Below are 106,589 nucleotides of genomic sequence, written 5' to 3' on the forward strand. Positions count from 1 at the left end.
CGTTGCGCCTTGCCTCGTATTCATCGGCACGAGCGACGAAATCCCTATCCTTGAAGCGAGCGTGGCAGCTGCGACAGGCACTCAAATCTCCTGCCGCGGGTCTTCCGTCCGGCTCATAGTTCGCATAGACCCACTCCCCCGTACGCAGCTCGGGCGGCACTTGCTCGCCCCAGCCAAAACCCTTGCCCATGACGAAGATCTTGGTCAAGGCGCCCTTTTCGAGTTTGCCAGCGGCGTCCCGTACGGGTTTTCCATCCGATCCCACCCGCACCGAATAAAGCTCCATCACGAGCACCGTGCCATAGGGGAAAGGCCGGGTGGAACGGCTTCCCTGGCTATTGATATAGATGTCCCGCACTTGTTTAAGGTCGGGTCGCTCCACAGCGAGCAGCTTCACAGGCCAGGCTCGGTAGCCGACGGGCAGTTCAAGCTCTCCGTCCCGCCGCGACTCGTTGGGGAACGCCACGTCCGCAAAAAACAGACTTGACGATAGCCATCCACAAAATAGAAATAGAGCCTTGCGCATTTAGGCCTTCCTCCCAAAACCCCCGCGACGGCCAGAGAAAACGCGGGTCTGCGGGGGGATGAGGTTGTAAAGAAGATCTCTATGCCTTGATCCGGCGCGGTCTTTCTGCCCCTGGCAGGGAAGCGAGGGCTCGGAGCTTTATTTACCGACGATGTCCGGTTTCATCGCCGCCAAAGCCGCCAGGAGCTCGTTTTTCTCTTTCTCGGGGACGCGGAACTTGTCGAGGCTTTTGACCAGATCCTCCACCAAGGCGTTGAAATGGGCCTCCGTGATTCCCATCCCGGCATGGGCTTCCTTCATACTCTTACCCGTGTATTTACAAGGCCCACCGCTAGCTTCGCAGATTTGGTCCACGAGCATTCTCTTCAGCCGGGGAATATCGGCGTTGGCAAAAAAGCCGTTGATGCGGGCATCGGCGGCCACATTGCCGATGAAGTCATCCACCACCGCCTGAATCGCGGGCTTGCCGCCAAGACGCTCGTAGAGAGACTTCCCGGACTTCCCGGTCGCGGCGCTCTGGGCCGCGGTACAGGCGGTCAACACGGCCACCAGACCGAAGACCAAGAACGAACGGCGGAAACGAGTTTTCATGATGGCGCTCCTTTTTAGATTGCATCGTACGGGACATCCCGCACTGGCTAATACGCAAGAAGCGCGATTACAGATTCACTCCATGGCCATCAGGGTCGCCTGATAGAGCACCGGACCCGTGGGCGCTCCAGTGGGAGACCCTCCTTTCGGCTCCAGGCTGACCGCCACGGCCTTGGCCTGGTAAAGAGCGCGTTGGGCAGCCGGAGAAAGGGCCAGCGCTCCGCTGCCACTGGGCGGGAGCAGGCCCGCCGAGACAGGGGCCCCCTCGCCCTGGGGAATCAGCCATAGTTCGAAAGACCGATCGGGGCTCAGGGCCTGGGGCTGAAGCGCGGTAAAGCGCAGGGAAGGGGCTGCGCCGGGCTGGGCCCCCAGGATCACGAGCCAGGCAGGCTGATTCTGGGCGCCGGTCAACACCGCCACCGCAGGACGGGCGGGCTCTACCGCCGGCTCCCGCCCGAGCTGGATGCCCAGCATCACGGCAACCAAGGCCGCGGCCGCTGCGAAGGCGCGCCACAGCACTAGCCGGTTCCACCAGGCTTCAGGCGCTGGCCGTGCTGGGGCGATGCGGGCTCGGATCGCCCGCCATACCCGCTCGGGAGGTTTGACCGGAGGCACCGATTCAGCCAGCGTGTTGAGTTTCATTTCCCAATCCTCCACGAGCCGGCGCAGTGCCGGGTCGTCGAGCAGCAGGTGTTCGAAGCGCCGCCGAGCGCGACCCCGAAGGGTGCCGAGCACATATTCGCCCGCCAGCAGCTGCCTCAACCGTGGATTGTCGTATCTCATCGCCCCAGGCACCTGCGCAACTGCTCGAGACCTCGCCGGATCCATGTCTTGACCGTGCCCAGGGGCTCGCCCATGTGCTGTGCCAGCTCTTCATGGGTTAGGCCCTGGTAGTAGGCGAGGGCAATCGCCTGGCGTTGGCGCGATTGGAGCCGCGCCAGGCACTCCTGCAGCACCCGTGCCGCGGTGGAGGAAAGCATTCGATCCGGCGGATCCGCATGCTCGTCCTCCACGGCCAGCTCCGAGAACGCTTCACCTTCCAAGGGAGTCTCTGGATCGACCCGCCGCAGCCAATCCAGCGCCCGGTTACGCAAAATCGCAGCCATCCAGGCGAGGGCCTCGCCTCGCTCCGGCCGATAATCCGCGGCATGGCGCCATACCGCTAGGAAACAGTCCTGGAGGACGTCTTCGGCCCAATCCCGGCGCCTGAGCATGCGCAGCGCCAGGGCAAACAGCCGAGGCGAGGTCAAGCGATAAAGCCGCTCCAGAGCCCTCTCGTCCCGCAGCGCACAGCGCGCGAGCAACCGGGCGGGCGTGTCCTCGGCATCGAGCGCCGTAGAAGCCTTTTGGCGGGATCGGACCATAGCTTCTCCCGTCGACGAAGGCCGAATCGGGCCCGGCCTTCGCCAGCAGTATATATAGTTAAGATAATGCCCGCTTGCGGCCGGCAGCGCTGCAGGCTCGTCCTTTGGCATACAATTTTCTTAGTACGGATGACGAGAGCGGCTGGATTCAGCCCTCGGAGCTCAAAGCCCTTGGAGGTGGAGTGTGGAACGACCCCTCTGGACCCCATCGCCGCAACGCATCGCTAGAGCCAACCTGACTGCCTTCATGGCCCACGTGGGCGCCCGATGGGGCGTGGAGGCCCAGGACTACGGGGGCTTCTATCGGTGGTCCATCGAACAGCCTGAGCGGTTCTGGGTCTCGGTGTGGGATTTCTGCGGCGTCGTCGCTGAAACCCGGGGCGAGCGGGTGCTGGTGGACGGGGACAAAATGCCCGGAGCCCGCTTCTTTCCGGACGCGCGGCTTAACTTCGCCGAAAACTGCTTGCGCCGACGGGACGAGGCGCTGGCCCTCGTCTTCCGGGACGAGGCGGGGCGCAGGCGCCGCCTCACCCACGCCAAGCTCTACGACGAGGTCTCGCGCCTGGCACAAGCCCTCGCCGCCGCGGGGGTGCGCCCCGGCGACCGGGTCGCGGGCTTCTTGCCCAACCTGCCCGAGACGGTGATCGCCATGCTCGCGGCCGCGAGCCTGGGGGCCGTGTGGTCTTCCTGCTCCCCAGACTTCGGCGTGCAAGGGGTGCTGGACCGCTTCGGCCAGATCGAGCCCAAGGTGCTCTTCACCGCCGACGGCTATCACTACGGCGGGAAAGCCTTCGATTCCCTCGCTCGGGCGGCGGAGTTCGTCCCGCGGTTGCCCAGCGTAGAGCGGGTGGTGGTGGTGCCCTACATGAGCGAGCGCCCGGACGCGGGCCGGGTGCCCAAGGGAATCCACCTCGCCGAGTTTATCGCCCCGTATTCGCCCCAGGATATCCCATTCGCCCGCCTGCCCTTCCACCACCCCCTCTACATCCTCTACTCTTCCGGCACCACCGGCGTGCCCAAGTGCATCGTCCACGGCGCCGGCGGCACTCTGCTCCAGCACCTGAAGGAGCACCAGCTACACACCGACCTCAAGCCCGGCGACCGGCTTTTTTATTTCACCACCTGCGGCTGGATGATGTGGAACTGGCTCGCCTCGGGCCTGGCCTCGGAAGCGACGCTCATGCTCTACGACGGCTCCCCCTTTCATCCTGGCCCCACCGCTTTGTTCGATTACATCGACGCCGAGGACATCACCGTGTTCGGCACCTCCGCCAAGTACCTCGACGCGGTGAAAAAGGCTGGGCTAACGCCCATAGAGACCCATCGCCTCGCCTCTCTCAAAACGATCCTCTCCACCGGCTCGCCGCTTCTGCCCGAGTCCTTCGATTACGTGTACGACAAGGTGAAAAAGGACCTGCTCCTTTCTTCCATCTCCGGCGGCACCGATATCGTCTCCTGCTTCGTCCTGGGCTGCCCCCTGCTGCCGGTGTGGCGCGGAGAGATCCAGTGCCGGGGCCTCGGCATGAAGGTGGAGGTGTTCGACGAGGAAGGCCGCCCGCTTCCCCCGGGCGAGAAAGGGGAGCTGGTGTGCACCGCCCCCTTCCCCTCCATGCCGGTCGGCTTCTGGAACGACCCTGATGGGGTCAAGTACCGCGCCGCCTACTTCGAGCGCTTTCCCGGCGTGTGGCACCACGGGGATTACGCGGCCCTCACGGAGCATGACGGGGTCGTCATCTACGGGCGCTCGGACGCGGTGCTCAACCCGGGGGGCGTACGCATCGGCACCGCCGAGATCTATCGCCAGGTGGAGCAGTTGCCCGAGGTGGTAGAGAGCCTGGTGATCGGCCAGGACTGGCCGCCCGATCACCCTACCGATGTGCGGGTAGTGCTGTTCGTGCGCCTCAAGGAGGGCCTCACCCTGGATCAGGCGCTCATCGACATAATCAAGCGCCAGATCCGGGAAAACACCACGCCCCGCCACGTCCCCGCCAGGATCGTGCAGGTGACCGACATCCCCCGCACCAAATCGGGCAAGATCGTGGAGCTCGCCGTGCGCAACGTGGTGCACGGCCGGCCGGTGAAGAACCTGGAGGCGCTCGCCAACCCCGAGGCCCTGGAGCAGTTCCGCAACCGGCCCGAGCTGCGGGATTGAAGCACGCCCCGCCGTTGACTTATACCCTGGTGGGGTATAAGATGACTGCGCTCGCCGGAGGCCGCCCGGGCCAGGCAGGGAGGAATACCCTTGAACGCGCCGTACCGCAAATCGCTGGAGCTTCCCGTCGCGGGCATGACCTGCGCGGCCTGCGCCGCCCGGATCGAGAAGGTGCTGAACCGCCTACCCGGGGTGCAGGCCGCGGTCAACTTCAACGCGGAGAAGGCGCGGGTGGAGTTCGACCCGGCACTGATCCCACCCGAAGCCCTCGAGGAAGCCATCGAGCGGGCGGGCTACCAGGTGCCCGCCCGTACCGTGGAGCTCAAGCTCTCCGGCATGACCTGCGCGGCTTGCGCCGCCCGCATCGAAAAGGTGCTGAACCGCCTGCCCGGGGTGCAGGCGACGGTCAACTTCGCCGCCGAGCGGGCGCGGGTCACCTACTCGCCCGCCCTAGCCGACGTGCCCGCGCTGATCGCGGCGGTGGAGCGCGCCGGCTACGGCGCCGCCGAGCTCACCGAGGAGACCCGCGCCCGGGAGAAAGCCGAGCGCGAGCAGGCTTATCGCCGGGAGCTCAGGCGCTTCTGGATCTCCGCCGCCCTCACCGCGCCGCTCCTCGCCCAGATGGTGCAGATGGCGAGCGGCGTCCACGAGGAGCTTCTGCCGCGATCCCTCCAGTGGCTGCTCGCCACGCCGGTGCAGTTCTGGATCGGCCGCCGTTTCTACATAGGCGCCTGGCACGCCCTGCGGGGAGGCGGGGCCAACATGGACGTGCTCATCGCCCTGGGCACCTCGGCCGCCTATTTCTTCAGCGCGGTGGTGACCGCCTTCTCCCTGGGCCAGCACGTGTATTTCGAAGCGAGCGCCGCCATCATCACTCTGGTGATGCTGGGCAAGCTCCTGGAAGCCCGCGCCAAGGGCAAGACCTCGGCCGCCATCGAGGCGCTGATGCGGCTACAGCCCAAGACCGCCCGGGTGGAGCGGGACGGCCGGGTCCTGGAAGTGGACGCCGCCAGCCTCAAGCCCGGAGACGTGTTCCTGGTGCGGCCCGGGGAGCGCTTCCCGGTGGATGGGGTGGTGATGGAAGGCGCGTCCAGCGTGGACGAATCCATGCTGACCGGCGAGAGCCTGCCCGTCAACAAGCAGCCGGGCAGCCCGGTCTACGCCGGCACCGTGAACCAGCAGGGGTTCCTGCGGCTGCGCGCCACCGGCGTTGGGGCCGAGACCCAGCTTGCTGCCATCGTGCGCATGGTGGAGGAAGCCCAAGGCTCCAAGGCGCCCATCCAGCGCCTGGCGGACCGCATCTCCGGCATCTTCGTCCCCATCGTGGTGATTATCGCCGCCCTGACCCTGGCCGGCTGGTGGGTCGGGAGCGGCGACTTCGCCGGCGCCCTGATCAACGCCGTGGCGGTGCTGGTGATCGCCTGTCCCTGTGCTCTGGGGCTCGCCACTCCCACCGCCATCATGGTGGGCACCGGCCGGGGCGCCCAGGCGGGCGTGCTGGTGAAGAACGCCGCCGCCCTAGAGCGGGCCGAGCGCATCACCACCCTGGTGGTGGACAAGACCGGCACCCTCACCGAAGGGCGCCCGGCGGTCACCGACCTGGTCCCCCTGCCAGGGGTCGCCAAGAGCGAGCTCCTCGCCGTGGCGGCAGCCCTGGAGCAGGCCTCCGAGCACCCCCTCGCCCGGGCCATCGCGGAGCGGGCGAAGGAAGCGGGGGTCGCGCCGCTCCCCCTCGCCGACTTCACCGCGGTGCCCGGCCGGGGCGTGGGCGGGCGCGTCGCGGGGAAGCCCGCGATGCTGGGCTCCCTCGCCCACTTGGAAAGCCAGGGGGTGAAGGTGGACGAGGCCCTGGTGGCGCCCCTGGAAGCCGAGGGCAAGAGCGTGGTGGCAGTGGCTTGGGACGGGCGGCTTCTCGGCGCCATCGCCGTCGCCGACCGGCTGCGTCCCACCTCCCCTCGGGCCGTGGCGCGGCTCAAGGCCATGGGAATCCAGGTGGTGATGCTCACCGGGGACAACCAGGCCACCGCCCGGGCCGTGGCCCGGCAGGCGGGCATCGACCGGTTCCACGCCGGCCTCTCGCCGGAGGAGAAGCGGATCGAGGTGCTGCGCCTCAAGGAAGCGGGCGAAACGGTGGGTATGGTGGGCGACGGCATCAACGACGCGCCGGCCCTCGCCGCCGCAGACGTGAGCTTCGCCATGGGGGCCGGCACCGATGTCGCCATGGAGACCGCCGACATCACCCTCATGCGCAACGACCTGAATGGGGTGGCGGACGCCCTCTCCCTCTCCCGCGCGACCCTGGCCAAGATCCGCCAGAACCTGTTCTTCGCCTTTTTCTACAACGTGCTGGGCATCCCCCTGGCGGCCCTGGGGCTCCTCAACCCGGTGATCGCGGGCGCCGCCATGGCCATGAGTTCCGTGTCGGTGGTGAGCAACGCCCTGCTGCTCCGGCGCTGGCGGCCCGGCGCCGGCCCCGAGGAGCGAAGCCGCGGATCAAGGGAAGCCAGCCGGCCGGTGCCCACGTCCTCCATCACCGGTTAGCGTTTTTTTCGATAAAGGGAGAAAACCATGCAAACGGTCACCCTGAAAGTGAAAGGCATGAGCTGCCAGGGTTGCGTGAAGAGCGTGAAAAGCGTGCTCGAGGGGATCGACGGCGTCGGGAGCGCCGAGGTGTCCCTGGAAAAAGGCGAGGCCCGGGTCGAGTACGACCCGATGCGCACCAACGACGAGGCGCTGCGCGCGGCGATCGAGGGGGCGGGATATGAGGTCGCCGCCGCGTAGCCGATCCGAGCCTCCCCACCCGCCGAAGCGGGTGGTGCAGCCCCGCAAGGAGGCCCTGATGAAGCGCCTCAACCGGATCGAAGGCCAGGTGCGGGGCGTGGCGCGGATGATCGAGGAGGACCGCTACTGCGTGGACATCCTCATCCAGATCTCCGCGCTGCGCTCGGCGCTGGATGCTGTGGCGATGCAGCTCCTGGAGGACCACACCCAGGGGTGCGTGAAGACCGCCATCCGCTCAGGAGACGGGGAAGCGGCCATCGCCGAGCTGATGGAAGTGGTGCGCAAGTTCGCCCGCTGATCTCACCAGAGCTTCCACCAGGGCTTGCGCGACGGGCCGCCCGCCAGGTAGACGCTGCCGGGGAAATTCTGCTCCAGCACCCGGCGCGCGTCGTCCCGCAGCTTGGGCATCCCCAAGGCGTCGTAGGCGCGCACCATGATGGCTAGCGCCTCCTCCAGGGCCGGGGCCTGGGGATAGTTCTCCAGCACGTACTTCGCCCGGTTGGCCGCTGCAACGTAGGCTCCCCGGCGTAGGTAATAGCGGGCTACGTGCATCTCGTGGGAGGCCAGGGCGTTCACCAGGTAGTTCATGCGCGCCCGGGCGTCGGCGGCGTAGCGGCTTTCGGGAAAGCGCGTCACCAGCTCCCGGAAGGCCTCGAAGGCCTCCCGCGCCGCCTTGGGATCCCGGTCGCTGAAGTCGTCGCCCCCCAGGGCGGAGAAAATGCCCAGGTCCGACTGGAAGTTGACCAATCCCTTGAGGTAATAGGCGTAGTCCACGTTCGGGTGGTTGGGGTGCAGCTTGATGAAGCGGTCGGCGGCGTTGATGGCGGAGGCCGTCTCCCCGTCCTTGTAATAGGCGTAGGCGATCTCCAACTGGGCCTGCAAGGCGTAGCGGCCGTAGGGATAGCGCGCTTCCAGCTTCTCGTACAGTTTGACGGCGTTCTGGTAATTGCCGCTGTTGAGCTCCTCCTTCGCCTCGGAATAGAGCCGGCTCGCGGACCAGCCCTCGGTGGGGTCCCCTTCCGCGGGCAAGAGCCCGCAACCCGAAAGGAGGGCAAGCAGCGCGGCGGCCGCAATTCCACGGGCGCAAGCCCGCCGGGATCGGCGGGCGCGGCTTGCAAGTACACTATCGGCCATGGCGGATTCCTCGCTTTCTCCGGCGGATTATAGCGCAGCGCCCTCCCCGCCCCTGCGGCGCCTGCGGGTGGGAGAGAACTGCGCCGGCTTGCGCCTCGACCAGGCCCTCGCCCGGCTCCTGCCGGAATATTCCCGGAGCCGCTTGACCCGTTGGATCCGCGACGGCGCCGTGCGGGTGAACGGGACGCCCCGGGCGGCCAAGGACCGGGTATGGGGTGGAGAGACGGTGGAAGTGGCGCTCCAGCCGGATCCCTGGGAGGCGGCCTACGCCCCCGAGGGACGGCCCCTCGCCATCGTCTACGAGGACGAGGAGATCATCGTCATCGACAAGCCCGCCGGCCTGGTGGTCCACCCCGGCAGCGGAAACTGGGGGGGCACCCTGCTCAACGCCCTGCTCCACCACGCCCCCGCCCTGGCTGGGCTTCCCCGAGCGGGCATCGTCCATCGCCTGGACAAGGAGACCAGCGGGCTGCTGGTGGTGGCGAAGACCCTGGCGGCTCACGCCCACCTCCAGCGGGCCCTGGCCGAGCGCCGCATCCGGCGGGAGTACCTGGCCCTCGCCCTGGGGACCCTACCAGGCAGCCGTACGATCGAAGCGCCCATCGGCCGCCATCCGGTGCACCGCACCCGCATGGCTGTGGTGGAGCCGGGCAAGCCCGCCCTCACCCACGTCCGGGCCCTGGAACGGCTTCCCGGATGCACCCTGATCCTGTGCCGCCTGGAAACCGGTCGCACCCATCAGATCCGGGTCCATCTCCATTCCATCGGCCATCCCCTGGTGGGCGATCCCGTGTACCGGGGGACGCCCAAGGGCCCCGCCGCGGCCCTCCTCGCCGCTTTCCCGCGGCAGGCCCTCCACGCTGCCCGGCTGGTCGTCCCCCACCCGGCCGGCGGGCGCGAGCTGGAGCTGGAGTCGCCGCTGCCCGCCGACATGGCGGCCTTGCTGGAGAGGCTGCGGCGCTCACCATGACGGACGATTCGCTTCAGCCCATCCTACCCGACTGGCCCGCGCCGGACCGGGTGCGGGCGCTCGCGACTACCCGCACCGGGGGCGTGAGCCGCGGCCCCTACGCGTCCCTCAACCTGAGCGAGCACGTGGGGGACGACCCCCGGTGCGTCGCGGAGAACCGGCGCCGGCTGCGGCGGTGGCTGCCCGCCGAGCCCCGCTGGCTCAAGCAGGTCCACGGCGCCACGGTCGCCCGCCTCGACCCGGCCGCAGCCCGCGGCACGCCCGAGGAGAAAGAGGCCGATGCCGCCGTGACCCGCACGCCCGGCGTGGTGTGCGCGGTGCAGGTGGCCGACTGCCTGCCGGTCCTCCTATGCGACCGGGATGCCACCGTGGTAGGCATCGCCCACGCCGGATGGCGGGGATTGGCCTCCGGCGTGATCGAGCGCACGGTGGAGGCGATGGAGGCGGATCCCGCCCGGCTCCTGGCCTGGCTGGGGCCCTGCATCGGCCCCGACAGCTTCGAGGTGGGCGACGAGGTACGGCAGGCGTTCCTGCGCCACGAGACCCGGGCCGCCTTCGCCTTCCTGCCCCGGGACAACGGCAAGTGGCTCGCCAACCTGCCGCTGCTCGCCCGCCAGCGCCTGGACGGCTGCGGGGTGCGGGCGGTCTACGGGGAGGAGGACTGCACCTTCAGCCAACCGCAACGCTTCTATTCCTACCGGCGAGACCGGGTCACCGGGCGCACGGTGGCGCTGGTGTGGCTCACCGATTGAGCCTGCGGTGCGGCTATAATGCGCCGTTTCGCCGCTGCGTCCTTTCCATGTCCCCTTTTGCCTGGATCATCGCCGCCAGCCTCACGGGCGGCCTCTTGAGCGTGCTGGTGGCGGGAGCCCTCACCCTCGCCGCCCGCGCCGCCTGGATTCCCTGGCTGGTGAGCTACGCCATCGGGGCGCTCCTCGGCGCAGCGTTCCTGGAGATGCTGCCGGAAGCCATGGCCCATGGCAGGAGCATCGAGCAGACGAGCGGCATCGTGCTCCTCGGCATCGTGGTGTTCTTCGTGCTGGAGAAGCTGGTGCTGTGGCGCCACCACCACACCCACCATTCGGACGGCCACGACCCGGCGCTCCTGCCCGGGGCCCGCATCCGCAGCGGCATCCTCATCCTCATCGGCGACACCATCCATAACTTCGTCGACGGGATGCTGATCGCCGCCGCCTTCCTCACCAACCTGCACCTGGGCATCGTCACGGCGCTGGCCATCATCGCCCACGAGATTCCCCAGGAAGCCGGCGACTTCCTGGTCCTGCTCCATTCCGGTTTCAGCAAGGCCAAGGCCCTGCTCTTCAACCTGCTCTCCAGCATGGCCATGCTCCTGGGGGCGCTGATCGGCTACGCGGGGCTGGAGAGCATGCGGGAGCTGGTGCCGCCGCTCCTCGGGTTTGCCGCCGCCAGCATGATCTACGTAGCGGTGGCGGACCTGATCCCGGACCTGCACCGTACGCCGGCGCTCAAGGCCGGCGCCATCCAGGTGCTGCTGATCGCCCTGGGCGTGGGATCGATCTGGGCAGTCGGGGCGCTGGTGGGCGGCCACGCCCATTGACAGGCTAAAGAGGCGGCGCCAAGAATAGCTGGGGCTGCGTCCCCGCGCTTTCACCGCACATTCACCCCATGGCTGCGCCCGATCATTCGGCTGGGCCCGCTGCGCCGGCCTCTTCTTCCGGAGGGACGATGGACGCGGGCCGACCAGCGAAAGGCCCCGCCCCCCGCAAGAACGAACCCCAGGCGCAGGCCGCAAAGGGTGCTGGCGCTCCCGTCCCGGAGGCTTCCCCGGCGCTGAAGGTGGCGCTGGATCCCGCCGTTTTGCTCAAGGCCCTCCACCGCCCGCCCCTGGCCGGCGGGGAGATCCTGAGCGCCGTGACGGCCGGGCTCGCCCACGAGCTGGAACGGTGGCTCGACCTGCAAAACCGCTACGGCCAGCGCCACCTGGCGCTGTGGATGCGCCTGCTGGCGGGGCAACTGGGCGCCGAAAGCGACAAAGAAGAAGCCAAGCCCGACCGGCGCTTCCGCAGCCCAGAATGGCGCCGGGAACCCCTTTTCGACTATTTGCGGCGCGCCTACCTGCTCAACGCGGAATGGTTGAACGCCGCCGCGGCCCAGCTTCCCCTGGATGAGGTAGCCAAGCGCAAGGTGCAGTTCTTCACCCGCCAGTGGATCGAGGCCCTCTCCCCCGCCAACTTCCCCGCCACCAATCCGGAAGCCTTGAAGCGGGCCGTGGAAACCGAAGGGGAGAGCCTGCTGCGGGGCCTGAGGAATCTCCTCGCGGACCTGGAGAAAGGGCGCCTCTCCATGACCGACGAATCGGCCTTCGAGGTGGGCCGCAACCTGGCCATCACGCCGGGCGGAGTGATCTACCAGAACGAGGTCATGCAGCTCATCCAGTACGCACCGTCGACGCCCCGGGTGCACGCCCTGCCCCTGCTCATCGTGCCCCCCTTCATCAACAAGTACTACATCCTGGACCTACAACCCGAGGATTCCTTCGTGCGCTTCGCGGTGGAAAACGGGCTCACGGTGTTTCTCATCTCCTGGCGCAACATCCCCCCCGAGCTGGGACATCTCACCTGGGAGGACTACCTGGAGCGGGCCGTGTTCCAGGCCATGGAAGTGGTGGGCGCCGTGGCCGGCGCGCCCCAGATGAACCTGCTGGGCTTTTGCGTCGGCGGCACGCTGCTCGCCACCGCCCTGGCGGTGCTGGCCGCCCGGGGGGACGAGCGGGTGAAGTGCGCCACCTTCCTCACCACCATGCTGGACTTCGAGGACCCGGGGGAGATCTCGGTGTACATCGACGAAGCCTACGTGGCGAGGAAGGAAGCCGAGTACCGGGAAGGCGGGGTCATGCGGGGCGCGGAGCTGGCCGCCGCCTTCGCCAGCCTGCGTCCCCAGGATCTCATCTGGCACTACGTGGTCCACAACTACCTGCTGGGGGAGACGCCGCCCCCCTTCGACCTCCTCTATTGGAATAGCGACGGGGCCAACCTGCCGGGGGCCCTCTATTGCTGGTACGTGCGCCACATGTACCTGCAGAACGAGCTGAAGACACCAGGCGCCCTCACCCTCTGCGGCGTGCCCGTAGACCTGGGAAAGATACGCGTTCCTACCTACTTCCTGGCGGCCAAGGAGGACCACATCGTGCCGTGGCGCGCCGCCTATGCCAGCGCGCGGCTGCTTTCTGGCAAAATTGACTTCATCCTGACGGCGAGCGGCCACATCGCTGGGGTGGTGAACCCGGCGTCGAAGAACCGGCGCAACTACTGGATCAACAAGTTCCGGGCGGCCACTCCCGAGGGCTGGCTGGAAGGCGCCCGCTCCGTGCCCGGAAGCTGGTGGAAGCACTGGATCCGCTGGATCAAGCGGCGCAGCGGCCCCACGGTGCTGGCGCCCGCGGGAGTCGGCAGCGCAGCTTATCCCCCCATCGAGCCGGCGCCCGGGAGCTACGTCAAAGCGCGGTTCGAATGAGCGAGGTCGTCCCAAGCCGATTTCTCGCAGTACCGGAGCAACCACAGGAGGACATACCATGGCACAAAGAGTCGCAGTGGTCACCGGCGGGATGGGCGGGCTGGGCGAATACATCTGCATGCGGCTTGCCGACCAGGGCTGCAAGGTGGTCGCCACCCACTCTCCGGGCAACAAGAAAGTGGCCGAATGGACCGCCGAAATGAAGGCCAAGGGCTACACGTTCTACACCGTGGGGGTGGACGTGGCGGACTACGAGTCGTGCGCGGCCGCCATGCAGCAGGTGCAGAAAGACGTGGGGCCGGTGGACATCCTGGTCAACAACGCCGGCATCACCCGGGACATGACCTTCAGGAAGATGACCAAGGCCGATTGGGATGCGGTGATCCGCACCAACCTGGATTCCTGCTTCAACATGACCAAGCAGGTGTGCGACGGCATGGTGGAGCGGGGCTGGGGCCGCATCATCAACATCTCCTCGGTGAACGGCCAGAAGGGCGCCTTCGGCCAGACCAATTACTCGGCCGCCAAGGCCGGCATGCACGGCTTCACCAAGGCGCTAGCCCTGGAAGTGGCGAAAAAGGGGGTGACGGTCAACACCATCTCGCCGGGCTATATCGGTACCAAGATGGTCCTGGCGATCCCCCAAGATGTGCTGGAGAGCAAGATCCTGCCCCAGATCCCGGTGGGACGCCTGGGCAAGCCGGAGGAAGTGGCCGGCCTGGTGGCCTACCTCGCTTCGGACGAAGCAGCCTACGTGACGGGGGCCAACTTCGCCATCAACGGCGGACAGCACATGTACTGAGGGAAACGGGCGTTCTCCACGCCCGCGGTCTCTCCTTTCGCCATCCAAAAAAAAGCCCCGGTGGTTGCCCACCGGGGCGTCAGTTCCTTTATCTGAGGAGAGAGTCCCCAGGATAAAGGAGGAGGAGGAGCCGTTTCAGTCCTTCTTGGCGCTGCCGGTCGCTTTCTTGACCGCCTCGCCGGTGGCGGCGGTGGCGGCCTTGACGCCGGCGTCCGCCAGTTCTGCCATCTGCTTGGCCGCCTTGGTCATGGTATCCAGGGCGGTTTGAGCGGCGGCGATGGTGGTCTTGAGGGCCGTGACCGCGATCTCGCTGCCCGGCGGCGCGCCCGCGCTGGCTTTTTCCAGGGCGCCCTGCATTTCCTTGCCCACGCTCTGCATCTGCTGCTCGAACAGCTTCGCCAGCTCGCCCTGGGCTTGGGAGGCCACTTCGTAGACGCTGCGGGCGTACTTGAGCGCGTTCTCGATGTTCGACTCGGCGATCTTGAGCCTGAGGCTCGCCGCGCTCTGCACGTCCTTGGCCTCGGCCAGGGCGCGGGCGGTTTTCGCGTACTCTTCCATCGCGGCGCGAGCCGCCTCCAATTGCAGGCGGACCAGCTTCTCGGCGCTGTCCATGGACAGCTTGGCGAACTTCAGGGCCGCTTCCACGTTGCCTTTGCCCAGATCGGAAAACTGCTCAGGAATCTTGACCATGATAACCTCCATCGCTCCTTCGGCGGATGCTCGAAAAAACCTTGTTGCTGCATTGCACAATTCCATTGTAGGCTGCTGGAAAGGCTGCTGTCAAGGATTATTGCGCAGTGCAGCAAAAAGGCTGCCCGGCCCCGGTTCTCCCGGGCGGTTCCGAGCGTCCGCGGGCTTGCTGTATTTATAGCAGGCTTTCTGTAATATATTGATTTGTCTTTTGTTGCGGGTGCCGCCATGAGCGAAGGGGTCCGTCTCATCAAGAAGTACCCGAATCGCCGCCTGTACGACACGGCGGCCAGCAGCTACATCACCCTGGCCGACGTCAAGCAGCTCGTTCTGGACCACGTGGAATTCCGGGTGGTGGACGCCAAGACCAACGAGGATTTGACGCGCAGCATCCTGCTGCAGATCATCCTGGAGGAGGAAAGCGGGGGCGTGCCCATGTTCTCCCGGGACATGCTGTCCCAGATCATCCGCTTCTACGGCCATGCGATGCAGGGGATGATGGGCAGTTACCTGGAAAAGAACATCCAGACCTTCATCGACATGCAGAAGCGGCTGCAGGAGCAATCCAAGGCCATGTACGGGGAGAATCCCCTTTTCAACTCCGACGCCTGGGCCCAGTTCCTCAAGATCCAGGGTCCCGCCATCCAGGGATTGCTCTCCAATTATCTGGAGCAAAGCGCCAACCTGTTCCTCGAAATGCAGCAGCAGTTGCAGAAGCAGACCCGCAACCTCTTCGGCGGCTTCCCATTCCCCGGCTTCCAAACGCCCAGCGAGCCCGAGTCCAAGCCGTCATCCGCGCCTGACACCTCGAGCGCGGGTGAATCCACGGAGCAGGGCAAGAAGAACCCTTAAAGCGCCGTCCCCTGGCTCGCAGCACGATGTCTCCTGCCCGCCGCCTTCGCCGCCGCGCGCCCCGGGTCGGTTTCGTCTCCCTGGGCTGTCCCAAGGCCCTGGTGGATTCCGAGCGCATCTTGACCCAACTGCGCGCGGAGGGGTACGACATCGCGCCCACTTACGACGGCGCGGACCTGGTGGTGGTCAACACCTGCGGCTTCATCGAAGCCGCGGTGGAGGAATCCCTGGCGGCCATCGGCGAAGCCTTGGCAGAGAACGGGCGGGTGATCGTGACCGGCTGCCTGGGCGCCAAGGGGACGCTGGTGCAACGAACCCACCCCCGGGTGCTGGCGGTGACCGGCCCTGAGGCCCTGGACGAAGTGATGGCGGCGGTGCATCGCCATCTCCCCAAGCCCCACGATCCCTTCCTCGATCTGGTGCCGCCCCAGGGACTGCGGCTCACGCCCCGCCATTACGCGTATCTCAAGATTTCGGAGGGGTGCAACCACCGCTGCACCTTCTGCATCATTCCGTCCCTGCGGGGCGACCTGGTGAGCAGGCCCGTCGGCGAGGTGATGCGGGAGGCGGAGGCGCTGGTGGAATCGGGCGTGAAGGAGCTGCTGGTCATCGCCCAGGACACGAGCGCCTACGGGGTGGACGTGAGGTACCGCACCGGCTTCTGGAACGGCCGGCCGGTGAAGACCCGCTTCGCCGACCTCGTTCGGGCTCTCTCCGGGCTGGGGGTCTGGGTCCGGCTACACTACGTCTATCCCTATCCCCATGTGGACGAGGTGCTCCCCCTGATGGCGGAAGGCAAGGTCCTGCCGTACCTGGACGTGCCGTTCCAGCACGCGAGCCCGCGCATCTTGAAGCTCATGAAGCGCCCCGCCAGCGGCGAGGACAACCTCCAGCGCATCCGCGCCTGGCGGACCCAGGTGCCGGGGCTCACGATCCGCAGCACCTTCATCGTGGGCTTTCCGGGGGAGACGGAGGCGGAGTTTGAGGCGCTGCTCCGGTTCCTGGAAGAAGCCGAGCTGGACCGGGTGGGCTGCTTCGCCTACTCGCCGGTGGAGGGCGCCGCCGCCAACGCCCTGCCCGATCCCGTGCCGGAAGAGGTGAAAGAAGCGCGGCGCTCGCGTCTCATGGAGGTCCAGGCGCGGGTGAGCCGCAAGCGGCTGGCCCGCAAGGTGGGCGCCAGGATGCCTGTCCTGATCGACCAGGTGACCCCGCGCCACGCCCTGGGCCGCGGCCCCGGCGATGCGCCGGAGATCGACGGCGTCGTGCGGGTGGAGGGAGCGTCTGGGCTCAAACCGGGAGACCTGGTGGAAGTGACCATCACCGGCTCGGACACCCACGATCTGCGCGCCATCCCCGTTGGACGGGCGCCGCAGCAGGTCGCGCGGACGGCAGCAGGCTGACACCCGTCTCGGAATCAACCAAGGATGAGCGGGTAACGCCGCCTTTGTCCGTGAAAATCCGTGTCCATCCGGGCTAGCCTTTCTTCCCCGTCTCCCCTCCCCGCAGCGCCGCCGACTGGGCGTTGAAGAGCTCGGTGAGCTGGCGCAGGAACTCGTTCAACGGGGCGGCGGCAAAAGGGTTGGGAGCGAACGCCCGGGCGAAAAGGTCAGCGGTGGCGCCGCCAGCTGGGTAGGACGTCAAGAGGCGCTGAAAGGTCTGCATCATCTCGGCGTAGCTCGCGCCGATGCGGGACAGCTCCCGCACGTTGGCCACGAACACCTCCGATTCCCCACCGCCGATCACCTCGTTGATGCGGTACATGAGGGCCCGCCGGGATTCCCACGGGTCGTTGCTGTTGGCGAGATAGACGCGCAGGTCCTTGAGCAGGGTCTGGACGTTTTCCGGAAGCTGTTCCATCGGCGTCTCCTCATCGGCTTTCATTCTCTACGAGTATGGCCCGGGGAGGTGAGGAAGGCCAGCACCTCCTCGAGGCGGCGGGTGCGTCCCATGGGGGGCAGGCTCGCCAGGATGCGGCGGCCGTAGGAGCGGGTGAGGAGCCTCGGATCGCAGATCATGAGCACCCCCCGGTCGGTCTCGCTGCGGATGAGGCGTCCCGCGCCCTGCTTCAGGGTGATCACCGCCTCCGGGAGCTGATAGTCGTTGAACGGGTCGCCCCCCGCCGCCCGCAAATGCTCGAGCCGGGCGGCGAACACGGGATCGTCGGGCGGCGCGAAGGGCAGCTTGTCGATCACCACCACGGACAACTGCTCCCCTGGCACGTCCACGCCCTCCCAGAACGACTGGCTCCCGAGCAGGATGGCGTGGTTCGCGTTGCGGAAACGATCCAGCATGGCCGAGCGGGATCCCTCCCCCTGGAGCAGCACGGGATAGTCCAGGCCCTCCCGCGCCAGGGCTTCCTTGAGCAGCCCGTGGGCCCGCTGCATGGCCTTGAGGGAGGTGAACAGGAGAAACGCCCGTCCCCGGCTCGCTTTGAGCACCGGCAGCGCCGCCCGGGTCACCGCCTCGGTGTGGTCCGAATGGGCCGGCTCCGGCAGTCCCTCGGGCAGGTATAGGAGGGCGTGGTTCGGGTAATCGAAGGGGCTTTCCCAGCTCGCCGTGGCCGCCCCGTCGAGCCCCAGCTCCCGGCAGTAATGGTCGAAGCGGCCGGCAACGGACAAGGTGGCCGAGGTGAAGATCCACGCCCGGGGCGGGCTCGCGATCTGCCGGCTGAAGACGGAGGCCACCGAAAGGGGCGTGCGGTGAAGCTGCAGCGCCTGATGAAAGGCCTCCACCCAGCGCACCGACTCGTCCGCCTCCTCCGACCGCCAGCGGACGAGGAGGGCCGAGAGTCGCGCCGCCCGCTCATGGCAATGGGCCAGGCCCTCGGCCCGGGCCACCTGGGATTCCAGCAGGCGCTCGAGCCGTGCGAGGGCCTCGGCCACTGCGTCCAGCGCGGGGCCAAACCCGGGCCGCTCCATGGCCTGGCGGGCGGGCCACCGGCCGGGGGCCTCGCCCACCGCCAGGCGAAGATCCCGGGCGGCCTTGTCCAGGGCCTGGGCCGCCTCGGGCAGGCGCTGGAAGTCCCGGGCCGCCGCCGCGCCTTCCGCCCGGGCGTCCCGGGCCAGCTCGATCAATTGACCGCTTCCTACGCTTTCGCCGAAGAAAAGGGTGGCGGTCTCCGGGAGCTGGTGAGCCTCGTCGAACACCACCGTGTTACACGCGGGCAGGAGCTCCGCGACGCCCACGTCCCGCAGCACCAGGTCGGCGAAAAAGAGGTGGTGGTTCACCACCACCACGTCCGCCGCCAGCGCTGCGCGCCGGGCCCGCATGAGGAAACAGCGGTCGTAATACGGGCAGCCGGTCCCCAGGCAGTTGTCCCGGGTGGACGTGACCGCTGGCCACACGGGGGAGTCCTCGGGCACATCGGGTAGCTCCGCCCGGTCCCCGGTCCCGGAAACGGCCGCGAATTGGCGCACCCGCTCGAGGTGGGCCGCCGCTTCCCGGCTGGCGAAGCGAGCTTCCGCTAGGCTGCGCTGCAGATGGTGCTGGCACACGTAGTTGGCGCGTCCCTTGAGCAGGGCCACGGTCACCGGAAGCCCCAGGGCGGCCCGCACCGTGGGCAGGTCCCGGTGGTAGAGCTGGTCCTGGAGCGTTTTGGTTCCAGTGGAAAGGATCACCTTGCCGCCGCGGATTAGAGCGGGCACCAGGTAGGCGAAGGTCTTACCCGTGCCGGTGCCCGCCTCCGCCACCAGGATCCGGCGCTCCTCAATGGCTCGGGCGATGACGCTCGCCATCTCCAGTTGCTGGGGCCGGGCACGATAGTGGGGAATGCGGCGGGCGAGGGGCCCGTCCTCGGCGAAGACGCGCTCCAGATCGAGCATGACGGCGGAGAGTTTCTCCGCGAGTCTACCATGGCAAGGGCCGTGCGGCTCGCGCCCAGGTTCCTTAAAATCCGGGTGAGCCCTTTTCGTCTCCGGTTTGCATGAACGCGGCCAACGCCATCACCCTGCTCCGGCTGTGCCTGGTGCCGGCTCTCGCCTATTTCCTGCTGCAGGGGAACCACGCCCTCGCCTTCTGGGCGTTCGTGGTCGCGGCGGCGAGCGACGCCCTGGACGGCTTCGTGGCGCGCCGCTTCGACCAGCGCACCTCCATCGGGGCGGTGCTGGACCCCATGGCCGACAAGCTGCTGATCTTTGCCACCGTGCTGGGGCTCGCCTGGATCCAGGTGCTGCCCCTGTGGCTCGCGGCCCTGATGCTGGGCCGGGACTTTGTGCTCGTGGTGGGCGCGGTGAGCTACCGCCTGGCGATCGGCTCCTACCACATGCAGCCCACCGTCTTGGGGAAGACCTGCACCTTCTTCCAGTTCGCCCTGCTGCTCCTGCTGCTCGCGGACGTCGCCGGCTACGTGGAGGCGGAGCCCGCGCACGCGCCCCTGTTCGCCCTGGTGGCCCTGTTCACCGTGCTCTCCGGCGTCCATTACGTCTGGCTGTGGGGCCGCAAAGCGGCCCGGCACGAAGGCTGACGCCGGCGAGCGGGTCCTTGATTTCCATCAAGTCCCCGCCGGGGCGGCCGTGTTTAAATGGGCCCCTGCTTCAGGCCGCCGGGCCCCCATGGAAATCGTCTACTTCACCGTCGTCGCCATCGGGCTGTACTTCCTCGCCGACTGGATCCTGGATCGCCTCGAGCGCGCCCGCGGCGCCCGGTTCGAGAATCGGAGCCTCGTTTATTTCGCCATCATCCTGCCCCTAGCCGTGTTCACCTTCTGGCTCATCAACACCCTCTCCGGCCCGTGAGCGGGCGATGGCGCGGCCTGGAGGTCACCGCCAGCAGCACCACCAGGATGAACAGCAGCCCGCCGGCGACGGCGACGAGCCCGCCCAACCCCATGAGGCCCATGCCCGCCGTGCGGCCGAAGCCTTCCAGCACCTCGGCGCTTCCCGCCATCTTCCGCTGCACCCCGTAGCCTCCGGACCAGAGCAGCCCCAGGATGTGGAGGAGCTGGCCCCCGCCGTAGAGGTAGCACTGCCAGGTGGCGAGCACCGGCCTGGGCGCGGCGAAGCCCAGCCGCGGCAGCAGATGGTAGGTGATCCCCATGAACGCCAGGGTCACCCCCACGATGCAGCCGTGGTAATGGGCCGGGATCTTGACGTTGCTGCCCTCGATGGCGAGACCGATCGCGCCCCCCGTTCCGAAGAGGACCAGGGAGACGAGGAGGGCCGCCCGCAGCGGGCGCTCTTCGGCGCCCGCGGGAGGCGCGCTCCCCAGGGCGAGCGCCATGGCCAGGGCGAAGGGCAGGATCGCCAGCCCGCCGCCGAATCCCATGAGCCAGGTGTGCCAGCGGTGATATTCCACCGACGTGATGTCGTGGGCGAGATGGATCAGGGGCGTGCCGAACACCGAGACCAGGCCGACCCCGAACAGGAGCAGGACCACACGGGGCGTGAGGGGTACCCGGGCGCCCGCGGCGCCGGCGAGCCACAACCACGCGACAAACATCAGAAGCGTGTAGGTGAACTGGAGCACGTGCCCGCCGCTCCAGAACAGGAGCTCGTAATAGGCCTTGCCCTCGAGCCCGGCCGGGACGAGAAAGTATGACCAGGCGAAGGCGAGCAGGGCCACCGCCGCCGACACCACCGAGGCATTCAAGCCGAAACGCAGGGCCGCGGCGCCGTCGGGACGCTTTCCCACCGGCGGCACGGCAGCCATGCTGCGCACGGTGAGCAGCGCGAAGCCGAGGCCGAACACCGAAAGCCCGGCGAGGAACAGGGGGCCGTCCAGCACCGGAACGTAGTTGCTCATCACCGCGGGCTCGCGGGCGAGGAACGGGGCTGCCGACATGAAGAGCGTTCCGGCGACGGCGAAGACGAAAGCGACCCAGCCCAGGGGCAGCCACCGGGGCGTGCTGTTCAGGGTCCAGAACACGCCGGCGAAGGCGATGAACCACACCAGCACCGAGAGGTCCACGTGGACCACCAGGGCCACGTGGAAAAAGTCCACCAGAGGGAAGACGTCCTTCACGTAGGGAGCCCGCGAGAGCACCAGCAGCACCGAGAAGAGCCCCGAGAGGATGAGCGACACGAGCCCGAGCCCGAGCCAGACCATCGCCAGGATGCGCCGCGCCCCCGTGGGAATCGGGAGCGCGTATCGCCCTCCCGCGGCACGCACCGAAGATGGCAGCCGGCGAACCGCGGCCTGAGCCAGCGCTCTCATGGGAGCAAAGCCCCGTCTCTCCGGTGGTCGAGCCCCCGCTCCGCGGCCCTGGGCGGCGCCCGAAGGGCCGCGACATGGGCACGGAAGCGCTCGAGCTCGTCCGCCAGCCGGTGGAAGTCCCGGGGGCCGGCCCAGAACACCCGCAACCGCTCGGCGGGAACGTTGCGGCGCAGATGGGGTTCCCGCTGTCCGCGGAGCCGCTCCTCGGTCCACCGGTTGCCCAGCCGGAAGGCGCAGTCCCCCTCGCGGCAGCCGGTCACCAGCACGCCGTCGGCGCCGCCCCGCAGGGCGTATTCGATGAAGGACGGGGGCAGCATCCCGGTACACAGCAGGCGGAAGGCAGCAATGCCAGGCCCGCGCAGCCGCTCCACATCGGTGCCCCAATCGCAGCCGAAGACCACGATCTTGGGCCGCCCTTCCAGGGCCGCCACCGCGCGCTCGAGCCGCGCCCGCAACGCCCCGATGGGAAGCTGGGGCATGTCGATGCCGGTCACGAGGGGGGCGGCGCTGCGAAACGGTGTGGAGGAGGGGCACGCTCCGGCGCAGATGCCGCACCCGGCGCACAGCTCCGGCAGCACCACCGCCTCCCGCGGCGCCCGGCGCCCGTCGCTGCGGGGCCGCAGCACCACTGCGGCGTACGGGCAATCCTCGTGGCAGCGCCCGCAGCCGTTGCAGTTGGCGAGGCTCACCTGGGCCACCGGCGAGCGCGGGGGATGGGGCAGCAGGGGCAGCAACAGGAGGAGCAGCGCGATCGCGCCGCCGAGGATCCAAACCCCGGCCGGCGACCAGGCGTAAACGGCCGGGAAAGGAAAGAGGTAGAACCAGTCGAACCTAAGCTCCGCGGGAACGATGGCCAGATCCGCCGGCGCGTGGCTCGTGACCGGCTTGAGGAGGGCAAGGGCGATCAGCGCAGCGAGGGTGCCCAGGGCCAGCGGCCGGGGGGGATGCACGACCGGGCGGCTGATGCGCTGGACGTGGATCCAGGCGAGGAGCAGCAGGGCGAGGGGCAGCCCCAGGTGGAGGAACATGGCCAGGGTGAAGAAACGGTCGGTCACGTCGCCGGGGGTGAGGAAGTTGCGCGCCAGGGGCTCCGAGAAGAGCGGCAGCACGTCCAGCCACTCGGCGGTGGCCAGGGCCGCGAACTGCGCGAGCCGGTCCCACACCAGCCAGAAGCCGATCACGCCGGAGGCCAGGGCGAGGGGGAGCAGTGGCACTCCCGTCACCCAGGAAAACCAGCGGAAGCCGTGATAGCGTCCGGCGATCCATTCCTTCGCCAGATGCAGCAGCATCGCGATCATGAAGGCGTCGGACCCATAGCGGTGGAGGCTGCGGGCCACTCCGCCCAGGTACCACCGCTCCCGGGTCAAACGCTCCACCGAGCGATAGGCGCGCTCCACTCCGCTTTCGCTGGACGCGTAGAGATAGACGCCGGAGACCACCACTACCCAGAAGAAGAAAAAGGCGAGTGCCCCCAGGTGGCGCCAGGGGTTATGGGCGGGGGTGAAGGCGCGGTCGAACAGGGCCTCGAGGGTCTGCAGCCCGGCGAGCAGGGCCAGGCGCAGGCTCGAGCCGGAACGAGCCTCATGGCGGAGCGGGCTTTCGTCCACCATTTCAGCGCGGGCTTGAACGGGAGTGGAACAGGAACCCGCCCTGCTCCGCCTGGAAATCGATCACCAGCGCGTCCCCGGGCTCGAGGGTCATCGTGGCCTCGGCCACGTGGCTAAAGCCCTCGGTGCGCCGGTCGTTCAGCCGCGCGACGAAGCGGTGAGGGCCGGCCGCCACCGGTTGCCGCCAGTAGACAATGGAGGCGAGATCCTTGGCCAGGCCCGAAGGCGGCGCCGTGGTGCGCAGCAGGAGCTCGCCGTCCATCTCCAGCTCCACCGTGACGGGCACCCGCTCCCGCGGGCAGACCAAGGGGGCCCGCATGTTGGGCGGGAGCTTCGCCAGCTCCTCCGGCGTGCGCTCGCGGCATTCCTCCCTGCGCTCGCCGGCATGACGGATGGACAGGCGCACCAGAGCTTGATCCGGCTCCAGGTGGCGATACGGCGGGTCGGTGGAGAAGTAACCGACCACGGCCATGAAGGGCACGTAGAGCAGCCCCTGGGCCGCGTAGCGCAAGAGGTTCACGCGGCGCCTCCCAGCTTGACCAGCTCGGCCCCTTCGCCCCGCAGGTGGGCGCTGGTGCGGAACGCGTCGGAGAAGCAGTCGTCGGGGTGCAGCCCCCGGGCGATGAACGCCGGGTGCGCCGCCTCCACCATGGCCACCGAACCGCAGGCGTAGATCTGGTGGCCGGCCAGGTTGGGAAAGTCCTCCAGGATCGCCTCGTGCACGAGCCCGGTGCGGCCCTGCCACTGGTCTTCGGGTTCGGGGGCCGAGAGCACGGGCACGAACTTGAAGTTGGGGTGCTCCCGCTCCCAGCGCTCCGGCAACTCTTTCATGTACATGTCCTGCAGGCGCCGGGTGCCCCAGTACAGGATCATCTTCCGCTTGAGCCCCACGTGGAAAGCGTGCTCCAGCATCGCCTTCACCGGCGCGAAGCCGGTGGCGCCGGCGACGAAGATGATGGGCTTGTCCGAGTCCTCCCGCAGGAAAAAGGCGCCCAGGGGCCCCTCGAAGCGCACCACCTCTCCCTCCCTCATCTCGGTGAACACGTGGGTGGTGTACTTGCCGCCGGGGATCCAGCGGATGTGCAGCTCGATCAGGTTTTCCGCTTCGTGGGGCGCGGTGGCGAAAGAGAAGGAGCGCTTCTCCCCGTCCGGCAGCAGGATGTTGATGTACTGCCCCGGGTAGTACCGGATTCTCTCCCCTCCTTCCAGCTTGAGGAACACCTGCATCACGTCCTCGGCGAGCCGCCGCAGCTTGTGCACCCGGGCGGTGTAGACCCGGGGCGCGATCCCGCCCGGCACCTCCACCGGCTGGTACTCGATCTCCAGGTCGGAGAGCGGCGTGGCGCAGCAGAACAGGGCCTTCCCTAGGCGCCGCTCCTCCTCGGTCAACGCCGACGGCTGATAGGCGCCGTGATCCACCGCGCCGTACAGGATCGTGCCTTTGCACTGCCCGCAGCCGCCGCTGCGGCAGTCGAAGGGCACCGGCATCCCTTCCCGCAGCGCCGCGTCCAGCAGGCTCTCCCCCTCCCGCACCGGGATGATGCGGTTGTCGGGATGCACCATGACGTGATAGCCCTCCTTGGGCCCGCGGCCCCGCTTGGGGGGCAGCCACGGCAGCAGCAGGAACAGCAGGGTGGCGCCGCCGACGAGCAGCCACACCTCCCCCGGCGACCAGCGGTAGATCAAGGGGTAGACGGCCAGGTAGAACCAGTCGAGGTCGATCTCGGTGATGGCGGTGGCAAGGTTGGCCGGCGCCTGGCTCTCGACCGGCTTCACCAGGGAAAGGGCCACCAGCGCCACCACCAGGGTGACGGCGATGGGCCGTGGCGGGTTGGTCTTGGCCCGAGGCACCCGCTGCACGTGCACCCACAGCAGGAACAGCACTGCGAGGGGAAGGCCGATGTGGATGAAGGAGAGCAGGCTGAACAGCCGGTCGTTGACTCCCTCGGGAAAGATGAAGTTTCGGATCAGGCTGCCCCTGAAGATGGGTAGCCAGTCGAACCACTCGGCGGTGGCGGTCACCACGAACTGGGCGAGCCGGTCCCAGGGCAGCATGTAGCCGTTCACCCCGGAGGCGTAGACCAGCCACAGGACGATCACGCCGCTCACCCAGGAAAACCAGCGGAAGCTGCGGTAGCGGTCGAAAAGGAAATGCCGCAGCATGTGCAGCAGCATGGTGAGCACCATGGCGTCGGAGGCGTAGCGGTGGATCGAGCGCATGATGCCGCCCAGGTACCACTGCTCCTCGCTCAGGGACTGGACCGAAAGGTAGGCCTCGCTCACGCCGGTCTGGAAGAAGGCGTAGACGTAAAGGCCGCTCGCCACCACCACCCAGAACATGAAGTAGCTGATGGCCCCGAGGTAATAGAGCGGGTTCAAGCGGTCGCCGAAGGCGGCGTTGAACACCCGCTCCGCCTGGAGGAACGCCCACTGACCGGCGCGCTGCACGTATCTCAACATGCTGGAAAGCTTACCCGCGGGGGGCCGCGGAGCGTTTGATGTGGGTCAAGCCTGCGGCGGCCGGGAGCCGCGGCCCCGGCGCCGCTCGTGCACGATGAACCCGATGGTGAGCGCAGTAGCGAACAGGGCGCCGAAGAGCTCGTAGAAGATCTGGTAGTTCAAGCGGTAGGTGCCGGACGCCGGATCGTAGATCGTGCACAGGAGCCGCACCCGCTCCACCAGCTCGGAGAGGGTCGCCGGCGCCCGCGGCCCGTCGGTGAGGAGGTGCCTGAGGGGCTCGACGAGCTGGGGAATGTCGAACGCGTCCCCGTACACCTGGGCGTAGATGCGGCCGTCCTGGTCCACCACCGTCGCCTGGAGCAGGTGATCGAAGCCCTTGGGCGTCTGCACGTAGCGGAAACCGAAGTCCCGGGTCAGGGCCTCAAGGGTCTCCGCGTCGGGGCTCAGGAACTCCCAGTTGGGAAGATCCACCCCCTGCTGCCGGGCGAAGGCGGCCATGGCCGCCGGCGTGTCGAAGGGCAAGTTGAAGCCGATGGTGACCACCGCGAAGCTATCCTGGCCCAGGCTCTCCTGGGCCACCCGCACGGCCTTGACGAGGAACCGGGTGGTGGCCGGACAGACCTGGTAGCAACCCGTGTACACGAAGCTCACCAGCAGGGGCTTGCCCCGGTAGGAGGAGAGGGTCACCCGCCGGCCCTGCCGGTCGGTGAAGGCGTAATCGCCGACGGGCCGGCCGATGGCCGCCTGGCTCGCCCGCAGCGCCTCCTGGGGGTCGAGGCCGGGCGTCCCGCCCGTCTCCGCCGCGCCGTCTCCGCCGCTCGCCACCAGCGCGGCGAAGACGATCGCGAGGATAAGCCGGGCCGCGGATCGCCCCATGGCCCTTACCCTGCCACGGCCCCGTCGAGCAGCGCCGCGCCGAGGAGCAGACCCAGTTGCAGGAGGGAGGCGTGGAAGTTGGCCATGGCCGTCGCCCGGCTGGGGGAGCGGGCGAGGGCCGCGCTTTTCGCCAGGAACCAGGCGCCTCCCGCGGCGGCGCCGGCCAGATAGACCCACCCCAGACCGAAGAACGCCGGCAGCAGGGACACCGCCACCAGGGCCATGGCGCTGCGGAAAATGATCTGGGCGCAGCGGGCGTCCCCCACCACGCAGGGCAGCATGGGTACCCCCACCGCCTCATAGTCGCTGCGGTAGGCGATCGCCAGGCTCCAGAAGTGGGGCGGCGTCCACAGGAACAGCACCGTCGCCAGCAGGAAGGGCGCCGCGGGCAGCTCCCCCGGCGCCGCCGCGGCGGAGCCCGCCAGCACCGCGAAGCTTCCGGCCAGCCCGCCGATCACGATGTTGAGCCAGGTGCGGCGCTTGAGCCACACGGTGTACACCACGGCGTAGAAGAACGCGCCTAGGAAGACGTAGAGCGCGGCGTAGGCATTGAGGGCCAGGGCCGCGGCGCCCACGGCGGCGATCGCCATGGCGGCGATGAGGACGAGCCACGCCGGCCCGTGCTGGAGCCGCCCAGTGACGAAGGGGCGGCGCCGCGTGCGTCCCATGCGCGCGTCCATGTCCCGCTCCACGAACTGGTTGAACGCGCCGGCGCTGGCGGAAGCCATCACCACCGCCAGGGCCAGCACCGCCACCTGCCACCCGGCGAGGGGCGGTCCCGGCGTCACCGCCAGGCCGGCCAGGGCCGTGAGCCCGATCGGTAGCCCGATGCGCAGCTTGAAGAGATCGAAGAACAGTCTCGCCCCGTCACGCATGGCCATTCCCGTCCGTCAGCTCAGCGGCCACACCGAGGACAGGTACCTCCAGTTGACGAAGTAGTACAGCACGAACGACACCAGCAGCACCATCGCCAGGACGAAGGTGCCGGGGGCCGCCATATGGCCCGCGCTTCCATGGCCGGTCAGCGACACGGCCACCGGTTGCGGCGCCGGGGCAGCGCCCTCCCGGGCGCTCACGCGCTTGAAGTCCGGGGTCTCGATGCGCTTGCCGAAGAACACCGACCACACGGTCACCAGGATGTAAATGGCCCCACCCACGACGGCGAGGATCCCGGCGAGGGCCATGAGGCCCACCATCAGGTAGGCAGTCCCGGGCCACTCGTGGGGCAGCAGGTTGCCCGCCATGGTCATATCCCAGTGGCGCCGGGGCACCCCCAGGGTCCCGGCGCCCATCATGAACAGGGAGAACACGCTCATGCCGATGCCGAAAACGTAGGGCTGCCACTGGGCCAGCTTGGGAAAAGCCAGCTCGCGCCGGAAAAGTACCGGGATCAGGAAATAGGTGAGGGCCATGAACGCGAGCGTGGTGCCCACCACCACCGTGGCGTGGAAGTGGCCCGGCACGTAGAAGGTGTTGTGCATGAGCAAGTTTAATTGCTCAGTACCCAGGACAACGCCAGAAATACCGCCGAGGAAGCCGAATCCCACCAGGGAGATGAACATCCCGGAGAAGACTGGGTTGCCCCACGGCGCCTTTCTCAGCCATTCGAACAGCCCCTTGGTGTAGCCCTTCTCCCGCTGCGCCAGCTCGATGGCCCCGGGCACGGTGAAGCCGTGGACCATGGAGGCCAGCACCGCCAGGTAGAACGCGTAGCTGGTGTTGAAGATCTTCCAGTTGGACGTGAGGCCCGGATCAGCCAGCAGGTGGTGGGCGGAGGCGAGCTGCAGGAACAGGATGTAGAGCAGAAACGCCCCGCGGGAGACTTTTTCGTTCATGGGCCGGGCGCCAAACACGATGGCGGCGATGGCGTACCACACGGCCACGTGGGCGGAGACGTTGATCTGCTGGGACGAGTGCCCGAACGCCCACCACACCGTGCGGTACATGAGGGAGTCGATGTAGCCCACCAGCCCCACCGACCACAGGAAGGTTGGGATCAGGATGATGGCGCCGCTGGCGATGGTGAAAATGGCGATGATGCACGCGGTCAACGCGCCGAAAGTCACGAGCGGCACCGAGCCCACGTAGGTCTTCTCCGCCTTGGCCACCGCCAGGGTGCCGAGAAACACGAAGCAGCCGATCAGCGCCCCCACCGCGAACAGGATCAGGCCCAGGTAGAAGGTAGGGTGGGCTCCCATGGGGGCATAGGAGGTGAACATGACGCTGGAATCTCCGCGCCATACCGCGTAGTTGTTTAGCAGCGCGCCAGCCACCATGAGCCAGAATCCGAGCCACGCCATGTGGGGGGTGGCAAGGCGGCACCTGAGCAGGGTGGAGGCAGCGAAATAGAGGACCGCTATCTCGAAGAAGATGATCCAGAAGACCAGCATGTTGAGGCCGTGGGCGGTGAGCGCCTGGTAGAAGGCGTCCGCCGGCAGCAGGTGCACTGCGGGCCAGCGTGTGAGCACCACCAGGAGCCCCAGGATCCCGCCCACCAGCAGCGACACCACCGCGGCCACCGCGTTCCACCGGATCAGGGCCTCCGCCGGCTGATGGAACTGCAGCCCTGTGCTCGGGCAGGTTCGAAACATCCGGTTGATCGCCATGGCCTCCCCCTTACTTGACCACGTACAGCTTGCTGGTCATGGTGTGATGGTTGATCCCGCAGTATTCGTTGCACACGATGGAGTAGGTGCCTTCCTTGGTGGGCGTCACCGTCAACACGTGCTCGTAGCCGGGATGGACCTGGATGTTGATGTTCTCGGGCTGCAGGGAAAAGCCGTGCAGCCAGTCCATGGACATGAGGTGCAGCCGGTAGCTCTTGCCCGCCTCCAACTCCACCAGGGGCCACCACTGCCACAGGCGGGCGATCAGATAGACGTCGCTGCCCGCAGGCGGGTGCACCACGGGAATTTTCTGGTCGGTCTCGGTGCGCACCGTGTACTTGTCCACCATCTCCTGGGTCTTCCGGCTGAAGAGCTCGGGGGTGGAGCGGTACGCTTCGTTGGACAGGTTCTGTTTTCCGTACACATGCCAGTAGGGCATCATGAAGAACATGATGAGACCCCAGATCAGGGCGAGCACGATCCAGGTGATCTCGACCTTGTCGACCGGATCCTTCCACCAGACGCGGTTCTTCGGTGGGTCGATGGCAGTGGGCATGGCGTAAACTCCCCTTCTGTCGGTTCCGTGTACCGGCAGCGCTCGCCGCTTGCCTACTTGGCGACCGGGATGCTCAGGATCTCCATCACGCCCCACACCACGTAAAGCACCATGGGCGAGGCGATTCCCAGGAACAGCAGGGCGAACGGGTTGTCCAAAAGCTGCTGCATGAAGGGGATGGGCTCGTCGCTGAGCTCTTCCGGGTCCTGGATTTTGGATGGTTCGGCCATTTTTCTTCCTCCGTGCTGGAAGCCATCAACCTTCGCGCCGCTCCTGCTCCGAGCGGCCGCACAAGCGATCGGCGACGGCCAGAGCCCGCAGCAAACCGGGGGACGAGTACCAGCCGCCGCCAACCCATTTGTCATTGACCGGGCTGCACAGCCGCGCCCCGTCAGAAAGGGCGGCGCCGAAACCGCTCAGGGCGAGGATCGCAGCCGCCACAGCCACCGTCGTCCATGGGGTCTTGCGCCATCGCGCTCCAGCCATGGGCTCCTCCTGTCGCTTTCAGGCCTTGATGATCCGCAGCGGAGAGGGAGGGCTCCTTGATACGCATCAAGAAATTTCCACCTCGCGGGGCGAAGGAGGGCGTCCAGAGGTAAGCTGCGTAGCGAAACCCCGTCCCCATCGTGGAGTCCATGGATCCCCCCGATCCGCCCTCGCCCCTCCTGGCGCGCCTCGCCCTGGCCGCTAGCGCGGTCATGCTGTTCGTGGTGGTATCGAGCGCCTACCTGCGGCTCGCCGCCGCGGGTCTCGGCTGCGAGCCCTGGCCCGAGTGCTACGGCGCGCCGTCGATGCCCGGCGCCCACCCGAGGGGCGGCGCCTCCTCGCCGCTCCAGTTTCTGGCGCGACTGGGCCACCGCCTCGCCGCGAGCGCCATGCTGCTCCTCGTCTTCGCGATTCTGGTGGCGAGCCTGCGGCAGCCGCGCCGCCATGGCGACGTGGTACTGGCCTTGGCTATGGCGGCGCTCACCGCCTTTCTCGCCTTGCTGGGGATCTCTTCTTCCACCGGTATGGCGCCGACGGTGGCCCTCGGCAACCTGCTGGGCGGCCTCGCGCTGCTAGCCTGCGCCTGGATGCTGCGGGCGCGCCAGGCGCATCCGCCGCGGCTCGGCGTCTCCGACCCCAGGCACGCGCCGAGCCTGCGATTCGCCGCGGTTGCCGCGGTGGTGCTGATCGCGGTCCAGATCGGGCTCGGGGGCCTCCTCAGCGTCAAGCTGGCCGCAGCCGCCTGCCCCACCCTGCCCGGGTGCGAAGGGGACTTTTCCCCCAGCGAGGGGCTGGCCGCCTTCGACCCGTTCGCCTCCTCCCCCGCCCCCCTTCCCCGCGACCAGGGCGCCGCCCTCCATCTGGCCCATCGCCTCGGGGCCCTCCTGACCCTCGGCTGGCTCGGTGCCGTGGCCCTCGGCGCCCGAGCCTATCCGGGACTGCGCCTCCCGGCGGCCGCAGCCGCCCTGCTGGCCCTGCTCCAGGCCGCGCTCGGCGCGGCGATGGTGAAGCTCGCCTTTCCCCTGCCCCTCGCCCTGGTCCACAACGCCCTGGCCGCGGCTCTGCTCCTCGTCGCCGTGGAGCTCGCGGTGCGCGCCGCCCGGCGCGGGCGTGCTGCACCGCTCGCTTGATTCACATCAAGGCGCGCCCGCTACCCGGGTCTCCACAATGCCTCCCATCCTCGACCGCTACGCTGCTCGTTTGCCGACCCCCATGACTGCGGATACCTTCACCGAGTGGTTCTCCACCGACCATCGGGCCTGCGATCAACTGTTCGCCGAGGGAGAGGCGGCCATGCTCCTGGGGGATTGGAACCGCTGCCGCCAGGCGATGCGCCGCTTCAGCGAAGCCATGGAAAGGCACTTCCGGCTGGAGGAGACGATCCTGTTTCCTGCCTACGAAAGCGCCACCGGTGCGCCCGGCGGACCGACCGCGGTCATGCGGCACGAGCACGCCCAGATGCGTCCCCTCATCGCCGCCCTCGCCGGGGCGGCGGCGGATGCCGACCCCAGGGCTTTCCGCGATGCCTTCGAGACTCTGCTCCTCTTCATGCAACAACATAATCTCAAGGAGGAGCAGGTGTTGTACCCCCTGTGCGACCGGGTCCTCGCCGGCCAGCGGGCCCAGCTCCTGGAAGCGCTAGCGCAGGAGATCGGGACATAAGGGTGGCAAACGACGACCTGATCGTGGACGCCCGGGGTCTCGAGCCGCCCGAGCCCCTGGAGCGGGCGCTCGAGGCCTTGTGCCGGCTCAAACCGGGACAGCGGATGCTGCTGCTGCTCGAGCGGGAGCCCTTTCCCCTCTACCGCATCCTGGAGCGCAATGGCTACGAGCACTCGACTCGCGTGAACGACGAGGGCACGTTTTGCATCGAAATCTGGGCTCGCGCGTAATGCTGCCGCCGAGGACCGCGGACGGCGTGCTGCCTCTGTCCGTTCTGCTGCGCTTCTTCCTCACCGCGCCCACCTTCGCCCTGCTTGCCGCCGTCGTCATCGCCACGAAGGGCCCGGCGGCCGCGGCGAGCCGCTGGACGCCCGCCGCCCTCGCCGCCACCCATTTGATGACCCTGGGCTTCGTCACCATGACCGCCGCCGGCGCCCTGCTCCAGATCCTGCCCGTGGCGGCGGGCGCCCCGGTGGCGCGAGGGCGCCTGGTGGCGGAGGTGGCCCACGGGGCATTGACCGTCGGCACCCTCCTGCTGGCCTGGACCTTCCTGGGCGGCGTCCCCCTGCTCGCGCCCTTCGGCGCGGCGGCGCTGCTGGCGGGCCTCGGCGTTTACGTCGCAGCCGCGGCGCAAGCGATCCTCCGGGCGCCGGTGGCCACGCCCACCGGCGTCACCGTGGGCTTCGCCCTGGCCTCGCTCGCGGTCACCGTCCTGATGGGCGCCACCCTGGCCGTCGTCCCGGTCCCCTTCGCCGCCGTTCCCCGGCCCGCGCTGGTGGATCTTCACCTGGCGTGGGGATTCGCCGGCTGGATCGGCTTGCTGGTGGCCGGGGTCGCTTACCAGGTGGTGCCCATGTTCGGGCTGACGAAGCCTTACCCCAAGCTCGTGCACCGGGGCCTGGCGCCGGCGGTGGTGGGCGCCCTGGTATCCATGTCCGCGGCGGCCCTCGCCGGGGGCGCGGCGGTGGGGCGCTTCTTTTACGGGCTAGCGGGTGCCGGAATCTTGACCGCGTTCGCTGCCTTCCTTCTCGTGACCTTGAAGATCCAGTCGGGCGGTCGTCGCCGTGGGGACGGTGCCACAGCTGCCGCCTGGCGCCTGGCGATGCTGGCCCTCGGCGCAAGCCTGCTCGGCGCGGGCGTGAGCCTGGCGACCGACGCGACCCACGGCCGCCCCATCGCCGTCATGGCGGCGGTGGCATTCCTCTTCGGCTTCGCCTTCTGGATGATCGCCGGCATGCTGTACCGGATCGTGCCGTTTCTCGCCTGGATCGACCTGCAGGGGCTTGCGAGCCACGCCCGGCCGCTTCCCAGCGCCAGGCAGCTCGCGCCCCAGGGTTCGTGCCTTGCCCACGTGTGGGCCCACGCCGCGGCGCTGGCACTCCTCGTCGCCGCGGTGGATCGGCCCGCCCTCGCCTCCGCCGCCGGCGTCGGCTTCGGGATCTCCGCCCTGTGGCTGGGGCTCAACCTGCTGGGGTCGGTCCGCCTCTACCGCAGGGCGAAGCAGGATCTTTCACGTGGGCACGGCTGAAGGAACCGGATCCGGCAGGGCGCCGGATCGGGGCGCGAACCATCCCAGCACGCCGTGCAGCCGCACCACCTCGCCCACCACCACCAGCGCCGGCGGCTGGAAACCCCCAGCGCGGGCGAGTTCCGGAAGGCTCTCCAGGGTTCCCACGGCGACCCGCTGCCCGGGGGTGGTGGCCCGCTCCACCACGGCGGCGGGCGTGGCGGGCGCCAGGCCGTGGGCCACCAGGGAGCGGCACAGGAACGCCAGCCCGCCGAGCCCCATGTACACCACCACCGTCTGACGAGGACGTGCCAGGGCCTCCCAATCCAGGTCCATGCTGCCGTCCTGGAGATGGCCGGTGACGAACACGCAAGCGTGGGCGTGGTCCCGATGGGTGAGGGGAATGCCGGCGTAGGCCGCCATTCCGGTGGCGGCGGTGATGCCGGGGACGATCTCGAAGGGAATGCCGTGGGCCGCCAGGACCTCCAGCTCCTCGGCGCCGCGCCCGAAGATCAGGGGATCGCCGCCCTTCAAGCGCAGCACCCGCTTGCCTTCCCGCGCCAGGCCCACGAGCCGCTTGCAGATCTCCGCCTGGGGCACGCTGTGGCGCCCCGGCTCCTTGCCCACGCAAATCCGCTCTGCGCCGGGGCGCACCAGCGCCAGGATCTCGGAGGACACTAGGCGATCATAGAGCACCACGTCCGCCCGCTGCATAAGCTTCAAGGCCCGCAGCGTCAGCAGCTCGGGATCGCCCGGCCCGGCCCCTACCAGATAGACCTCGCCGCGCCCCCCGGCGGGAGGCGCGTCGACGCCGAAGGTGGCGGTTGGCCGGTCCATGCCCATGGGCTCGTGCAGTCGAAGGATGGCCGGGTCGAAAGACCCATAGCCTGACAAGGACTCTAAGGACATGCCTCCCGGCGAACCTTGATTTAAGTCAAAGCCGGTGGCGGTGCCGTCGCCCAGGCTTCAGCGCGCATTCCTTGATGCACGTCAAAACCATCCGCGGCCCTCGATCTCTAGAATGATTTTTTTCAATCGGCGCCCGAATGAAACCGATGCCCCCGATGCGGCCGCTCTCTTCGCACCTCGCCTGCGGCCGGCCGCGACTCGCCGCCCGACGGCGGCGGGGTTGGGCGGCGTTCGCGTGGCTCGCCCTTATCCTTTTGGCCGCGCCGGCCGCCGCGGACATCGCCGAGCGCTATCCCCAGGTCAAGGAATTCTTCCCCCAGGCGGACCGGTTCGGGAACCTGGAGGGCGACCCGCCGGCGGCGGCGGTCTACCAGGGGGAAGAGGTGATCGGCTACGCCTTCCTCACCGCCGACGTCCTGCGCATTCCCGCCTACTCCGGCAAGCCCATCAACACCCTGGTGGGCTTCGATCGGTCCGGGCGGATCACGGGGATCGCCATCGTCCACCACGAAGAGCCGATCCTCGCCGTCGGCATCACCCCCGAGCGCCTGAAACGATTCGTCGACCAGTATGTAGGCAAATCGGTGTTCGATCGCATCGCGGTCGGCGCCCGGCGGGAAGGCCACGTGGCCATCGACACCATCGCCGGCGCCACCATCACGGTGATGGTGGAAAACGCCACCGTCACCCGCGCCGCCCGGGCGGTGGCCCAATCCCGGGGCCTGTCTCCCCCCGCGCCCCCGCCCGAGCCCGAAGCGCCGGCAGCCATCGAGCCCCCTCCCGCCGTCGCTCCCATCAAGCCCTCCCTGCCCCGGAAGACGTCCCCGACCGCCGTGCCGCGCCCCGCCAAGCCACCGGCGGCGTCGGAGGAAACCGCCCCCGCCCGAGCGCCGATCGCGCCGCCCGCCGCGTCTTTGGCGGCGCCGGAAGAGCCCCTGTGGATCGGCATGTGGCGGCAGCGGACGTTCGAGATCGCGGTGCTGGCGGTGAGCCTTGCGATCCTCACCCTGATCCTGGTGTTCCAGGACTGGCTCGCCCGCCGCCCGCGGCTCACGGCCTGGGTGCGCAACGCCTTTCTCGCCTACACCCTGTTCTTCCTCGGCTGGTATGCCCTCGCCCAGCTCACCGTGATCAACGTGCTCACCTTCGCCCACTCGGTGATGCGGGAGTTCCGCTGGGAGCACTTCCTGATCGATCCCATGCTGTTCATCCTCTGGTCCTTCGTGGCCGTGACCCTGCTCCTGTGGGGACGCGGGGTCTACTGCGGCTGGCTGTGCCCTTTCGGGGCGCTGCAGGAACTCATCAACAAGATCGCCCGGCGCCTGGGCGCGCCCCAGCTCGAGCTGCCCGACGTAGTCCACGAGCGCCTGTGGGCGGTGAAGTACGTGATCCTGGTCGTGCTGTTCGGCATCTCCCTCCAGTCCATGGGGGAGGCGGCGGTCTTCGCCGAAGTGGAACCGTTCAAGACCACCTTCGGCATGCGCTTCCAGCGGGAGTGGCCCTTCGTGCTCTACGCGGCCGGCTTGATCGGGATCACGATGGTCAACCGCAAGTTCTTCTGCAAGTACCTGTGCCCCCTCGGGGCGGCCCTGGCGATCCCCGGCCGGTTCCGCCTCTTCGACTGGTGGCTGCGGCGGCGCCGGGAATGCGGCAAGCCCTGCCAGGTGTGCGCGGTGGAATGCCCGGTGCGGGCGATCCGGCCCACCGGCGAGATCAACGCCAACGAATGCCACTACTGCCTCGACTGCCAGGTGGTGTACTACAACGAGCGCAAATGCCCGCCCCTCATCGAGCGGCGCAAGCGGCGCGAGCGCCTGCCCCGGGCGCGGGAAGCGGTGCAGAGAATGGAGACCATGATCGGCGCCTACGGCCCCGAACCTTCCGGGTACGAGGAGCGTGACCACGAGGGCGGCCGCCTTCGCCAACCCCCGTCATAGCCCTACCGGTGACACGGTTTCTTTGATGCACATCAAAGCGCACGCCCGGGCGAGCGCCTAACTTATATCGTCATCGGATTCTTCATATCACTCAGGGAGAGCAGGCCATGGGAGCGAAGGGAACCTTGACCGCGGCGGCGTCCGCGGTCTTTGCGGCGCTGGCACTTTACGCCGGGACCGGGATCGCCCAGCAGAAGCAGCCGGTACACCCCGGCACGCCGGAAGAGGATTTGCGCTACAAGGGCGCCCCCACGGTGATCAAGCCCGAAGAAGCGGCGGAAGTGGTGACGCCCAAGGCCCCGCCCCTTACCAGCGAGGAGTTCGCCCGCGCCAAGCAGATCTATTTCGAGCGCTGCGCCGGCTGCCACGGGGTGCTACGCAAGGGCGCTACCGGCAAGCCCCTCACCCCCGACATCACCCTGCCCAAGGGCACCGAGTACCTCAAGGTGTTCATCAATTATGGCTCCCCCCAGGGGATGCCCAACTGGGGCACCAGCGGCGAGCTCACGGACAAGGATGTGGACATCATGGCCCGTTTCCTCCAGCACGAGCCGCCCACGCCGCCCGAGTTCGGCTTGCCCGAGATGAAGCAGACGTGGAAGGTCATCGTGCCGCCCGAGAAGCGTCCGAAAAAGAAGATGAACAACCTCAACCTGGACAACCTGTTCTCGGTGACCCTGCGGGACACCGGCGAGGTGGCGCTGATCGACGGCGACAGCAAGAAGATCGTCAACATCGTCAAGACCGGATACGCGGTCCACATTTCCCGCCTCTCGGCTTCCGGGCGTTATCTCTTCGTGATCGGCCGCGACGCCAAGATCAACATGATCGACCTGTGGATGGAAAAACCAGACAACGTGGCCGAGATCAAGATCGGCCTGGAGGCCCGCTCGGTGGACACTTCCAAATACAAGGGCTGGGAAGACAGGTACGCCATCGCCGGCTCCTACTGGCCGCCCCAGTACGTGATCATGAAGGGGGACACCCTGGAGCCGCTCAAGATCGTCTCCACCCGCGGCATGACCGTGGACACCCAGGAGTTCCACCCGGAGCCCCGGGTCGCCTCCATCGTCTCCTCCCATTTCAAGCCCGAGTTCGTGGTGAACGTGAAGGAGACCGGCAAGATCCTGCTGGTGAACTACAAGGACATCCGCAATCTCCAGGTCACGGAGATCGAAGCGGCCCGCTTCCTCCACGACGGCGGATGGGACGCGTCCAAGCGCTACTTCCTGGTGGCGGCCAACCAGTCCAACAAGATCGCGGTGGTGGACGCCAAAGAAGGCAAGCGGGTGGCCCTCATCGAAGTGGGCAAGATTCCCCACCCGGGCCGGGGTGCCAACTTCGTGGATCCCAAGTACGGGCCGGTGTGGGCCACCGGGCACCTGGGGGACGAGAACATCGCCATCATCGGCACCGACCCGCAGAAGCATCCCCAGTACGCCTGGAAGGTGGTGCGCATGCTCAAGGGCCAGGGAGGCGGGTCCCTCTTCATCAAGACCCATCCCAAGTCCCGCAACCTGTGGGTGGACACCGCCCTCAACCCAGATCCGAAGATCAGCCAGAGCGTCGCGGTATTCGACATCGACAACCTGGACAAGGGCTACGAGGTGCTGCCTATCGCCGAATGGGCCGGCCTGGGCGAGGGCGCTAAACGGGTTCTGCAGCCGGAGTACAACAAGGCGGGCGATGAAGTGTGGTTCTCGGTGTGGAGCGCCAAGAACCACGAGTCGGCCATCGTAGTGGTGGACGACAAGACCCGCAAGCTCAAGGCAGTGATCAAAGACCCGAAACTCATCACGCCCACCGGCAAGTTCAATGTCTACAACACGCGGCACGATGTTTATTAAGGTTCAGGCAGTCCCTCCTCACTCTGCCGGCGGGGGAAACCCCGCTTTTTTTTCCTGGTGCCGGAGGCTGCTCGCCGCGGTCTTCGCCTGGGCCGCGGTGAGCGCGGCAGGCGAGGCGCCTTCCCCCGCCCGCCAGGGGGAGCTGTTGGCCCTGCTGCGCCATGACTGCGGATCGTGCCACGGCCTCACCCTGCGCGGCGGCCTTGGACCGCCGCTCCTGCCCTCGGCCCTCTCCGGGAAGGACCCCCAGGGCCTCGCCGCCGCCATCCTCCACGGCCGCCCCGGGACCGCCATGCCGCCCTGGTCCCGCTTCCTCTCCGAGGACGAGGCGGCGTGGCTCGCCCACAGGCTGCTCGAAGGAGTGCCCGATGAACGTTAAGGCACGAATCGTCCCATGGCTCCTGGCGCTCGCCCTCGCCGGCTGCGCGGCGCCGGCGCTGCGCGGCACCGGGGACCTGGGCCTCATCGTGGAGCGAGGCTCTGGGCGGGTGCTGATCGTGGACACCACCGCCCGTCGGGCCATCGGCGTAGTGGAGGGCCTGGGAGACCTGTCCCACGCGTCCGTGGTGTATTCCCGGGACGGGCGCCATGCTTTCGTCTTCGGGCGCGACGGCGGGCTTACCAAGGTGGATCTGCTGGAGCAGCGCATCGCGCGCCGAGTGGTGCAGGCGGGCAACAGCATCGGCGGCGCCATCTCCCAGGATGGGCGCCTCGTCGCTGTGGCCAACTACGAGCCGGGCGGGGTCAAGGTGTTCTCCAGCGAAACCCTGGAGCAGGTCGCCGATCTGCCGGCCACCGAGACGGGGGGCGGCAGGCGCGCTAAGGTGGTGGGGCTGGAAGACGCGCCGGGCAACCGGTTCGTGTTCAGCCTGTTCGACACCGGCGAAATCTGGCTCGCCGACTTAAGCGAGCCGGCGGCGCCCCGGGTGCACCGCTACACCGGGATCGGAAAAGAGCCCTACGACGCGCTGGTGACCCCCGACGGTCGCTACTACCTGGCCGGATTGTTCGGCGAGGACGGCGTCGCGCTGCTGGACCTGTGGCGGCCCGAGGCCGGCGTGCGGCGGGTGCTGGACGGCTATGGGCGCGGCCGGCAGCGGCTTCCCGTGTACAAGATGCCCCACCTGGAAGGCTGGGCCATCGCCGGCCGGGAGGCTTTCCTTCCCGCCGTAGGCGCCCATGAAGTACTGGTGGTGGACACGGAGACCTGGCGCGAGACGGCCCGCATCCCGGTCCATGGCCAGCCGGTGTTCGTCATGGCCCAGCCGGGGGGCCGCCAAGTATGGGTCAACTTCGCCTATCCAGACAACGACACGGTGCAGGTGATCGACGTGCCGTCCCGGCGCATCGTGCGCACGCTCAAGCCGGGCAAGGCGGTGCTGCACATGGAGTTCACACCCCGAGGCGGAGAGGTGTGGATTTCGGCCCGGGACGACGACCGGGTGCTGGTCTACGACACCGCGAGCTTCGCCGAGCTCGCCCGCATCCCTGCCCGGAAGCCGAGCGGCATCTTCTTCACCTCCCGAGCATTCGTCACCGGAATGTAACCATGCTGGATCTGGAGCTCGCCCTCTTGAATTGCTACCAGCGGAATTTCCCGCTGGTGCCTCGGCCCTTCGACGTCCTTGCCCGGGAGCTCGGGACTTCCCCGGAGCGGGTGCTGCGCACCCTCGCCATGCTGAAGGAGCGGCGGATCGTGAGCCGCATCGGCGCCACCTTCCGCCCGAACACCGTGGGCGCCAGCGTCCTGGGGGCCCTGGCGGTTCCTGAGGACCGGCTGGAGGCCGTCGCTGGGATGGTGAGCGGCTATCCAGAGATCACCCACAACTACGAGCGGGAGCACCGCTACAACCTGTGGTTCGTGGCCACCGCGCCCAACGAAGCGCGCTTGTCGGCGTTGGTGCACGAGATTGAGCTTCGCGCCCAGTTGCCCCTCCTTGAGCTGCCCCTGCTGGAGGACTATCACATCGACCTGGGGTTCGATCTGGCGGCGGACGGCGCGCCGGGCCGATGCCTGTCCCGGCGATCGCTCCCACCACGTCCCCAGCGCGTGGACCTGGACGGCCCCGCCCACGTCCTGGTGGAGGGGCTACAGCGGGGATTGCCCCTGACCGAGCGGCCCTACGCCGCCCTGGGGGAGGCCGCGGGGATCGAAGAGGAGGCGATCCTCGCCCGCCTCCGGGACTGGCTCGCCGCGGGCGTGATCCAGCGGCTCGGCGTCATCGTCCATCACCACGAGCTGGGCTACCGGGCCAACGCCATGGTGGTCTGGGACGTGCCGGAAGCGGAACTCCCGCAGGCGGTCGACGCCCTTCTGGCGTGGGACTTTGTCACCCTGTGCTACCGTCGGCCCCGGCGGCCGCCCGACTGGCCCTACAACCTGTTCTGCATGATCCATGGGCGCGACCGCAACCGGGTGCTGGAGCGGGTGGAGCTCCTGGCCGAGTCCGACCTGGACCGCTATCCCCACGAGGTGCTTTTCAGCCGGCGCCGGTTCAAGCAGCGGGAGGCGCCCCGGCTCGACCTGGAGACGACCGATGGATGAGCTGGACCGGGCCATCCTCAACCGACTACAATCCGGCCTTCCCCTCTGCGAGCGGCCGTTTGCCCAGGTAGCCCAGGCCCTCGGCACCGACGAGGACGAGCTGCTGGAGCGGCTGCGCCGCATGCTCGCCGATGGGACGCTCACCCGCTTTGGCCCCCTGTTCGACGCCGAGCGCCTGGGAGGCGCCTTCACCCTGGCCGCCATGGCAGTGCCCCCCGAGGAGCTAGAACGGGTCGCAGCCCTGGTGAACGCCCTGCCGGAAGTGGCCCACAACTACCAGCGAGACCACCGCTTCAACCTGTGGATAGTGCTGGCGGCCGACGCCCCGGAGAAGATCGCGGCGGCCCTGCAGCGTATCGAAGCCCTGACCGGCTATCCGGTCCTGAACCTTCCCAAAGAGGCCGAGTACTTTATCGGCCTGCGGCTCCACGTATGACCGATCCGGCCAACCCCGTCATGGCCCTCGACCCGCTGGACCGCCGGCTGGTGCTCGCCACCCAGGCCGGGCTGCCCTTAGTGTCCCGGCCCTATCACGCCCTGGCGGCCCAGCTCGGCGTGCCGGTGGACGAAGTGCTCGCCCGGCTCGAGCGCATGCTCCAGCGCGGCGCCATCCGCCGCATCGGCGCCGTGCCCAACCACTACGCCCTAGGCTACCGGGCCAACGGCATGACGGTGTGGGACGTGGACGACGCCCTGGTGGACGCCCTGGGGCGCCAGGTGGGCGGGCTCGAGTTCGTGAGCCACTGCTATCGCCGGCCGCGGCGGCCGCCCGACTGGCCCTACAACCTGTTCGCCATGGTCCACGGGCGCCGACGCGACGAGGTGGAGCGCCAGGTGGAGGCCATCGCCCGACTCTTGGGAAACGCTTGCCGCGGACACGAGGTGCTCTACAGCGTGCGCATCCTGAAGAAGACGGGACTGCGCTTTTGATCTGGATCAGCATCCTACCGGCCGCCTATGCTCGTCATCGACTTGAACGCCGCTCGAGAAACCCCATGTTCCGCCTGACCCATTACCTGCGGGAGATCCGCCGGCCGACGCCCCTCTCCCCGCCCGCCTCGCCTCCGGGCCCGGTGGTGATCTGGAACCTGGTGCGCCGCTGCAACCTGGCCTGCCGCCATTGCTACTCCATCTCCGCGGACCGGGATTTTCCCGGGGAACTCTCCACCGCCGAGGTGTACCGGGTCATGGATGACCTCAAGGCCTTCGGCGTACCGGTATTGATCCTCTCGGGCGGCGAACCCCTGCTGCGGCCCGACATCTTCGCCATCGGTCACCGCGCCAAGGCGCTCGGCTTTTACGTGGGCCTGTCCAGCAACGGCACCCTGATCGACCAAGGGTCGATCGATGCCGTGCAGGCGGTGGGCTTCGACTACGTGGGCATCAGCCTGGACGGGATGCCCGAGACCCACAACCGGTTCCGGCGCATGGCGGGGGCCTTCGACCGGTCCCTGTCCGCCTTGCGCCTATGCCGCGACCGGGGGATCAAGGTAGGCCTGCGCTTCACCCTCACCCAGGAGAACGCCGCCGACCTGCCGGCCCTGCTCCGGCTCATGGAAGAGGAAGGCATTCCCAAGTTCTACCTCTCCCACCTCAATTACGCGGGCCGAGGCAACGTGAACCGGGCGGTGGACGCCCGCCTGGTCACCACCCGTTGGGCCATGGACCTGCTGCTCGACACTGCCTGGCGGCACCTGGAACAGGGACTGAAAAGCGAGTTCGTGACCGGCAACAACGACGCCGACGGGGTCTATCTCCTGCTCTGGGCGAGGCGCCACTTCCCGGCGCAGGAAAGCCATCTGCGGGCCAAGCTGGCCCAATGGGGCGGCAACGCCTCGGGACTCCACATTGCCAACATAGACAACCTGGGTAACGTGCACCCGGACACATTCTGGTGGGACTATTCCCTCGGCAACGTACGGGAGCGGCCTTTCTCCCAGATCTGGCGAGACACCACGGACCCCCTGATGGCCGGGCTCAAGCGCCGTCCGCGGCCCGTGAAGGGGCGCTGCGGCGCCTGCGCCTATCTGGACGTGTGCGGCGGCAACACCCGGGTGCGTGCCTGGCAGCTCACCGGCGATCCTTGGCAGGAAGACCCGGCGTGCTATCTCACCGACGAGGAAATCGGGGTCGAGGTCGGTGCAGGGCGGCTTCAGGTCACGCCTTATTCCCGGACCGCCCGGCAGCAGGCGCTCCGCTGAGCCGCCCCCACATCCGCAAACCATGACACTGCCATTTCCCAGGAACCGGCCGCTGGCCCTTGCTTTCGCCGTTTTCGCGCTCGCCGGGCTCTCCACGGCCCCGTCCCGGGGTGCGGAAGACGACGCCGCCGAGCTCTACCGGCGGCACTGCGCCGCCTGTCACGGCGCCGAGCGCCTGGGAGGCATGGGACCGGCGCTGCTGCCGGAGAACCTCGCGCGGCTAAAGAAAGCGGAGGCCGAGCGGGTCATCGCCCAGGGGCGCGCGGCGACCCAGATGCCGGGTTTCGCCGGCACCCTCGCCGCCCAGGAAATCGCGCGCCTCGCCGACTACGTGTACGCGCCGCCCCGGACGCGGCCGGTGTGGGGCGAGACAGAGATCCGCGCCTCGCGGGTCGTCCATCGCGCGCCGGAAACGCTCCCACCCCGCCCGGTCCATGGCGCCGATCCCTTGAACCTGTTCGTGGTGGTGGAGGCCGGGGACCACCACGCCACCATTCTGGACGGCGACCGCTTCGAGCCGATTGCCCGCTTTCCCACCCGCTTCGCCCTGCACGGCGGTCCCAAGTTCTCCCCCGACGGCCGCTTCGTGTATTTCGCCTCCCGGGACGGCTGGATCTCCAAGTACGACCTCTACGCCCTCGCCACCGTGGCGGAGGTCCGCGCCGGGATCAACACCCGCAATCTGGCGGTTTCCGGCGACGGGCGCTACGTGATGGTGGCGAACTACCTGCCCCACACGCTGGTGGCCCTCGATGCACACGATCTCCGTCTGCTCAAGGTGATCCCGGTGGAGGACGGAAAAGGCGTGAGCTCCCGCGTCTCCGCCGTCTACGACGCCGCGCCGCGGGGCAGCTTCGTCGCCGCCCTCAAGGACCTCAAGCAGATCTGGGAGATTCCCTACGCCGAGAACGCCCCTCCGGTCTACCGCGGCTACGTGCACGACTACCGCATGGGCGAGGCGCTCGCCGAGCGGGAACCGTTCCCGGTGCGGGTCACCGAGCTGGACGACTACCTGGACGATTTCTTCTTCGATCCGAGCTATGCTTATGTCATCGGCGCCTCCCGGGACGGGTCGGGTGCCCGGGTGGTCAACCTGGACGTGCGCCGCAAGATCGCGGACCTGGACCTGCCGGGGCTGCCCCACCTCGGCTCCGGCATCGCCTGGACCCGGGAAGGCCGGCCGGTGCTCGCCACCCCCAATCTCAAGCAGGGCCTGGTGAGCGTGATCGACATGGGGAGCTGGAAGATCGTCAAGCAGATCGAGACCCTGGGCCCGGGCTTCTTCCTGCGCAGCCACGAGGGGACGCGCTACGCCTGGGTCGACGTGTTCTTCGGGCCGCACCGAGACGCGCTGCACGTGATCGACAAGGAGCGACTGGAAATCGTCGCCACCCTGCGTCCCGCCCCCGGCAAAACCGCCGCCCACGTGGAGTTTACCCGGGACGGCCGCTACGCCCTGGTGAGCGTGTGGGAAAACGACGGCGCCCTGGTGGTGTACGACGCCGAGCACCTGCAGGAGGTCAAGCGCATCCCGATGAACAAGCCCTCGGGAAAATACAACGTGTACAACAAAATCACCCGCTCGGCAGGAACCTCCCATTGACCGAGCCCGACTCGAAATCGCTCCCACTATAAGGTGAGCCTCGGCGCGCCGGTGGCCGGCGTTATTCGATGCGTTTCGCTTCGCTTCACGCGCCCCAAGAGACTACCGGTCGTAGGCGCGCAGCTTCTCCACTTCCTTGATGGTGATGGTGCGGCCTTCCACCTCGATCAGCCCGGCCGCGGCGAGATCGTGGAGGATGCGGGAGAAGTGCTCGGGCGTGAGGTTCAGGCGGGAGGCGATGATCCCCTTGCTCGCCGGCAGGGTGACCCGGAAAGGTCCCGCTTCGGGCTGTTCCTGCTCGTCCCGCAGCAGGTAGCCAATGACCCGCTGGGTGCCGGAGCGCAGGGAGTAGGCCTCCACGTCCCGCACCAGCCTGTGCAGGCGCCAGCTCAAGCCCGCCAGCATCCTGCGGGCGAAAGCCGGGTCCCGCTCCAGCTCCTCGAAGATCGCCGCCTTCGAGACGTGCAGGAGCAGGGAATCGGCCAGCGCCTGGGCCGAGACGATGTAGGGCTTGTCCATGAACATCAGCGCCTCGCCGAAGGTCTCGCCGGGCCCGATGATGTCCACTACCTTCTCGTCGCCTTGGGGGGAAGTGAACGAGAGCTTGACCTGCCCGTACACCAGGGCATGGATGCCGGTGCAGGGATCGCCCCGCTTGAAGAGAATCTCCCCCCGCAGGGCGCGGACCTGCTGGGTGGACTGGGCGACGCGCTCGATCTCCTCCGCTTCCAGCTCGCGGAACAGGGGCAGGTTCATCAGGAAGGCGCGGGTATCGAGAGGCTTCACGATGCGGCGGATAGGCTGGTTGGGCAGCGCTGATTATGTCCCAAGGCAAAGGGATGGAAAAACCCCTGCATGAAGCGCAGCGCTCCCGGGGGCGGGGTTCCCGCGTTCCCCCCGACCGGATGAAGCATCCGGGGGGACCCTTGCCGTCCCCACGCTCCCCCTTCCTTTTATCCATTCGCAGCACCGTTTCGCGAGGATGTTTCCGGCGGAAACACGCTCGCCGCTTTTCTTCCGCCTCCGGACGGTAAATGTTTAATTACATCATAGCCATAAGCTCGTAAGCCGCGAGCTGGCACGGGCTATGCGTGAGTCGCGTTTAACCACACTCCTGTTGTGGTTATTAAGTTCCGTTCTCACTACAAAGGAGGCGACCCATGGCACGTACCACCTCGGAATGGCTAAAGCGACCCAAGCTTCCCCCCACCCATTACGTGGATCCCATCATCTATTCGAGCGAGGAGATCTTCGAGGAAGAGAAGGAGAAGATCTTCAAGAAGGTGTGGCATCTCGCGTGCCACGAAAGCGAGCTGCCCAACCCCTACGACTTCCGCACCTACCGCCATCCCGGCGGCACACCCCTGGTGATCGTGCGGGGCGAAGACGGAAAGGTCCGGACCTTCTACAACATCTGCCCCCACAGGGGGAACCTGATCGTCTACGAGCCGTCCGGCAGCTCCAAGTACTTGACCTGCATCTTCCACCAGTGGGCATTCAACGGCCATGGGGACTGCGTCGACATTCCCCGGGAGAAGGAGGGCTACCAGGACCGGGTGTGCAAGGCAGACGTAGCGCTCAAGGAAGTGCGCACCGAGGTTGCCTATGGCGGTTTCGTATGGGTCAACCTGGACGACAACTGCGAACCCTTGTCCAGTTTTATCGGCGAAGCCCTGGACTACATGCTGCCTGAGCTCACCGCCGAACCGATGGAGACCTTTTGGTATTACCAGGCGACGCTCAACACCAACTACAAGCTGATTCACGACACTAACAGCGAGTTCTATCACGATTATCTGCACATCTATAACCGTATTACCGGCATGCTGGACCCCAAGTCCGGCTACTTCCAGCGCAAGTACACCGCCTACCCCAATGGACACGCCACGGTGGGCTCCATGAACGTGAACTATGGTGCCTATGCCGGCAGCAGTCACTCTACGGACCTGGGATGGCCCCATCTGCCGCCCAAGGGCTGGAAGCTCGTCGATCTCTTCCCGGCGATCACCCTCAACCTGCGCACTTCGGTACTGCGCATCGACAGCTACATTCCCCTCGCCCCGGACCGGGTGCTCCTGGAGTTCCGCGCCCTGGGCTTGAAGCGGGACACGCCAGAAGAGCGCCGGCAGCGGGAGCGGGACGCCGCCACCATCTGGGGACCGTTCGGCCGCAACCTGCACGAGGACCTGCTGGCCTCCTCCGGCCAGGGCGTCGCCATGGCCAGAGACTCTCAACCCATGTACGTGCTGCAGGCGCGCGAAGAGAACGCTACCATCCACGACGAGATCGGCATGCGCCACTACATCGCCGAATGGGGGCGGCGCATGGGCCGCAGTCCCGCCCAGCCGATGCTCAAGGACGAGGCGACCGCCCGGGTAGCTTGAAGACCGAAGGCTCAATAGGAGGCAAACCATGACCGTTGAACGCTCCCATATCGAGGAGTTCATTTACTCCACCTGCATGCTCATGGACGACAAGGACTTCGCCGGCTTCATGGCGCTGTGCGATCCCGAGTTCCGCTACCGGCTCTCCGCCTACAGCCCGGAGATCCAGAAGGAAATGACCTGGCTGGACCGGGACCGGAAGGAGTTCGAGGAATTCCTGCTCAAGATGCTGCCCAAGCACAACAGCGACCGTTCGCCCCTCACCCGCAACGCCACCGTGTACAAGGTGGAAATGAACGGCGGCACCGCCAAGGTCACCTCGGCCCTCCAGGTCTTCAAGACCAATCTGGACGGCGGCGCGACCAGCCTGTTCGCGGTGGGGAAATACGTGGATACGGTGGCCGTGGAAGGCGGCGAGCTGCGGCTCAAGGAGCGATGGGTGAAGCTGGATACCCGGGACCTCGGTTGGGGATACCACGTTCCGTTTTGATCCGCGACTCGTCCTGCCGGACCTACCAGCTCCTAATCGTGCTCGTCCGGCCCGCCCGGATTCGGGTGGGCCGGCTGGGTACGTTCGATTTTCCCGCCGGCCGCTACGCTTACACGGGCAGCGCCGGGCGCCATCCGGCGGCCCGGCTAAGGCGCCACCTGTCCCGCAACAAGCGGTTGCACTGGCATATCGATTATCTGCTGGCGGCGCCCGAGGCACGGGTCGTGGGGATCCGCTGCTTCGACGCCGCGGAATGCCCAGTGAATCGTTCCATGCCGGGCCGCGTCATCATTCCGGGCTTCGGCGCCGGCGACTGCCACGCGCGATGCGGCAGCCACCTCAAGTTCCAAAGCTGATTATTGACCCGGCAACATGAAGTTTGGACCTTTCTGGTTTGTGGTTGCCAAAGGGGCATGGACAAGACAGGCGCACGAAAACTGCCGTTGGCGGTGCTCAACGAGCGCCGTCGGCGCGCAGTCAAACTTCGGGAGCGCGGGTTGCTGCTGCGTGAGGTTGCCGCACAGGTGGAGCTTTCGGTGCCGACGGTGATGGCGGCACACCGGGCGTACTTGGCAGGCGGCTGGTCAAGGATACCGACCGCAAGGTGTTCCCCATCCTCGACAACCTCAAGGTGCATCGTGCCCGTAAGGTGAAAGACTGGCTGGCCAACCACGAGGAGCAGATCGAAGTGTTCTACCTGCCGAGCCACAACCCGGAGCTTGACCCGGACGAATGCCTAAATGCCGACCTCAAGGACGGCGTAACGCGGCGCGCGCCGGCACGCAGTCAAGCTCAGCCGAAAAAGGCGGCCATCAGCCATCTGCGCAAACTCCAGCAGTCACCGCAACGTGTTCGCAAATACTTCGAACATGAACCCGTGCGCTATGCCGCGTGAAAACATTTGATTGCCGGATCAATAACCCGGATATGCCACGAGGACACCCCTGAAATGAGGTGAAAGTGCAAGGGGGCTGCCCCACCTGGAATTTGCCTCCCGCGCGACCGTGGCCTAAATTTAAATAGGCTATAGGCCGCAGGAGGAGAAATGCCATGGATCTTCTTGTCGAGCTTGTCGACGTATGGGCGGCCAGCATGCCGGACAAGCCGGGCGCGCTGGCGGGAGTGCTCGCCATCCTGAGCCAAGCGGGGGCGAACCTGCAATTCATCATCTCGCGGCGCGCTCCGGAGAAACCCGGGACCGCGGTGGTGTTCGTCACGCCGCTGCAGGGCGACAGGGAAGTCCGCGCCGCCGCGACAGTGGGTTTCAACGTGACCCAGCGTCTCCATTCCGTTCGAGTGATGGGCCAGGACCGGCCGGGAATCGCCGCGGAGCTGACCCAGAAGCTCGCCGACGCGGGGATCAATCTCCACGGATTCTCCGCCTCCGTGATCGGCACCCAGTTCGTCGCCTACGTGGGGGTGGATTCGCTGGAAGACGCCGAGAAGGCGATGGAAATCCTGAAAAAGGCCTGACGGGCCGCCCGCGGCCCGGCGCAGCGCCCCCTTCAGCCGAACACCAGCCACCCGTGGCTTCCCGCCACGGCGCCGGCGATGGTGACGAGGCTCAGTGCCAGCAGCACCCAGTGCAGCCGCTGGACCCGCCGGAAGGTGCCCTCCGGATCGCGCTTCGCCCGCTCGAGAAACCACCGGTGCAGCCACAGGGGCTCCAGCACGAACAGCATCAGGGTGAAGAGCGCCCACACCGCCACCATGGCGTGCATCCACCAGAACGCGGCCGCGCCGAAGCGGCTCCACGCCCCCAGGGCATGCACGAGATAAAAGCCGCTCAGGCCGGTGATCAAGGTGGTAACCCGGGCCTGGGCGGCGAAGCGCCGCTCGATCCGCTCGAAGAACTCCACGCGCTCCTCCGGCCGCTTCAGGCGCCGCACCGCCGGCAGCAGTACGGTGGTCACCATGGCGACGCCGCCAATCCAGAGCACAACCCCGAGGACGTGGAGCACCCGCGCGGTGGCCAAGGATTCGACGCTCATCCCGGCCGCCCGTCCGCCCGGGGGAGAAAGTAGAACGGAACGTAGCGCCAGGCCCACGCCCCGAAGGCGACGAGCCAGAGCAGGGCCGCCGCTGGCATGAGCCAGGGGGCCCCGGGCGCCAGGTCCGCCGCCACCCGCACGGCAGCGGACGCCAGCACGCCCAGGAAGCAGGCGAAGGTGAGCCGGTCCGCCACCAGGGGCCGTCCTGAATGGCCGAGGGAGACGCGGGACACCATAGCGAGCAGCGTGGCCGAGAAGTAGCCGATGGCGAGCAGGTGCAGCGGCGCGAGCCCCAGCACCGCCCGCCCACCGAGCCAGGCCAGGCTCTGAAGCACGTGTAGCGCCATGGCCAGGGCCAGCACGGCGAAGGCGATGTGCAGCATGGAGAGCAGCGGCACGGGGAGGCTGCGCCAGCCCTGCCAGGCCGCCAGCAGGTACAAGACCACCGCCAGCATGGCGCCGTCCGGGATCCAAGTCCAGGCCGCGAGCCCCGAGAGCTCCAGCACCCCGTGGGCCAGCGAGGCGGCGGTGAAGAGGGGCACGCTCCAGGACGGCCGCACGACCGGATAATCCGGCAGCGCCCGGCTGGAGAAGAACGGAATCATGCGGTGGCTCACGTTGAAGAACAGGGGCAGGAGGAAGAACCACACTGCCCCCGTGCGGGCAAGCTGGAAGAGAAACGTCTTTCCGCTGGCAAGCCAGGCGAAAACGCAAGCATGTAGGATGAACCCGACGGCAGTCAGGGTGAGTACAACTATGGGATAGCGCCGGTCGGGGCGAGTCGTCCGCCGCACCAGATCGAAGAGCCCGCTCCAGGCCAGCGCCCAGCCGGCCAGGGCGAGTCCCGTTCCCAAGAGCAGGAAAGCGGACCCCGCCGTCGTCCCGGCATAAGTCGCGAGCGCCCCCGCCAGCATCAATCCGGCGGCCGGGACATAGCACGCCTTGGGAATGCTCCCCTCCCCCAGCCAGTTGGGCACCGCGGTCATCAGAAAGCCAAAGATGAAGAAAGGGAACACGCCGTAGAGCATGACATAGGCGTGTAGCCATCCCGGCGGCATGGTCCAGGCGGGGGGCGAAAACCAGCCCCCGTAGCGCGCGCCCAGTTCCCCCATCCACCACCCCATGGTGGCGATGAGCTGCACCGCCCCGGCGAAGAACCAGGTGCGGTGGGGCGCGGCGGTGAGATGCAGCCTAGCCATGGGCGAGGCAACGGAACAACTCCAAGAATCGGTCTCATTCTATCCGCTGTCGCCCCGTGCCGGCTCCCTCCTGTAACGATCTTTTGATCGAGATCAAAAAAGTGTGAGATTCCGGCGCCTGCGGGCCCGAACCGTATTGCCCTTCCACATCCCTTTGGCTAGCCTCTGCGTCCCATGCGATTGCTGCTCATCAATCCCCGCTACCCAGAAAGCTTCTGGAGCTTCCGCTGGGCGGTGGACCGGGTGCTGCCCGGAAAGCGCGCCGTCAATCCGCCCCTGGGACTCGCCACCCTCGCCGCCCTCACGCCCGCCCACTGGAAAGTGACCATCGTGGACGAGAACGTGGAGCCCCTTCCCCTCGCGCCTCAAGCGGACTTGATCGGTATCGCCGGCATGGGGGTGCAGTTCGCCCGGCAACAGGAACTCCTGCGCTACTACCGGGCCGCCGGCTACCGCACGGTGGTCGGGGGAAGCTACGCCTCCCTGGTGCCGGAGCGCTACCTGGAGCTGGCCGATACGGTGGTAGCGGGGGAGGCGGAATACCTCTGGCCGCGCTTTTGCGCCGACCTAGAGGCGGGGCGGCCCGAACGGCTCTACCGCGAAACCGGTGTGGTGGATCTCCGGCACTCCCCCACGCCCCGCTTCGACCTGCTCAAGCTCGCGCGCTACACCACCGCCACCCTCCAGGTGTCCCGGGGTTGCCCGTACCTGTGCGAGTTCTGCGACATCATCGTCATGTTCGGCCGCAAGCCCCGTTACAAGACCCTGGCCCAGGTGGAGCGGGAGCTGGACGCGCTGCGCGCCCAAGGGGTGCGCAACCTCTTCTTCGTGGACGACAACCTGATCGGCCACCGGGCCCTCGCCCGGGAGCTGCTGCGGCACCTGATCGACTACCAGGCCCGCCACCGCCACCGCTTCCGCTTCGGCGCCCAAGTCTCCCTCAACGTGGCCCAGGATCCGGAGCTGCTGCGGCTCCTGCGGGAAGCGGGATTCAACTGGGTGTTCATCGGCATCGAATCCCCCGACCCGGCGGCGCTCAAGGAGATCCGCAAGACCCAGAACACCCACGAGGACATCCTCACCTCGATCCAGCGCATTTACGCCCACGGCATCGACGTGCTGGGGGGCTTCATCGTCGGCTTCGACGCCGATACGGAACAGACCTTCGAGCTGCAATACCGCTTCATCACCGAGGCGGGCATCCAGGCGGCCATGGTGGGACTCCTCACCGCCCTGCCCAAGACGCCCCTCCACGCCCGGCTCGCCGCCGAAGGCCGGCTGCGGGAAGGGATGAACGAGGTGGACAACACCCGCCCCGCCACCAACGTGGTGCCGAAGGGCATGAGCTACGACGCCATGATCGAGGGCTACCAGGCCCTCTACCGCCGTCTGCTGGCCGACGAGGCCATCGCCCGACGCATCGCCAACAAGCTTGCCCACATGGCCGCGCCCGTGTACAGCGGCGAGTACGGTCCCCTGCAGCAGGTGGGAATCGTCGCGCGACTGCTCGTGCGCGGCGTGCTGCCGGGAGGCCTGAAGCGCACAGCGTGGTTTCTGAAGAGCCTGCCGTGGCGCTCGCCCAGGAAAATGCCCCTGGCCGTAGTGGACTGGATCTGCGCGCTCTCCATGCGGGCCTTCATCGAGCGGCGCTTCGGCGAGCAGGCGGCGCCCGAAGGTCTCGCCGCCCGCTTCGCCGTCATGCGCCAGGCTCTCGCGCGCTATCTCGCCCAGGGCCGCGCCGGGCTGGAACTCAACCGCTCCGGCTTGTCCCTGCGGCTGGAAGGATGGCTCGACCACCGTTTCTACCGGCGCGCGGCGCGGCATGCCCGGCGCATCCTGGGGTGCACGCCCTCCACGCTCACCCTGTACGTGAACCGTCTCCAGGGCAAGGAGCGGCTGTGGCTCGACCGATTCCTGCGGCGCCTCGCCCGCTACGGCGACCGGGTGCGAGTGGTGGTGGGCGAAGCGGCCCGGGGCGGCATCGAGATCGATTCGTCGGTGTTCCACCTAGCGCTGGAGCCCGACTCCCGGTAGCGCGATGGAGCTGGTCTGCCCCGCCGGCACCCTACCCGCCCTCAAGGCGGCGGTGGACCACGGCGCCGACTGGGTCTACATCGGCTTTCGCGACGAAACCAACGCGCGCAATTTCGCCGGCCTCAACTTCGACGCCGCCGCGGCTCGGCAGGGCATCGCCTACGCCCACGCCCGCGGAGCGCGGGTGCTGGTGGCGATCAACACCTATCCCCAGACTCAAAGCTGGCGCCGTTGGACCGACGCGGTGGACCGGGCCGCCGACGTGGGCGCGGACGCGGTGATCCTGGCCGACCTGGGACTCCTACGCTACGCGGCCACCGCCCATCCGCGACTCGCCCTGCATCTCTCGGTACAGGGCTCGGCCACCAGCTACGAGGCGATCGAGCTGTACCGGGAGCTCTTCGGCATCCGGCGCGCGGTGCTGCCCCGCGTCCTCTCCCTCGCCCAGGTGGAGCAGGTGGTGGCCCGCACCCCGGTGGAGATCGAGGTGTTCGGCTTCGGAGGCCTGTGCGTGATGGTGGAAGGACGCTGCGTGCTGTCCTCGTTCGTGACCGGCGAGTCCCCCAACACCGCCGGCGCCTGCTCGCCGGCGCGCTCGGTGCGCTGGGAGCCCCGGGGCGAAGGCATGGACACCCGCGTCGGGCCGGTGCTGGTCAACCGCTTCGCCCCCGGCGAAAAGGCGGGCTACCCCACCCTGTGCAAAGGCCGCTACCGGGTGGCAGGCCAGGCGTACTACGCCTTCGAGGAGCCGGTGAGCCTGAATACCCTGGCGCTCCTGCCGAAGCTCGCCGCCATGGGGGTGGCCGCCATCAAGCTGGAGGGGCGCCAGCGCAGCCCGGCCTACGTGGAGCAAATCACCCGGGTGTGGCGCGCGGCCATCGACGCCTGCCGCCGGGATCCCGCCGCTTATGCCGTACGGCGCGAATGGGCCCAGGCGCTGGCCGCAGTGTCCGAAGGACAGCAGTGTACCCTGGGCGCCTATCACCGGCCGTGGAAATGATGTCGTCATGAAGCTGGCCCTGGGCCCGGTCCTCTACTACTGGAGCGCGGAGCGGCTTTTCGCGTTCTACGACGAGGTCGCCCGGGCGCCGCTGGACGTCGTCTACCTGGGCGAGACGGTGTGCTCCCGCCGCCACAGCCTGCGGCTGCCGGACTGGCTGGCCCTGGGGGAGCGGCTCGCCGCCGCCGGCAAGGAGGTGGTCCTCTCCACCCAGGCCCTGGTGGAATCGGAATCGGATCTGAAGTCGCTGCGCCGCATCGTTTCCAACGGCTGCTTCCTAGTGGAAGCCAACGACATGGCGGCGGTCAAGTGCCTCGCCGGCCGCGGGCCTTTCGTCGCCGGCGCCCATCTCAACGTCTACAACCCAGCTACCCTGGGCGTCCTCGCCGAGCTGGGTGCCGTGCGCTTCGTCGTCCCGGTGGAGATGTCGCAAGCGGCCCTCGCGGCGCTCCAGGCGGAGCGCCCCCCGGGCGTGGCGACCGAAGCGTGGGTCTACGGCCGGCTGCCCCTGGCCTTCTCCGCCCGCTGCTTCACCGCGCGGCACTACAACCTGCAGAAGGACGATTGCCGGTTCCGCTGCCTGGACCACCCGGAAGGGCTCTCCCTCTTCACCCAGGAGGGCGAGCCGTTCCTCACGTTGAACGGCGTCCAGACCCTGTCGGCCCAGGTGCTCAACCTGCTGCCGGTCCTCGACGAGCTGCGGGCGCTCCGCGTCGATGTCGTCCGGGTAAGCCCCCAGGCCCGCTACACGGGGCGTGTCCTCGAAGTGTTCCGCTCCGTGCTGGATGGCACCATGGATTTGCGGGCCGCCCTGGCGGCCCTCGAATCCCTCATGCCCGGGGCGCCCTGCGACGGCTACTGGCGCGGGGGCGCCGGCATGGGGTGGCGCGGACAGGCGAGGCCATGAAGATGGGATCCCTTCCGCTTCAGATCGTGGACACGGGGCTTCGGCCCGGACGGGAGAACCACGCCCTGGACCGGCAGTGGCTGCGCTCGTGCGCCGCGGCAAGGCGCGGTCCCACCTTGCGCTTCCACCGCAGCCTCCCCACCGCAAGCCTGGGCCGTTTCCAGGCCGCCCCACGGGAGCTGCGGTTGGACGTCTGCGCGCGCCGCGGCGTCGACGTCGCCCGCCGCATGACCGGCGGCGGCGCCCTGTACCTGGATCCCCGGCAAGCGGGCTTCAGCCTCGTGGCGCCCGGGTCCGCGTTCGCCGGCCCTTTCTCCCTCCCATCCATGCTGGCGAACGCCGCCGCGGCGCTAGCGCAAGCCCTTGCCTCCCTCGGAATCACCGTTCGGATCAAGGCGCCCAACGACCTGGAGATCGGCGGCCGCAAGCTCGCCAGCGTGTTCGCGGTGCGGGAAGGGGGCGCGTGGCTCGTGCACGGGACGGTCCTTTTGGACGTGGACGTCCAGGCGATGCTGGAAGTGTTACGGGTGCCCACCGAGAAGCTTTCCCCGGACGGCCTGGCCGCCGCCCGCGACCGCCTCACCACCCTCGCCGAGCAACCGGGCGGCGCGCCGCCTCTTTCGGCGATTCACCAGGCGATCGCTGAAGCCATCGCCGAGGCATTCGGCTGGCGGCCGGTTTCAGCGCCGATCGAGCCCGCTCCGGTCCGGGTCTCGCCGGCGCTCCTCGCCCACGAGGGTCGCGCGGTCGGGTTCGTGGAATGGCCCGAGCCGGGACCGGGCGTGATCGAGGTGTTGACCAAAGCGAAATCCAGCACCCTGCGCCTGCAGGCCGAGGTGGACGCTGGCGCCCGCGTTTTCGGCGAGGTGCGGCTCGCCGCCGATCTCCACGCCCAGCCCGGCGAGGCCCTGGAGCGGTTGGCGGCCTGCCTGCGAGGGTGGCCGCTGGAGGACGGGGTAGCGCGCGCCGCCGGACTGATCGAAGCGGGCGCCGTGGAAGTGCCGGGGCTCGCGGCGCAAGACTTGGCGCGGCTCGCCCGGCTTGCCCTGGACACCCGCCGCCTCCAGGACGCGGCCGATCTCTCCCACGCCGAGGCCAACGCGGTCATGATCCACAGCCCGGATGGGTCGTCCGCCGAGACGATCCTCGGCCGGGCGGCGGTGATGCTGGTGCCTTATTGCGCCAAGCCCGTCTGGTGCAAGTGGCGCCATCGGGACGGCTGCTCCGAGTGCGGCAAGTGCGAGGTGGGGGACGCCTACCGCATGGCCCGGCAGCGGGGCATGCGGGTCATCACCGTCACCAAGTACGAGCATCTGTTGGAGACGCTGGACGCGCTGCGGCAGGAAGGGGCTGCCTACGTGGGCATGTGCTGCAGCCATTTCTACCTCAAGCGCCACCGGGCGTTTGCCGACGCCGGGCTCCCCGCGGTGCTCATGGACGTCTCCGGCTCCAACTGCTACGAGCTCCAGCAGGAGGCGGCGGCTTATCAAGGGCGCTTCCAGGCCCAGGCGCGGCTCGACGCGCCGCTTCTGGCCAAGGTGATGCGCTTCGTTCCGCCGCGGCCGCGCAACGAGCCTTCGGCCGGGGAGACGGACGCGTGATCCTGCCGGCGTTTCCGCGGCCGCTCGCCGCGTTGCTTGCGCGCCTGCCGGCCTATCCCCCGTCGGCGGCCTTCGCCGCCCTCCTCAACCTGGCGCTGCTGGGCAGCCTCCTGCCGCGGGAAGCTCTGGCGCCCATCGAGGGCCGGCGCATCCGCATCGTGGCCGAGGACCTGGGGCTACGGGTCGAGTTCATGCTGACCGCCCAGGGCTTCCGCCCCTGCGCCGGGCGGCAGCCTCCTGACCTCACCCTCCGCGCCCAAGCCGTGGATTTCTTGCGGCTCGCCGCAAGGCTCGAGGATCCGGATACCCTGTTCTTCAGCCGCCGCCTTGTGCTCCAAGGGGACACGGAATTGGGATTGCTAATCAAGAATACGCTGGATGCGATGGACTGCTCACCCACATGGCTTCGCGCCGTAGTGGCTGCCATGCTGGAGAAAGACTCTGTGCCTTTGGGCTAACGACCACTCAAAGCACACCCCTGGCCAATACGACTAGAACCTATCTCAAAATCGCCGGCGCGGTAGGGTGCGCTTCAGCGCACCGTCGCGACGCCTCTGAAACAGCGGTGCGTTTCGCTGCGCTCAACGCACCCTACCCGATTTTGAGATAGGTTCTACTCCTTAGGCGCAAGCCTCAGGCCCCGGCGAGCCGCCATGGAAGCGCCGAGGCGACGGACCTGCTCGGGGGTGAGCAGGCGTGCGGCCGCGGGCAGGAGCTCCCGCTCCTCTTGCTCGATATGCGGGAGGTACAGGGCCTGGAAGCGCAGCGCCAGGTCCAGGTCCAGCTCCGCGGCGTTCCCGTCCCGGATGGCGGCGAGGGGCTCCCGGATCTCGGCCCACAGCCGCTCCATCTGCCGGTGGTCCTCCTGCAGCCCGGCGATCAGGCGTTCCAGCGCCTCTCGCGCTTCCCCGGCCGTCTCCAGCATCACCGGAAACAGGTCCTGCTCCTCGTCCTGGTGATGTTTCACCCCGGCGTCGTCGAAGTAGGACAGGATCTGGCGCGCCGCCAGGCGGGCGTCCTCGTCCAGCCCCTGTTTTTCCAGGTGATCCACCAGCCGCAGCAACAGGACACAGCGGCTTTCGATGCGATCGTGGCAAGCTTCCAGCAGCGCCAGGGGCTGGTCGAAGCCCGGCGCAGGACGGGGTAAAGCGCTCATGATGATCGACTCGCTCCTCTCGGAAGTTCTCGGCAATTCACGGGGTCTGCCTTACGGGCAGACCTTTGCCGGTCTCTTCCGTTCCCTTGAGAACCGGAAGGATTCGACCGGCGAACACGGCGAGGGCGAGCCACATGCCGAGACTGCCCGCGACGGCGAGCCACCGGGATCCCAGGAGGAATCCCGAGGCATACGCCACGACGCCCGCGTGGGCGAGGGCGAGCTGGAGCCAGGCCCAGGCCCCGCCGCGGATGGGGTTGCCGGTGAACCGGGGCAGCATGTGGGCGCCCAAGCCGTAGATCAGCATCAACACGAAACCGGCGCCGAACAGGTGCATGGCGACCGGCCGGGTGGCCCCGTCGGCGAGGAGCGTGCCCTGGAGGAGCAGGGCCAGACCGGAGAGGACCAGGTAGCCCATCGCCGAGACCACGAAGGCCCGATTGTCCCGGGAAAGCATCATGCCAACGTGATAGGCGCGCCCTTTAGGCCGGGGAGGGGCGGCCGCCACCAGGGCCCGCGCCTCCGCCGGCGACTGCACCCCGACCGCCGCCAGCTTCCCGTCGATCACCACCGCCGGCACGGTCTTGATCCGCAGGCGCGAGGCGAGCTCGCGCCCTTCCGGCTGGGCCAGGTCCACCACCGCGAAGCGGATGTCCTTTTCCGCTGCCACCTGCCGCCACACCGCCTCGGCGCTGGGGCAGGTGGGACACCACTCGGATACCAGGAGCTGCACCGTGATCCTGGGGCCGGGGGAGCCCCCATCACCCGCGGCTGCCGGCCGGCTACTCATTGGGCGCACCGCATGCACTGGACGTCGTAGCGGTCGATCCAGGCCTTGAGTTTCTCCACCGCCTCCGCCCCGGTGACCAGATGTTCGAGGGCCCGCTCCGGGATATCGGGCTTCATCTTGACCAGCCAGGCGTCGCCGTAGGGGGCGATGTTGATCAGGCCCGGATCGGCCAGCACCCGGTCGTTGACCGCCACGATGACGCCGTCGAAGGGCGCCGGGATGCCGCCCGCCCACTTGCCCGACTCCAGCCGCGCCAGGGGCTTTTTCCATTGGCGATGGGTGCCCACAGGCTTCAAGGTCACGTACTGCACCCGCCCGGCCATGGTCTGGGACGGGTCGGTGATGCCGATGCGATAGGTGCCGTCGGGTTCCGGCGCCACCCAGAGGTAATCCAGGTCGTACCAAAGATCGGGAGGAAGCTCGCAGCCCCGGTATTCGGTCATCGGGCATCCAGGGGCGAGCGCAGCCGCACGCTGAAGACCATGTTGACGGCGAAGAGGGCCATGGCGGCGACGCTCATGAACCCGCCGATCGCCACCAGGGCGTCCAGGGTGCCGAGCCAGCCGGCCACCATGACCGGTAATCCCAGGTTGGCCAGCCAGAACTGCAAGCTGGCCAGCTTTTCCGAGCGCAAGGGGTAGCCCCCGAAGCGGGGGATCACGTGGAGCCCTACCCCGTAAATGGTCATGAGGGTGAGACCCAGCAGCATCAAATGGCCGTGGGCCCGGGGGACGTTGCCGGGCACGAGCCCCGGGTGGGCGAGGTGCACGAGGGCCAGCAGGCCCCCGGCGAGCCCCCACAGGAGCCCCATGACGACGAAGAGCTTGTTTCGACGGTGCATCGCGGCGAGCCGGCTCGGGAATTTCGGAGGCGAACGCCGGCGCGGGCTTTCCCCGCCCGCACCGGGTTCCTAATTTAACACCGGAAAGGGAGGCGGGGCCCTTGATCTAGCTCAAAGCGTCGGCCGCCTGGCGAGGCTGCGCGCCCGCACGAGCTGATACGGCCGGAACAGGTAGGCCACCGCGGCGAAGCCGCTCCACACGTGCACTAGCCGGGAGAACGGAAACAACAGGAACAAGGTCATCCCGAAGAACAGGTGGACCTTGAAGACGAGGGGCGCGCTCGCCATCACCTCCGCGGCGCCGCCGCGGAAGGTGACGATACGCTGAGCCCATTCGGAGAGGGCCAGCATCACGCTCCCATCCGGGTGCTGGGCCGAGGAGACGATGCTCAAAAGCCCCAGCAGCAGGGTGATCAGGATCCAGAACAGCACCACGAAGTCCATGGGGGTGCTGACGGCGCGGATGCGCGGCTCCGCCAGGCGCCGGTGGATCAGCAGCACCAGCCCGGCGAAGGTCATGAGCCCGGCGATGCCGCCGGAAACCATGGCCAGGAGCTGCTTGGTCCCGGCGCCAAGGAAGGGCTCGTAGACCCAATGGGGGGTCAATAAGCCCACCAGGTGCCCGAAGAACAGGAACAGGATGCCCACGTGGAACAGGTTGCTGCCCCACCGGAGCTGGCCCCGCCGCAGGAGCTGGGAGGAGTCGCTCTTCCAGGTGTACTGCCCCCGGTCGAAGCGGATCAGGCTGCCCAGCAGGAACACGGTCAGGGCGATGTAGGGATAGATGCCGAACAGAAACTGATGGAGGTAAGCCATGGTCTTTTCCTCGTCTTTAGACTAACGGGCAATCCGCTGCGGCCAGCCGCGGAACTGCACCACCGCCGGCGCGCCTGCGGCAGGCTGTCCGCAAACAGCGCCCGCGGATGGCGCCCCGGGCCCGAAGGTCACCGGCTCTTCCGCCCAGGCCGCGTCCAGGGCCTCGGGGCTCGAGTCGTCCGGCTCTTGCGCCAGCGCACCCGCATCCGGCAGCGGCTTCTCGCCCGCAAGTGCCAGCAGCGCGCCGAAGACCGTCGCATAGGGGCTCGAGCGCTTGCCGAGGCGGCAGTGGAGCGCGCAGAGGATGTGGGCGGTTTCCGCCAGCAGCTCGCGCGCCTCCCCCGGCTCGCACTGGGACAGGTATTCCAGGAACGCCGGCAGGAAGTCCGGCAGCTCGTCCCCGACGGGCCGCAGGCCCTTGGAGGCGTACAGCCCCTTGAGGTCCACCATGGCCTGGCCCCGGTCCCGGGACTCCCCGTGCACGTGCTCGAAGAGATGGAGCGAGAGCGCCCTGCTGCGGTCGAACAGGCCCACGTAGCGCTCCTGCAGCTCGAGCAGGTCGGCGTTCTGCAACTCCGCCATGAAGGTGAGCAGCCGCGCCCGCTCGTCGCCGCGCAACAGCGCTTCCATCTCGATCGCTTCCGCCAGCTCGGGCAAGGCTTCGATCAGGGCCGCGTCGGGATAGCCGAGCAGCGCCCCCAGCACCTGATAGGTCTTCATTTCGCCACCTCCTTGAGGGGGATCACCCGCTTCTTGCCGCCGAAGAGGCTCGGCTTGGACGTGCCGTCCGAGCAGCCGTTGCCGAAGCTGAAGCCGCAGGAGGCCCGCAGGTCGTACGCGTCCTCGGCGTACTCCCGGTGGGTGGTGGGGATCACGAACCGGTCCTCGTAGTTGGCGATGGCCATGATGCGGTACATCTCCTCCACCTGGGCTTCGGAGAGATCCACCCGCCGCAGCACCTCCGCGTCCGCCTTCCCCTCCACGTGCCGGCCCCGCATGTAGGCGCGCATGGCGAGCATGCGCTCCAGGGCGAGCTTGACCGGCGCCTCGTCGCCGGCAGTGAGCAGGTTGGCCAGGTACTTGAGGGGGATGCGAAGCTGGGACACGTCCGGGATCACCCCGTCGGAGGCCAGGTGGCCGGCGTTGGCCGCCGCCTGGATCGGGGACAGGGGCGGGACGTACCAGACCATGGGCAGGGTGCGGTACTCCGGATGCAGGGGCAGGGCCACCTTCCACTGCACCGCCATCTTGTACACCGGCGAGGCCTGGGCAGCCTGGATCCAGGCCTCCGGAACGCCGTCGGAGCGCGCCTGCTCGATCACCTCGGCGGCGAAGGGGTCGAGGAAGATCCCGAGCTGGGCCCGGTACAGGCTCTTCTCGTCCTCCACGCTCGCCACCTCCTGAATGCGGTCGGCGTCGTAGAGCAGCACGCCCAGGTAGCGGATGCGCCCGACGCAGGTCTCGGCGCACACGGTGGGCTGTCCCGCCTCGATGCGGGGGTAGCAGAAAATGCACTTCTCCGCCTTGCCCGATTGCCAGTTGAAATAGATTTTTTTGTAGGGACAGCCCGAGACGCACATGCGCCAGCCGCGGCACTTGTCCTGGTCGATGAGGACGATGCCGTCCTCCTCCCGCTTGTAGATGGAGCCCGAGGGGCACGCGGCGACGCAGGTCGGGTTCAGGCAGTGCTCGCACAGCCGCGGCAGGTACATCATGAAGGTGTTCTCGAACTGGCCGTAGATCTCCTTCTGCACCTGGTCGAAATTCTTGTCCTTCGAGCGCTTGGCGAACTCGCCCCCCAAGATCTCCTCCCAGTTGGGCCCCCATTCGATTCTCTCCATCCGCTCGCCGGTGATGAGCGATCTCGGGCGGGCCACCGGCGCGGTCTCGGAGAGGGGCGCGTTGTGCAGGTGCTCGTAGTCGAAGGTGAACGGCTCGTAGTAGTCGTCGATCTCCGGCAGGTCGGGATTGGCGAAGATGGAAGAAAGCACCCGCCAGCGGGGTCCGATGCGCGGCACGATCTCGCCGTTGGACAAGCGCTTCCAGCCGCCCTTCCACTTGCCCTGGTTCTCCCACTCTTTGGGGTAGCCGATCCCGGGCTTGGTCTCCACGTTGTTGAACCACGCGTATTCCATGCCAGGGCGCGAGGTCCACACGTTCTTGCAGGTGACGGAACAAGTGTGGCAGCCGATGCACTTGTCCAGGTTCAACACCATCCCGATCTGGGCTCTGACTTTCATTTCATGTCTCCTGGGTTTTCATGCGCCGGCTTCCGCGTGGGGCCGATCGAGCCAGTCCACCTTGGCCATCTTGCGCACGATGATGAACTCGTCCCGGTTGGAGCCCACGGTGCCGTAGTAGTTGAAGCCGTAACTCTGCTGGGCGTAGCCGCCGATCATGTGGGTGGGCTTGGGGCAGGCGCGGGTCACCGAGTTGTGAATGCCGCCCCGCAGGCCGGTCACTTCCGATCCCGGGGTGTTCACGATCTTCTCCTGGGCGTGGTACATGAGCACCATCCCCTCCGGCACCCGCTGGGACACCACCGCCCGGGCGGTGAGCGCCCCGTTCAGGTTGTAGGCCTCGATCCAGTCGTTGTCCTCGATGCCGGCCTTGCGGGCGTCGGCTTCCGAGATCCACACGATGGGGCCGCCCCGGGACAGGGTCAGCATTAGCAGGTTGTCGGTGTAGGTGGAGTGGATGCCCCACTTCTGGTGGGGCGTGATGAAGTTGAGCACCACTTCGGGATGGCCGTTGCCCCGCTGGCCCAGGAGCTCCCGCACCGTCTTGGTGTCGATGGGCGGCTTATAAGCGACCAGCGCCTCGCCGAAGGCCCGCATCCACGGATGATCCTGGTAGAGCTGCTGGCGCCCGGTAAGGGTGCGCCAGGGGATCAGCTCGTGGACGTTGGTGTAGCCGGCGTTATAGGACACGTGCTCGCTCTCCAGCCCCGACCAGGTGGGGGAAGAGATGATCTTGCGGGGCTGGGCGAGCAGGTCTCGGAAGCGGATCTTGTCCTCTTCCCGGGCGAGGGCCAGATGGGCGTGATCGCGCCCGGTGACCTTCGACAGGGCCTCCCAGGCCTTCACCGCCACCTCCCCGTTGGTTTCGGGGGCGAGGTACAGGATCACCTCCGCCGCGTCGATGTCGCTCTCGATCCGGGGCAGCCCCTTGGACACCCCCTCCTCGGCTACCGTGGAGTTGAGCTTCGCCAGCCCCTGCACCTCCTGCTCGGTGTTCCAGCCGATGCCCTTGCCGCCGTTGCCCAGCCTGGCCATGAGGGGTCCCAGGGCGGTGAATTTCTTGTAGGTGTTGGGATAGTCCCGCTCCACCACCGTCATCTGGGGGGCGGTCTTCCCGGGGATCAGCTCCACCTCGCCCTTCTTCCAGTCCTTGACCTCCAAGGGCTGGGCCAGCTCGGCGGGCGTGTCGTGCAGGAGGGGCGCAAGCACCAGATCCTTTTCCACGCCCAGGTGCCCCACCGCCAGCTCGGAGAACTTGCGGGCGATGCTCTTGTAGATCTCCCAGTCGCTACGGGCCTGCCACGCCGGGTCTACCGCCGCCGACAGGGGATGGATGAAGGGGTGCATGTCGGAGGTGTTGAGGTCGTTCTTCTCGTACCAGGTGGCGGTGGGCAGCACGATGTCCGAGTACAGGCAAGTGGTGGACATGCGGAAGTCCAGGGTCACCAGCAGGTCCAGCTTGCCTTCGGGCGCCTGGTCGTGCCACGCCACTTCCAGCGGCTTCTCGCCCCCCGTATCGCCTAGGTCCTTGCCCTGCACCCCGTGCTGGGTTCCCAGCAGATGCTTGAGGAAGTACTCGTGGCCCTTGCCCGAGGAACCCAGGAGGTTGGAGCGCCAGACGAACAGGTTCCTCGGGAAGTTCACCGGATTGTCCGGGTCCTCGCAGGCGAGCTTGAGGCTGCCGTTTTTAAGGGCCTGCACCGCGTAATCCTTGGGATCCATCCCCGCCGCGGCGGCAGCCTTGGTGACCTCCAGGGGATTCGCCGCGAGCTGGGGAGCGGAAGGTAGCCAGCCCATGCGCTCGGCGCGCGCGTTGAAGTCGATGAGGCTGCCGCGGTACTCGTTCGGATTGGCGAGGGGCGACAGGATCTCGGACACCTTGAGCTTCTCGTAGCGCCACTGGTCGGTGTGGGCGTAGAAGAAGGACGTGGAGTTCATGTGCCGCGGCGGCCGGCTCCAGTCCAGGGCGAAGGCGAGGGCAGTCCAGCCGGTCTGGGGCCGCAGCTTCTCCTGCCCCACGTAGTGGGCCCAGCCGCCCCCCGACTGGCCGACGCAGCCGCAGAACACCAGCATGTTGATGACCGACCGGTAGTTCATGTCCATGTGGTACCAGTGATTCATGGCCGCGCCGATGATGATCATGGACTTGCCCCGGGTCTTGTCAGCGTTGTCGGCGAACTCCCGAGCCACCTGGATCACCCGGTCGCGGGGGATGCCGGTGATCCGCTCCTGCCACGCCGGCGTGTAGGGCACGTCGTCGTCGTAGGAGGTCGCCACGTTATCCCCGCCGAGGCCCCGATCCAGGCCGTAGTTGGCCATCATGAGATCGTAGACCGTGGCGACCAGCGCTTCGCCGCCGGCCAGCTCGACCCGCTTCGCCGGAAGGTTGCGCAGCAACACCTCGTCGTTAGGGTTGTGGGGGAAGTGCTCGTGGGGGCGACCGCCGAAATAGGGGAACGCTACCGGCACCACCGCGTCGTGGCAGCCCAGCAGCGTGAGCCTCGCACTTATGTCGTTTCCGGTGCAGGCGTCTTTCTGCTCGAGGTTCCACTTTCCCGACTCACCCCAGCGAAAACCGATGCTGCCAAGTGGGACCACCAGCTTGCCAGTCAACTCGTCGAACGCCACCGTCTTCCATTCGGGGTTGTTCTCCTGCCCCAGCTTGCCGGGAAAGTCGGAAGCCCGCACCAGCCGGTCCGCCACGTAGCCTTCGCCCTTCTTCTCGAGCAGCACCAGGAACGGCAGGTCGGTGTAGCGCCGGGCGTAGTCGCGGAAATACTCGCTCTTGCCCGAGAGGTGAAATTCCTTGAGGATCACGTGGCCCATGGCCAGGCCGAGGGCGGCGTCCGTGCCCTGTTTCGCCGGCAGCCACAGGTCGCAGAGCTTCGCCACCTCGGAATAGTCGGGGGTCACCGCCACGGTCTTCGCCCCCTTGTAGCGCACCTCGGTGAAGAAGTGGGCGTCGGGGGTGCGGGTCTGGGGCACGTTGGAACCCCAGGCGATGAGATAGGTGGCGTTGTACCAGTCGGCCGATTCCGGCACGTCAGTCTGCTCCCCCCAGGTCTGGGGGCTGGAGGGGGGCAGGTCGCAGTACCAGTCGTAGAAGCTCATGCACACCCCGCCAATCAGGGAGAGGTAACGGCTTCCGGCCGCGTAGGACACCATGGACATGGCGGGGATGGGCGAGAATCCGATCACCCGATCGGGGCCGTAGGTCTTAATGGTGTACACGTTGGCCGCGGCGATGATCTCGTTCACCTCGTCCCAGGTGGCCCGCACGAAGCCGCCCAGGCCCCGCACCGACTTGAAGGCACGCGCCTTGGCCGGATCTTCGACGATGCTCCCCCAGGCCTCCACGGGGCTGAGCTTCTCCCGCGCCTGCCGCCACAACTTCATCAACCGCCCGCGCACCATCGGGTACTTGAGCCGGTTGCCGCTGTAAAGGTACCAGGAGTAGCTGGCACCCCGGGCGCAGCCCCGCGGTTCGTGGTTGGGCATGTCCGGGCGCGTGCGCGGGTAGTCGGTCTGCTGGGTCTCCCAGGTGACGATGCCGCCTTTCACGTAAATCTTCCAACTGCAAGAGCCGGTGCAGTTGGTGCCGTGGGTGGAGCGCACGATCTTGTCGTGCTGCCAGCGCATGCGGTAGGCGTCCTCCCAGGTGCGGTCCTCGTCCCTGACGACACCGTGCCCGTTGGCGAAGGTGGGCTCGTTCTTGATGAAATACCTCAGCCGATCCAGAAAGTGACTCATCGATTTCTCCGTGAAGCGTTGTCCGTGACCCGGGAAGGGAGAGGCGGCGTCGACGGACGCCCGCCCTTCCCCCTTTGCGCCGTCAGCACGGCACCTCCGCGTGCTTGCGGGAATAGAACCACCACGTCACCGCGATGCAGGTCGCGTAGAAGGCGATGAAGACCCAGAGCGCCGCCTCGGGTCCGCCGCTCAGGGCGATGGACGTGCCGTAGGACTTGGGGATGAAGAAGGCGCCGTAGGCCGCCACCGCCGAGCTGAAGCCCAGCACCGCCGCCGCCTCCTTGCCGGCGCTGCGCGCCGCTTCCACCTGAGCCGCCTGGCCCCGCCCCGCGCTCCAGCGCTCGTGCAGGGTGCGGAAGATGATGGGGATCATGCGGAACGTGGAGCCGTTGCCGATGCCGGTGGTGAGGAACAGCAGCATGAACATGGCGAAGAAGCCGGTGAAGCTGCCCTCGGCGGGGCCCCAAGGCAGGGCGAAGCCGCCGGTGGTCCCCTTCGGCAGGAAGTACAGGACGCCGACCACCGCTAGGGCCATCACGATGAAGTTCCAGAAGGTCACCCGCGCGCCGCCCAGCTTGTCCGACATCCAGCCGCCCACGGGGCGGATCAAGGCCCCCACCAGGGGACCGAGGAAGGCGTACTGCAAGGGGTCCACGCCCGGGAACTGGGTCTTGATGAGGAGCGGGAAGCCGGCCGAATAGCCGATGAACGAGCCGAAGGTGCCGATATAGAGCCAGCACATGAGCCAGTTGTGCTTGCGGCGGAAGATCACCGCCTGCTCCGCCAGGGACGCCTTGGCCGAGGCGATGTCGTTCATGCCGAACCAGGCGGCTAGGGTGGAGGCGAGGATGAAGGGCACCCAGATGAAGCCGGCGTTCTGCAGCCACATCTGCCTGGTCACCTCCCCTTTCACCCAGGTCTGGGGCTCGCCGCCGAAGGCGCCGAACACGGCGGTGGTGATCACCAGGGGCACGACGAACTGCACCACCGACACCCCCAGGTTGCCCAGGCCGGCGTTGAGCCCCAGGGCCGTGCCCTGGTTCGACTTGGGGAAGAAGAAGCTGATGTTGGCCATGCTGGAGGCGAAGTTGCCGCCGCCGAAGCCGCACAGCAGGGCGATCGCCAGGAACGTCAGGTAGGACGTCTCCGGATCCTGGACCGCGAAGCCCATCCACACCGCCGGGATCGCCAGTGACGCCGTGGAGACGGTGGTCCACAGCCGGCCGCCGAAAATGGGCACCATGAAGGAGTAGAAGATGCGCAGGGTCGCCCCCGACAGGCCCGGCACCGACGCCAGCCAGAAGAGCTGGTTGGTGGTGAACTGGAAGCCGATGTGGGGCAGGTTCACCACCACCACGCTCCACACCATCCACACGGCGAAGGCCAGCAGCAGCGCCGGGATGGAGATCCAGAGGTTGCGCGTGGCGATTCGCTTGCCATGGGTCTGCCAGAACGTCCGGTCCTCCGGGTTCCAGCTGGTCAACACGCGGGTTGCCATGATCCTCTCCTTTTAAGTGGAAACCGCGCTTACCTCGTCGCCAACACCGGGGCGCCGGCCTTGCCGTTGCGCCGCGCAGGGACGATCTCGCTCCAGTACATCCAGACGAGCGAGACGAGGGTCACGCCCCAGAGCAGCATGAAGATGCTGGAGCGCACGCCGGTCACGTCCACCAGCGCGCCGAACATGATGGGCAGGAGAAAGCCCCCCAGCCCGCCCACCAGGCCCACGATTCCAGAAATCACGCCGATGTTGTCGGGGTACTGATCCGAGATGTACTTGAACACGGAGGCCTTGCCGAAGCCCCAGGCGATGCCCACCACGAACAGCAGCGCGGTGAACATCCAGGCGTCGAGGCCGATGTGGAGCGAGAGCGGCCCATGGATGGTCTGGATGGTCATCTCGGTCTGGGGATAGGACATGAAGAACAGGCACACCCACGACACCAGCATGACCCACCAGGTCACCGGGTGGGCGCCGTAGCGGTCGGACAGCCAGCCGCCGGCGGCCCGGATCACGCCCGAGGGCAGGACGAAGATGGAGGCGATCAGCGCCGCCGTCTGGATGCCGAAGCCGTACTCGTTGATGTAGTACTTGGTCATCCACAGGCTCAACGCTACGTAGCCGCCGAACACGATGGAGTAGTACTGGCACAGCTTCCACACGTTGGGGTCCTTGAGCGCCCTGAGCTGATCCCGGAACGTGACGCTGGAGTGCACGTGGTGGCCCTTGTCGGTATAGGTGAACAGCCAGAACAGGACCACGGTGACGAGCATGGCCGCGGCGTAGACCTTGGGCACCATCTGCCAGCCGAAGGCCACCACCAGGGTCGGCGCCACGAACTTGGTGAGGGCGGCGCCGGCATTGCCGGCGCCGAAGATGCCCATGGCGAAGCCCTGGCGGCCCTTGCTGAACCAGCGGGCCACGTAGGCAATGCCCACCGAGAAGGAGCCTCCGGCCAGGCCGACGAACAGCCCCAGCGCCAGGTACTGCCAGAACTCGGTGGCGTGAGAGAGCAGATAGATGGGCACCACGGTGGACAGCATGAGAACGAAGAACACGACGCGGCCGCCGTACTTGTCGGTGAGCATCCCCAGGGGCAGCCGGATCAGGGAGCCGGTGAGGATGGGGGTCGCCGCCAGCAGCCCGAACTGGGTCTCGTTGAGCCCGAGGGTTTCCTTGATGGGGATGCCGATGATGGAGAACATCACCCACACCGCGAAGCACACGGTGAAGGCGAAGGTGCTCGCCGCCAGCACCGACACCTGCTTGTACGCCTGGCTTGCCATGACCGTCTCCCTGGTTCGTGCCGCGACCCGCTTTTCCCGCCGGATCGCGATCCCTTGAACGACGATGACAGGTTACGGCGCCCCGCGGCCCGCGCCTATTCGGCGAACGGCGGAAAGCGCCGCGGCGGTAGGAGGATGGGACCTGGCCGGACGAGGGAGGAAAGCGGCCGCCCCCATCCGCCGGAAGGACTAGTTCTTGGGGACGACGGGAACCGCGACGCTTTGATTTACAATGGCTTGGAAGCTCCTGAAGGCCCCGTGCCGGGCCCGTTCAGGGCTTATAACCCAAACCACGAGAGGAGAAGCCGCCATGGCGAAGGACAAGGCCCCCAAGGCTTATTTGCAGCTCAAGAAGGCCCACGGCCCGATCTTCGACGCGCTGGAGCAATTGGGCCAGCGGGTCCGGGAGGCCGGTCCACTGGATGAAAAGACGGGCCATCTGATCCAACTGGCGGCCGCCGCCGCGACCCGCTCCGAAGGGGCCGTGCACAGCCACGTGCGCCGGGCCCTGGCCGCGGGGGCGACCCGGGAGGAAATCCACCACGCCCTGCTGCTGCTCGTGAGCACCATCGGCTTCCCCCACGTGGTGGCGGCCCTCACCTGGGCCGAGGACGTGATCGGGAAGAAGTAGCCCCGCAGGAAAGGGGGCTTACTGTTTCGGCACCAGCCCCTGCTCCACGGCATACACGGCCGCCTGCACCCGGCTCGAGAGATTGAGCTTGCGCAGGATGTGCTGGACGTGGATCTTGACGGTGCTTTCGGCCAGATGGAGGGCGCGCCCGATTTCCTTGTTGCTCGCGCCGCGGGCGAGCAGCGCCAGGATTTCCCGCTCCCGCGGGCTCAACTTGTCCCGCTCCGACGCGGAAGCCGGCGCGTCGCCCCGGGCGAAGCCCTGGATTCCCTGGAGGAGCTTCCCGGTCATCTGGGGCGACATCACCGGCTCGCCCCGGGCGGCGCGGCGGATGCTGTCCACCAGGTGCTCGGTCTCGATGTTCTTGAGCAGGTAGCCGCGGGCCCCCGCCTTGAGGCTTTCCATCAGGTCCTCGGCGTCCTCCGACACGGTGAGCATCACCACCTGCACCTCGGGCAGCTCTTCCAGCAGCAGCTTCAAGGTATCGCGCCCGCTCAAGCCCGGCATGTGCAGATCCAGCAGCACCACGTGGGGCTTGAGCTGCTTGGCCCGCTTGACGCCCTCCAGCCCGTCGGCGGCCTCGCCCACCACCTCGATGCCCTCCTGGCGCGAAAGCAACGCCTTCACGCCGCTGCGGAAGAGGGCGTGGTCGTCCACCAGCAGAACCCGCACCTTTTCCGTCACGCCGCCTCCCGTTGCGCGACCGGGAGCGTGAGCGTCACGCGCGTCCCCTTCCCCGGGGCCGAGCTCACCTCGAGCTTGCCGCCGATGCGGTGGGCCCGCTCCCGCATGATCTTCAAGCCCACGTGGCCGTCGCCCTTGTCCAGCACCTGCCGGGCGTCGAACCCCTGCCCATTGTCCACCACGTCGAAGCGGTAATCACGCCCCCGCTTCATCTCCACCCGCACTTCGGTGGCCTGAGCGTGCTTGCGCACGTTGGACAAGGCCTCCTGCACGATGTGCAGCACCTGGAGCTGCTGCTCCGGCGCGAGCGGCATGCCCATGCCGCTCGCCCGCAGCCGGCTGGAAATCCCCGTCTGTCCCTCGAACTTCTCCAAAGCGCTTTTGAGGGCCTCCTCCATGTCTACCGCGCCGGAGCGCAGCCGGAAGTGGACCAGCAGCTCCCGCACGTCGTCGTAGCTTTCCTGGATGCCTTCCCGGATCTGGGCCAGCTCCTCCAGCGCCCGCTCACAGTCCGCCTTCTTGATGGACTGCTCCAGCATCTGCGCCTGCAAATTAAGAAACGCCAGGGACTGGGCGATGGAGTCGTGCAGCTCCTGGGCGAGGAGATTGCGCTCCTCGGAGACCGCCAGCTCCCGCTCCCGGGATACCAGGCGCTGGTTCTCGATGGCGATGCTCAGGTGCTGGCCCAGGGTTTCCAGCATGTGGCGCTCCTGGGGGGTGAACTCGCGCCCACGGCGGAAATACAGGTTGAACAATCCCAGCACCTGCTTGTGCGCCCGGATCGGGAAGACCGACACCGAGGCGAACCCCACCTGCCGGCATTTGTACAGCATGTCGGGGGGCGGGCTCGCGGCGAATACCTGCACCACGGACTGGCCCTGCTGGACGGACTCGCCGCACAGGCATTCGCCCACGCGCAGGCAGCGCTCCTCGGAGGCGAATTGGGGATCGAGCCCCTGGTACACGTACAGGTGGATCTGCTCCGTCTTCGGATCCGCCATCCGCACCGATCCCCCGTCGGCCTGAAACACCACCATGAGCTTCTCCAGAAAGCCGCGGCACAGCGTTTCGATGTCGGCCGGCTCGTTGAGGAAGGTGGACACGTCGTAGAGGATGGCAAGCTCCCGGTTCTTGTCCTCCAGCCGCTGGGTCTTGTCCTGCACCCGCCGCTCCAGGGTGGCGTAGAGGTCCTGCAGGTGGTCGGCCATGCGGTTAAAGCCCCGGGCCAGGTCACCAAACTCGTCGTCGCTTTCCACGGGCACCCGCGCTGTAAAATCCTCCCGCTCCATGCGCTGCACGCCCTCCTGCAAGCTCATCACCGGGCGGATCACGAACAGGAAGACCAGGTAGATGAGGATGATCGTGCCGGCGATGGCCAGCGCCAGGAGCCCTAGTTGCAGGGTCTCCAGTAGGGCCGTGTTGCCCGAGCTCGCCCGCTCGATGGCGCGCACCAGGGAATCGATCCGGTGGACGAAGGCGTCCACCTCGGGCCGGTACTGGGCCACCCGCCGGGCCTGCTCCGCCGGGTCGGCGGCGGCCAGGATGTCCTCGATCCGCGGCCTGATCCGCTGGGTCCAGGCGGATTGGATCTCGCGCAACTGGCTGCGGATCTCGGGCTCGCCGGGAATCAGGAGCGGGCGGCTGGGATCGCCCCGGTCGAGGCCTTCCAGCACCCGTTCGAACGTGTCCACTTCCTGGCGCACCGCGGCCGCGAGCTCGCCCCGGCGCCCCGGCTCCGCCGCGACCTGGGAGAGGAGGAAGGCGATGCGGTAGGAGCGCATGCGCTCGCTCCCCAGATCGTTGATGGCCGCCGCGCCGCCCTGCAGCTTCCAGGAGACGTAAAGGGTCAGCCCGATGGCCAGAACGGCGACGATGAAAAACACGACCAGAATGGCGGACAGGCGGAAGCCGAGCTTGCGAAAGACGGGCGGCATAAGGCGGCGCGCGGGCGGTGCGTGATCCCTCGATTATACAGAGAGCGGAGTGCCCTCCTCCGGGCCGGTCGTGCCTTCAACGCAACTCATCCACCTTGATGAAGACCCGGCGCCGCTCGGCTTCGGACGCCTCGCCTCGGGAGAAAATCGCCGTGGCGCCTTGTCCCCTGTCCTGGGCGACGGCGCCCAGCTCGATCCATTCCCCGAGCCGGGCGGACACCTGGGTCTCCACCTGCTGCGTGTCGATGCCGCCGGACCGGTCACCGGTGAAGCGGTCGCGGACGGTGCGGATGGAGAGCAGGACCGAATCGCCGGAAACCAGGGGGCGCACGTAGAAGCCGGTCGCCGCCTCCCGGTACTGGACGCTCTCCACGATCCGGGTGCCGTGGGGCGTCTCCACCACCGTGCGCTCCGGCACCGGGGCGGCCGCGCCCACCTGGATGAACGCTTCGCCGCCCTCGAGCACTTGAAGCGTCTGGGTGCCGCGCTCCCGCTCCTGGACCCGGCGCTCGCCGATCCGGGCCCGGAGCCGGGCGTCGCCGCTCGAATACACGGCGTCGAGCTCCCGGCCATCGGTCCGCTCGGAAGGCGGAATCGCCGCGCGGGCCTCGCCGCCGAGGCGCGCTCGGGCCGAAATCTCCACCCCCCGCCGGACCGAGGCTCCTTCGCCGTCCTGGCGCACGGAGACCAGAAGCCGCCGGGGCGGCGTGTCGATCTCCTCCACAACGCGCCGGATCTCCGCCAGGCGCCGGGGCGTGGCGCGGACAACGAGCCGGTTGCCGATGCCCGTGACCGCCCCTTCGGGCCCGGCCAGGGTCTGGATCACGGGCAGCACCTGCTCCAGGGTGCGGTGGCGCAACGGAATGACCTCGGTGACAGTCGGCTCCGCCGCCCAGGCGACCGCGGCGACGAGCCCCAGGGCGATCCAGCCGAGCACGCCCTTCCCTGTCCGTTTTCTCGAATTCGCGTCTCCCATCGCCCCCGTTTCGCCCGCCACCGGCCTGCAAGGCCGATCATATACCAGGGCGCATTCCGTGTCCGGCAGGCCGCCCGGTGCTACCATAGGAGAGAGGCGCGAGGAAACCCATGAATCCAGCCCGCTGCTGCCTGCTGGCCGCGTTGGCGATAGCATTCCCCGCCCACGGAGCCAGCGCTACCCCCGCCGATGCCCCCGATTTCCCGGCGTTCGAGACCGCCTCGGCGGCGAACGTGAACGAGGGGGAGCTGCGGTTCCTGGAGGCGCCGCCCGGGAAGCCGGTCCACCATCACCACAACACCGTCATCATCACCGACCAGAGCCTGGACGACGGGTGGACGGGGTTGCGCCAGTGCCACGAAAACCTGGACCAGGTGAGCGCCCTGCAGATCGTGTTCAACCCCGAGCGGATCCGCAACCTGCAAGTGGAGTCCTTCCACGGCGTCCAGCGGGCCTGGGTCGAGGGGGCGTCGGTGCAGCTTCGCCACGTGGGGCCGGGCGCCCGGGTGTGTCTCAAGGCGGAAGGGCGGGCGCTGCGGGACAACGGCGACGGGACGTTCAGCCTGGCGAGCGGCCCCTTCATGCGCAAGTTCCTGGACGGCTACTACCCGATGCGGGTCTCCATGACCGTCCGGGTGCTCACGCGCCAGCTCCGCTTCCTGCAGATCGACCCGCCCTCTCAGAAGGGCTTCCGGGTGATGGAGCGGCCCGGCGAGGTGAGCTTCGACACCTGGTTCGAGGGGCGGCTCACCACCGAGATCCGCTTCGTGACCCGGGACGGTTTTCCCCGCTGGTAAGGGCTGCGAGCCCTTCCCTGGGCCCGGTCCGCAGTCGCAAGCTCCCCTTCTCCCGCCCCGATCAATTCTCCCGGGCCTGGAAAGCCGTCTCCTGGCCGCCGGGTTTCGCTTTGACGGGACAGCCGCCGCAGGCCTCCCGGGGCGACAAGCCCAACCCCGTCAGCGACTGCACCAGGCAGGACACCGAGCGCCGGCACGCCAACACGGGGATGCCCTGGGCCCGGGCGCTTTCGCGAAAGCCCCGCATGACGTTGTGGCTCAAGAAGTCGGTGAACAGGATCAGCAGGTCCACTTCCCGGGAGAGGGCCGCCACCCGGCGCTGGTGGGCGGCCTGGCGACCGGACACGTGGTCCACCACCCGGATGCCCAGGGCGGCCAGGGTGGAGGGGATGTTGCCGAGGCGATCGGCGCCGACGATGAGGGCGTTCATGGGGTCGCTCCTTTGAAAATGATTCTCGATACTATTTAACACAAATGATAATTATTCTCGTCTGTATGTCAAGAGTTTTTGCCGCCGCCCCCTGCCTCGCCTGGCGCAGAATGCCCATCTTGTTTACGAATGATTTTCGTTCGTATAATAATTAAACGAGATACGTTCTCATTCACCAGCCAGGAAGGAGAAAACAATGAAGTGCTTTCTCGCGACGCGGGCGCTGCTGGCCGCGGCGGCCCTCGGCGTTGCCGTCTCGGCCGCGGCCCAGGACCCGGTGGTCAACGTCTATTCCTCCCGCCACTACCAGACCGACGAAAAGCTCTACAGCGATTTCACCAAGGCGACCGGCATCAAGGTCAACCTGATCGAGGGCAAGGAAGATCCCTTGATCGAGCGCATCAAGAACGAAGGGGCAAACAGCCCGGCGGACGTGCTCATCACCGTGGACGCCGGCCGGCTGTGGCGCGCGGAACAGCTCGATCTGTTCGCGCCGGTAAAGTCCTCGGTCCTGGAAAGCCGCATCCCGGCGAGCTTCCGCCATCCCGGGGGCAAGTGGTTCGGCTTCTCCTACCGGGCGCGGGTGATCGCCTACCATAAGGACAAGGTGAAGCCGGGCGAGATCGCGAGCTACGCGGACCTCGCCGATCCCAAGTGGAAAGGCCGGATCTGCGTGCGCTCTTCCAGCAACATCTATAACCTCTCCCTGCTCGCAGCCCTGATCGACCACTGGGGCGAGGAGAAGGCGCGCCGGTGGGCAAAAGCCGTCAAGGACAACATGGCCCGGGAGCCCAAAGGCGGCGACACCGACCAGATCAAGGCCGTGGCGGCGGGCGAGTGCGACGTGGCCATCACCAACCACTACTACTACGTGCGGCTCATGAACTCGGACAAACCCGAGGACAAGAAGGTGGTGGAGAAGGTGGCCCTGCTGTGGCCGGATCAGAACGGCCGCGGCACCCACGTCAACGTCTCCGGCGCCGGCCTCGTCAAGACCGCGCCCCACAAAGAGGCGGCGATCAAGTTCCTCGAGTACCTGGCGAGCGACCAGGCCCAGGCCTACTTCGCCGCCGGTAACAACGAGTGGCCGGTGGTGCCGGGCGCCGCCTACAGCAACCCGGCCCTCGCTTCCCTCGGCAAGTTCAAGGCCGACTCCCTCAACGTGAGCGTGCTAGGCAAGAACCAGGCGCTGGCGCAGAAAATCTACGACCAGGTGGGCTGGAAGTAAGCACGGCGCGACGGAGCCGCTGGACAGGCATTGCGCGACACGGCTGCCCGGCCACCGCCGGGCGGCCGTCGCTTTTTCGCCCCGCCTGCCCGTCTGGCGGGCTGCGCTTTATGAGTTTGCTAGATTTGGCGAGAAGTCCCGGGCCTCGCGCCCAGGCGCGTGGGAGCCCTGCTTCGGGGCACCGCGGCGGGCCGACGCGCCCGGGGCATGGGTTTTGCCGGGACTACAACGGGGGGCGCCACTTCAAGCCCGGGAAACGGGCGTAGTCGCGGTCGGTCGTAATCCACTCGCAGCCATACTCGATTGCCAGCGCTGCGAACCACGCATCCTGTACCAGGTTGCCCGTTGCCTGCGACTCTTTGCACAGGTGGCTGAAAAGGGGCCAGTGCCGCTCGCCGGGCACGACAATACTGGCCGTGGGACTGTCAAGCAGGGCTTTGCAGAAGGCAAGCACGGCAGCGGGCGAATCGGGGCGCGCAAAGATGCGCGGATGGGTGCAGACACGCACCACGGACGCTAGCACCTGGGGCGAGATGCCGAAGGGCGCCGGGCCGTCCAGGCAGTCTTCAAGCCAGGCGCGACAGGCGGAAGGAATGGTTCGGCGCGAAACGCGTAGACCAGGACGTTGACGTCGCAGAGGATCAGCTACGGGACTCCATCCGGTCGAGCAGGGCGGAGGTATCGTCCAGATTGACGCCCGGCTGCAGGCCGCCCCCGGCTGTGGACACCGACAGCGGCGACCGCGGCGGGCGCGCGCCCGCGGGCGGTTTGCGCAGCACGATCTCGAGGCCCTGTTCGATCAGTGCCGTTAGAGTGGTGCCGCGGCGCGCCGCCTCGCGGCGGGTGCGGTCCAGAAGGCGGTCGTCCAAGTGTATCGTCGTACGCATACGTCAAAGCATGCTTATATTTATGGTATGTCTTTATGTCAACCCATGGGATGCCGGCCAGGCGCGGCGGCTCCCGTGCCCGGAACCCTTTGCGCTCAAGGAACTCACATCCGCTGGAATCCCTGCTCAGGGAGCACCGCGGCGGCCGACACGCCGGTGGGCTGGGCCGCCCGGGCGATCTGGCGCGCCACGATGACGAGGGGCACGAGCCCCACGACGACGATGGCCAGGGACGGCAGGGCCGCCTCCGCCAGTCGCTCGTCGGCGGCCAGGTTGTACACCTGGGTCGCCAGCGTATCCAGGTTGAAGGGGCGCATGACCAGCGTTGCCGGCAGCTCTTTCATTACGTCGACGAATACCAGCAGCCCGGCGGTGAGGAGACTGCGCGCCAGCATAGGCGCGTGCACGCGCATGAGCGTCTCGAGGGGAGCCACCCCGAGGCTGCGGGCGGCGTCGTCCATGGTCGGGCGCACCTTGGTGAGGCCCGCCTCCACCGTGTGGAGCGCCGCCGAGAGGAAGCGCACTAGGTAGGCGTACACCAGCGCCGTCATGGTCCCGGTGAGGAGCAGCCCAGTGGAAACGCCCAAGGTGGCGCGCATCCAGGCATCCAGGGCGTTATCGAACCGGGCGAGGGGAATGAGCACGCCCACCGCGATGACGATGCCCGGCACGGCATAGCCGAGGGAGACCAGGCGGTTCAAGCTCCGGGCGAGGGGTCCCGGATGAAGCCGGGCGTTGTAGGAGAAGAGCAACGAAAGCGCCACCGCCAGGACCGCCGTCACCGCCGCCAGCATGAGGCTGTTGCGCGCCAGGGTGAAGAAACGCCCAGCCGAGTAAAGCCCCCCCTCCCCCACGGCCAGGTGGGCCAGGACCCCCGCCGGCAGCAGGAAGCCGAAGACCAGGGGCGCCGCGCAGGCCAGGAAAGCCATCGCCCCCCGCACCCCGGAGAGCCGGTGCCGGGTGTGGGCTTTCTCCCGCTGGCTGGTGTTGTAAAAGCGCGCCCGTCCCCGGCTCAGTCGCTCCACCAGCAGGATCAGAAGGACAAAGCCCAGGAGGGAGGCCGCCAACTGGGCCGCCGCCACCCGGTCCCCCATGGAAAACCAGGTGCGGAAGATGCCGGTGGTGAAGGTGGGCACGCCGAAGTAGGCTACCGTGCCGTAATCGGCCACCGCCTCCATGAGGGCGAGGGCGGCCCCCGCCGCCACCGCGGGGCGCGCCATGGGGAGGGAGACGCGGAAGAAGCAACTCCACGGCCCGTGGCCCAGGGTGCGGGCCGCCTCCACCATGGCCGCCGAGCGCTCCAGGAATGCGGTGCGGGCTAGGAGGTAGACGTAGGGGTAGAGGGTGAAGGCGAACATGGCGACCGCCCCGCCCAGGGAGCGGACCTCGGGGAACCAGTAGTCCCGGGGACCCCAGCCGGTCACCTCCCGCAGCCAGGTCTGGACCGGCCCGCTCACCTGGAAGAAGTCGGTATAGGCGTAGGCCATCACGTAGGCCGGCATGGCCAGCGGCAGGATGAGGGCCCACTCCAGGAAGCGCCGGCCGGGAAATTCGTGCATGGTGGTGAGCCAGGCGCTAGTGACGCCGATGCTGACCACCCCCGCCGTCACGCCCGCGATCATCCACAACGTGTTGGCCACGTAGTCCGGGAGCACCGTCTCGGCGAGATGGGACCAGGCATCGCTCGGCGCGGGCAGGAACACGTGGACCAGCACGCTCGCCACGGGCACGACGGCCAGCACGGCGAGGGCCAAAGCGGCCAGGTTCAACGGGCTTAAGGTTTTCAGCGCCTGCACGAGCGGTTCTGTGATTGAAAATGAGATCAATTACAATGATAGCAGCGACCTGAGCGCCGGCCGGCATCTTCCTGGCGCTTCAGGATTGCCCCCGATCGACACGAACGCTGATGGCCGCTCTCCTGGAAATCCGCGACCTGCACCACGCCTACGGCGACCAGCCCGTGGTGCAGGGGCTCTCCCTAAGCCTCCGGCGGGGGGCTATCGGCTGCCTGCTGGGGGCCAGCGGCTGCGGCAAGACCACGGTACTTCGCTGCATCGCCGGCTTCGAGCCGGTGGCGGCTGGGGAGATCGCCATCAACGGGGTGGTGGTCTCCCGCCCCGGCTTCCGCGTGCCGCCGGAGCGCCGGCGCGTGGGCATGGTGTTCCAAGACTATGCCCTCTTCCCCCACCTTTCCGTCGCCGAGAACGTAGCCTTCGGCCTGAGGGGGCTTCCCGCCCGGGAACGGGCTCGCCGGGTGGCCGAGCTGCTGGAGGTGGTGGGTCTCGAATCCCTGGGAGACGCCTTTCCCCACCAGCTCTCGGGCGGGCAGCAGCAGCGGGTGGCACTCGCCCGGGCCCTGGCGCCGGCGCCCGACCTGCTGCTCCTGGACGAGCCCTTTTCCAACCTGGACGTGGACCTGCGCTCGCGCTTGTCCCAGGAAGTGCGGGAGCTGCTGAAAAAACGCCACATCACCGCCGTCCTGGTCACCCACGACCAGAACGAGGCCTTCGCCATGGCGGACGAGATCGGCATCATGCGGGAAGGCCGCATCGAGCAATGGGACACCCCGTACAACCTCTACCACAAGCCCGCCAACCGCTTCGTCGCCGACTTCGTCGGCCAGGGGGTATTCCTGCCCGGCCAGGTGCTGAGCCCGCGGGAGGTGAAAATCGAGCTGGGCGTGCTGCGGGGAGAAATCCCCCACGAGTGCGCCGAGGCGACGAGCTGCGACGCCTGCGCCCGCAACTGCTACGTGGACGTGCTGCTGCGCCCGGACGACGTGGTGCACGACGACGCGAGCCCCATGAAGGCCGAGGTGTTACACAAGGCGTTCCGCGGCGCGGAAATCCTCTACACCCTGCGGCTCGAGAGCGGCGCCCAGGTGCTCTCCCTGGTACCCAGCCACCACAACCACCGCATCGGCGAGAAGATCGGCATCCGCCTGGAAGCGGACCACGTGGTGGCGTTTCGCCACGACGAGGCGCGCGCCTGAGCTCACTGCGCCGGCTTGGAAGCCGTGCCGACGGCGTCCATGGGACGGGGCCGGCGCATCGCCTCCCGCAACGCCTTGACCTCCTCGGCCAACTGGCTCACCACCATGGCATAGAAGTCGCTGTTGTTGTAACGTTTGATCACGAAAAAGTTGGGCAGGCCGAGCCAGTATCGCTTTCCGTCCCGCTCGTCGAACTCGAGGAGCGCCGCTTTCGCCTCCGGCGCCACCGTTCCCAGGGGCTGTACCCCCGCCGCCTGCAACTCGGAGACCGTGCGCCGCGGCTTCGCGTCCGCCTGCGCCGCGCCGGGCCGCGCCAGGCTTGCCGGTACCGCCGCCGGCTCGCCCTGCGCCCAGCCGTGCCGGCTCAGGTAGTGGGCCACGCTGCCGATGGCGTCTACGGGACTTGAGGAAAGATCCGCTTTCCCGTCCCCGTCGAAGTCGACGGCATAGGCGAGATAGCTTCCCGGCATGAACTGGGGAATGCCGATGGCGCCCGCGTAGGAGCCGAGCAGACTCGAGGGATCTAGGCCGTTCGCCCGGGCGAGGAGGATGAAGTTCTCCAGTTCCCCGGTGAAATAGGCCGAGCGGCGGGGGAAGCCAAACGCCAGTGTTGCCAGGGCGTCCAGCACCCGGTAGCTGCCGGTGCGCTCCCCGTACAGGGTCTCGACCCCGATGATGGCCACGATGATTTCCTCGGGCACCCCGTACTGGACCCGGGCACGGGTCAGGGATTCGGCGTGATCGTTCCAGAATTCCACGCCGCCCACAATGCGCTTGGGCGTGATGAACAGCTCTCGGTACTCGACCCAAGGCCTGGACTCCGCCGGGCGGGTGATCAGCTCGATCACCCGGGGCTGGAACTGGGCCTGGCCGAGCACCCGGGAAACTTCCCCCCGATCGATCCCGTGCTTCTGAGCCACGCGCTGGGCGAAGTCCTCCAGCGCCCGGGCCGGGAAGCCCTGCTGCGGCTCTTCCGGCGCGGCCGCGACGCCCGCAAGCGCCGCGGTCCACTGGAGCGCCGCCCCCAGCACCATTCCCGCCAAGACCCTTCTCCCGATTCCCTTCAACGCGTCGTCTCCTCTCGCTTGGTTCGATCGATGGGAACCGCTCCGCCTGACGCGCGGCCGCTCCCCGAGCATAAGCTTACCAGCCGGCGCCGCCGGCATCGACGGCAAGGCCCTTGCCGCGACGGCGCCTCAATCCGCCCACCCTCCCAAGCTCCTCGCGAAAAGTCCGGGTCAATCGGATTTGAACCCGACCCGTTTGTGGCTTCCGTCGCAATAGGGTTTGTTGGCCGAGTGGCCGCAACGGCACAGGGCCACACCGGAAACCTGGTACGCCTCGCCGCCGGCCCCGGCCAGGGTGAAGCCCCCTTGGAACAGGTAAGGCCCGTCCTGCCGCGGCCGGATCACCACCGGCCCGCCCCTCGGGGACGGCGCCATCGCCTGGGACGGCGGCGGCACCCGGGCCGGGTCCTTGAAGCCGGCCTTTTCGTGGGACCCGTCGCACAGGGGCTTGTTCGCCGACTGGCCGCAGCGACACAGGGCCATGCGCGTGTCCTCGAGCAGCACCCGCCCGTCGGGAGCCAGCACCTTGAGCTCGCCCCGGGCGTAGAGCGGCCCGTCCACCGCCACCGTCACCCGACAGGCCGTTTGCGCGGTCTCCGTGCGGCGGCCGTCCTTGAAGACGTACTTGAGTGCCCCCGAGGGACAGCGCTCGATCACGCTGGCGATGCGCTCGGCGTCGGCCTGGGTGGGATCGATCCAAGGTTTGCGGTCCGGGTCGAACACCGGCCGCAAGCCCTTCACGCACTCGGCGGCGTGGATGCAGCGCGCCACGTCGTAGCGCACCTCGATTTCCGGAGAGGAATAGGACTTGACGTTGGTCTTCATGCCGAGCCCTCCTGCGGTAACGGCTCACGGTGATGGCAGTATCGCTCCAGCCGGCACACAGAACAAGCCGGGCATAGAGCGTCCCGCCGCGCACCGCGCCCATAATCGGGATACGCGCCCGACTCCAGCGAACAGGTGCGGGTCACCGATCGGGCTGCGAGGTGCCGGGCGACCCGTCCGTGGGCCCGTGCAGGCTTTACGTCAAGCAGCCTGCGGCGGTCGGGCCGCGCACGCGCGTCTCACCGCCTCGAGGGCGCGATCGACGGCCGCGTCCGTGATTTCCAGATGGGTGACGGCGCGCAGCCAGCCGCCGCCCAGGTGCAGCATGCGCACGCCCTGCGCTTCCAGGGCGCGTACCAGCCGGTCGCCGTCGTCGCCCTCCACGCGCCAGTACACCATGTTGGTCGCAGGATCCGGAATCTCCACGATCACCCGTCCCACCGCGCCCTCCAGCGCGCGCAAACCGGCCGCCAGCGCCTGGGCCCGCCGGTGGTCTTCGGCGAGCCGAGCCCGCTGCCCCAGGCCGTGGAGCGCCGCCGCCGCAAGAATACCCGCCTGGCGCATGCCCCCGCCCAGGCGTTTGCGCAGCTTGCGCGCGCGGACCATGGCGCTTGCGGTCCCGGCGATGGCGGAACCCACCGGCGCCCCCAGGCCTTTCGAAAAACACACCGCCACGGTGTCAAAGCCCGCCGCCAGCGCCCGCTCGGAATCGCCGGTGGCGACGGCCGCGTTCCACAGTCGGGCGCCGTCGCAATGGGTCTTGAGCCCCAGGGAGCGCGCCTTGGCCACGATGCGGGCGACTTCTGACTTGCCGAGGGCGCGGCCGGCGGCGCGGTTGTGGGTGTTTTCCACGACCAGGAGCGCGGACGCCGCTGCGTGAAGCTCCTCGGGACGGTAGCAGGCCTCGATCGCTTCGTCGGACATCCGCTCCGCCAGCGGGATGAGATCGAACTGGACGCCGGCCAGCGCCGCGCCGCCGCCCGCTTCATTGACGAACACGTGGGAGCCTTCCTCGCAAATGACCGACTCCCCGGGCCGCGTATGGAGCAGCACGCCGATCTGGTTCGCCATGGTCCCGGACGGCGTGAACACGGCGGCCTCCTTGCCCAGCAGTGCCGCCACCTCCCGCTCCAGGGCGTTCACCGTAGGATCCTCCCCATAGACGTCGTCGCCCACTTCTGCCGTCCTCATCGCCTCGCGCATCTGCGGCGTCGGTTTCGTCACCGTGTCGGAACGCAGGTCCACGACGCTTCCCGGGACGCCTTGATTCATGGGGCCGCCGTTCATGCCCATGCCCTCCTCTGGCCTGCCCTTGCCTTCGTCTCGTGACGTTCCAGCCGAGCGGTGCCCGGCTGGTCGAACCCGGGCGGCTCGTCCACACACCCATCCCTCAGAATCGAAATAGCCCCACTGCGGGGGCTATTTCGATTCTGGCGGAGAGGGTGGGATTGCTCGGCTTTCGCGTTGCCTCCGCGAAAGCCTCGGCCCTCGCGAGGCTCGGGCCCGCCACTCGCTGCGTTCGTGACGTCCCAGCCGAGCGGTGCTCGGCTGGTCGAACCCGAAGCGGATTCTGCGTACCCACCCTTCGCCAACCAAAACACCCCCTGGTGGGGTGTTTTGGTTGGCGGAGAGGGTGGGATTCGAACCCACGTGCCGGTTTTACCCGACCATCCGATTTCGAGTCGGCGCCGTTATGACCGCTTCGGTACCTCTCCACGGGAGAACATTTTAACAGCGAACCCGGGGCACACGGAACGCGGAGCCGCCCCTGCGGGGCTTGCGGTCAACCCGGACATTTCCCGGGGGACTCGGGAGGATGGCGCGGTGCAGAGGCCACCCCAGAGGAGGGGAGCGGCGCTTTCGTGGAAAGTCCGGCTCGAGGCAGGCCATTGATGCAAGAACGATTCCATATTATCTTGAGGACGGCAATCGAGCGTTCGAGGAACGGTCTCGGTCAGGCCAGGCCATCGAATTCATGGGAGGCACAGAAGGAGAGGAACCGATGAGCATCCACTTCCGCACCGACCAGTTGACCGCCGCCGAGATCTCCTTCTTGAAGTGGCAGTACGGCTTCGAGGAGGCGGACGATCCCTTCTACCGCGCCCTGTGGCAGACCATCATGCGAGCGTGGATCTCCGATACCACGCCTCCGCTGCCGGGAGAGAAGCCGAGCAACCATCTCGCGCGCCTGGGCTCGCCCAACGCTTATCCGGAAGAGGTCGCGCTCTATCTCAAGTTCAAATCGGAGAGCAGCGACGCCTTCTGGTTGGACTTGATTCGCCGCGCCGGCCTCGCCGACCGCCGGCAGCGGAACATTCCGCCCGCGGTGGAACGCCGCCGCCGCGCCAGCTCCAAGGCCTGAGCCGCTTCGCGACGGAGGGCACAGCCCGCCGCGCCGCTTCCCGTAGCGGCACGCCATCGTCTTCGTTTGACGTTTTTTGACAAATCCGCGCGGCGAATTGCTGCACCGCGTCTTTCGGCGCCGGGTGCCAGGTGCCAAAATGGAATGAAAATCCCGCGTTCCCTTCATGCGACTGCACCCCATCATTCCCGCCGTCGTGTTATGCGCGGCTTGCAGCGAGGCGCCGCCTCGGCTTCCTTCGGCGCTGGAGCACGGCACCCTGGTGGTGGTCACGATCAACAGCCCCACCGCCGTGTACGAGGATGCGGACGGCAACTACGCGGGCCTGGAGCACGACCTGGTCGCCGCCTTCGCCGGAGAGCTAGGGCTTGCCGTGCGCTACGTTTTCATGACCGACGCGGCTCAGCTCTTCAAGACGCTGGAGGAAGGCCGGGCCCACCTGGCGGCGGCGGGAATCCCCGCCTTGACGCCGCCGGGCGCCTGGGTCCGCTTCGGACCGACCTACCAGACCGTGCGCTTCGAAGTGGTCTACCGGACCGATCAACCGCGACCGCGCAGCGTTGCCGACCTGCTGGGCAAGCGCCTCGCCATGGTGGCGGGCAGCGGCGGCGCCGAAAACCTGCGCAATGCGGCGACCCGCGACGCCGCCCTGGCCTGGTCGGAGATGCCCGTGGAGGACGGACTGGCGCTCCTCGCGCGCTTGGCGGACGGTGAATTCGATTACGCGGTGGCCCGCTCCAACGTGGTGGCGATGGCGACCGACTTCTACCCGAACGTGGGGAGCGCCTTCACCGTGGGGGAGCCGACGCCGCTGGCGTGGGCCTTTCCCGAGGAAGGGGACCCCCGGCTGCTCGCCAAAGCGGAGGAGTTTTTCTCCCGCATCGCCCGGGACGGAACGCTCAAGCGGCTGCTGGACCGCTATTACGGCCACGCCGGGCGGCTCAGGCCGGCGGATGTCAACGGCATAATCACCAGGATGCGCAGCGTGCTGCCGGCGCTCAGACCCTGGTTCCAGGAGGCGGAGCGGCTGACCGGGATCGACTGGCGCCTGCTCGCGGCGCTGGGCTACCAGGAATCCCAATGGGATCCCCTCGCCACCTCCCCCACGGGCGTGCGCGGTCTGATGATGCTGACCGAGGAGACGGCGGACCGCATGGGCGTGACGGATCGCCTGGATCCCTACCAGAGCATCATCGCCGGAGCCAGGTATCTCCTAGTCCTCAAGGAAACGCTGCCCGCGCGCATCCCGGAACCGGATCGCACCTGGCTAGCGCTGGCCGCCTACAACCTGGGCTTCGGCCACCTGGAGGACGGGCGCATCCTGGCCCAGCGCAAAGGGCTCGATCCCGACGCCTGGATGGACGTGCGGCAGAGCCTGCCCCTTCTGTCCCGGCCCGATCACTACATGACGGTGCAGCGCGGCTTCGCCCGCGGCGGAGAGGCGGTTTACCTGGTGGAGAACGTGCGCACCTACTACGACATCCTCAAGCGCTTCGAGCCCCGGGAGCGGCCGCTAACGGCGGACGCGCCCGGCTACGCAGAGGCGCTTCCATAGCACACCCGTTATTCCATCGGGATGAAGGCGGCGGAACAACAGCCGGCGGACGAAACGCTGGAGCTCGGGCTTCCTAGGCCCCGGGCTCAATCGCTTTCAGTCCCCCGAGGTAGGGCCGCAGGACCTCGGGCACGTCGATGCCCCCGTCCGCCCGCTGGTAGTTCTCCAGCACCGCCACCAGGGTGCGCCCCACCGCCAGCCCCGAGCCGTTCAGGGTGTGCACCAGCTCGGGCCTGCCTTTCTCGTTGCGGAAGCGCGCCTGCATGCGGCGGGCCTGGAAAGCTTCGAAGTTGCTGCAGGAGGAGATTTCCCGGTAGGCGCCGGCGCCCGGGAGCCACACCTCGATGTCGTAGGTCTTCGCCGCCGCGAACCCCATGTCGCCGGTACACAGGGTCACCACCCGGTAGGGCAGCTCGAGGCGCTTGAGGATCGCCTCCGCGTGGCCGGTGAGCTCTTCCAGCGCCTCGTAGGAGCGCTGGGGATGGACGATCTGCACCAGCTCTACCTTGTCGAACTGGTGCTGGCGGATCATGCCCCGGGTGTCCTTGCCGTAGGAGCCCGCCTCCGAGCGGAAGCACGGGCTGTGGCAGGCGTACTTGAGGGGCAGGCGTTCCAGGGGCAGGATCTCGTCGCGCACGATGTTGGTGACCGGCACCTCGGCCGTGGGGATGAGATAGAACTTCTCCTCGCCTCGGGGAACGGCGAACAGGTCCTCCTCGAATTTCGGCAACTGCCCTGTCCCCCGCATGCTCTCGGCATTGACCATGTACGGGACGTAGACCTCGGAATAGCCGTGCTCCCGGGTGTGCACGTCCAGCATGAGCTGGGCGATGGCCCGGTGCAGCGCCGCCACCGCCCCCTTCATCAGCACAAAGCGGCTGCCGGCGATCTTGCTAGCGGCGGCGAAGTCCAGCAGTCCTAGGCCCTCGCCCAGGTCCACGTGGTCGCGCACCGGAAAAGGGAACTCCCGGGGCGCGCCCCAGCGGCGCACCTCCACGTTGTCCTCCGCCGAGCGGCCCACCGGCACCGTGTCGTGGGGCAGGTTGGGCACGGTGAGCAGGAAATCGCTCAAGCGCCGCTGCACGTCGGCGAGCCGCGCTTCCAGCGCTTTCAGCTCCTCGCCCATGCCGGCCACCTCGGCCAGGAGGGCGGACACGTCCTGCCCCTGGGCCTTGGCCTGCCCGATGCGCCTGGAGGCCAGGTTACGCGCCGCCTGCAGCTCCTCAGTGCGGGTCTGCACCGCCTTGCGCTCCGCTTCCAGGGCGCGGAAGGTCTCCGTGTCCAGATGGAGCCCCCGCGTCGCCAGGCGGCGAGCGACGCCCTCCAGGTCGTTTCTCAGCAGTTGTATGTCCAGCATTTATCCCAGGGTGAAAAGCGAAACGCAGGCGGCGAAAAAGGAAGCGCCTTCCCGCCCTTTGCGTTTCAGGTTTTTCGCTTGCGGCCTTTGTCCGCGCCCCCGTCCCTGGCTGCGCCCGCCTGCTTCGCCTGCGCGTCCAGGGCGCGCAGGTGCTCGAGCCGCTCGGCGATGCGCGCTTCCAACCCCCAGCCGGTGGGGCGGTAGAACCGCTGGGGGTCCATGCCTTCGGGAAAGTAATTCTCCCCCGCCGCGTAGGCCTCCGGCTCATCGTGGGCGTAGCGGTACTCGCGCCCGTAGCCCAGCGCCTTCATGAGCCGGGTGGGGGCGTTGCGCAGGTGCTCCGGCACCGGGCGCGACGCGTCCTGGGCCACCAGCGCGCGAGCCTCATTATACGCGGCGTAGACCGCGTTGCTTTTGGGCGCGCAGGCGAGATAGACGGTCGCCTGCGCGAGCGCCAGTTCCCCTTCGGGGCTGCCCAGCCGCTCGTAGGTTTCCACCGCGTCTAGGGCGATGCGCAGCGCCCGCGGGTCGGCGAGGCCCACGTCCTCCGCCGCTATGCGGATCAGGCGCCGCCCCAGGTAGAGGGGATCGGCGCCCCCGTCCAGCATGCGGGCGAGCCAGTAGAGGGCCGCGTCGGGGCTCGAGCCCCGCACCGACTTGTGCAGGGCGGAGATCTGGTCGTAGAACGCGTCGCCCCCCTTGTCGAAGCGCCGCCCGGAGCGGGCCAGGGCCTCCCGGGCGAATTCTCCCGACACCTGCGTAACGCCCGCGGTGGCCGCGGCCGTGTGGAGCTGCTCCAGGAGGTTGAGCAGCCGTCGGGCGTCGCCATCGGCGAAGCCCGTGAGGAGCCGCCGCGCCTCCTGGGAGAGGGCGAGGGCCGGGCAGGCCTGCGCCCGGGCCCGCTCCAGCAAGAGGGCCAGGTCCTCTTCCGAGAGGGGTTTGAGTACGTAGACCTGGGCGCGGGAGAGGAGCGCCCCGTTCACTTCGAACGAAGGGTTCTCGGTGGTGGCGCCGATGAAGGTGATGAGCCCCTGCTCCACGTAGGGCAGGAAGGCGTCCTGCTGGGCCTTGTTGAAGCGGTGTACCTCGTCGACGAAGAGGATCGTGGGGCGACCGCTGGACTGGAGCACCTGGCGCGCCCGCTCCACGGCGTCCCGGATGTCCTTCACTCCGGAGAGCACGGCGGAGAGGGCGATGAATTCCGCCTGGAAGGCGCCCGCCATGAGCCGCGCCAGGGTCGTCTTGCCGCTCCCCGGCGGCCCCCACAGGATCATGGAATGGAGCTTGCCCGACTCGAAGGCGAGCCGCAGGGGCTTGCCCGGCCCCAGCAGGTGGGCCTGCCCCACCACCTCGTCCAGGGTGCGGGGCCGCAGCCGCTCGGCCAGGGGAGCCGCCGGCTCCCGCTCGGGAAAGAGCTCAGGAGCCCTCACCGATCACGTCCGTCCCGGGCGGCGGCGCGAACCGGAAGCGCACGGGATCGATGGCAGGGTTGCGCTGCAGGTTGGAAAACCTAAGCGCCGTGGTCTGGCCCAGGCCGTCTTCCAGCTCCATCGCCACCAGGGTCCCCGCCCCGTCGAAGCCCATACGGATGCGCTGGAACGGGGTCTCGCGAGCCTTGGGGGTCGCCTCCACCCATTCGAGGCCCTGCCCCTTGCCCCCTTCCTTCAGATGGAAGCTCGCGTGCAGGTCGTTGCTGCCCGCCAGCAGCGCCGCCGGGGTGGCGCCCAGCGCTTCCCCGAGGCTGCGCACGGTGACCTGCTTCAGGTCCCGGTCGTAGATCCAGAGTTTTTCCCCGTCGCCCACGATGAGCTGCTCGTAGGGCTTCACGTAGGTCCAGCGGAAGCGGCCCGGGCGCTGGAACTCCATGGTGCCGCGGGCCTGCTGCACCGTCGTTCCTTTGGCGTCCAGGACCGTCTGCTGGAACTCGGCCCGGGCCGACGCGGTGGAGGCCACGAAGCGGTCAAGCTTCTCCAGCCCCCCGGCCCAGGCGAGCAAGGGGAGCAGGGCGACCACGCCCCCCACCAGGCAGCGGACGAAACGGGAAACCATCAGAACTTCCTGATCCGTTCGATGTTCTCCACCCGCCCGCCGCGGAAGGTGATGACGGTGGTGAAGGGGTCGCTCGCCGTGGGCAGATAGGTCCAGGTCTTCAAGATCCGGCTGTCGATGAGCTTGATCGAGGAGAAGCCCCGCCCGTCCCGCGGCCCCACGGGCCGCGCCTCCGCCAGGGTTTGCTGCACTTCGTCCACCCCTTCCACCGTTTGCAGGTCCGGCGGGCCAGCCCGGGCCAGCACTTCGGACTCGGTCATGCCCCGCCGCAGGTGGATGAAAACCTCGAAGGGCAGGCCCCGGGCCGCAGGGGAGGCCCAGGAGGGATCGGCGCGAACTGCGGAGGCTTCCGCCTCGGCCTCTAGCCGCTTGCTCGCCTGGATCCGGTCCAACTGGCAACGGATGGTGCGGCAGGCCTCCGGGTTCACCGGGTAGCGGGTGTCCTCGATCACCCGCTCGACGCTCACCCCCGAGGGAGGCGTGTCCCCGTAGTGGGTCACCCCCTTCGCGTCCTTCCACTTGTAGGCAGGCTCCGCCGCCGCGCCGGCGCAACCGAGGGCCAGGGCGGCAAAAACGAGGGTCCGGTTCATGGCGGCCTCCCCCATGGAATACGAGACTACGCCGTTCGACACCCGGGCTCGGCGAAAGTGTCGGCAGCTCAATCGTCCGCCCGGTCCGGCACCAGGACTTCCCGGTTGCCGTTGGCCTGCATGCTGGAGACCAGCCCCGCCCGCTCCATCTGCTCGATGAGCCGCGCCGCCCGGTTGTAGCCGATGCGCAGGTGGCGCTGCACCAGGGAGATGGAGGCCCGCCGGGTGCGCAACACGATCTGTACCGCCTCGTCGTAGAGGGGATCCGCCTCGCCCTCGAAATTGCCCCCGTTCCCGTTCTGGCCTTCTTCCTCCGGGCCCTCCAGCACCGCGTGGACGTACTGGGGCGCGCCGTGCTGCTTGAGGAAGTCCACCACCCGGTGCACCTCGGCGTCGGACACGAAGGCCCCGTGGACCCGCTGGAGGTAGCCCGTGCCCGGGGGCAGGAACAGCATGTCCCCCTGCCCCAGCAGGGCCTCGGCCCCGGACTGGTCCAGGATGGTGCGGGAATCCACCTTGCTGGACACCTGGAAAGAGATGCGCGCCGGGATGTTAGCCTTGATGAGGCCGGTGATCACGTCCACCGAAGGCCGCTGGGTGGCCAGCACCAGGTGGATGCCCGCGGCGCGCGCCTTCTGGGCCAGCCGGGCAATCAGCTCCTCCACCTTCTTCCCCACCACCATCATAAGATCGGCCAGCTCGTCCACGAAGACGACGATCAAGGGCATCTCCTCCAGGGGCTCCGAGTTCTGCGGGTCCACGGGGAAGGGGTTGAGGAGGGGCTCCCCCGCCTTGCGGGCGTCCCGGATCTTGTGGTTGTAGCCGGCCAAGTTGCGCACCCCGAGCTGGGCCATGAGCTTGTAGCGCCGGTCCATCTCGGCCACGCACCAGGCGAGGGCCGAGGCGGCCTGCTTCATGTCGGTGACCACGGGGGCGAGGAGGTGGGGAATGCCCTCGTACACCGACAGCTCCAGCATCTTCGGGTCGATGAGGATCAGCCGCACCTGGGAAGGCGGCGCCTTGTACACGGCGGACAGAATCATGGCGTTGATGGCCACCGACTTGCCCGAGCCAGTGGTGCCGGCCACCAGCAGGTGGGGCATGCGGCCGAGGTCGGCCACCACGGGGTTGCCGGCGATGTCCTTGCCCAGGGCCAGGGTGAGGGGGGAGGGGGTGTCCGCGTAGGTCTTGGAGCTTAGGATCTCGGCGAGCTTCACCACCTGCCGGTGGGGATTGGGGATCTCCAGCCCCATGCTGGTCTTGCCGGGAATGGTCTCCACTACCCGGATGCTCACCACCGACAGGGCCCGGGCCAGGTCCTTCACCAGGTTGACGATTTGGCTGCCCTTGACCCCCACCGCCGGCTCGATCTCGTAGCGAGTGATGACCGGTCCCGGGTAGGCCGCCACCACCTTCACCTCCACGCCGAAATCCCCCAGCCGGCGCTCGATCAGGCGGGAGGTGTATTCCAGCACCTCCGGGCTCACCGTCTCCCGGTCTTCCAGCACCGGATCCAGCAAGTGCAGGGGCGGGATCAGGGAGTCGGGGAGGTGCTCGAACAGGGGCACCTGCTTTTCCTTCTCCACCCGCTGGGACTTGGGGATCTCCACCGTGGGCGCCTCGATGCGCAGGGGCTGGGCGGCTTCCCGGCGCCGGCGCTCCTCCTCCAGCGCCTCCTCCCGCCGCTCCCGCGCCTCCCGCCCTTCCCGGCGGTCCCGCCAGGCGGCGACGGCCTCCCTAGAGTGCTGGTACGCCCACTCGAGCCCAGCGCCCAGTCCCTCCACCACCCGAATCCAGGACAACCCTGTGAACAGGCTCAATCCCGCCGCGATCAGGGTGAGGAGTACCAGGGTGCCGCCGGTGAAGCCGAACCCCGCGGCGAGCCCCTCCCCCAGGGCCTGGCCCACCACGCCCCCGGGGCCCGCAGGGAGGACCGCCTTCAGGCTATGGAGGCGCAGGGCCTCCAGGCTGCTGCTGGCCAGGAGTAGCAGGAGAAAGCCGCTCCCTCCCACCGCGAAGGAGCGCTTATCCAGGAAGGTCACCGTCTCGATGCGCCGGTAGCCCCACCAGACGGCGAAGAGGAAAAACACCACCCACCAGTAGGCCGAGAGGCCGAAGAGGTACAGCAAGATGTCCGCCGTCCACGCTCCTACCCACCCCCCAGCGTTCTGGACAGGGCCTGCGGCACCGCTGCGGGACCAGGCCGGGTCGGCGGGGCTGTAGGTGAAGAGCACCAGGGCCAGGTAGGCGGCGAGCCCCACCATGACCAGCCACCAGAACTCCCGGATCAGGGCCGCGATCTTGGGCGGCAGGGGGTTGGCGCTGGCCTTGTCGGCCATGCTCTTGGACGGGAAGCGCATCGAATACCGCCAGTATAAACCGTCGGATTATATCGGCCGGACCCACCGCGGACCACCGGCGCCCGCTCGACAGGCCAGGGAAATTGCTTCACCATTTCGCTTTCGCGATTTTCCGGCCTCCGAATAACTCCATGAATTCCAAGCATTGCAGACTTCTCATCCTCGGCTCCGGTCCGGCCGGCTATACCGCCGCCGTGTACGCGGCCCGGGCCAACCTGAAGCCCGTCCTCATTACCGGCCTGGCCCAGGGCGGCCAGCTCATGACCACCACCGACGTGGACAACTGGCCGGCGGACGCCGACGGGGTCCAGGGACCGGAGCTGATGGAGCGCTTCCGCCGCCACGCGGAGCGCTTCGGCACGGAGATCATCTTCGATCACATCCACACGGCGCGGCTCACCGAGCGCCCCTTCACCCTGATCGGCGACCAGGCGAGCTACACCTGCGACGCCCTCATCATCGCCACCGGCGCCTCGGCCAAGTACCTGGGCCTGCCCTCGGAACAGGCCTACATGGGCAAAGGCGTCTCGGCCTGCGCCACCTGCGACGGCTTCTTCTACCGGGGCCAGGACGTGGCGGTGGTGGGCGGGGGGAACACGGCGGTGGAGGAAGCCCTCTATCTTTCCAACATCGCGGCCAAGGTCACCCTGGTGCACCGGCGCGACAAGTTCCGGGCCGAACCCATCCTGGTGGACCGGCTGATGGAGAAGGTGAAAAGCGGCAAGGTGGCCCTGGAGTTGTTCCACGTGGTGGAGGAAATCCTGGGGGACGGCTCCGGGGTGAGCGGCGTGCGGCTGCGCCACACCCAGAGTGGGGCCAGCAAGGAGATCTCTGTCCAGGGGGTGTTCATCGCCATCGGCCACCAGCCCAACACGGAAATCTTCGCCGGGCAACTGGAGATGAAAAACGGCTATATCATCACCCGCAGCGGCCTGGAGGGCGACGCCACCGCCACCAGCATCCCCGGCGTCTTCGCCGCCGGCGACGTGCAGGACCACGTCTACCGCCAGGCGGTCACCAGCGCCGGCTCCGGCTGCATGGCGGCCCTGGACGCGCAGAAATATCTGGATGAGCTCGGCTGATCGGGTGCCGGTCGTCGGGCATGAGGTGGGAGACCGCCATGAAGGAACGCTTCGCGATCGGCGGGGTGCCGCCGCTGGACGAGACGGAGCTGGATCTGTTCCGCCAGGCGGTGCGGGACGTGGCGCGGCTTCCCGAGAGCGGCCGGATCGAGCCGGTGTCCGAGCGCCCCGCCCCCATCGCCTACCAGCGGCTGCGGGACGAGGAGCAGGTTCTCGCCGAGTCCCTGGCGGGCGGCCCCTGGGAAACCCTGGTGGAGGCAGACGGGGACCTCTCCTTCGTACGCCCGGGCCTGTCCCGGCAGGTGCTGCGCAAGCTGCGCCGGGGTCACTGGGTGGTGCAGGACCAGTTGGATCTCCACGGCCTCAACCGGGAAGCCGCCCGGGCTCAGACAGCCGAGTTCCTCAAGGCCTGCCAGCGGCGGGGCCTGCGCTGCGTGCGCATCATCCATGGCAAGGGCCTGAGGTCGAAGAACGGAGAGCCGGTGCTCAAAATCAAGGTGCGCCACTGGCTCATGCAGCGGGAGGAAGTGCTGGCCTTCAGCCCAGCTCATCCGGCGGACGGCGGCACGGGGGCGATGCTGGTGCTGCTCAAGGCGGAAAACCGGAAGGGGTAAGGGGAACAGGGATTCCCCGGGCTTCTCCTGCGTCGCTTACGTCCTGCCGGTCAGATCGCCGCCTCGTCGGTCTCGCCGGTGCGGATCCTCACCACCCGCTCCACCGAGGTGACGAAAATCTTCCCGTCGCCGATCTTGCCCGTGCGGGCGCTCTTGACGATGGCTTCGATCGCCTGCTCCACCAGGGCTTCGGGCAGCACCACCTCCACCTTCACCTTGGGCAGGAAGTCCACCACGTACTCGGCGCCCCGGTACAGCTCGGTGTGGCCTTTCTGCCGCCCGAAGCCCTTCACCTCCGTCACCGTGAGTCCGGTCACCCCGATGGCGGAGAGGGCTTCCCGCACCTCGTCCAGCTTGAACGGCTTGATCACCGCCTCGATCTTTTTCATGGTTCGGCTCCAAGAATAGGAATGCATCGTGTGGCCTGCACCGCCGGCCTTGCCCTGGGAGTTTACCATCGGATGGTGCCGATTCCCTGAGGACCATGGCGAAGGCTGAGCTGCGCATCCTGGAGGATCTCCGCGGCGTGGACCGGGACGCCTGGAACCGGCTGGCGGGGGAGGACCCCTTCCTGAGCCACGAATTCTTCTGCGCCCTCCACGACTCGGGGTGCGCTGCCCCCGCCACCGGCTGGACGCCCTGCTTTCCCACCCTGTGGCGGGACAGCGAGCTCCTGGCCGCCATGCCCCTCTACCTCAAGACCCACTCCTTCGGCGAATACGTGTTCGACTGGGCCTGGGCGGAGGCCTATCGCCGCCACGGGCTGCGCTACTACCCCAAGCTTTTGTGCGCCGTGCCCTTCACGCCGGCGACTGGGTCGCGACTCCTCGCGCCCTCGAGCGAGACGCGGCTGCAACTCCTCGACGCCGCCCTCGCCCTAGCGCATGAAACCCAGGCCTCCTCGCTCCACGTCCTGTTTCCCCGGGAAGAGGAGAAGGCGGACCTGGAGCAGGCGGGCCTCACCGTGCGCCAAGGCGTCCAGTTCCAGTGGTTCAACCGGGGCTATGCCCGTTTCGAGGATTTCCTCTCGACCTTCACCCACGACAAGCGCAAGAAGATCCGGCAGGAGCGGCGCCGGGTGGCCGAGGCCGGCGTCCGTTTCCAATGGCTGGAAGGCCCTGACATCCGGGAGGAGGATTGGCGCTTCTTCTTCCGCTGCTACACCCGCACCTATCGCCTTCACCGCTCCACGCCCTACCTCACCCTGGATTTCTTCCTGCGGCTCGGGCGGGCCCTGCCCCGGCACGTCCTGCTCGCCATCGCCCGCCGGGACGGCAGGCCCCTCGCCGCGGCCTTCTTCGTGCGCAGCGCCTCCACCCTGTACGGGCGTTACTGGGGCGCCGTCGAGTATGTGTCCGGTCTGCACTTCGAGGCGTGCTATTACCAGGCCATCGAGTGGTGCATCGGGCAGGGCATCCAGCGCTTCGAGGGCGGCGCCCAGGGGGAACACAAGCTGGCCCGGGGGCTCTTCCCGGTGCGTACCTGGTCCGCCCACTGGCTGGCCCATCCCGGGTTCGCCCGGGCCGTGGAAGAGGCCCTCGCGCGGGAAGCAGCGGGCATGGACCATTACATGGACGAGTTGGCCGAGCGCTCGCCGTTCAAAGCGCTGCCGTGAGGTTCGAAGCGCCCCTCACCGAAGGCCGGCTCCTGCGCCGCTACCAGCGTTTCCTCGCCGACGTGGAAACGGCGGAAGGCCTGGTGGTGGCCCATTGCCCCAACACCGGGTCGCTCCTAGGCTGTCAGACCCCCGGCAGCCGGGTGTGGCTCTCCCGCAGCCGCAACCCGGCGCGCAAGCTCACCTATACCTGGGAGCTGGTGGAGGCGGACGGGGTGCTGGTGGGCATCCACACGGGCCGATCCAACCGGCTGGTGGAGGAGGCCCTGGCGGGCGGCGTGGTGGGGGAGCTGGAGGGTTATCGCCTCGAGCGGCGGGAGATCCGCTACGAGGGCTCGTCGAGCCGGGCCGATCTCCTGCTTTCCTCCGCCCGCGGCGGCCTCGCCTACGTGGAGGTTAAGAACGTGACCGCAGCGGTGAGCGGCGGGATCGCTCTCTTCCCCGACGCGGTGAGCAGCCGGGGCACCCGGCATTTGCACGAGATGATGCACGTGGTGAGCCGCGGCCAACGGGCGGTGCTGGTGTTCTGCGTGCAGCGGAGCGATGTGGACGAGGTGCGCCCCGCCGATGCCATCGACCCGACCTACGGCAGAACTCTGCGGGAGGCCCTGGCAGCGGGCGTGGAAGCGGTGGCCTACCGGGCCCGGGTCAGCCTGGAAGAGATCGTCCTGGTGGAGCGTGTTCCCGTGGTATGCCCCTGAGAAGCGCCCGCGGGTCAGCGCTCAGTTCAACTGGACACGCTCTCCCCAGGGCACCGGCTCCCGGCCCTTCACCAGCCACAGGACCGGATAGGGGGGCGCTCGCTCGGGGAATTCGCCGAGGGCGTCGGTGAAATAGATCAGGGCGTCGGGGCACAGGTCCTGGCGCTCGATCCACTCGAAGACCGGCGTGAAGCGGGTGCCGCCGCCCCCCGTCATCCGGGGCGGGAGGCGCAAGGCCTCCCAGGGCTCGAACACCCACGGCCCTTCGGGGGCGAGCCGCTCGTCGCAGGCATGCAGGGTGACCCGGGCCGGCAGTTGGCTCTTGAGGGCGTTCAGCTCGGCGGCGAACTCGGTAAGCTCCTCCTGGCCGATGGAGCCGGACACGTCGATCACGGCCACCACCTCCAACGCCCGGCTCGCTAGGCGCGGCAGGATCGCTTCCCCCTCCCGGCGCGGGGGACGCTGGAAGCTGTAGTCGTCCCGCCCGCAAGTCCGGAGAAAGCGTTCCAGCAGGGCCCGCCAGGGCAACCGGGGCTCGATGAAACGGTCCACGAGCCGCTGCCATCCCGCATGCAGCCGGCCCGCCCGCAGGGCCTGCTGAGCGGCGGCGGCGAGGCGCATGCGCCAGAGGCCGGCAAGCTCCTCGCCCCCCATGGCCGGGAGCGCCTGCGCCCCCAGAGCCGCCGCTCCCGCCCTGAGGCGGCCCACTGCCGCCGCTTCCAGGGCCAGATCGCCGGAAGGTCCGCCGCCTTTTGCGCCTTCCGGACTCGCTTCCCCCGGGGTAGCTCCCGCCGCCAGGCGGTCCGGGGCCTCCCCGCCCCCGTCGAAGGCATGCAGGTCCAGGGGCGCCTCCCGGGTGTCCTCGGGCACGAGGGGGTAGATCTCCTCCGCGGCCAGGCCCCGGAACGCGGGATCCAGCAGCGCCCCGGACGGGGGCTTTAACCCTTCCTCCACCAGCAGCCAGTTGACCGCGTGGTCGCAGGCCACGTCCCAGCGGCGGCGCACCCGGTGGCTGCGGCGGACGAAATGGCCGAGGGCGCAGTGGAGGGCCTCGTGGGCCAGCACGAACTGGGTCTCGGGCAGGGAGAGCCCCGCGATGTAGGCCGAGTTGTAATAGAAGGCCCGGGCGTCGGTGGCCACGGTGGGAACCCGCCGGGGATCCGCCGGCGTGAGGGGCAGGTGCAGCACCAGGGCCCCCAGGAACGGGGTATCCAGGATCAGCCGGGTGCGGGCCGCCCGCAGCTTGGTGTCGATGGCGGCGTCCATCGCCTGCACCCCCGTCGCGGCTTACGGCCCCGCCAGGGGCCGCTCATAGAGCACCAGGTCGGTGATGGAGTTGGCCCAGTCGGAAAACTCCGGCAGGTCGATCAAGGGCCGTCCCACCGAGCGGTGCATGTCGGCGACCAGCATCACCCCCAGCTCCCGCTGGGGAAAGGCCGTTGCGTACTTGAGGATGTTGCCGAGGACCCGGCGCGCGTCGGGCCCGCGGCTCGCCTGCACGGCCCGGCGCACCAGGGCCGCGGCGACTCCGTACTGCAGGTCCACTTCGTCGGGCACCCGCTCGCCCCGCCCTTCCAGGATGGCGTCCACGTCGGGCATGCGCTCCATAGTGTCGATGAAGGCCTTGAGCTCGATGCCCGCGGAAGCGCCCACGCACGCCTGCAGGGCGTCCAGGAGCAGCGCCTCCTCCTGGTCGAACTTGACCAGGGCCCGGTGGGCGTACTCCCAGGAACGGGGGGAGGGAAAGGCGACGGGGTGGCGCGCCGGGTCGAAATCGAACAGCAGGTCGGGGCGGAAGCGCAGGAAACCGATGATCCGGGGATCGATCCCGTGGGCGTGGGCCCAGGCCACCCAGTCGTCCAGGTGGGGCTCCACTTCGTAATGGGTGAAGCGGTTGGCCAGCGGCGCCGGCATCACATAGGTCACGCCCCGGTCCCCGGGCCGGTTGCCGGCGGCGAAGATGACCCAGCCGTCGGGCACCTGGTATTCCCCTAGGCGCCGGTCCAGAATCAACTGATAGGCCGCCGCCGCCACCGTGGGCGCGGCAGAGGTGATCTCGTCCAGGAACAGGATGCCCCGGTCGCCGTGGCGCTCCCGGTCGGGGAGCATGGCGGGCACGGACCACTCCACCCGGTTCCCGGCGCGGAAGGGAATGCCCCGCAGGTCCGTGGGCTCCAATTGGGAAAGGCGGAGGTCGATCAGGGCAACGCCGTGGCGGTGGGCGAGGTCCCCGATGATGCGGGACTTCCCCACCCCCGGCGGCCCCCACAACATCACGGGCGTATGCTCGCCAGAGACGGCGGCGTCGAGCTCCCGCTCCAGGATGGCGGCGATGTGGGAAGGACGCACTGGGTTTTCAACCTCGGGGGCTCGATGCATTCTAAACCTGCAGCGGAAGGGCAGCCAGCGGCGCCGGGGCCGGCTCCGCGCCGGATGCCCGCCGCGGCGCGCGAAGGGTAGAGTGGGCGCAGCCGTGGGCCCTGGCGCTGCGTTCACCAGGCTGTTCGGCGCGTTTCGGCGGCGCTCTACGCGCCTATTTTGGGATGGTTCTAGTCAGGAAAGGGGATTTTTGCTAACGTGCGCCGGTTCAGAGATCCGCCGATGAATTTCTGCTCCAACTGCGGCGCCCGGGTGGAATACCGGGTGCCGCCGGGCGACACCCTGCCCCGTCACGTCTGCCCCGCCTGCGGCGCCATCCACTACCAGAACCCGAAGATCGTGGTGGGTTGCATTCCCGAATGGGAAGACCGGGTGCTCCTGTGCCGTCGCGCCATCGAGCCGCGCTACGGCTACTGGACCCTGCCCGCAGGGTTCATGGAGAACGGCGAGACCACCTTCCAGGCCGCGTTGCGGGAAACGATGGAAGAGGCCTGCGCGCGGGTGGAGCTGGGACCCCTCTACACCGTGTACAACCTGCCCCACGTAAACCAGGTGTACCTCATGTTCCGCGCCCGGCTGCTGGACCTCGACTTCCGTCCTGGCGAAGAGAGCCTGGAAGTGAAGCTCTTCGCCGAGCCCGAAGTGCCTTGGAACGAACTCGCCTTCCGCACCATCCACGCCACCCTGCGCGACTACTTCGCCGACCGCGGCCGCGGTGAGTTCACCCTGCACGTGGGCACCATCGAGCCGGCGAAGAAATAAGGCCCTGTCGCGCCCATTTACGCGGTGGGCCTTTTGCCGCGGGATGGGATGCAGCGTTTAATCCCTCCCCTTCCACAGGCCCACCCGGCGTGCAGGGTGTCGTGGTGCGGCGGGGTGGGCGCTCGACGGTGCTCCGCGCCCCGCGTACACCGTCGAGCGCGCGGCCTGCCATTCGGCCGCGAACAGGAAGACGCCGTAGCAGTGATTCGTGGACGGCGAAGCCTCGCGGCTCATCGCCTCGACCTCAGCAGCTCCAAAGGGAGCCCTGCCTTGGAGGCGCCGGAGCGCCTCGCGCCAGTGCTCAAGACGCATCGTTAACTCGCCGACCACGGCCTTGAGGCGCGCCATCTCCTCGTCCTTGGGCGAGGGCTCGCGGCTCTTCAAGCGCGCCCGCCCGCGGCAAGAAGCGTCTCACGCCACTCGGAGAGCTTGGCCGCCGTGACACCGAGCTCCCGCGACCGGAGACCGAGATCCCCCCGAAGCAATCGCAACACCGCCTCGGCCTTTCTGCGGGCGAAGAATCGCCCCTTCACCGCTTGTTTCTTCGACACGGATACCTCCTTTGGTCACGGGGCATGTTGCCCTAAATCGGTGTCCAAAGAAATCGGGGGGCGGGGGAATTCCCGTAAAAAATCCGCTGTATGATATGTCCTGCGCCTTGACGGCGTGAGGCGGCAGAGCTGGGGCGGCGGCGACCCGCGTCCTCCGGGAAGCAGCAAGATTCTGGGTCTTTCCCACCCTACCTCAGCGCCCCGTACAAAAGCCGCACCGCGGGCGGACCGCGGCGCGGAAAGGGAGGAGTGCCGTGGTGGAACGCACGGGGGCAGGAGCCGCTGCAGACGCCCTGACCGAAGGCCGCATCCGCCTTCCCCAGTACCTGTTCATCCTGGCCCAGCTCGGGCTGCTCACGCTCCTGCTGCGGCAGTTCCAGATCGAAAGTCCTGCTTTCCTGCGGCTCGCTCTCCTCGCCTTCGCCGGCTTCGCCATCCACGCCCTGCTACCCCTGCGGCTGCGGCTGCCTTTCTTCCTGGCCCTGTCCATGGCCGGGATCGTAGTGGCGCTGGATCTCACCCACGGGCTGCGGCTCATCGCCATCGGGCTGATCCTCATCGGCATCTGCCACCTGCCGGTGTCCTTCTTCGCCCGCGGCGTGCTGCTCGCCGCGGCGGGGGGGCTCCTCGCGGCGCTGCGGGCGAAGTGGCTGGAGGGTCCGGTGTCCGACGCCGTATGGCCCATCCTCGGCTCCATGTTCATGTTCCGGCTGATCGTCTACTTCTACGATCTGCGCCACGACACGACGCCGGTATCGCCGGTCCGAACCCTGTCCTACTTCTTCATGCTGCCGAACGCCTGCTTCCCCCTGTTTCCGGTGGTGGACTACAAGGCGTTCCGGCGCAATTACTTCGACGACGACGCGTACCGTATCTACCAGGTGGGCATCGACTGGATGCTGCGCGGCGTCATTCACCTGATCCTGTACCGGTTCGTCTATTACTACCTCACCCTGGCCCCCTCCGAGGTGACCGGTCCGGGCACCTTGATGCAATACCTGGTGGCGAATTTTCTTCTCTACCTGCGCGTGTCCGGGTTGTTCCATCTGATCGTGGGCATGCTCTATCTCTTCGGCTTCCGCCTGCCCGAGACCCATCACCGCTATCTCCTCGCCGCCAGTTTTACCGACTTCTGGCGCCGCATCAACATCTACTGGAAGGACTTCATGCAGAAGGTCTTCTACTACCCGGCGGTGTTCAAGCTGCGGGGCCTGGGCACCACCAAGGCGATGGTGCTGGCCACCCTGTACGTGTTCCTCCTCACCTGGTTCCTGCACGCCTACCAGTGGTTCTGGCTGCGGGGCACCGCCCTGCTGGCGTGGCAGGACATCCTGTTCTGGATGATCCTGGGCGTCCTGGTGGTCCTGAACGGTCTCTACGAAATCAAACACGGCCGCCGCCGCACCCTGGGCAAATCCGTCCAGACCTGGCGCAGCCTCGGCGTCACCACCCTCAAGACCTTCGCCGTCTTCTGGTGCATCTGCGTGCTGTGGTCGTTCTGGACCGCCGAGTCTATCCCCGAATGGCTGTCCTTGTGGTCGGCCCTCGGCGGGGAATCGAGCTGGGAGGCGCTCGCCATCCCCGCCCTGGTGCTGGGGGTGATCCTGCTGGGCAGCATCGAACGCGGCGGGGTGCGCAACATTCGCGCCTCGGAACAGGAGGCGAAGCTCTGGCTGCGAGCCCGGGTCGCCACCGTGGCTGCCCTTGTGGCCCTGGTGGGAATCGGCATCGAAGGGGTGCACTCCCAGTTCGGCACCGAAGTGGCCACCGCCATCCACTCCCTGCGCTCCGGGCGCTTGAGCCGCCTGGATGTCGCCAAGCTGGAGCGCGGCTATTACGAAAACCTGCTCTCGGTGGACCGGTTCAACTCCCAGCTCTGGGAGGTGTACACGAAAAGACCCGCCAACTGGCTGGACGTGCAGGGGGCGAATCTCAAGCGCTTCAGCGGCGGCTTCGCCCAGGTGGAATTGATTCCCTCCTTCGTCTCGAAAGCCGACTTCGGCACCCTCAGCATCAACCGCTGGGGCATGCGGGATCGGGACTACGAGCGAATGCCGCCGCCCGGCACCTACCGCATCGCTCTGCTGGGCGCCTCATTGGTGATGGGCTGGGGCGTCGGCGACGGGGAAACGTTCGAGGCGCTGCTGGAAGAGCGGTTGAACCGGGACGCCGCCGAGGCCGGGCGGCGCAAGATCGAGATCCTCAACTTCGGCGTTCCTGGCTATCAGCCGCCCCAGCAACTGGTGGCGCTGGAGAAGGCGCTCGGGTTCAGCCCGGATGCGGTGTTCTACGTGGCGACAGGCCGGGAGATCTCCCGCGCGGCGAGATACATGGTGGAAGTGGTGCAAAAGGACATCGAGATCCCGTACGCGCCGCTGCGGGAGATCGTCGCTCAAGCGGGGCTCAACCGGGAGATGGACGAGGCCACCGCCCTCAAGCGGCTTGCGCCCTTAAGCGGGGAGATCCTGTCCCGGGTCTACCAGCGCATCGTCGAGCAATCCCGCGCCGCGAAGGCCATCCCCGTGCTGGTGTTCCTGCCCCAAGTCCGGGAGGGCGCCTGGCAGGAAGAGACCCCCGAGACCCTGCGCCGGGCGCAGCAAACCGGTTTCCTCGTGATCGATCTCTCGGACGTCTACAAAAACCACGACATCTCCTCGATCCGCCTCGCGGAGTGGGACGATCACCCCAACCGGCGCGGCCATGAACTGATCGCTTCCCGCCTCTACAAGGCGCTGCAGGAGCAGCAGGAAGCCATTTTCCATCACCAGCGGCAGGTATCGAGAAACTGATCATCGCGCGCGGCCAGGGAGGCCACTATGACAGAGGACATCAAGAGCGCCGTCAAGGAATTCATCCTCAGGGAGTTCCTGCCGGGGGAAAGCCCCGACGAGCTGACCGATGGGACACCCCTCATCACGGGGGGCGTGCTCGATTCCATCGCCACGCTGAAGCTCGTCCTGTTCATCGAGGAGCGCTTCGGGGTGACGCTCCAGGCCCATGAAACGGACCCGGAGCACCTGGACACCCTCGCCCAGATCGCCTCCCTCATCCGTTCCAAGCAAGGTTAAGGAGGCGAGACCATGGAAACGCCTTGCGTGCTGCACGATGCTTTCATCCGCGCCGCCGAGCGGTACCCGGAGCGCATCGCCGCGGTGGAGCCGGGCGCGGGGGAGATCACCTATCGCGAGCTGGCAGCGCTCTCCGACCGGGTCCGGGATCGCCTCCGGACCCTGGGCGTGCAGCCGGGCGACCGGGTGGGGATTTATTTGCGCAAGTCCATCGACGCGGTGGCGGCCATCTACGGGATTCTCAAGGCGGGGGCCGCCTACGTGCCGGTGGATCCCGGCGCGCCGCCCTCGCGCAACGCCTACATCCTGCACGACTGCGCCGTGCGGGCGGTGGTGCTGGAGCGGCGCTTCCAGGAAAAGCTGGAGGCCGAGCTGGCGCAACTGGGCGCCGTGCCGTCCTCCTTCGTCCTGGAGGGGGCCGGGGGCGGGGCCGCCCTGGCGCGGGCCCTGGAGCAGGCGGACGCCGCAAACCCCGCCCCGCTGACGACCACCGCGATGCCCGGGCCCGGCGATCTCGCCTACATCCTGTACACCTCCGGTTCCACGGGCAAACCCAAGGGGGTCATGCTGTCCCACGAGAACGGGGTGAGCTTCGTCGACTGGTGCTCCGAGGTCTTCGAGCCCCGCGCCACCGACCGTTTCTCCTCCCACGCGCCCTTCCACTTCGACCTGTCCATTCTGGACATCCACGTGGCCCTGAAGCACGGCGCGGCCCTGGTCCTGGTGGCCGAGGACGCGGGCAAAGATCCCCTGCGCCTCGCGCCCCTGATCGCCGAGCAGCGCATCAGCGTGTGGTATTCGGCCCCCTCCATCCTGAGCCTGCTGGCCCAGTACGGAAGCCTTTCAAGCCACGACTATTCCGCGTTGCGCCTGGTGCTCTTCGCCGGCGAGGTCTTTCCGGTGAAGCACCTGCGGACCCTGACCCGGTGGTGGCCCCACCCGAGGTATTTCAACCTCTACGGGCCCACCGAAACCAACGTGTGCACCTTCTACGAGGTGCCGCTCCCGATCCCGGAGGAGCGCACCGCCCCCTTTCCCATCGGCCGGGTGTGCTCCCATCTGCGCAGCAAGGTGGTGGACGGAGAGGGGCGCGAGGTCCAGCAGGGGGAAGAGGGAGAACTCTGCATCAGCGGGCGGGGCGTGATGCAGGGCTACTGGGCCCTGCCCGAGCGGACTGCCGCCGCCTTCCTCACCGACGGGGACGGGGTGCGGTGGTACAAGACCGGCGACATCGTGGTAGAGGGAAATGACGGAAATTACGTTTACCTCGGGCGGCGCGACCGCATGGTGAAGCGGCGCGGCTACCGGGTCGAGCTGGGGGAGATCGAGGCCGGGCTCTATCGCCATCCCCTGGTCAAGGAAGCGGCGGTGGTAGCCCTTCCCGACGAGGAGGCGGGCGTCAAGATCAAAGCCTTCCTGAGCTGCCGGGAAAGCAAGCGCCCCTCCCTCATCGAGCTGAAACGCTTCTGCAGCGAGGTCCTTCCCGCCTACATGATTCCCGACCACTTCGTCTGGTGCGAAGCGCTGCCCAAGACCTCCACCGACAAAGTCGACTATCAGCGATTGAAGGAAATGGTCTGATGGACTTCTCCTTGTCCGACGAGCAGAAGCTGCTGCGCGACAGCATCGTCAAATTCGCCCAGCGGGAATTGAACCAGGGGGTAACCGAACGGGACCGGGATCAGACCTTCTCCCGGGAGCTGTGGCGCAAGTGCGCCGGGATCGGCCTCCCGGGGCTTCCGGCGCCCGAGGAATACGGCGGCAGCGGCCTGGACCCCCTGTCCTGCGCCATCGCCCTGGAGGCGCTGGGCTACGGCTGCCGCGACGGGGGCTTGAGCTTTTCCCTGTGCGCCCATCTCCTCGCCTGCGTTGCGCCCATCACGACCCACGGGACCGAAGCCCAAAAGCGACGCTACCTCCCCGGGCTGTGCGACGGAAGCCTGATCGGCATGCATGCCATCACCGAGCCCGGTGCCGGCTCGGATTCCTTCGCCATGCGCACCCGGGCGGAGCGCGCCGGCGGAGGTTGGCGTTTGAACGGCACCAAGACCTTCGTCTCCAACGGACCGGTGGGCGACCTGGCGGTGGTCTTCGCCGTGACCGACCCGGCCAAGGGGTTCCACGGCGGCGTGACCGCCTTTCTGATGGAGAAAGGCACGCCCGGTTTTTCCGCCGGCGGGAAGTTCGAGAAGATGGGCCTGCGCACGTCCCCGGTGGGCGAGCTGGTGTTCCAAGACGCCCGCGTGCCCGAGGACGCCGTTCTCGGCGCGGTGGGAGGCGGCGCGGCGGTCTTTTCCACCGCCATGGACTGGGAGCGCACCCTGCTGGTGGCGTGCCACGTGGGCACCATGGAGCGCTTGCTGGAGACCTGCATCGCCTACGCCCGGACCCGCTCCCAGTTCGGCCAGCCCATCGGCAAGTTCCAGGCCGTCGCCCACAAGATCGCCGACATGAAGGTGCATCTGGAGGCGGCCCGCGTCCTCACCTACCGCTCCGCCTGGCGCCTCGCACACCAGCGCAACGCCTCGCTGGACGCCTCCATCACCAAGCTGTTCGTGAGCGAATCCCTGGTCCGCACGGCCCTCGACGCGGTCCAGGTGCACGGCGGCTACGGCTTCATGACGGAATACGAAGTGGAGCGGGCCTTGCGGGACGCCGTGGGCAGCACCCTCTACTCGGGCACGTCCGAAATGCAGCGCAACATCATCGCCCGCTGGCTGGGGCTTTGAGCGGCGATAGCAGGAGGCCAAGCAGCCCGTTGCTGTGTTCCGGAGCCTCCCGCCACGAGACAGAGTAGTGCGCCTATCCTCCCACAATAAGCCATACCGGTGCGAAGCCGCGCTTTCGAGCCACTCCGTAGCTGTTTGGTCCGGCTCTCCTTTCTAGCGGCTTACCCCTAGCCCATTCCTCCTTTGAGCTGATCAGTGCCATCGGCGTCTAGATCTAGATCAAGGGATCCGGCTCGATAACGCCTCAACACTTGCGAGAAGCATCCTACGAAATATCAATTTACATTTGGCCCCTTTTATCAGAAGCGCTCGCAATTTAATATTCTTGGTTCATGACATGATAGATGACTTCCCCGTTCATACGTGCTTATTGTAGCGAAGGTAGGAGCGAAGCAATGGCTACGGCGGGGATTTCCTCGAGAATCGAAGCCAACGGGCACGAGGCGGCAAAAAAACAATTCCTCAAAACCCTACTATGGATCTTCGCCTTCCTCGGCAACGTGGAGCTGGCCCTGCAAATCAGGGCTCACTTGAGATACGGCCAAAGCGTGTTCAACTTTTTAATAGGGGCAACGACATACGAATACAACAAGGAAATAGGCGTAAAGCTTCTTCGCCCATCCACAACGATAGGTGGAGCGGATTTCATCATCCGTAGCAACTCTATAGGCCTGCGCGGTCCAGAAATACCTCTGGCTCCCGTAACAAACGAGTTGCGCATAGCACTGCTCGGCGCCTCGACCATAATGGGCACTTATGCCCGTGACAACTCCAAGACTTCCAGTGCACAACTGGAGAGACTCATTAAAGCGCGGAAAAATATGAATACGGTTCGGGTAATCAATGCGGGCATCGCCGGCCTCACGATCCGCGATCAAATTCGGCTCTTTGAGCGCTTACTGGTCCCGCTCTCTATAGATATGGTCATCTGGTATCCGGGCGCCAATGATATCGGCTGCAAAAATCCGGTTCGTGAAAGGCACCAGAAAAAAAGTAATAACCTTCCTTACCCAGTCTTGCCCAATTGGATCTTGTCCTATGAGCTGCTCACCAAGAACACCTCCTGGCTCCGAGCCAACGTGCCGCAGAAATCCAGAGCGCTAGTTCCAGACTTCGACCCGGATTCACTTAGAAGCGACCTGATGCGGTTGATCGAGATCGCAAATCGAGAGGGCATCAAGATTATCCTATCCACCAGTGCGCGCAGCTTTACCTCGGCCCTGCCCGAAGAGGAGCGTCGCAGGCGTGCGTCCTCCGCGCTTCACTTCAGGCCCTGTTACACGGTTGATTCGCTTCTTGAAGCGCTCGATCGCTTCAACGAGACAATCCGCGATGTTGCGCACTCCGCAAACGTCACGCTTTTGGATGCCGCAACCCTCATACCTGCGGATGTTTCGTATTTCGGAGATACCACTCACTTTTCAGAAAAGGGAGAGATTCTCTTCGCAGAGCTCGCATTGAGCGCAATCGAGCGAGTCGCTAACCTTCATTGACTTGCAGCCGTGGGTTTAACCAGTTTCGGCTTTTTTGCGTTTCTAGGGACAGTCTGGCTAGCTGTCCACTACGCTGTGAATACGTCAAATGCGAGAAAAAACCTGCTGCTTCTCGCAAGCTACTATTTTTACGCAACTTGGGATTGGAGGTTTGCGGGGCTTGTTGCCTTCACAACTGTTGTGCAGTGGACGATCGGCTCCGCGATGCTTCATGCAGCAAGCCAGCGAGCCCGCAACAGATACCTTGTTGTTTCACTGGCCTACTGCCTCGGCTGCCTTGCCTATTTTAAGTACTTCGGCTTTTTCATCGCAGAGCTTCAGCAGCTTTTGGAGCTTGTTGGTCTTCCGGCTCAGTTTGGCACGCTCGAAATTTTTCTGCCTATCGGGATTTCCTTCTACACGTTTCAGGCGTTAACCTACACGTTAGACATCCACGCAGGTAAGATCACTGCGGCGGTCACGTTTTTTTGGACAGTCGGGTAAGCTAAAGCTGCCCGGTTGAAAGGAACGGGAAGCATGGGAGCAAAGCGCAAGCAGCACAGTGCGGAATTCAAGGCGCGAGTAGCGATGGCGGCA

Annotated in this window: 103 protein-coding genes, 1 tRNA gene and 2 pseudogenes (1 of these 106 cut by a window edge); 53 read left to right on the plus strand and 53 right to left on the minus strand. The window is 67.6% G+C overall.

All coding sequences use genetic code 11. The annotated features are described in order from the left end of the window. The 4 genes from ACUVYZ_RS10180 to ACUVYZ_RS10195 form a co-directional block, all read right to left on the minus strand. A protein-coding gene (locus ACUVYZ_RS10180) for a cytochrome P460 family protein (RefSeq protein ID WP_439934395.1) crosses the window boundary here: on the minus strand, nt 1-526 show its 5' portion. It extends 8 nt beyond the left edge of the window; 526 of the gene's 534 nt are visible here — the first part of the coding sequence; its start codon is at nt 524-526; its stop codon lies beyond the left edge, outside the window. Between the two features lie 138 nt (nt 527-664). Further along, nucleotides 665-1,117 (minus strand): group I truncated hemoglobin, encoded by a 453-nt coding sequence (locus ACUVYZ_RS10185; protein WP_446033059.1) that lies wholly within the window; start codon nt 1,115-1,117, stop codon nt 665-667. Nucleotides 1,118-1,192: 75 nt separating this feature from the next. Continuing rightward, nucleotides 1,193-1,879, minus strand: coding sequence for an anti-sigma factor (locus ACUVYZ_RS10190; protein ID WP_439934393.1), 687 nt, complete (start codon nt 1,877-1,879; stop codon nt 1,193-1,195). Between the two features lie 17 nt (nt 1,880-1,896). Then, complete coding sequence (locus ACUVYZ_RS10195; protein ID WP_439934392.1) at nt 1,897-2,481, minus strand: sigma-70 family RNA polymerase sigma factor; 585 nt, start codon at nt 2,479-2,481, stop codon at nt 1,897-1,899. Between the two features lie 247 nt (nt 2,482-2,728). On the opposite strand from ACUVYZ_RS10195, the gene ACUVYZ_RS10200 reads away from it, so the two are divergent. From ACUVYZ_RS10200 to ACUVYZ_RS10215, 4 genes are all read left to right on the plus strand, one after another. Then, nucleotides 2,729-4,633, plus strand: a complete 1,905-nt coding sequence (locus ACUVYZ_RS10200; RefSeq protein WP_439934448.1) for an acetoacetate--CoA ligase — start codon at nt 2,729-2,731, stop codon at nt 4,631-4,633. Nucleotides 4,634-4,723: 90 nt separating this feature from the next. Further along, nucleotides 4,724-7,174 (plus strand): heavy metal translocating P-type ATPase, encoded by a 2,451-nt coding sequence (locus tag ACUVYZ_RS10205; RefSeq protein WP_439934391.1) that lies wholly within the window; start codon nt 4,724-4,726, stop codon nt 7,172-7,174. A 27-nt stretch (nt 7,175-7,201) separates the two neighbouring features. Continuing rightward, nucleotides 7,202-7,414 (plus strand): heavy-metal-associated domain-containing protein, encoded by a 213-nt coding sequence (locus ACUVYZ_RS10210; protein WP_439934390.1) that lies wholly within the window; start codon nt 7,202-7,204, stop codon nt 7,412-7,414. Nucleotides 7,415-7,472: 58 nt separating this feature from the next. After that, a complete protein-coding gene (locus ACUVYZ_RS10215; protein ID WP_439934389.1) occupies nt 7,473-7,712 on the plus strand; it encodes a metal-sensitive transcriptional regulator in 240 nt (79 codons plus the stop codon). A 2-nt stretch (nt 7,713-7,714) separates the two neighbouring features. Here the strand turns inward: ACUVYZ_RS10215 and ACUVYZ_RS10220 are convergent, their stop codons facing one another. Then, nucleotides 7,715-8,548: an outer membrane protein assembly factor BamD gene (locus tag ACUVYZ_RS10220; RefSeq protein ID WP_439934388.1), complete on the minus strand. Its 834-nt coding sequence runs from the start codon at nt 8,546-8,548 to the stop codon at nt 7,715-7,717. On the opposite strand from ACUVYZ_RS10220, the gene rluD reads away from it, so the two are divergent. From rluD to phbB, 5 genes are all read left to right on the plus strand, one after another. Further along, nucleotides 8,547-9,518, plus strand: coding sequence for a 23S rRNA pseudouridine(1911/1915/1917) synthase RluD (gene rluD / locus ACUVYZ_RS10225; RefSeq protein ID WP_439934387.1), 972 nt, complete (start codon nt 8,547-8,549; stop codon nt 9,516-9,518). The genes ACUVYZ_RS10220 and rluD overlap by 2 nt on opposite strands. After that, nucleotides 9,515-10,270 (plus strand): peptidoglycan editing factor PgeF, encoded by a 756-nt coding sequence (pgeF, locus tag ACUVYZ_RS10230; protein WP_439934386.1) that lies wholly within the window; start codon nt 9,515-9,517, stop codon nt 10,268-10,270. The genes rluD and pgeF overlap by 4 nt, the downstream gene beginning before the upstream one ends. 47 nt (nt 10,271-10,317) lie before the next feature. After that, nucleotides 10,318-11,097 carry a ZIP family metal transporter gene (locus ACUVYZ_RS10235; RefSeq protein ID WP_439934385.1) on the plus strand — a complete coding sequence of 260 codons (780 nt, stop codon included), beginning with the start codon at nt 10,318-10,320 and terminating at the stop codon, nt 11,095-11,097. Between the two features lie 128 nt (nt 11,098-11,225). Next, complete coding sequence (locus ACUVYZ_RS10240; RefSeq protein ID WP_439934384.1) at nt 11,226-13,013, plus strand: PHA/PHB synthase family protein; 1,788 nt, start codon at nt 11,226-11,228, stop codon at nt 13,011-13,013. A 58-nt stretch (nt 13,014-13,071) separates the two neighbouring features. Then, nucleotides 13,072-13,815, plus strand: a complete 744-nt coding sequence (phbB, locus tag ACUVYZ_RS10245) for a beta-ketoacyl-ACP reductase (RefSeq protein WP_439934383.1) — start codon at nt 13,072-13,074, stop codon at nt 13,813-13,815. A gap of 135 nt (nt 13,816-13,950) precedes the next feature. Here the strand turns inward: phbB and ACUVYZ_RS10250 are convergent, their stop codons facing one another. Further along, on the minus strand, nt 13,951-14,505 hold the full coding sequence (locus ACUVYZ_RS10250) for a phasin family protein (protein ID WP_439934382.1): 555 nt from the start codon (nt 14,503-14,505) through the stop codon (nt 13,951-13,953). A 228-nt stretch (nt 14,506-14,733) separates the two neighbouring features. On the opposite strand from ACUVYZ_RS10250, the gene phaR reads away from it, so the two are divergent. Both phaR and rimO read left to right on the plus strand, forming a co-directional pair. Further along, on the plus strand, nt 14,734-15,357 hold the full coding sequence (gene phaR / locus ACUVYZ_RS10255; RefSeq protein ID WP_439934381.1) for a polyhydroxyalkanoate synthesis repressor PhaR: 624 nt from the start codon (nt 14,734-14,736) through the stop codon (nt 15,355-15,357). 26 nt (nt 15,358-15,383) lie between these two features. Next, entirely contained in the window at nt 15,384-16,757 is a 1,374-nt protein-coding gene (rimO, locus tag ACUVYZ_RS10260) for a 30S ribosomal protein S12 methylthiotransferase RimO (RefSeq protein WP_439934380.1), read from the plus strand. Nucleotides 16,758-16,830: 73 nt separating this feature from the next. On the opposite strand, the gene ACUVYZ_RS10265 is transcribed toward rimO, so the two are convergent. Together ACUVYZ_RS10265 and ACUVYZ_RS10270 are read right to left on the minus strand one after the other, a co-directional pair. Continuing rightward, nucleotides 16,831-17,214: a hypothetical protein gene (locus tag ACUVYZ_RS10265; RefSeq protein ID WP_439934379.1), complete on the minus strand. Its 384-nt coding sequence runs from the start codon at nt 17,212-17,214 to the stop codon at nt 16,831-16,833. A 20-nt stretch (nt 17,215-17,234) separates the two neighbouring features. Continuing rightward, on the minus strand, nt 17,235-19,178 hold the full coding sequence (locus ACUVYZ_RS10270) for an ATP-dependent DNA helicase (protein ID WP_439934378.1): 1,944 nt from the start codon (nt 19,176-19,178) through the stop codon (nt 17,235-17,237). A gap of 101 nt (nt 19,179-19,279) precedes the next feature. Here ACUVYZ_RS10270 and ACUVYZ_RS10275 point away from each other — a divergent pair, with 101 nt between their 5' ends. After that, nucleotides 19,280-19,819 carry a CDP-alcohol phosphatidyltransferase family protein gene (locus ACUVYZ_RS10275; protein ID WP_439934377.1) on the plus strand — a complete coding sequence of 180 codons (540 nt, stop codon included), beginning with the start codon at nt 19,280-19,282 and terminating at the stop codon, nt 19,817-19,819. Between the two features lie 88 nt (nt 19,820-19,907). After that, nucleotides 19,908-20,090, plus strand: coding sequence for a hypothetical protein (locus tag ACUVYZ_RS10280; protein ID WP_439934376.1), 183 nt, complete (start codon nt 19,908-19,910; stop codon nt 20,088-20,090). On the opposite strand, the gene ACUVYZ_RS10285 is transcribed toward ACUVYZ_RS10280, so the two are convergent. From ACUVYZ_RS10285 to ACUVYZ_RS10330, 10 genes are read right to left on the minus strand one after another with little or no spacing between them, the layout of a single operon-like run. Next, nucleotides 20,068-21,507 carry a cbb3-type cytochrome c oxidase subunit I gene (locus tag ACUVYZ_RS10285; RefSeq protein WP_439934375.1) on the minus strand — a complete coding sequence of 480 codons (1,440 nt, stop codon included), beginning with the start codon at nt 21,505-21,507 and terminating at the stop codon, nt 20,068-20,070. The genes ACUVYZ_RS10280 and ACUVYZ_RS10285 overlap by 23 nt on opposite strands. Continuing rightward, nucleotides 21,504-23,117 (minus strand): hydrogenase iron-sulfur subunit, encoded by a 1,614-nt coding sequence (locus tag ACUVYZ_RS10290; protein WP_439934374.1) that lies wholly within the window; start codon nt 23,115-23,117, stop codon nt 21,504-21,506. The genes ACUVYZ_RS10285 and ACUVYZ_RS10290 overlap by 4 nt, the downstream gene beginning before the upstream one ends. 1 nt (nt 23,118) lies before the next feature. Then, a complete protein-coding gene (locus ACUVYZ_RS10295) occupies nt 23,119-23,634 on the minus strand; it encodes a hypothetical protein (RefSeq protein ID WP_439934373.1) in 516 nt (171 codons plus the stop codon). Further along, the gene (locus ACUVYZ_RS10300) at nt 23,631-25,574 is read right to left on the minus strand and encodes a cytochrome b N-terminal domain-containing protein (protein ID WP_439934372.1); all 1,944 of its coding nucleotides are present in this window, start codon (nt 25,572-25,574) and stop codon (nt 23,631-23,633) included. The genes ACUVYZ_RS10295 and ACUVYZ_RS10300 overlap by 4 nt, the downstream gene beginning before the upstream one ends. Before the next feature lie 45 nt (nt 25,575-25,619). Then, nucleotides 25,620-26,450: an SCO family protein gene (locus tag ACUVYZ_RS10305; protein WP_439934371.1), complete on the minus strand. Its 831-nt coding sequence runs from the start codon at nt 26,448-26,450 to the stop codon at nt 25,620-25,622. Nucleotides 26,451-26,455: 5 nt separating this feature from the next. Beyond that, nucleotides 26,456-27,331 carry a heme o synthase gene (cyoE, locus tag ACUVYZ_RS10310; protein WP_446033060.1) on the minus strand — a complete coding sequence of 292 codons (876 nt, stop codon included), beginning with the start codon at nt 27,329-27,331 and terminating at the stop codon, nt 26,456-26,458. A gap of 9 nt (nt 27,332-27,340) precedes the next feature. Then, the gene (locus ACUVYZ_RS10315; protein ID WP_439934369.1) at nt 27,341-29,056 is read right to left on the minus strand and encodes a cbb3-type cytochrome c oxidase subunit I; all 1,716 of its coding nucleotides are present in this window, start codon (nt 29,054-29,056) and stop codon (nt 27,341-27,343) included. Between the two features lie 10 nt (nt 29,057-29,066). Beyond that, complete coding sequence (locus ACUVYZ_RS10320) at nt 29,067-29,612, minus strand: cytochrome C oxidase subunit II (RefSeq protein ID WP_439934368.1); 546 nt, start codon at nt 29,610-29,612, stop codon at nt 29,067-29,069. A 53-nt stretch (nt 29,613-29,665) separates the two neighbouring features. Next, nucleotides 29,666-29,842, minus strand: coding sequence for a hypothetical protein (locus ACUVYZ_RS10325; RefSeq protein ID WP_439934367.1), 177 nt, complete (start codon nt 29,840-29,842; stop codon nt 29,666-29,668). A 25-nt stretch (nt 29,843-29,867) separates the two neighbouring features. Beyond that, nucleotides 29,868-30,098, minus strand: coding sequence for a hypothetical protein (locus tag ACUVYZ_RS10330; RefSeq protein WP_439934366.1), 231 nt, complete (start codon nt 30,096-30,098; stop codon nt 29,868-29,870). A gap of 149 nt (nt 30,099-30,247) precedes the next feature. Between ACUVYZ_RS10330 and ACUVYZ_RS10335 the strand changes: the two genes are divergently transcribed. The 4 genes from ACUVYZ_RS10335 (at nt 30,248) to ACUVYZ_RS10350 (ending at nt 33,288) form a co-directional block, all read left to right on the plus strand. After that, nucleotides 30,248-31,228 (plus strand): COX15/CtaA family protein, encoded by a 981-nt coding sequence (locus ACUVYZ_RS10335; RefSeq protein WP_439934365.1) that lies wholly within the window; start codon nt 30,248-30,250, stop codon nt 31,226-31,228. Between the two features lie 82 nt (nt 31,229-31,310). After that, nucleotides 31,311-31,760, plus strand: coding sequence for a hemerythrin domain-containing protein (locus ACUVYZ_RS10340; protein ID WP_439934364.1), 450 nt, complete (start codon nt 31,311-31,313; stop codon nt 31,758-31,760). Between the two features lie 2 nt (nt 31,761-31,762). Continuing rightward, nucleotides 31,763-31,990 carry a DUF2249 domain-containing protein gene (locus tag ACUVYZ_RS10345; RefSeq protein WP_439934363.1) on the plus strand — a complete coding sequence of 76 codons (228 nt, stop codon included), beginning with the start codon at nt 31,763-31,765 and terminating at the stop codon, nt 31,988-31,990. After that, nucleotides 31,990-33,288: a hypothetical protein gene (locus ACUVYZ_RS10350; RefSeq protein ID WP_439934362.1), complete on the plus strand. Its 1,299-nt coding sequence runs from the start codon at nt 31,990-31,992 to the stop codon at nt 33,286-33,288. The genes ACUVYZ_RS10345 and ACUVYZ_RS10350 overlap by 1 nt, the downstream gene beginning before the upstream one ends. Here ACUVYZ_RS10350 and cobA read toward each other — a convergent pair. Further along, a pseudogene (gene cobA, locus ACUVYZ_RS10355) lies at nt 33,271-34,080 on the minus strand (uroporphyrinogen-III C-methyltransferase); the annotation flags it as partial. The gene ACUVYZ_RS10350 and the pseudogene cobA overlap by 18 nt on opposite strands. 233 nt (nt 34,081-34,313) lie before the next feature. On the opposite strand from cobA, the gene ACUVYZ_RS10360 reads away from it, so the two are divergent. The 9 genes from ACUVYZ_RS10360 to ACUVYZ_RS10400 all read left to right on the plus strand — a co-directional run bounded on the left by ACUVYZ_RS10360 (nt 34,314) and on the right by ACUVYZ_RS10400 (nt 44,309). Then, nucleotides 34,314-36,113 carry a 4Fe-4S binding protein gene (locus tag ACUVYZ_RS10360; protein WP_439934361.1) on the plus strand — a complete coding sequence of 600 codons (1,800 nt, stop codon included), beginning with the start codon at nt 34,314-34,316 and terminating at the stop codon, nt 36,111-36,113. 107 nt (nt 36,114-36,220) lie between these two features. Then, entirely contained in the window at nt 36,221-37,960 is a 1,740-nt protein-coding gene (locus ACUVYZ_RS10365) for a nitrite reductase (RefSeq protein WP_439934360.1), read from the plus strand. A 97-nt stretch (nt 37,961-38,057) separates the two neighbouring features. Next, on the plus strand, nt 38,058-38,339 hold the full coding sequence (locus ACUVYZ_RS10370) for a c-type cytochrome (RefSeq protein WP_446033061.1): 282 nt from the start codon (nt 38,058-38,060) through the stop codon (nt 38,337-38,339). Further along, nucleotides 38,329-39,507, plus strand: a complete 1,179-nt coding sequence (locus tag ACUVYZ_RS10375) for a cytochrome D1 domain-containing protein (RefSeq protein ID WP_439934358.1) — start codon at nt 38,329-38,331, stop codon at nt 39,505-39,507. Before ACUVYZ_RS10370 ends, ACUVYZ_RS10375 begins: the two co-directional genes overlap by 11 nt. Before the next feature lie 2 nt (nt 39,508-39,509). Continuing rightward, nucleotides 39,510-40,505, plus strand: coding sequence for a siroheme decarboxylase subunit beta (ahbB, locus tag ACUVYZ_RS10380; protein WP_439934357.1), 996 nt, complete (start codon nt 39,510-39,512; stop codon nt 40,503-40,505). Then, on the plus strand, nt 40,498-40,941 hold the full coding sequence (locus ACUVYZ_RS10385) for an AsnC family transcriptional regulator (RefSeq protein WP_439934356.1): 444 nt from the start codon (nt 40,498-40,500) through the stop codon (nt 40,939-40,941). Before ahbB (ACUVYZ_RS10380) ends, ACUVYZ_RS10385 begins: the two co-directional genes overlap by 8 nt. A gap of 20 nt (nt 40,942-40,961) precedes the next feature. After that, a complete protein-coding gene (gene ahbB / locus ACUVYZ_RS10390; protein WP_439934447.1) occupies nt 40,962-41,435 on the plus strand; it encodes a siroheme decarboxylase subunit beta in 474 nt (157 codons plus the stop codon). A gap of 65 nt (nt 41,436-41,500) precedes the next feature. After that, nucleotides 41,501-42,706 carry a heme d1 biosynthesis radical SAM protein NirJ gene (nirJ, locus tag ACUVYZ_RS10395; protein WP_439934355.1) on the plus strand — a complete coding sequence of 402 codons (1,206 nt, stop codon included), beginning with the start codon at nt 41,501-41,503 and terminating at the stop codon, nt 42,704-42,706. 22 nt (nt 42,707-42,728) lie between these two features. Next, on the plus strand, nt 42,729-44,309 hold the full coding sequence (locus ACUVYZ_RS10400) for a cytochrome D1 domain-containing protein (RefSeq protein WP_439934354.1): 1,581 nt from the start codon (nt 42,729-42,731) through the stop codon (nt 44,307-44,309). 102 nt (nt 44,310-44,411) lie between these two features. Here ACUVYZ_RS10400 and ACUVYZ_RS10405 read toward each other — a convergent pair whose 3' ends face one another. Beyond that, nucleotides 44,412-45,095 (minus strand): Crp/Fnr family transcriptional regulator, encoded by a 684-nt coding sequence (locus tag ACUVYZ_RS10405; RefSeq protein ID WP_439934353.1) that lies wholly within the window; start codon nt 45,093-45,095, stop codon nt 44,412-44,414. A 374-nt stretch (nt 45,096-45,469) separates the two neighbouring features. On the opposite strand from ACUVYZ_RS10405, the gene ACUVYZ_RS10410 reads away from it, so the two are divergent. The 5 genes and pseudogenes from ACUVYZ_RS10410 (at nt 45,470) to ACUVYZ_RS10430 (ending at nt 48,656) form a co-directional block, all read left to right on the plus strand. Continuing rightward, entirely contained in the window at nt 45,470-46,693 is a 1,224-nt protein-coding gene (locus ACUVYZ_RS10410; protein WP_439934352.1) for an aromatic ring-hydroxylating oxygenase subunit alpha, read from the plus strand. Between the two features lie 28 nt (nt 46,694-46,721). After that, on the plus strand, nt 46,722-47,183 hold the full coding sequence (locus tag ACUVYZ_RS10415) for an aromatic-ring-hydroxylating dioxygenase subunit beta (protein WP_439934350.1): 462 nt from the start codon (nt 46,722-46,724) through the stop codon (nt 47,181-47,183). Next, nucleotides 47,180-47,539 carry a GIY-YIG nuclease family protein gene (locus ACUVYZ_RS10420; RefSeq protein WP_439934349.1) on the plus strand — a complete coding sequence of 120 codons (360 nt, stop codon included), beginning with the start codon at nt 47,180-47,182 and terminating at the stop codon, nt 47,537-47,539. The genes ACUVYZ_RS10415 and ACUVYZ_RS10420 overlap by 4 nt, the downstream gene beginning before the upstream one ends. 218 nt (nt 47,540-47,757) lie before the next feature. Then, nucleotides 47,758-48,078, plus strand: a pseudogene (locus ACUVYZ_RS10425) (transposase); the annotation flags it as partial. A 155-nt stretch (nt 48,079-48,233) separates the two neighbouring features. Next, nucleotides 48,234-48,656 (plus strand): ACT domain-containing protein, encoded by a 423-nt coding sequence (locus ACUVYZ_RS10430; protein ID WP_439934348.1) that lies wholly within the window; start codon nt 48,234-48,236, stop codon nt 48,654-48,656. Between the two features lie 32 nt (nt 48,657-48,688). Here ACUVYZ_RS10430 and ACUVYZ_RS10435 read toward each other — a convergent pair whose 3' ends face one another. Continuing rightward, on the minus strand, nt 48,689-49,174 hold the full coding sequence (locus tag ACUVYZ_RS10435; RefSeq protein WP_439934347.1) for a hypothetical protein: 486 nt from the start codon (nt 49,172-49,174) through the stop codon (nt 48,689-48,691). Continuing rightward, nucleotides 49,171-50,373: an NnrS family protein gene (locus ACUVYZ_RS10440; RefSeq protein WP_439934346.1), complete on the minus strand. Its 1,203-nt coding sequence runs from the start codon at nt 50,371-50,373 to the stop codon at nt 49,171-49,173. Before ACUVYZ_RS10440 ends, ACUVYZ_RS10435 begins: the two co-directional genes overlap by 4 nt. 174 nt (nt 50,374-50,547) lie before the next feature. Between ACUVYZ_RS10440 and ACUVYZ_RS10445 the strand changes: the two genes are divergently transcribed. Genes ACUVYZ_RS10445 through ubiT form a run of 5 tightly spaced genes read left to right on the plus strand, consistent with a single transcriptional unit; the run spans nt 50,548 to nt 56,373 of the window. Next, nucleotides 50,548-52,407, plus strand: a complete 1,860-nt coding sequence (locus ACUVYZ_RS10445; protein WP_439934345.1) for a radical SAM protein — start codon at nt 50,548-50,550, stop codon at nt 52,405-52,407. Between the two features lie 4 nt (nt 52,408-52,411). Beyond that, complete coding sequence (gene ubiU, locus ACUVYZ_RS10450; RefSeq protein WP_439934344.1) at nt 52,412-53,407, plus strand: ubiquinone anaerobic biosynthesis protein UbiU; 996 nt, start codon at nt 52,412-52,414, stop codon at nt 53,405-53,407. A gap of 7 nt (nt 53,408-53,414) precedes the next feature. After that, nucleotides 53,415-54,314 (plus strand): ubiquinone anaerobic biosynthesis protein UbiV, encoded by a 900-nt coding sequence (ubiV, locus tag ACUVYZ_RS10455; protein ID WP_439934343.1) that lies wholly within the window; start codon nt 53,415-53,417, stop codon nt 54,312-54,314. Then, nucleotides 54,311-55,915, plus strand: coding sequence for a lipoate--protein ligase family protein (locus ACUVYZ_RS10460; RefSeq protein ID WP_439934342.1), 1,605 nt, complete (start codon nt 54,311-54,313; stop codon nt 55,913-55,915). The genes ubiV and ACUVYZ_RS10460 overlap by 4 nt, the downstream gene beginning before the upstream one ends. Continuing rightward, nucleotides 55,912-56,373 carry a ubiquinone anaerobic biosynthesis accessory factor UbiT gene (gene ubiT / locus ACUVYZ_RS10465; RefSeq protein ID WP_439934341.1) on the plus strand — a complete coding sequence of 154 codons (462 nt, stop codon included), beginning with the start codon at nt 55,912-55,914 and terminating at the stop codon, nt 56,371-56,373. Before ACUVYZ_RS10460 ends, ubiT begins: the two co-directional genes overlap by 4 nt. Before the next feature lie 155 nt (nt 56,374-56,528). Here the strand turns inward: ubiT and ACUVYZ_RS10470 are convergent, their stop codons facing one another. The 10 genes from ACUVYZ_RS10470 to ACUVYZ_RS10515 all read right to left on the minus strand — a co-directional run bounded on the left by ACUVYZ_RS10470 (nt 56,529) and on the right by ACUVYZ_RS10515 (nt 68,295). Further along, complete coding sequence (locus ACUVYZ_RS10470) at nt 56,529-57,071, minus strand: hemerythrin domain-containing protein (protein ID WP_439934340.1); 543 nt, start codon at nt 57,069-57,071, stop codon at nt 56,529-56,531. A 37-nt stretch (nt 57,072-57,108) separates the two neighbouring features. After that, nucleotides 57,109-57,810 carry a thioredoxin family protein gene (locus ACUVYZ_RS10475; RefSeq protein WP_439934446.1) on the minus strand — a complete coding sequence of 234 codons (702 nt, stop codon included), beginning with the start codon at nt 57,808-57,810 and terminating at the stop codon, nt 57,109-57,111. 47 nt (nt 57,811-57,857) lie between these two features. Next, a complete protein-coding gene (locus ACUVYZ_RS10480; RefSeq protein WP_439934339.1) occupies nt 57,858-58,304 on the minus strand; it encodes a glycine cleavage system protein H in 447 nt (148 codons plus the stop codon). Further along, the gene (locus ACUVYZ_RS10485; RefSeq protein WP_439934338.1) at nt 58,301-58,702 is read right to left on the minus strand and encodes a hypothetical protein; all 402 of its coding nucleotides are present in this window, start codon (nt 58,700-58,702) and stop codon (nt 58,301-58,303) included. Before ACUVYZ_RS10485 ends, ACUVYZ_RS10480 begins: the two co-directional genes overlap by 4 nt. 111 nt (nt 58,703-58,813) lie before the next feature. Beyond that, complete coding sequence (gene narI, locus ACUVYZ_RS10490; protein WP_439934337.1) at nt 58,814-59,518, minus strand: respiratory nitrate reductase subunit gamma; 705 nt, start codon at nt 59,516-59,518, stop codon at nt 58,814-58,816. A 21-nt stretch (nt 59,519-59,539) separates the two neighbouring features. Continuing rightward, nucleotides 59,540-60,238, minus strand: a complete 699-nt coding sequence (narJ, locus tag ACUVYZ_RS10495) for a nitrate reductase molybdenum cofactor assembly chaperone (protein ID WP_439934336.1) — start codon at nt 60,236-60,238, stop codon at nt 59,540-59,542. Continuing rightward, nucleotides 60,235-61,758, minus strand: coding sequence for a nitrate reductase subunit beta (narH, locus tag ACUVYZ_RS10500; protein ID WP_439934335.1), 1,524 nt, complete (start codon nt 61,756-61,758; stop codon nt 60,235-60,237). The genes narJ and narH overlap by 4 nt, the downstream gene beginning before the upstream one ends. Before the next feature lie 18 nt (nt 61,759-61,776). After that, a complete protein-coding gene (locus tag ACUVYZ_RS10505; RefSeq protein ID WP_439934334.1) occupies nt 61,777-65,508 on the minus strand; it encodes a nitrate reductase subunit alpha in 3,732 nt (1,243 codons plus the stop codon). Between the two features lie 82 nt (nt 65,509-65,590). Beyond that, nucleotides 65,591-67,006 carry a NarK family nitrate/nitrite MFS transporter gene (locus ACUVYZ_RS10510; RefSeq protein WP_439934333.1) on the minus strand — a complete coding sequence of 472 codons (1,416 nt, stop codon included), beginning with the start codon at nt 67,004-67,006 and terminating at the stop codon, nt 65,591-65,593. Nucleotides 67,007-67,035: 29 nt separating this feature from the next. Further along, the gene (locus tag ACUVYZ_RS10515) at nt 67,036-68,295 is read right to left on the minus strand and encodes an MFS transporter (RefSeq protein WP_439934332.1); all 1,260 of its coding nucleotides are present in this window, start codon (nt 68,293-68,295) and stop codon (nt 67,036-67,038) included. 310 nt (nt 68,296-68,605) lie between these two features. Here ACUVYZ_RS10515 and ACUVYZ_RS10520 point away from each other — a divergent pair, with 310 nt between their 5' ends. Beyond that, nucleotides 68,606-68,926, plus strand: coding sequence for a carboxymuconolactone decarboxylase family protein (locus tag ACUVYZ_RS10520; protein WP_439934331.1), 321 nt, complete (start codon nt 68,606-68,608; stop codon nt 68,924-68,926). Nucleotides 68,927-68,944: 18 nt separating this feature from the next. Here ACUVYZ_RS10520 and ACUVYZ_RS10525 read toward each other — a convergent pair whose 3' ends face one another. From ACUVYZ_RS10525 to ACUVYZ_RS10535, 3 genes are all read right to left on the minus strand, one after another. Next, a complete protein-coding gene (locus tag ACUVYZ_RS10525; protein WP_439934330.1) occupies nt 68,945-69,610 on the minus strand; it encodes a response regulator in 666 nt (221 codons plus the stop codon). Beyond that, nucleotides 69,607-71,544, minus strand: a complete 1,938-nt coding sequence (locus ACUVYZ_RS10530; RefSeq protein WP_439934329.1) for a type IV pili methyl-accepting chemotaxis transducer N-terminal domain-containing protein — start codon at nt 71,542-71,544, stop codon at nt 69,607-69,609. Before ACUVYZ_RS10530 ends, ACUVYZ_RS10525 begins: the two co-directional genes overlap by 4 nt. A 76-nt stretch (nt 71,545-71,620) precedes the next feature. Then, a complete protein-coding gene (locus ACUVYZ_RS10535) occupies nt 71,621-72,481 on the minus strand; it encodes a secretin N-terminal domain-containing protein (protein ID WP_439934328.1) in 861 nt (286 codons plus the stop codon). Nucleotides 72,482-72,630: 149 nt separating this feature from the next. On the opposite strand from ACUVYZ_RS10535, the gene ACUVYZ_RS10540 reads away from it, so the two are divergent. Then, on the plus strand, nt 72,631-73,317 hold the full coding sequence (locus ACUVYZ_RS10540; protein WP_439934327.1) for a hypothetical protein: 687 nt from the start codon (nt 72,631-72,633) through the stop codon (nt 73,315-73,317). Nucleotides 73,318-73,378: 61 nt separating this feature from the next. Here ACUVYZ_RS10540 and ACUVYZ_RS10545 read toward each other — a convergent pair whose 3' ends face one another. Continuing rightward, the gene (locus ACUVYZ_RS10545; protein ID WP_439934326.1) at nt 73,379-73,747 is read right to left on the minus strand and encodes a DUF2325 domain-containing protein; all 369 of its coding nucleotides are present in this window, start codon (nt 73,745-73,747) and stop codon (nt 73,379-73,381) included. Between the two features lie 196 nt (nt 73,748-73,943). On the opposite strand from ACUVYZ_RS10545, the gene ACUVYZ_RS10550 reads away from it, so the two are divergent. Continuing rightward, the gene (locus ACUVYZ_RS10550) at nt 73,944-74,975 is read left to right on the plus strand and encodes a Fe(3+) ABC transporter substrate-binding protein (RefSeq protein ID WP_439934325.1); all 1,032 of its coding nucleotides are present in this window, start codon (nt 73,944-73,946) and stop codon (nt 74,973-74,975) included. 223 nt (nt 74,976-75,198) lie between these two features. Here ACUVYZ_RS10550 and ACUVYZ_RS10555 read toward each other — a convergent pair whose 3' ends face one another. From ACUVYZ_RS10555 to ACUVYZ_RS10565, 3 genes are all read right to left on the minus strand, one after another. After that, on the minus strand, nt 75,199-75,666 hold the full coding sequence (locus ACUVYZ_RS10555) for a TA system VapC family ribonuclease toxin (protein WP_446033062.1): 468 nt from the start codon (nt 75,664-75,666) through the stop codon (nt 75,199-75,201). Continuing rightward, entirely contained in the window at nt 75,617-75,844 is a 228-nt protein-coding gene (locus ACUVYZ_RS10560) for a type II toxin-antitoxin system VapB family antitoxin (protein ID WP_439934324.1), read from the minus strand. The genes ACUVYZ_RS10555 and ACUVYZ_RS10560 overlap by 50 nt, the downstream gene beginning before the upstream one ends. Before the next feature lie 122 nt (nt 75,845-75,966). Then, nucleotides 75,967-77,658, minus strand: a complete 1,692-nt coding sequence (locus ACUVYZ_RS10565; protein ID WP_439934323.1) for an ABC transporter permease — start codon at nt 77,656-77,658, stop codon at nt 75,967-75,969. A 110-nt stretch (nt 77,659-77,768) separates the two neighbouring features. Between ACUVYZ_RS10565 and ACUVYZ_RS10570 the strand changes: the two genes are divergently transcribed. After that, nucleotides 77,769-78,854: an ABC transporter ATP-binding protein gene (locus ACUVYZ_RS10570; protein ID WP_439934322.1), complete on the plus strand. Its 1,086-nt coding sequence runs from the start codon at nt 77,769-77,771 to the stop codon at nt 78,852-78,854. A 2-nt stretch (nt 78,855-78,856) separates the two neighbouring features. Here ACUVYZ_RS10570 and mltB read toward each other — a convergent pair whose 3' ends face one another. The 4 genes from mltB to ACUVYZ_RS10590 all read right to left on the minus strand — a co-directional run bounded on the left by mltB (nt 78,857) and on the right by ACUVYZ_RS10590 (nt 82,461). Next, on the minus strand, nt 78,857-79,888 hold the full coding sequence (mltB, locus tag ACUVYZ_RS10575; protein ID WP_439934444.1) for a lytic murein transglycosylase B: 1,032 nt from the start codon (nt 79,886-79,888) through the stop codon (nt 78,857-78,859). 204 nt (nt 79,889-80,092) lie between these two features. Continuing rightward, nucleotides 80,093-80,746, minus strand: coding sequence for a CDGSH iron-sulfur domain-containing protein (locus tag ACUVYZ_RS10580; RefSeq protein ID WP_439934321.1), 654 nt, complete (start codon nt 80,744-80,746; stop codon nt 80,093-80,095). A gap of 201 nt (nt 80,747-80,947) precedes the next feature. Beyond that, nucleotides 80,948-82,033: a threonine aldolase family protein gene (locus tag ACUVYZ_RS10585; RefSeq protein WP_439934320.1), complete on the minus strand. Its 1,086-nt coding sequence runs from the start codon at nt 82,031-82,033 to the stop codon at nt 80,948-80,950. Nucleotides 82,034-82,368: 335 nt separating this feature from the next. After that, nucleotides 82,369-82,461 (minus strand) — tRNA-Ser (locus ACUVYZ_RS10590). 287 nt (nt 82,462-82,748) lie between these two features. Here ACUVYZ_RS10590 and ACUVYZ_RS10595 point away from each other — a divergent pair. Then, nucleotides 82,749-83,108: a hypothetical protein gene (locus ACUVYZ_RS10595; protein WP_439934319.1), complete on the plus strand. Its 360-nt coding sequence runs from the start codon at nt 82,749-82,751 to the stop codon at nt 83,106-83,108. Between the two features lie 166 nt (nt 83,109-83,274). Continuing rightward, nucleotides 83,275-84,663 carry a membrane-bound lytic murein transglycosylase MltF gene (gene mltF, locus ACUVYZ_RS10600; RefSeq protein WP_439934318.1) on the plus strand — a complete coding sequence of 463 codons (1,389 nt, stop codon included), beginning with the start codon at nt 83,275-83,277 and terminating at the stop codon, nt 84,661-84,663. Between the two features lie 73 nt (nt 84,664-84,736). On the opposite strand, the gene serS is transcribed toward mltF, so the two are convergent. The 5 genes from serS to ACUVYZ_RS10625 form a co-directional block, all read right to left on the minus strand. Beyond that, a complete protein-coding gene (gene serS / locus ACUVYZ_RS10605) occupies nt 84,737-86,020 on the minus strand; it encodes a serine--tRNA ligase (protein ID WP_439934317.1) in 1,284 nt (427 codons plus the stop codon). Nucleotides 86,021-86,085: 65 nt separating this feature from the next. After that, nucleotides 86,086-87,450 carry a replication-associated recombination protein A gene (locus ACUVYZ_RS10610; RefSeq protein ID WP_439934316.1) on the minus strand — a complete coding sequence of 455 codons (1,365 nt, stop codon included), beginning with the start codon at nt 87,448-87,450 and terminating at the stop codon, nt 86,086-86,088. Next, nucleotides 87,437-88,069 (minus strand): outer membrane lipoprotein chaperone LolA, encoded by a 633-nt coding sequence (gene lolA, locus ACUVYZ_RS10615; RefSeq protein WP_439934315.1) that lies wholly within the window; start codon nt 88,067-88,069, stop codon nt 87,437-87,439. Before lolA ends, ACUVYZ_RS10610 begins: the two co-directional genes overlap by 14 nt. After that, nucleotides 88,069-88,659, minus strand: coding sequence for a DUF4124 domain-containing protein (locus tag ACUVYZ_RS10620; protein WP_439934314.1), 591 nt, complete (start codon nt 88,657-88,659; stop codon nt 88,069-88,071). Before ACUVYZ_RS10620 ends, lolA begins: the two co-directional genes overlap by 1 nt. A 68-nt stretch (nt 88,660-88,727) precedes the next feature. Then, the gene (locus ACUVYZ_RS10625) at nt 88,728-91,019 is read right to left on the minus strand and encodes a DNA translocase FtsK (RefSeq protein WP_439934313.1); all 2,292 of its coding nucleotides are present in this window, start codon (nt 91,017-91,019) and stop codon (nt 88,728-88,730) included. Between the two features lie 131 nt (nt 91,020-91,150). Between ACUVYZ_RS10625 and trxB the strand changes: the two genes are divergently transcribed. Next, nucleotides 91,151-92,101, plus strand: coding sequence for a thioredoxin-disulfide reductase (trxB, locus tag ACUVYZ_RS10630; protein WP_439934312.1), 951 nt, complete (start codon nt 91,151-91,153; stop codon nt 92,099-92,101). Between the two features lie 38 nt (nt 92,102-92,139). Next, complete coding sequence (locus ACUVYZ_RS10635; protein WP_439934311.1) at nt 92,140-92,715, plus strand: Smr/MutS family protein; 576 nt, start codon at nt 92,140-92,142, stop codon at nt 92,713-92,715. A 50-nt stretch (nt 92,716-92,765) separates the two neighbouring features. Here ACUVYZ_RS10635 and ACUVYZ_RS10640 read toward each other — a convergent pair whose 3' ends face one another. Further along, nucleotides 92,766-93,104, minus strand: coding sequence for a P-II family nitrogen regulator (locus ACUVYZ_RS10640; protein WP_439934310.1), 339 nt, complete (start codon nt 93,102-93,104; stop codon nt 92,766-92,768). A 95-nt stretch (nt 93,105-93,199) separates the two neighbouring features. Here ACUVYZ_RS10640 and ACUVYZ_RS10645 point away from each other — a divergent pair, with 95 nt between their 5' ends. Both ACUVYZ_RS10645 and sfsA read left to right on the plus strand, forming a co-directional pair. Next, on the plus strand, nt 93,200-94,330 hold the full coding sequence (locus ACUVYZ_RS10645; RefSeq protein WP_439934309.1) for a GNAT family N-acetyltransferase: 1,131 nt from the start codon (nt 93,200-93,202) through the stop codon (nt 94,328-94,330). Next, complete coding sequence (gene sfsA, locus ACUVYZ_RS10650; RefSeq protein ID WP_439934308.1) at nt 94,327-95,031, plus strand: DNA/RNA nuclease SfsA; 705 nt, start codon at nt 94,327-94,329, stop codon at nt 95,029-95,031. Before ACUVYZ_RS10645 ends, sfsA begins: the two co-directional genes overlap by 4 nt. Nucleotides 95,032-95,052: 21 nt before the next feature. On the opposite strand, the gene ACUVYZ_RS10655 is transcribed toward sfsA, so the two are convergent. Next, nucleotides 95,053-96,297, minus strand: coding sequence for a vWA domain-containing protein (locus tag ACUVYZ_RS10655; RefSeq protein WP_439934307.1), 1,245 nt, complete (start codon nt 96,295-96,297; stop codon nt 95,053-95,055). A 21-nt stretch (nt 96,298-96,318) separates the two neighbouring features. Beyond that, the gene (locus tag ACUVYZ_RS10660) at nt 96,319-97,380 is read right to left on the minus strand and encodes an AAA family ATPase (RefSeq protein ID WP_439934443.1); all 1,062 of its coding nucleotides are present in this window, start codon (nt 97,378-97,380) and stop codon (nt 96,319-96,321) included. 252 nt (nt 97,381-97,632) lie between these two features. Between ACUVYZ_RS10660 and ACUVYZ_RS10665 the strand changes: the two genes are divergently transcribed. Next, nucleotides 97,633-98,172, plus strand: a complete 540-nt coding sequence (locus tag ACUVYZ_RS10665; protein ID WP_439934306.1) for an NUDIX hydrolase — start codon at nt 97,633-97,635, stop codon at nt 98,170-98,172. A gap of 57 nt (nt 98,173-98,229) precedes the next feature. On the opposite strand, the gene ACUVYZ_RS10670 is transcribed toward ACUVYZ_RS10665, so the two are convergent. Beyond that, entirely contained in the window at nt 98,230-98,556 is a 327-nt protein-coding gene (locus tag ACUVYZ_RS10670; protein ID WP_439934305.1) for a hypothetical protein, read from the minus strand. Next, the gene (locus ACUVYZ_RS10675) at nt 98,553-98,723 is read right to left on the minus strand and encodes a hypothetical protein (RefSeq protein ID WP_439934304.1); all 171 of its coding nucleotides are present in this window, start codon (nt 98,721-98,723) and stop codon (nt 98,553-98,555) included. Before ACUVYZ_RS10675 ends, ACUVYZ_RS10670 begins: the two co-directional genes overlap by 4 nt. 254 nt (nt 98,724-98,977) lie before the next feature. On the opposite strand from ACUVYZ_RS10675, the gene ACUVYZ_RS10680 reads away from it, so the two are divergent. The 6 genes from ACUVYZ_RS10680 (at nt 98,978) to ACUVYZ_RS10705 (ending at nt 106,496) form a co-directional block, all read left to right on the plus strand. Then, nucleotides 98,978-101,512: a hypothetical protein gene (locus ACUVYZ_RS10680; protein ID WP_439934303.1), complete on the plus strand. Its 2,535-nt coding sequence runs from the start codon at nt 98,978-98,980 to the stop codon at nt 101,510-101,512. 27 nt (nt 101,513-101,539) lie between these two features. Further along, entirely contained in the window at nt 101,540-101,791 is a 252-nt protein-coding gene (locus ACUVYZ_RS10685) for an acyl carrier protein (RefSeq protein ID WP_439934302.1), read from the plus strand. A gap of 12 nt (nt 101,792-101,803) precedes the next feature. After that, the gene (locus tag ACUVYZ_RS10690) at nt 101,804-103,372 is read left to right on the plus strand and encodes an amino acid adenylation domain-containing protein (protein ID WP_439934301.1); all 1,569 of its coding nucleotides are present in this window, start codon (nt 101,804-101,806) and stop codon (nt 103,370-103,372) included. Continuing rightward, nucleotides 103,372-104,520, plus strand: a complete 1,149-nt coding sequence (locus ACUVYZ_RS10695; RefSeq protein ID WP_439934300.1) for an acyl-CoA dehydrogenase family protein — start codon at nt 103,372-103,374, stop codon at nt 104,518-104,520. Before ACUVYZ_RS10690 ends, ACUVYZ_RS10695 begins: the two co-directional genes overlap by 1 nt. A gap of 395 nt (nt 104,521-104,915) precedes the next feature. Then, a complete protein-coding gene (locus tag ACUVYZ_RS10700; protein ID WP_439934299.1) occupies nt 104,916-106,013 on the plus strand; it encodes an SGNH/GDSL hydrolase family protein in 1,098 nt (365 codons plus the stop codon). Between the two features lie 9 nt (nt 106,014-106,022). After that, nucleotides 106,023-106,496: a hypothetical protein gene (locus ACUVYZ_RS10705; RefSeq protein WP_439934298.1), complete on the plus strand. Its 474-nt coding sequence runs from the start codon at nt 106,023-106,025 to the stop codon at nt 106,494-106,496. The last annotated feature ends 93 nt before the right edge of the window (nt 106,497-106,589 follow it).

The sequence above is a fragment of the Pelomicrobium sp. P1 genome, from assembly GCF_052805615.1.

Excerpts from the sequence above, each read along its gene's own strand:
- rimO (WP_439934380.1), top strand. The coding sequence starts at position 15,384 with ATGTCTCCTGCCCGCCGCCTTCGCCGCCGCGCGCCCCGGGTCGGTTTC.
- ACUVYZ_RS10325 (WP_439934367.1), bottom strand. The coding sequence starts at position 29,842 with ATGGCCGAACCATCCAAAATCCAGGACCCGGAAGAGCTCAGCGACGAG.
- ACUVYZ_RS10620 (WP_439934314.1), bottom strand. The coding sequence starts at position 88,659 with ATGAACCGGACCCTCGTTTTTGCCGCCCTGGCCCTCGGTTGCGCCGGC.
- ACUVYZ_RS10515 (WP_439934332.1), bottom strand. The coding sequence starts at position 68,295 with ATGGCAAGCCAGGCGTACAAGCAGGTGTCGGTGCTGGCGGCGAGCACC.
- ACUVYZ_RS10280 (WP_439934376.1), top strand. The coding sequence starts at position 19,908 with ATGGAAATCGTCTACTTCACCGTCGTCGCCATCGGGCTGTACTTCCTC.
- ACUVYZ_RS10330 (WP_439934366.1), bottom strand. The coding sequence starts at position 30,098 with ATGGCTGGAGCGCGATGGCGCAAGACCCCATGGACGACGGTGGCTGTG.
- ACUVYZ_RS10510 (WP_439934333.1), bottom strand. The coding sequence starts at position 67,006 with ATGGCAACCCGCGTGTTGACCAGCTGGAACCCGGAGGACCGGACGTTC.
- ACUVYZ_RS10690 (WP_439934301.1), top strand. The coding sequence starts at position 101,804 with ATGGAAACGCCTTGCGTGCTGCACGATGCTTTCATCCGCGCCGCCGAG.
- ACUVYZ_RS10550 (WP_439934325.1), top strand. The coding sequence starts at position 73,944 with ATGAAGTGCTTTCTCGCGACGCGGGCGCTGCTGGCCGCGGCGGCCCTC.
- lolA (WP_439934315.1), bottom strand. The coding sequence starts at position 88,069 with ATGGTTTCCCGTTTCGTCCGCTGCCTGGTGGGGGGCGTGGTCGCCCTG.
- ACUVYZ_RS10360 (WP_439934361.1), top strand. The coding sequence starts at position 34,314 with ATGAAACCGATGCCCCCGATGCGGCCGCTCTCTTCGCACCTCGCCTGC.
- ACUVYZ_RS10340 (WP_439934364.1), top strand. The coding sequence starts at position 31,311 with ATGACTGCGGATACCTTCACCGAGTGGTTCTCCACCGACCATCGGGCC.
- ACUVYZ_RS10655 (WP_439934307.1), bottom strand. The coding sequence starts at position 96,297 with ATGGACGCCGCCATCGACACCAAGCTGCGGGCGGCCCGCACCCGGCTG.
- ACUVYZ_RS10485 (WP_439934338.1), bottom strand. The coding sequence starts at position 58,702 with ATGCACCGTCGAAACAAGCTCTTCGTCGTCATGGGGCTCCTGTGGGGG.
- ACUVYZ_RS10625 (WP_439934313.1), bottom strand. The coding sequence starts at position 91,019 with ATGCGCTTCCCGTCCAAGAGCATGGCCGACAAGGCCAGCGCCAACCCC.
- ACUVYZ_RS10635 (WP_439934311.1), top strand. The coding sequence starts at position 92,140 with ATGAAGGAACGCTTCGCGATCGGCGGGGTGCCGCCGCTGGACGAGACG.
- ACUVYZ_RS10185 (WP_446033059.1), bottom strand. The coding sequence starts at position 1,117 with ATGAAAACTCGTTTCCGCCGTTCGTTCTTGGTCTTCGGTCTGGTGGCC.
- ACUVYZ_RS10400 (WP_439934354.1), top strand. The coding sequence starts at position 42,729 with ATGACACTGCCATTTCCCAGGAACCGGCCGCTGGCCCTTGCTTTCGCC.
- ACUVYZ_RS10665 (WP_439934306.1), top strand. The coding sequence starts at position 97,633 with ATGAATTTCTGCTCCAACTGCGGCGCCCGGGTGGAATACCGGGTGCCG.
- ACUVYZ_RS10235 (WP_439934385.1), top strand. The coding sequence starts at position 10,318 with ATGTCCCCTTTTGCCTGGATCATCGCCGCCAGCCTCACGGGCGGCCTC.
- ACUVYZ_RS10530 (WP_439934329.1), bottom strand. The coding sequence starts at position 71,544 with ATGCCGCCCGTCTTTCGCAAGCTCGGCTTCCGCCTGTCCGCCATTCTG.
- trxB (WP_439934312.1), top strand. The coding sequence starts at position 91,151 with ATGAATTCCAAGCATTGCAGACTTCTCATCCTCGGCTCCGGTCCGGCC.
- ACUVYZ_RS10460 (WP_439934342.1), top strand. The coding sequence starts at position 54,311 with ATGAAGATGGGATCCCTTCCGCTTCAGATCGTGGACACGGGGCTTCGG.
- ACUVYZ_RS10470 (WP_439934340.1), bottom strand. The coding sequence starts at position 57,071 with ATGAGCGCTTTACCCCGTCCTGCGCCGGGCTTCGACCAGCCCCTGGCG.
- ACUVYZ_RS10585 (WP_439934320.1), bottom strand. The coding sequence starts at position 82,033 with ATGAACGGCGGCCCCATGAATCAAGGCGTCCCGGGAAGCGTCGTGGAC.
- ACUVYZ_RS10480 (WP_439934339.1), bottom strand. The coding sequence starts at position 58,304 with ATGACCGAATACCGGGGCTGCGAGCTTCCTCCCGATCTTTGGTACGAC.
- pgeF (WP_439934386.1), top strand. The coding sequence starts at position 9,515 with ATGACGGACGATTCGCTTCAGCCCATCCTACCCGACTGGCCCGCGCCG.
- phaR (WP_439934381.1), top strand. The coding sequence starts at position 14,734 with ATGAGCGAAGGGGTCCGTCTCATCAAGAAGTACCCGAATCGCCGCCTG.
- ACUVYZ_RS10415 (WP_439934350.1), top strand. The coding sequence starts at position 46,722 with ATGACCGTTGAACGCTCCCATATCGAGGAGTTCATTTACTCCACCTGC.
- ACUVYZ_RS10350 (WP_439934362.1), top strand. The coding sequence starts at position 31,990 with ATGCTGCCGCCGAGGACCGCGGACGGCGTGCTGCCTCTGTCCGTTCTG.
- ACUVYZ_RS10270 (WP_439934378.1), bottom strand. The coding sequence starts at position 19,178 with ATGCTCGATCTGGAGCGCGTCTTCGCCGAGGACGGGCCCCTCGCCCGC.
- ACUVYZ_RS10305 (WP_439934371.1), bottom strand. The coding sequence starts at position 26,450 with ATGGGGCGATCCGCGGCCCGGCTTATCCTCGCGATCGTCTTCGCCGCG.
- ahbB (WP_439934357.1), top strand. The coding sequence starts at position 39,510 with ATGCTGGATCTGGAGCTCGCCCTCTTGAATTGCTACCAGCGGAATTTC.
- ACUVYZ_RS10505 (WP_439934334.1), bottom strand. The coding sequence starts at position 65,508 with ATGAGTCACTTTCTGGATCGGCTGAGGTATTTCATCAAGAACGAGCCC.
- ACUVYZ_RS10700 (WP_439934299.1), top strand. The coding sequence starts at position 104,916 with ATGGCTACGGCGGGGATTTCCTCGAGAATCGAAGCCAACGGGCACGAG.
- mltF (WP_439934318.1), top strand. The coding sequence starts at position 83,275 with ATGCGACTGCACCCCATCATTCCCGCCGTCGTGTTATGCGCGGCTTGC.
- ACUVYZ_RS10250 (WP_439934382.1), bottom strand. The coding sequence starts at position 14,505 with ATGGTCAAGATTCCTGAGCAGTTTTCCGATCTGGGCAAAGGCAACGTG.
- ACUVYZ_RS10290 (WP_439934374.1), bottom strand. The coding sequence starts at position 23,117 with ATGGTGGACGAAAGCCCGCTCCGCCATGAGGCTCGTTCCGGCTCGAGC.
- ACUVYZ_RS10210 (WP_439934390.1), top strand. The coding sequence starts at position 7,202 with ATGCAAACGGTCACCCTGAAAGTGAAAGGCATGAGCTGCCAGGGTTGC.
- narJ (WP_439934336.1), bottom strand. The coding sequence starts at position 60,238 with ATGAAGACCTATCAGGTGCTGGGGGCGCTGCTCGGCTATCCCGACGCG.
- ACUVYZ_RS10385 (WP_439934356.1), top strand. The coding sequence starts at position 40,498 with ATGGATGAGCTGGACCGGGCCATCCTCAACCGACTACAATCCGGCCTT.
- ACUVYZ_RS10215 (WP_439934389.1), top strand. The coding sequence starts at position 7,473 with ATGAAGCGCCTCAACCGGATCGAAGGCCAGGTGCGGGGCGTGGCGCGG.
- ACUVYZ_RS10315 (WP_439934369.1), bottom strand. The coding sequence starts at position 29,056 with ATGGCGATCAACCGGATGTTTCGAACCTGCCCGAGCACAGGGCTGCAG.
- ACUVYZ_RS10545 (WP_439934326.1), bottom strand. The coding sequence starts at position 73,747 with ATGAACGCCCTCATCGTCGGCGCCGATCGCCTCGGCAACATCCCCTCC.
- ACUVYZ_RS10580 (WP_439934321.1), bottom strand. The coding sequence starts at position 80,746 with ATGAAGACCAACGTCAAGTCCTATTCCTCTCCGGAAATCGAGGTGCGC.
- ACUVYZ_RS10645 (WP_439934309.1), top strand. The coding sequence starts at position 93,200 with ATGGCGAAGGCTGAGCTGCGCATCCTGGAGGATCTCCGCGGCGTGGAC.
- ubiV (WP_439934343.1), top strand. The coding sequence starts at position 53,415 with ATGAAGCTGGCCCTGGGCCCGGTCCTCTACTACTGGAGCGCGGAGCGG.
- ACUVYZ_RS10265 (WP_439934379.1), bottom strand. The coding sequence starts at position 17,214 with ATGGAACAGCTTCCGGAAAACGTCCAGACCCTGCTCAAGGACCTGCGC.
- rluD (WP_439934387.1), top strand. The coding sequence starts at position 8,547 with ATGGCGGATTCCTCGCTTTCTCCGGCGGATTATAGCGCAGCGCCCTCC.
- ubiU (WP_439934344.1), top strand. The coding sequence starts at position 52,412 with ATGGAGCTGGTCTGCCCCGCCGGCACCCTACCCGCCCTCAAGGCGGCG.
- ACUVYZ_RS10220 (WP_439934388.1), bottom strand. The coding sequence starts at position 8,548 with ATGGCCGATAGTGTACTTGCAAGCCGCGCCCGCCGATCCCGGCGGGCT.
- ACUVYZ_RS10335 (WP_439934365.1), top strand. The coding sequence starts at position 30,248 with ATGGATCCCCCCGATCCGCCCTCGCCCCTCCTGGCGCGCCTCGCCCTG.
- ACUVYZ_RS10695 (WP_439934300.1), top strand. The coding sequence starts at position 103,372 with ATGGACTTCTCCTTGTCCGACGAGCAGAAGCTGCTGCGCGACAGCATC.
- ACUVYZ_RS10285 (WP_439934375.1), bottom strand. The coding sequence starts at position 21,507 with ATGAGAGCGCTGGCTCAGGCCGCGGTTCGCCGGCTGCCATCTTCGGTG.
- narI (WP_439934337.1), bottom strand. The coding sequence starts at position 59,518 with ATGGCTTACCTCCATCAGTTTCTGTTCGGCATCTATCCCTACATCGCC.
- nirJ (WP_439934355.1), top strand. The coding sequence starts at position 41,501 with ATGTTCCGCCTGACCCATTACCTGCGGGAGATCCGCCGGCCGACGCCC.
- ACUVYZ_RS10275 (WP_439934377.1), top strand. The coding sequence starts at position 19,280 with ATGAACGCGGCCAACGCCATCACCCTGCTCCGGCTGTGCCTGGTGCCG.
- ACUVYZ_RS10200 (WP_439934448.1), top strand. The coding sequence starts at position 2,729 with ATGGCCCACGTGGGCGCCCGATGGGGCGTGGAGGCCCAGGACTACGGG.
- ACUVYZ_RS10445 (WP_439934345.1), top strand. The coding sequence starts at position 50,548 with ATGCGATTGCTGCTCATCAATCCCCGCTACCCAGAAAGCTTCTGGAGC.
- ACUVYZ_RS10240 (WP_439934384.1), top strand. The coding sequence starts at position 11,226 with ATGGACGCGGGCCGACCAGCGAAAGGCCCCGCCCCCCGCAAGAACGAA.
- ACUVYZ_RS10365 (WP_439934360.1), top strand. The coding sequence starts at position 36,221 with ATGGGAGCGAAGGGAACCTTGACCGCGGCGGCGTCCGCGGTCTTTGCG.
- ACUVYZ_RS10640 (WP_439934310.1), bottom strand. The coding sequence starts at position 93,104 with ATGAAAAAGATCGAGGCGGTGATCAAGCCGTTCAAGCTGGACGAGGTG.
- ACUVYZ_RS10570 (WP_439934322.1), top strand. The coding sequence starts at position 77,769 with ATGGCCGCTCTCCTGGAAATCCGCGACCTGCACCACGCCTACGGCGAC.
- phbB (WP_439934383.1), top strand. The coding sequence starts at position 13,072 with ATGGCACAAAGAGTCGCAGTGGTCACCGGCGGGATGGGCGGGCTGGGC.
- ACUVYZ_RS10410 (WP_439934352.1), top strand. The coding sequence starts at position 45,470 with ATGGCACGTACCACCTCGGAATGGCTAAAGCGACCCAAGCTTCCCCCC.
- ACUVYZ_RS10435 (WP_439934347.1), bottom strand. The coding sequence starts at position 49,174 with ATGAGCGTCGAATCCTTGGCCACCGCGCGGGTGCTCCACGTCCTCGGG.
- serS (WP_439934317.1), bottom strand. The coding sequence starts at position 86,020 with ATGCTGGACATACAACTGCTGAGAAACGACCTGGAGGGCGTCGCTCGC.
- ahbB (WP_439934447.1), top strand. The coding sequence starts at position 40,962 with ATGGCCCTCGACCCGCTGGACCGCCGGCTGGTGCTCGCCACCCAGGCC.
- cyoE (WP_446033060.1), bottom strand. The coding sequence starts at position 27,331 with ATGGCCATGCGTGACGGGGCGAGACTGTTCTTCGATCTCTTCAAGCTG.
- ACUVYZ_RS10595 (WP_439934319.1), top strand. The coding sequence starts at position 82,749 with ATGAGCATCCACTTCCGCACCGACCAGTTGACCGCCGCCGAGATCTCC.
- ACUVYZ_RS10300 (WP_439934372.1), bottom strand. The coding sequence starts at position 25,574 with ATGTTGAGATACGTGCAGCGCGCCGGTCAGTGGGCGTTCCTCCAGGCG.
- ACUVYZ_RS10375 (WP_439934358.1), top strand. The coding sequence starts at position 38,329 with ATGAACGTTAAGGCACGAATCGTCCCATGGCTCCTGGCGCTCGCCCTC.
- narH (WP_439934335.1), bottom strand. The coding sequence starts at position 61,758 with ATGAAAGTCAGAGCCCAGATCGGGATGGTGTTGAACCTGGACAAGTGC.
- ACUVYZ_RS10430 (WP_439934348.1), top strand. The coding sequence starts at position 48,234 with ATGGATCTTCTTGTCGAGCTTGTCGACGTATGGGCGGCCAGCATGCCG.
- ACUVYZ_RS10520 (WP_439934331.1), top strand. The coding sequence starts at position 68,606 with ATGGCGAAGGACAAGGCCCCCAAGGCTTATTTGCAGCTCAAGAAGGCC.
- ACUVYZ_RS10540 (WP_439934327.1), top strand. The coding sequence starts at position 72,631 with ATGAATCCAGCCCGCTGCTGCCTGCTGGCCGCGTTGGCGATAGCATTC.
- ACUVYZ_RS10440 (WP_439934346.1), bottom strand. The coding sequence starts at position 50,373 with ATGGCTAGGCTGCATCTCACCGCCGCGCCCCACCGCACCTGGTTCTTC.
- ACUVYZ_RS10685 (WP_439934302.1), top strand. The coding sequence starts at position 101,540 with ATGACAGAGGACATCAAGAGCGCCGTCAAGGAATTCATCCTCAGGGAG.
- ACUVYZ_RS10320 (WP_439934368.1), bottom strand. The coding sequence starts at position 29,612 with ATGCCCACTGCCATCGACCCACCGAAGAACCGCGTCTGGTGGAAGGAT.
- ACUVYZ_RS10195 (WP_439934392.1), bottom strand. The coding sequence starts at position 2,481 with ATGGTCCGATCCCGCCAAAAGGCTTCTACGGCGCTCGATGCCGAGGAC.
- mltB (WP_439934444.1), bottom strand. The coding sequence starts at position 79,888 with ATGGTGCTGGGGGCGGCGCTCCAGTGGACCGCGGCGCTTGCGGGCGTC.